A 115,343-nucleotide genomic window follows, 5' to 3' on the forward strand; every position below is an offset into this window, starting at 1 on the left:
GTGCAATATCAATCGAACATCAGCGCGGGCGTGCTTGAGCAAACGCAAGGTGAAACGCGGGAAGCCACATCATCCGATGACGGCGCCCTGCCCGCCAAGGAGTTGCCCGCCACGCACTTCGGCGGCAATCTGCACGACCTGTTCAAGCTGCTGGGCCAGCAATTGCAAAGCAATCTCTATCAGGGCACGTCCGATGGCGCCAGCGCCAGCGGCAAGGATGGCGACCTGGCAGGCAGCCTGAGCTTGCGTTTGCTCAAGCTGGTGCAGCCGGACCATGCCACCGAGACCGCCAAAGACGACAGGAAAGCCGTGGAAACGACGCCGGAAGACCAGGCGCGCGCCCGCGCGCTGGCACTCGCCTATGGCACGGACACAGCTGACGGCACGGCCAGCGACGTATAATGGAAGACGGCCTGCGCAGGCGACCATGCCGCGCGCCCACTTCTATCGATTGAAATCCATGTCCGACACTTCTTCCCCTACCGTTCATCCGCAGATCCACTGGAGCGAAAACGGCGCCGAGCATTCGGCCCGCTGGCGCTCGGAAAGCGGCATGCCGCCGCCCAAGCGCGTCGTCATCGCCGACGACCGCACGACGGCCGACCAGGCTTACCGCCTGGCCTGCGAAGGCACGGCCATGCTGTGGCGCGGCGACTTCCAGAACGCGCGCCAGTTGCTGCAGGCGCTGGCGCGGCGCGCCGACCACAAGAACGACAAGCCGAGCAAGAAGGCCAAGGCCGCCAAGCTGGCGAAACCCGAACCATCGGCCACGGAAGCGTTCCATCTGCACCGCCAGGCGCAGTCGCAGCGCGCCCGCACCCTGGCCATGCTGCTGCTGCCGTTCGATGCCGATTACACGATCCCGCTGCGCCGCGCGCCGGACGTGAAACTGGCTTGCAATGAAGCGTATGGCCGTGGCGAGGAAGCGTTCGTCGCTTCGCTGCGCGAACTGCTGGGCCTGATCGGCGCGCACGAATGGCGCCGCACGGGCGTGGAACTGCCGGCCCTGGGCCAGCGCATCCACCCGCACTACGGCGTGTTCGCCCCGATCCGTGGCGAATACGTGGGCCTGGTGGCGGAAGCGCCGCTGCCCGCGCGCGCCAGTCTGGCCTTCGACATCGGCACCGGCACGGGCGTGCTGGCCGCCGTGCTGGCGCAGCGCGGCGTCGCCCGCATCGTCGCCACCGACCAGGACCCGCGCGCCCTGTCCTGTGCGCGCGAAAACCTGGCCCGCCTCGACTTGACCGACAAGGTCGAGGTGGTGCAGGCCGACCTGTTCCCCGCCGGCCGCGCCCCGCTCGTCGTGTGTAATCCGCCATGGCTGCCGGCCCGCCCAAGCTCGCCGATCGAATACGCCGTCTACGATCCGGACAGCCGCATGCTGCGCGGCTTCCTTTCCGGCCTGGCCGACCACCTGGAAGCCAATGGCGAAGGCTGGCTGATCCTGTCGGACCTGGCCGAGCACCTGGGCCTGCGCCCGCGCGCGCAATTGCTCGAATGGATAGCGCAGGCTGGCTTGAAGGTCGTCGACCGCCTGGACGTGAAACCCACGCACCCGCGCGCGCAGGACGCCACGGACAGCCTGCACGCGGCCCGCTCGCAGGAAATCACCTCGCTGTGGCGCCTGGCGGCGGCGTAATCCAGTCAGCCATTGCGCATTGCAGCAAACCCCGCTATAATTCGCCTGCGGGGTGGAGCAGTCTGGCAGCTCGTCGGGCTCATAACCCGAAGGTCACAGGTTCAAATCCTGTCCCCGCAACCAGATACCGGAAAGCCGCTGATTCTTGCAAGAGAATCAGCGGCTTTTTCCATTGCGGCGCAGTATCTCAAGGGCCATCCTGCAAGCCAAATATCCTTCATTTCCATCCGCTCTTTCGCAATGCAGCAAACTCGGTTATAATTCGCCTGCGGGGTGGAGCAGTCTGGCAGCTCGTCGGGCTCATAACCCGAAGGTCACAGGTTCAAATCCTGTCCCCGCAACCAATACATAAAAAACCGCTGATGCCTGCAAGGGAGTCAGCGGTTTTTTTCATTCCGGGCCGGGCCCATGCTGTTACGCGGTGACGCTGGCCCTGATCTGCCTGGCTGCCGCATGCAGGCTGGCCGCCACCCGTTCCAGCTTGTCGGCGCCCGCCGTTTCGGCCAGGGCGGCAAAGGCGCTGATATGAAACGTGGCCACCATGGCGGGCGACACTTCCAGCTCCAGCGCCGTCTTGCTCAATTCCGTCGACGCCTCGAGATAGGGCTCGCTGCCCGCCTCGAACGCCTGCTTGGTTTCCAGCAATTCCTGGCCGCCTTCCGCCTTGGCCAGGCAGGCATCGACTTTTTGCTGGAAGGCCGGCAAGGTATCGCGCACGGGGCCCGCATCCGGCGCCGGTTCCGGCTCCGCTGGCGCGGGAGCGGGAGCGGCTGGCGCCGGCTTGTCCGCCGCCGGCATGTCGCGCAAGGTCAGCCAGCGTTCGACGGCGAGGAAGTCGGCAAACGGCTCCTCTACCTTCGGGTTCATCAGCCAGACCTCGCCCGTGCGCCAGTCGATCCTGGCGCCGCGCTCGTTTCTCGCCAACAAAATATCCTTGCCGCCATCGGCATTCGACACGCGGCCGATGTCGAGCCAGTTCATCAATTCCGCCTGGCGCGACATCGCGTTGACCCGATGAAAAAAGGCCAACCATAAAAATCTGGCGACCAAAAGAACCAGGGCACCGCCAACCATCCACATCATTTTTCGCTCCGCGCCACATCGACAGCCCGCATTTTCTCACATGAAAGCTTGCGTCAAGGAAACTTTTACATCTGCCGTGCGCGGGCGCAAATCCCTTGCCGCAGGCGGCCAGGGGCGCAGTCGCATTTCAGCAACGCCGCGTTTTCCCGATTGCCTGGCGTGCGCCGCTGCGCTATCATGAGAACAATTCTCATTTAGATTAAGATACCCTATCCCATCCTGTGCGCATGCCGTCCGCCCCTTCCCCGCCGTCCGATTTCCAGGCCCTGTACGCCGAGCACCATTCGTGGCTGCTGCACTGGCTGAAGCGCCGCCTACACGATGCGGGGCTGGCGGGCGACCTGGCGCAGGATACCTTCCTGAAGATCTTCGTCGCGCGCAGCAGTGCCGGGATTGCGCAGCCGCGGCCTTTCCTGGCCACCATCGCCAAGCGCCTGCTGGCCAACCACTGCCGGCGCGAAGAACTCGAACGGGCCTACCTCGACGCCCTGCTGCACCAGCCGCAAGCCTGTGCGCCATCGCCGGAAGCGATGTCCATGCTGCTCGAATCGCTGCAACTGGTCGACCGCGCGCTGGACCAGCTGTCCGCCAAGGCCAGGGCCGCCTTCCTGCTGGCCCACCTGGACGGCATGACCTACGCCGAGATCGCCGCCGAACTGGGCACCACCACGCATTCCGTCAAAAAATACCTGAGCAAGGCCAACCTGCTGTGCTTTTTTGCCGTGCCCGATTTTGCCGCGCCCTGACATGCGCGCCGCCACCGTCTACGCCCAGGGCCAGCCCATCGACCTGGCCGTCGCCATGCAGGCGGCCGAATGGCTGACCACCCTGATGAGCGGCGAAACGACGCCGGCGGAAAAAACGGCCTGGCAGCAGTGGCGCCAGGCGCACCCCGATCATGAACGGGCATGGAAACACATCGAAAGCGTCAGCGGCGGCTTGCGCGCACTCGATGGGCCAGCCAGCCGCCAGGCGCTGCTGCAAAGTCCCCTCTCGCGTTCCGTCTCGCGGCGCGGCAGCCTGCGGCTGCTGGCGTGGATCTCCGCCATCGGCATCACCGGCTGGTTCGGCGCGCGCTCGGAATATGCGCCCGACATGGCCCGCGCCGCGCTGGCCGACCTGTCCACCGGCGTGGGCGAACGCCGCGAGCTGACCCTGGCGGACGGCAGCCGCCTGCATCTGAACAGCGGCAGCGCCGTCAACATCCGCTACACGGACACGCAGCGGATGCTGCAACTGGTGCGGGGCGAAGCCTTCATCGCCACCGCCCGCGAAACGGGCCGGCCTTACCGCCCCTTCCTCGTCGAAACCGCGCACGGCCACGCGCAGGCGCTGGGCACGCGCTACTCGGTGCGCCAGGACGAGGGCAGCACCCAGGTCGCCGTCGAGGAAGGCGCCGTGCGGCTGATGCCGCGCCATGGCCATGCCAGCCTCGTGATCCAGGCGGGCCAGGGCGGCGGCATGACGGCGCGCAGCACCGTGCCCGCGCACGTCGTCTCGCCCGACATCTGGGCCTGGCGCCAGGGCTTGCTGCTGGCCGACGCCATGCCGCTGCGCGACTTCCTGCATGAATTGAGCCGCTACCGTCACGGCTGGCTGGGCTGCGAAGACGCGGTGGCCGGCCTGCGCATTTCCGGCGTCTTCCCGCTGGCCGACCTGGACGCCGTGCTGCTGTCGCTGCCCGATTCCCTGCCGGTGGACGTGCGCCTGCGCACGCGCTACTGGGTGCAGGTGGAGGCGCGCCAGCAGCGCTGAACATGTATTTTCACGCCAGCGCAAAAAAAGGTACCCGTTTTCGATTCTCGCGTGACCTGTGTAGGCAACGTTCTTTTTGACGACTACACCACAAGGTAACCATGTCCCAAGTTATGTCTTCCCGGTCCCGGCCACGCATCAAGCGCATGGCGCATGCCATCCAATGCATCTTCATCGGTTCGGCCCTGCTGCTGAATATCCCCGCGCCAGCCCTGGCGCAGGAAGTCGCGGCAGCGCCAGCGGCCAGCCTCGACTTCCAGGTGCCGGCTGGCGACTTGGCGGCGGCGCTGCGCCAGGTCGCCAGCCAGTCCAGGGTCATCCTCAGCTTCACGCCGGACCAGACGCGCGGCAAGACGTCCACGGGGCTCACGGGACGCCACGACGTGCTGGCCGCCCTGAACGGCGTGCTGCGCGGCACGGGCCTGAAGGCCGAGCGCAGCGCCAATGGTAGCTACGTGCTGCGCGCGGCCGACGCCGCAGCGGGTGGCGAAGCGCTGTCGATGATGCCGGAAGTATCGGTCAAGGCGCAGCAGGACGCCACCGAAGGCTCGGGCGCATATGTCTCCGCCCTGCCGATCGCCACGGCCACGCCGCTGGGCCTGTCGATCAGGGAAACGCCGCAGTCGGTCAGCGTCATCACGCAGCAGCGCATGCAGGACCAGGGCTTGAGCACCATCGCGCAAGTGATGGCGCAAACGCCGGGCGTCACCCTGTTTTCGCTGGGCAGCGAGCGCACGGGCTTTACTTCGCGCGGCTATTCGATCACCAATTACCAGCTCGACGGCGTCAGCACGCATTCGGAAAACCTCGGCCTCAATGCGATACCGTCGCAAAGCCTGGCCGACATGGCGCTGTACGACCGCATCGAAGTGCTGCGCGGCGCCTCGGGCCTGATGACGGGCGCGGGCGACGCTTCGGGCGCCATCAACATGGTGCGCAAGAAGCCGACGGCGCAGTTCCAGGCCGCCGTCGAGGGCGAGCTGGGCTCCTACGATGAACGGCGCGCCATGGCCGACATCTCGGGTCCGCTGAACGAGGCGCGCACGGTGCGCGGCCGCCTGGTGACCGTGTACGAGGAAGGCGACAGCATCATCGACGGCTACAGCCGCGACAAGAAAGTGGTCTACGGTGTGCTCGAGGCGGACTTGTCAAACGACACGAAACTGACGGCCGGCGTGACGCACCAGCGCAAGCGCTCGGACGGTTCCCTCTCCTACCTGGGCTTCCCCCTGTTCTACAGCAATGGCACCATGACGGACCTGCCCCGCTCTTTCAGCCCGGCCGCCAGGTCGAATCGCTTCGGCACCAATTCGACCGACCTTTTCGTCACCCTGGAACACGCGCTGACAAACGACTGGAAGCTGAAAATCTCGGCCAACCGCGTGCAGTCGTCGCAGGAGGAGCGCGCCGTCTACATGAACGTGAGCGGAAGCTTCCCCGACCAGGCCACGGGCGATGGCCTGGGCCTGAGCGCCGACTACCGCGATTACCAGCTCCAGGTCAACAGCGTGGACGTCAACGTGCGCGGGCCGTTCAGCGCCTTCGGCCGCCAGCACGAGCTGGTGCTGGGCATGGACTACAGCGAATTCCAGAGCAAGACGGACGGCCGCTTCGACTGGAGCATCCAGGGCAGCGACGTCAACCTGTACCGCTGGAATCGCCTGGCAACGCCCGCGTTTGGCGCTACCTACGTCACCTACGACAGCACGCGCCGCCAGGCCAGCGCGTATGCCGCCACGCGCCTCAACCTGTCCGAGCGCCTGAAACTGATCGCCGGCGCCAAGGTGCTGCGCTACAGCGAGAACTACATCTCGGACGCGCCTACCGTGCCGTTTTACAGCGCGTCGCCAGCCGCGGAAAGCCGTGTCTTCACACCGTATGGCGGCCTGGTGTTCGACATCGACGGCACGCACAGCGCCTACGCCAGTTATTCCACCATCTACCAGCCGCAAGCCCAGCAAGACCGCTACGGCAAGCTGCTGGCGCCGCGCGAGGGCAAGACCTTTGAAGCGGGCGTCAAGAGCGGCTGGCTCGATGGCCGCCTGAACACGGCCGCCGCGCTGTACCAGATCCGCCAGAGCAACCTGGCCGAATCGGACCCCGGCTACACCGTCCCTGGCACGAACAATCCCGCCAACCGCGCCATCAAGGGCGCCAGGACCCAGGGCGTGGATCTGGAAGCGACGGGCGCGCTGACGCCGGACTGGAACATCTCGGCTGCGTGGTCCTACAGCCAGACGGAAAACAATACCGGCAAGGCGATCCTGACGACCTTCCCGCGCCACCTGATGAAACTGTGGACCACTTACCGGTTGCCCGGCGAGCTGCATCGCCTGACGGTGGGCGGCGGCGTGAACTGGCAAAGCCGCGTGTATTCCGACATCGACGCGTGGCAGATCAACAGTACCCTGCACTGGGAACAGAAGGCGTACTCGGTGGCCAGCCTGATGGCGCGCTACGACGTCAACGACAAGCTCTCTGCCACCGTGAACGTGGCCAACCTGTTCGACAAGCAGTACACGGCTTCCGTGTCGGACTGGTGGTACTCGGGCATGCATGGTCCGGCGCGCAAGGTGGCCTTGAGCGTGCGCTACCAGTTCTAGCGCCAGGACCAGGACAAAGCCGAATATTTCACAGGGCCGCAGGGCCGGTGATACAATTTTCCCGCTTCACGGGCGTTGCCGGCCATTGCCGCCAACGCCCGTGCCCATAGAGACACCCAAGGAGAATGTGTGAAGGACCTCGCCCCCGCCCTGCCAGCCGATCCGGCCGACCAACCCGCCAATCCCTCGCGCCGGCGCATTTTCCAGGCCGCTTCCGCAGTCGGCCTGGCCGCCAGCCTGCCGGCGCTGGCCGACGCCGCGCCAGCCAGGAAGACCATCGCCAAGGGTTCGCTCGACGCGAAACTCAAGGCGCACGTCAAGAACGTGGTCGTGATCTACCTGGAAAACCGCAGCTTCAACAACCTGTTCGCCAACTTCCCCGGCACCAGCGCCCCCTGTCCGCCGTCACGGCGGAACAGGCGCAGCAGCTGGACCGCGACGGCAAGCCGCTGGCTACCCTGCCGAAGATCTGGGGCGGCCTGGTGCCGAACCAGCAAAATATCGGCGGCATCGATTACCTGATCAAGGAAGACCAGATTTCCGGCCTGCCCAACGCGCCCTACAAACTGAGCGACGCGGCCGGCAAGCCCCTGCCCGAGAGCATCATCACGCGCGACCTCGTGCACCGCTTCTATAACAACCAGATGCAGATCAACGGCGGCAAGAACGACGGCTTTGCCGCGTGGGCCGACAGCGGCGGCCTGGTGATGGGCCACTACGGCGAAACGTCGAAAAACCTGAACCTGTGGCAGATCGCCGAGCAGTACACCCTGTGCGACAACTTCTTCATGGCGGCCTTCGGCGGCTCCTACATGAACCACCAGTTCCTCGTCACAGGCCGCGCCAACGAATACTTCAACGCGGCCGAGACGGCGGCGAAGAAAAAGATCGCCGTGCTGTCGGACGGCCCGCAAGGCGTGCGCCTGGCCATCTCGCCCGACTGTCCCGCCTCCGCGCTGGACGGCAAGCCGAAATACGTGAACGACGGCGCCCTCACGCCGGACGGCTATGCCGTCAACACCATGGCGCCGCCGTATCAACCGAGCTACATCCGCCCCGCCTTCGACGGCGACCCGCTGCACGCCGACCCGGCCGACGCGAATACGCTGCCGCCGCAAACCTACGACACCATCGGCGACCTGCTGTCGCGCAAGGGCGTCAGCTGGGCATGGTATGGCGGCGGCTGGCAAGCGGCGCTCGACCACAAAGGCGGCGGCAGCAAGCCGAACTTCCAGTTCCACCACCAGCCGCTGAACTACTTCAAGCAGTTCGCGCCCGGCACGGCGGCGCGCGCCGAACACCTGCGCGACGGCGGCACGGGCGACAGCCCGATCTCGAACAAATTCCTCGCCGCCGCCGTGGCGGGCAAGCTGCCGGCCGTGACCTTCTACAAGCCGCAGGGCAATCTGAACCTGCACGCGGGCTATTCGGACATCGAGTCGGGCGACCAGCACGTGGCCAACGTCATCCAGCATCTGAAGGAATCGCCGCAGTGGAAGGACATGATCGTGGTGATCACGTTCGACGAGAACGGCGGCTGGTGGGACCACGTGGCGCCGCCGAAGGGCGACCGCTGGGGCCCGGGCACGCGCATTCCCGCCATCGTCGTCTCGCCGTACGCAAAGAAAGGCGCCGTCGACCACAGTTTCTACGACACGACGTCGATCCTGCGCCTGATCACGCGCCTGCACGACCTGCCGCTGCTCGAAGGCCTGAAAGTGCGCAACGACGCCTTCGCGTCACGCGGCGCGCTGCCGCCGGGCGACCTGACGGGCGCCCTGAGCTTCCGCTAAGCCTCCCACAATGCGGCACGCCTGTGATACACTGCGTGCCGCACTTAAATCCGCAGGTGTGCTTTTCCTGCCGATGATATTCACAATGAGCCCGACTCCTGTAGCCGGGCTTTTGTTTTGTGGATGAAGTGAAAGCGTATGGACATAGGCGGACGGCATGCTGCCCGCCCCTGGCCTTCGCAGGCCAGGGACAGAGGTTATCAAATGAGAGATAAAAAAGACAACGCCACCATCGACTTGCCCGGTTTCGGTCCGCCGCCAGCGCTCGAGGCGCCAGAGCCGGCGCCAGAACCGCAGCGCCGCGCGCGCGCGCAAGGTGGCCTTGAAGCAGGTGCAGCTCGAATTGCTGGAGCCGACCGATGCCACGGGCTTGCCCGTATGGACGCGCGACGCCGGCCTCGATCTCACCGGCTTGCCCATCTGGGCGCCCGACAATTAGTAGCAGACTGAGTAACAACGCCGGCGGCCGTTTGCCGCCGGTGGCCACACCACCATCCGCACAAGGGCGTAAACGCCTGTAGACTGTGCCCATCCACCCGCTTTTTACCGGCTCCGCCCCTATGAACACCACCACTGACACCACCAATTCTTTTGCCAGCCTGCCGCTGACGCCCGCCTTTTTGGCCAACCTGGATTCGCTCGGCTACCACGAGATGACCACCATCCAGGCGCAAAGCCTGCCGGCCGTGCTCGATGGCCGCGACCTGATCGCGCAAGCGAAAACGGGCAGCGGCAAGACGGCCGCCTTCGGCATCGGTATCCTGCACAAGCTCAATCCGGCCTGGTTTGCCGTGCAAGGCCTGGTGCTGTGCCCCACGCGCGAACTGGCCGACCAGGTGGCCAATGAGCTGCGCCGCCTGGCGCGCGCGGCCGGCAACATCAAGATCCTGACCCTGACGGGCGGCGCGCCGATGCGCCCGCAGATCGCCTCGCTGGAACACGGCGCCCACATCGTCGTCGGCACGCCGGGCCGTTTGCGCGACCACCTGGGCCGCGGCACCATCAACCTGAACCACGTGCAGACGCTGGTGCTCGATGAAGCGGACCGCATGACGGACATGGGCTTTTACGAGGAAATCGCCGGCATCGTCAGCGCCTGCCCGGCACGCCGCCAGACCCTGCTGTTCTCGGCCACGTATCCGGAAGACATCCGCCGCGCCACGGCGTCGTTCCTCGTCAATCCGCTGGAAGTGACGGTCGAGGCGCAGCACGACAACGACAAGATCGAGCAGCGCTTCTATGAGATCGGCTTCGACGAGCGCAACAGCGCCGTCGGCAAGCTGTTAAAACACTTCAAGCCGGAATCGACCTTGGCCTTCTGCAACACCAAGGTGCATTGCCGCGAACTGGCCGAGGAACTGCGCCAGCAAGGCTTTTCCGCGCTGGCCCTGTACGGCGAGCTGGAACAGCGCGAGCGCGATGAAATCCTCGTGCTGTTCGCCAACCGCAGCTGCTCCGTGCTGGTGGCCACCGACGTCGCCGCGCGCGGCCTCGATATTTCCGACCTGGGCGCCGTGATCAACGTCGACGTCTCGAAAGACACGGAAGTGCATATCCACCGCATCGGCCGCACGGGCCGCGGCAGCAAGAAGGGCCTGGCCCTGTCGCTGTGCGCGCCGAACGAGAAAAAATGGGTCAAGCTGATCGAGCAGTACCAGAACAGCGCCGCCGAATGGCACGACCTGAAGGAGCTGGCGGAAGACGATGGGATGGAGGCGCTGCCGGCGCCGATGGTCACCCTGTGCATCATGGGCGGCAAGAAGGACAAGCTGCGTCCGGGCGATTTGCTGGGCGCGCTGACGGGCGATGCGGGCCTGACGAAGGAACAGGTGGGCAAGATCAACGTGTTCGAGTTCATGACCTACGTGGCGCTCGACCGCAAGGTGGCCGAGGCGGCGTTCAAGCGCCTGAACGCGGGCAATACCCTGGGCCGCGACTTCGGCAACATCAAGGGCCGCAGCTTCAAGATGCGCTTTATCGAGGCCTAAGGCCTTGCAAGGTACGCAGGGCCGCCATGGTCCTGCGTCCAGGATAGTTTTCCCACACGGGATACTCCCGGCGGTAATAGCAGCTCCAGTAGCTGATGCTGCGCCGCTCCAGCGTGTCCACATACGCTGGGTTCTCCCGCAGGTAGCGCGCCAGCGCTTCCGTATTCCAGGCCGGCAGCGCCGCGCCAATTGCCTCGATAATCTCCAGCACGTATTCGCCGCACAGGTGCACGACGAAGGGCACCGTCCACGTCCGCTCCTGCAGCAGCAACTGCCTTGCACACGCTTCGCGCAGATGGCCGTCATGGTGGCGCGTGCCCAGGCACAGGGCGAGCACGCCCGCGTCGCCGGGCAGCCGCGTACAAGCCAGCAGCCGCTCGCGGTCGTAGTAGGTGCGCGTCGGGATCAGCAAGGCCTCGCCATCCTGGCGCACGGCAAATGGCGGGTGTGCCCGGCTGCTGCCCAGCACGGACAGCAGCTCCACCACAGTGCCGGCCAAGGCCGCCGGAAAGGCGTCCGCTTCAGCCATCGCGCCCCTCCCGGCACACCTTGCGCACGCCCAGCGCAGGTTTATCCACCTTTTCAAAGATCACGTTCGAATACCATGCGGCGGGGTCGCCGTCCGTGGGCTTGCCCAGCGAAATATAGTAGCCGCCATGGGTGAACAGGGCCGTCGTTTCCTTGCCCTGCGTGGCACCCTGCAGGAAGGCCGGCCAGGCCGCCTTGTCGACTTGATCAAAACGCGCGGCCAGCAGCGCCAGCAGGCGCGCATGCGTCGCCGGCGCATACGGGAACAGATACAGGTATTCGACCAGTTCCCCGCCATCGGCCAGGCGCGTGACGGCGGCCGTCGCGGCATCGACCGTCCCCTCGTCGCCGCCAAAGCGGCACAAGGTGCCGCCGCTGTAGGCGAAGTCGATGATGGTCGCCGGCGCGCACGCCTGCCGTTCGCGGTCGACACCGACGGGCGGCAGCGCGCGCACTTGCGCCAGCAGCGCTTCGCCGGACGTGGCCAGCACGGGAAAGCCCGGACACTCGCTGGCCGCCTGCACGGACGAAAAGGCAAGACAGCAACTCAACAACAGCACACCACGCTTCACGGCATCTCCTGCGTTTATCATGCGGCCATTATGCATGGCCGCCGCAGATACGGCCACACGCTCACAGGGTGTCACAAAGCGCGCGCCTGCTGGCCCTGCGGCGTATCGTCGATGTCGTAGCCGGCCGCGCGCGCCAGTTCGCGCAAGCGGTCCGCCTCGGCCCACTGGCGCTGCGCGCGCACATTGGCCCGTTCCGCCAGCCACGCCAGCACCGGCTGCGGCACTTCCACCTGCGCCGGCCGCCAGGCCAGCAGATCGAGCCCCAGCGCCGCATCGAAGCGGGCCATGGTAGCCTTTTTGACGGCCTCCGGCAGCGCGCTTTTCAGCAGCTCCCAGGTCACGGCCAGCGCGCGCGGATAATTCAGGTCATCGTTGATGCAGGCCCTAAAACGCGCCAGCCATGCGGGATCGGCCTCGCCGCCTGCATCCCCCAGGCCATGCACGGCCACGCGCAGGCGCGCCAGGCCGCTGCTGGCGGCGCGCAGGGCTTCATCCGTAAAATTGAGGCTGCTGCGGTAGTGGGCGCCCAGGCACAGGTAGCGGTAAGCCAGCGGATCGACGCCCTGCTCCGCCAGGCTTTGCAGGCGCAGGAAGTCGCCCGAGGATTTCGACATCTTCGCATCCTGGGTCTTGAGGAAGGCGCCGTGCAGCCAGAAGTTGGCCAGGCGCGTGCCGTGGCGCGCTTCCGTCTGCGCGATCTCGTTGCTGTGGTGGACGGCCACATGGTCTTCGCCGCCGCAATGGATGTCGAAATACGTCCCCAGGTGCTTTTCCGCCATGGCCGAGCATTCGATGTGCCAGCCGGGGAAGCCCAGGCCCCACGGACTGTCCCATTCCATCTGCCGCTGTCCCGGCACGCCGCTGAACTTCCACAGCGCGAAGTCGCAGATATCGCGCTTCTCGCCCAGGTCCACGCGTTTTCCCGCCTGCAGGCCGTCGCGCTTCAGGCGCGCCAGCTTGCCGTAGCCGTCCTGGCGCGTCGTGTCGAAATAGATGCCGTCGTCCGTGCGGTAGGTATAGCCTTTCGCTTCCAGGTCGAGGATGAAGGCGATCTGTTCCGCGATGTGGTCGGTGGCGCGGCACCAGACGGTGGGCGGCAGGATATTGAGCTGGCGCAGATCATCTTCAAACGCGCGCGTGAATGCGGCGGCGATGTCCCAGGCCGACTCGCCGCTGCGCCGGCTGCGCGCCTCGATCTTGTCATCGCCGCTGTCCGCGTCCGACGTCAAATGGCCCACGTCCGTGATGTTCATCACGTGGCGCACCTGCAAGCCGTTGAATGCGAGCGCGCGGCGCAAGCCGTCGACGAACAGGTAGGTACGCAGGTTGCCGATGTGCGCATAATCGTAGACGGTGGGGCCGCAGGCGTACAGGCCCGCGTGGCCGGCGGCAAGGGGTTCGAACGGGCGCAGGCTGCGCGCGTAGGTATCGTACAGATGAAGTGTCATGCGGGACTTTCATTAACGCTGCGGAAAAAGAAAATGGCCACAGGTTTTTCAACGCTGTGGCCATCGGAATGAGGAGTAAAAAGTTTAACGGCACCGGGCCGCATCCTCACGAAGCCAGGTACACGTACACAGCGCAGCGGCGGCGCCGGATGCAGAAACTGGAGGGAGGATGAAAGTGATCATGGGACGAATATCGCATGTACGCGGGCGGGCCGTCAAGCCCTCCCGCGTCACCCGCTTATTTTTTCGCCTGCTCGATATGCGGCAGCAGCACCGTCAGGATGCCCAGCAGCGGCAGGTAGGAGCAGATTTTATACACATAGGCGATGCCGGAGATATCAGCCAGGTGGCCCATGGCGGCGGCCGCGATGCCGGAGACGCCGAACATCAGGCCGAAGAAGATGCCCGCGATCATGCCCACCTTGCCCGGCACCAGCTCCTGCGCAAAGACGACGATGGCGGAAAAAGCGGAAGAAATCACGAAGCCGATGATCACCGTCAAGACGGCCGTCCAGAACAGGTCGACATATGGCAGCAGCAGGGTAAACGGCGCGGCGCCCAGGATGGAAATCCAGATCACGCGCTTGCGGCCGATGCGGTCGCCGATGGGGCCGCCCATAAAGGTGCCGGCCGCCACGGCGGCGAGGAACAGGAACAGGTAGAGCTGGGCATCGCCGAGCGACAGGTGGAATTTGTCGATCAGGTAAAACGTGTAGTAGCTCGACAGGCTGGCCATGTAGATGTATTTGGAAAACACCAGCAGCGCCAGCACGCCCAGCGCGCCCATCACCTTGTTGCGCGACAGGTTCGGGCCATGGCCGCCCGCCTTCGGCTTGAAGCTGGCCAGGTGGCCGCTGTACCACCGGCTGACCTTGTACAGCACGCCGATGGCCAGCACGGCCAGCAGGCTGAACCAGGCGACATTGCCATGGCCCCGGTTCACGATGACGGCGGCCGCCAGCAGCGGCCCCAGGGCGGAACCCACGTTGCCGCCCACCTGGAACAGAGACTGGGCAAAGCCGTAGCGCCCGCCCGAGGCCATGCGCGCCACGCGCGACGCTTCCGGGTGGAAGGTCGAGGAGCCGACGCCGATCAGACCGGCGGCGAGCAGCAAGGTCGGGAAGGTGGTGACGACGGACAGCATCAGCACGCCGGCCAGGGTAAAGCACATGCCGACCGGCAGCAGGAAGGGCAGCGGACGGCGGTCCGTGTACAAGCCGATCCAGGGCTGCAGCAACGATGCCGTGCACTGGAACGTCAGGGTTATGAGGCCGACCTGGGTAAAACTGAGTGAAAACTCGGCTTTCAGCATCGGATAAATCGACGGCAATAATGCCTGGATCAAGTCATTGAGCAAGTGCACGAAGGCGACGGCGCCCAGGATGTGCATGGCCAGACCGGATTGTTGTTGGGAACTATGAAGCGAGGGAGCCGCCGGCACGGACTTGGCCAATGCCGGGGCAGTTGTGGTTGTGTGCATGTATCATCCGCAATAATCGGGCACGGCGGGCGGCCCGGCAAAGAAGCCAGTATAGTATGGTCACTGAACTGATAACTTCCAATAATCGTCGCTCAAGTGACAACTAAGTGACAATCAGGCGACAAGCCAACGACCGACATGTACACCCACCCACCCGTCCAGACCCACCCCGATGGCGTGCCGTTCAGCCGCAGCACGAGCTCGCACGATTACCAGCACGTGCCGCGCCCCGTGACGGCCATGTCCAGGCAATATGCGGCGGGCGACTATACGGCGCCGCACAGCCACGTGCGGGCGCAGCTGCTGTATGCGACGCAAGGCGTGATGCGCGTTTCCACCGAACATGGCGTGTGGATATTGCCGCCCCGGCGCGCCCTGCTGATTCCCGTGGGCGTCGTGCACGAAGTCCATATCTTGAGCGAATTGAGCATGCGCACCGTGTACATCGATGCGCAGGTGGCGGCCCCGTATGGCGCCGATTGCAAGGTGCTGGAAGTGAGCCGGCTGCTGCGCGAGCTGATCCTGGCCTTGCTGGCCGAACCGATCGAATATGCGCTGGCGGGGCGCGGCGACTGGCTGGCCCATTTGATCCTGTCGGAACTGGCGGCGGCCGACACCGTGCCCCTCGCCATCCCCTGGCCCCGCGACCGCCGCCTGGTGGCCGTCTGCTCGGCCATCATGGACGCGCCCGGCAGCCGGCGCAGCATCGAGGAATGGGCCCAGGATGCGGGCGCCAGCGCGCGCACCCTGATCCGCTTATTCCCAAAGGAAACGGGCTTGCACTACCGCCAATGGCTGCAGCAAGTCCACCTGGCCGAAGCATTCTGCCGCCTGGACCGGGGCGAAGGCGTGGCGGCCATCGCCTATGCGCTGGGCTATGCCAGCCCCAGCGCCTTCAGCGCCATGTTCCGCCGCATCCTGGGCCGTACGCCGCAGCATTACCTGAGCGAGTGGCGCGCCGCGTAGGTCGGCTTAGCGTGGCGCAGCCGCGCGTAAGCCGACAAGCTACACTGTTGGCATTGTCGGCTTACGCCCTGCGGGCCAAGCCGACCTACGACGATGCCTGCGCACCGGGCAATGCGCCAATGACGGGCGCCGCGTAGGTCGGCTTAGCGTGGCAACGCCGCGCGTAAGCCGACAAACTGCGTTGCCGGCAGTGTCGGCTTAGGCCCTGCGGGCCAAGCCGACCTACTCTTTTTCGCCGGCAATCAGGCGGTAGGCCAGCGCGCCCAGCAAGGCGCCGATGATCGGTGCCAGCCAGAACAGCCACAGCTGGCTGGTGGCCCAGTCGCCCACGTACAGGGCCACGCCCGTGCTGCGGGCCGGGTTGACCGAGGTATTCGTCACGGGGATGCTGATCAGATGGATCAGGGTCAGTGCCAGACCGATCGGCAGCGGGGCGAAGCCGGCCGGTGCGCGCCTGTCGGTGGCGCCCAGGATGACGATCAGGAAGAACATCGTCAGCACGATTTCAATGACCAGCGCCGACAGCATCGAATAGCCGCCCGGCGAATGGGCACCGAAGCCGTTCGAGGCAAAGCCCTTGCTGACATCGAAACCGGCCTGGCCGCTGGCGATCACGTACAGCACGCCGCCGGCCACGATGGCGCCCAGTACCTGCGCGATGATGTACGGCAACAGTTGACTGGCAGGAAAGCGGCCGCCCGCCCACAGGCCGATCGAGACGGCCGGATTCAGGTGGCAGCCCGAGATGTGGCCGATGGCGTAAGCCATGGTCAGCACCGTCAGGCCAAACGCCAGGGCTACGCCGGCAAAGCCGATACCGAGGCCGGGAAAGGCGGCGGCCAGCACGGCGCTGCCGCAACCACCCAGTACCAGCCAGAACGTGCCGAGGAACTCGGCGCCATATTGTTTCATGATGTATTCCTTTAAAGTGACGAGAAAACGTGCCAGGGACGACCAATCGGACCGCTCACCACCTTTGCCCCCGCCCGGAGGCGACGGCAAAGCACAGCACCAGCAATGCACTGCACGCTGCAGAGCGCGCATAATGACACGACGTCATTATCAATGCAACATTATTGCGTACAATAATGTTAATAGTTCTCTTGACACCAAAAGGTTGTTTTGATAATTTTATGCCGCAGGGCGGCGCATGTATTTTTGTGGCGCCTCCAATGGCGCAAAGCCAAAGCCCGCATACAGGCCATGCGCATCATCGGTCCCCAGCATCCAGGTGACCGCGCGCAAGCGCTCATCGCCGAGCACGGCGGCCACCAGTTGCTTGCCATAGCCGCGTCCCTGGTATGGCGGCAATACAAACACGTCGCGCAGGTAGGCAAAATCCGTGTAGTCGGTGATGACCCTGGCGAACGCCACTTGCTGGCCATCCGCATAGCCGCCGAAACACAGCGCGTTGGCAATCCCCTTGCGCACCGTTTCGATCGCCACGCCACGCTTCCAGTACGACTGCTCGCTCAGGTAGCGGTGGATCATGGGCACGTCCAGTTCGCCGCGCTCGCTGGAAATGTGTAATGGCGCGTGCATCAGTTCTTGTACAGCAAGTCGGCTTCGGCGATGCTGGGCTCGCCGAAATACACGGTGCGCAAGCCGCCCTTGGCATCGCTGCCCATGTACACGCCCGTCATGCTGCGCGCGACCGGGTCGTACAAAATGGAGTAGCGGTGGCCGCAATTGTGCGGTTCGCAGACGCTGCTCAGCAGGCGTGCCTTGCCGTCGATCTCGACCGGCTTGAGCGGACTGGCCACGCCATCGGGCACCCAGCGCTGGCGCTTCAGGCCAGCCTTTTTCAGCCCCACGTTGAACGCCTTGCGAAAGGCGTAGTCCGCCTTGTAGACGTCGGGGAAATACGGGCAGGTATGGCCGCCATCGCAGCTTTGCGCCTGCTCGATCAGCGACAGTTTGGGCGTACGCGCTTGCGCCGGCACGGCGGCCAGCGCCACGGCGGCGCCCAGGAACAGGGGAAACAGCAAACGTGCGGACATGCAATCTCCTAACAGCATTCAGTAATGGAGGCAGCATAGCAGAATGGCATGCCGGTGCGCGCGCCTCAGGGAGAACAGCGGATGCCGACGACCCCGTTGACCTTGCCTTCCGGCCAGCCCGTCTCGCGCCAGCGGTACACGCCCGGCGCGACGATGATCAATTGCCATTCCACCAGCTTGCCAGCGTCGTTGACGCGCGTTTCATTGTCATAGCGCAAAGTCAGGCTGCGCTCCGTTTCCGCCACGACCGTCGCGGCAAAGCGGTTGGTTTCGCCCAGCTTGCTTTTCCACGTGCGGTCGTTGAAGATCGCCAGCCGCTGATGATCGTCAGACAACTGCATGCGCGTAAAGTGCCGCGCTTCTTCGCACACACTGCTCGTGTTCACGCTGTCGGACCAGCTGCCGGACAGTTGCGCGGCATCAAAAGGAGTCGGGTTGGCGGCCGCGGCCGCAGTCAGCAGCAAGATTGCAAGCATAGATTATCAAAAGAAAACGAAAGAAAAAATCATGGTCAACGCAGCGCCAGGGCGATGCTCGATGGCAGTGCGGGCGTGTGCCGGTGCAAAGTCGCCTGCTCGTAGGCATACGCCATCGCAATGAGCGGCATGTCGCCGTGGGCAGGGCCGATGAAGGACAAGCCGACCGGTAAGCCCCCAACCATGCCGGCAGGCACCGTGATATGCGGCAAGTCGGACTGCGGCGATACGCCATGGCAGGTGGGGCCCACGAGCGCATCGAGCGTATGCGAACGCAGCAGCGCTTCGATGCCGCCAGGCCCGGGCGCGGGCGGCGTCTCGACCAGTTCCGCGCCCAGTGCGCGCAACACCAGCAGCGCCTGCCCGATCACGGCATCGGTCCCCGCACACAGGCCGAACAGGTGGCGCGCCACGCCGATGCGACGCCCGTGCAAGCCGGCAAGGTCGAGCGTCAAGCCATCGGCCAGGCGCTCGCCCGTCAGGGCGGCGAGCAGCCAGGCAGCCTCGCGCACGCTGGGCGCCATCGGTCCAGCCGTGGCTGGCTCGCCGCCCTGCCCGCCAGCGGTCCTGCCGGTGGGCTTGATGGCGACCAGGCAACAGTTTGAAGCAGGCGCGACGATGGAGCCGTCCGCCGCGCTGTCGACGGCCAGGATGGTGAGCCCGGCCCAGCTGGCACTGGCATGCGGCACGCTGACGGCGGCCCACTGGCGCAAATTGCTTTTGCCGATGATGACGGCGCCGGCCGCGCGCAAGCGCGCCGCCACAAAGGAATCGCAGCTGGCATGCGTGGCCAGGGGTGCTTGCGTGCGCGTCTTCATGCGGTCGCCCGTGGCGATATTGTCGCGCAAGACGATGGGGATGCCGTGCAAGGGGCCGCGCACCTTGTGCACTTGCCGTTCGCGGTCCATTTCCAGGGCAATTTTCAAGGCATCGGGATTGATTTCAATGCCGGGATAGGCGCGCGCGCCCGTGCTGCACAGGGAACGGATGCGCCTCAGGTACTGCGACGTCAGCGCATGCGAACTGAGTTTGCCTGCCTGCATCATCTGCTGTTGCGGCAAGACGCCCGCATCGAGCAGATGGGCCATGGGGCTGGCGGGCGCCGTGGCACGGGCCAATACGGGGCGCGCCACGCCCCGGGACGCGCCACTGCGTAACATCTGACTGCGCTGCATGCTATCTCCAGGAAACTTCAATGTTTCTACCGCAATAATGTGCTAGCCATAGCATAGCAGTCCTAGCAACACAATTGTTGTTGAAAGGAATTATTTTTCAAGCAAAAAAACGCCGCCCGAAGGCAGCGTTTCTTGATGGTCAAGCACTGGGGCGTATCAGTTGCGTACGACACGCTTGTATTCGTTGGTACGGGTGTCGATTTCGATCACGTCGTCCTGTGCCACGAACAGCGGCACTTGTACGGTGTGGCGGTGTGCGTCGATGGCGTTTTCGATCTTGGCTTCTTTCAGGACGTTGCCCGACGTGTTGCCCTTGACCGCAGGCTCCGAGTACACCACTTGACGGGCGATGGTCGTAGGCAGTTCAACGGAGATAGCCTTGCCGTCGTAGAAAATGGCTTCGCATTCCATGCCATCTTTCAGGTAGTTCAGCGCTTCGCCCAGGTTTTCTTCTTCGATTTCGTACTGGTTGTACTCGGTGTCCATGAAGACGAACAGCGGGTCGGCGAAGTACGAATACGTCACTGGCTTTTTATCCAGAACAACAACGTCGAACTTGTCGTCGCCGCGGAACACGTTTTCCATCGGGGTGTTCGTCAGAAGATTTTTCATCTTCCATTTGTAGGTGAAGCCCGTGCGGCTCGAACCGTTGACATCAGAACGCAACACGATCATTGGCTTGCTGTCGACCATGATGATATTGCCAACACGAATTTCTTTTGCGGGTTTCATAGGAATGTACGTAAAAAGTGGGTTGCATGAAGACCATCTGCCGCCTGTGCGCCATCAGCGCCGCAAGCTTGCGTTTGATCGGTTAAAAATACGTTAGAAATAACCGGGCATTTTACCTTAATTTTTGGCAAGCGCCTATCTCGTCGCGCCGGCGAACGCCAGCAAGTTACTTGCCAGATCGCCATGCGCCTGCATCTGCCGCTGCCAGGCCTGCGCGCGCGCCCGGATGCGCGGCAGATCGGCCTGCAATGCGGGCCACAGCCGCGCCCACGGCAAGGCGTCCGCGCTGGCGCCATTCCAGGCCAGCGCCGCCTGCATCAGGCTGTCGATGGGGCCGTCCGCATCGACAGCATAGCACCGCAGGAAGGCGCGCAATTTCACGTGATGCAAGTTTTCATCCTGCAGATAGATATGCCAGAGAAACGGCTGGCCCGCCCATTGCGCACGCACGAAGGAATCCTCGCCGCGCACGAAATTGACGTCGCAAGCCCACAGCAGGCGGTCGTAATCGTCCTGCGGCACGAAAGGCAGCACGCGCACGGTGAGCGCGCCGCGCGTGCGCGCCGCACCGGCCACCGCCGCATCGTCGCCGATAAACGCCTGAACGGCATCGAACGCGACGCCTTCCGGCGCCAGGCATACCACAGCTTGCTCACCCGCCTGCCAAGCCGCGAACAGTTCGGCGACGGGCGCGGACGGATAGCAGAACAGCGATACTTTCACGGCGCGCATTTCCGCATCCGTCACGCCGAATTGCCCGAGGAATGCCGCCATGGCGCCCGCATCGGCCTGGAACGCCAGCCTTTTCTCATCCAGCGCCGCTTCGCGCAGCAGGCCGCCCGTTTTATCGGTAAAACCGGGAAAGAAGAAATGCTTGATCATGCCGTGGCGCGGCGACGTCAGCGCATGGCAACCCTCGACCCACTCTTCCGCCGTCAAGCCTTCCAGGTTCAGCCACACGGGCTGCGGCGTGCATTGCGCCATGGCGGCGATATAGCCGGGCGGAATATCGCAGGCAAAAAACTCGATGACGATATCGGCGACGTCGGCGGGCAAAAACACGCCATCCTGGCCGCGCCAGTGGCGGACCGTGACGCCGGATGCCTGCTGCGCCTCGGCCGCCACGTCAATGGCGGGGCAGATGCGCCGGAAACTGGATAAATCATCGACCCACAGGGTGACGGCGACGCCGTGCTCGCCGCTCAACTGCCGCGCCAAGCGCCAGCAAATGCCGATATCGCCGTAGTTGTCGACGACTTTGCAGAAGATGGCCAGGGATGGTGCGCGATCGGTAGGTAGTGGCATAGTCGACGGGAAGAGAAAAACGTGGGCATGGCGGCCAATAACAAAAAAGCCGCGCTGTTACCAGGCGGCTTTTTTGTTGGCTGATTCAGCCGGTCTGGCGTCCCCAAGGGGATTCGAACCCCTGTACTCACCGTGAAAGGGTGATGTCCTAGGCCTCTAGACGATGGGGACAGAAAATCTGTCCTGGATGCGCTGCTTTGCATCCCGACCTGTTACTTTACTTGCTGACTGCTTGCGAATCTGGCGTCCCCAAGGGGATTCGAACCCCTGTACTCACCGTGAAAGGGTGATGTCCTAGGCCTCTAGACGATGGGGACAGAAATCTGTCCTGAATGCATTATTTCGCATCCTGACCCGGTACTGCAGCAATATGGCAGGAACAAAAAAAGCCTGACTTGTCAGGCCCGTTCAGCACTGCACTCTTGCTTTACAACTAAATCCTGGCGTCCCCAAGGGGATTCGAACCCCTGTACTCACCGTGAAAGGGTGATGTCCTAGGCCTCTAGACGATGGGGACCTGTGCTGGCTTTACTCTCAGCGGACTCTTCGTTGAAGGCTTTGCTTAGCCCCTCAAAAAAGCGTGCGCGAAGTATAGCATGGGGCGATTCACGAAATCAACTGCCGGGAGTTTTATTTTCCATCTTATTTGCGGGGATCCTCCTATGTGGCGGAAGATCCTCGCAGGATATGGAAATACTGCGTCATTGCAATTTTAGCCGGCGCAAAAAAGCCGCATATGCGACCTGGCATGCACGTGGAGTTGATGCAGGCCGACGGCGCTGTCGGATTACGCTGCGCTAATCCGACCTACGCCACTTAGATATATTTCCCGAGCGAAGAAATTGCTAATGCAAATAAAAAAAGCCGCCCGAGGCGACTTTGATTTATTCACTGCCTGCTTCTGCGCTGTTGGTGGAGGTCAGCGGGAGTCAACCCTGACCGCCTGCATGCCATGCAAGCGCGCTAACAGCTTAGCCATATTCCCCCGAGGGGTATGGCGGGAAGTGTCGCGGAAATAAAAAAAGCCGCCCGAGGCGACTTTGATTTATTCACTGCCTGCTTCTGCGCTGTTGGTGGAGGTCAGCGGGAGTCAACCCTGACCGCCTGCATGCCATGCAAGCGCGCTAACAGCTTGGCCATATCCCCCGAGGGGTATGGCGGGAAGTGCCGCGGAAATAAAAAAAGCCGCCCGAGGCGACTTTGATTATCACGTGATTTCTGCGCTGTTGGTGGAGGTAAGCGGGATCGAACCGCTGACCTCTTGCATGCCATGCAAGCGCTCTCCCAGCTGAGCTATACCCCCGGGCGCAGAAACACTGCTACTTCTTTACGACTACAACACCAGACTGAACTGGCGTCCCCAAGGGGATTCGAACCCCTGTACTCACCGTGAAAGGGTGATGTCCTAGGCCTCTAGACGATGGGGACCTCGGTACTGCATTTTTGCTTCTACAATTTGCCGCTTTACTTCTGCGCTGTTGGTGGAGGTAAGCGGGATCGAACCGCTGACCTCTTGCATGCCATGCAAGCGCTCTCCCAGCTGAGCTATACCCCCGGGCGCAGAAATAATAAAAGCCGCACTTGGCGACTTTGTTCCACTACTTGCTTTCCATCCAGAACCCGTTTTTTACCGGCCTGAACTTACAACAATCAGTACAAACAACTGCCACTACTATACCACAACTACCTGGCGTCCCCAAGGGGATTCGAACCCCTGTACTCACCGTGAAAGGGTGATGTCCTAGGCCTCTAGACGATGGGGACCGCGGAACTTCCAAACAACATCTGCACCACTTCAACAAGCAACATCATTGCTGCTGGTGGAGGTAAGCGGGATCGAACCGCTGACCTCTTGCATGCCATGCAAGCGCTCTCCCAGCTGAGCTATACCCCCGTTGGTGCAGAAACAAGAGTATAGCAAAGAAGTTTCACTCTGCAAATACCCTTTTTCGTCTATGAGCAACTTTTCATAGGGGCGGTTTCCGCACTGCGTTTACGCGCTCAATTCAGCGCGGCGATTACAGCCACTTTGCCAGGCGCGCCAGCACGGTGTCACGGCCGAAGATCACCACCACCTGATCGATGGCCGGCGTCTGCAGCTGGCCCGTCAGGATCAGGCGCAAGGGCATGGCCAGCAGCGGCATCTTGATGGTGTTGGCGGCCAGCACTTCCTTGATCATGGCGGCCACGGCTTCCTTGCTCCACTCCACCGTGGCGATGCGCTCGGCAAACTGCGCCAGCACGGGCTTGATCGCGTCCGTGATGTGCTGCGCCGCCAGTTCCGCTTCCGGCTGCGGCTCGCGGAAGAACAGCATCGAAGCGGCAGCCAGCTCATTGACCGTGTTGGCGCGCTCTTTCATCATGCCCAGCACCAGCGCCAGGTCCGGCGCGCCTTCGAAGACGGCGCCAGCTTCCAGCATCTGCGGGCGCGCCAGGTCGGCCAGACGGGTATTGTCGGCCTGCTTGATGTACTGGTTATTGAGCCACTTGAGCTTTTCCAGATCGAACTGCGCGGCCGACTTGGTCAGGTGCTCGAGGTTGAACCACGCGCAGAACTGTTCCACCGAGAAGACTTCATCGTCGCCATGGCTCCAGCCCAGGCGCGCCAGGTAGTTCAGCATCGATTCAGGCAGGAAGCCCTGCGCCGGATAATCCATCACGCTGACGGCATCGCGGCGCTTCGACATCTTCTGGCCGTCCGAACCCAAAATCATCGGCAGGTGGCCGTACAGTGGCAGCGGTGCACCGATGGCGCGCAGGATGTTGATCTGGCGCGGGGTGTTGTTGACGTGGTCATCGCCACGCAGCACGTGGCTGATCTGCATGTCCCAGTCATCGACGGCCACGCAGAAGTTATAGGTTGGCGTGCCGTCCGGGCGGGCGATCACCAGGTCGTCCAGTTCGCGGTTAGAGATCGTGATCGTGCCCTTGACCACGTCGTCCCACGTCACGTCGCCATCGAGCGGATTCTTGAAGCGCACGACGGGCTTGCGGTCCGCCGGCACGGCCGGCAGGGTCTTGCCCGGTTCCGGGCGCCAGGTGCCGTCGTAGCGTGGCTTTTCGCCGGCGGCGCGCATGCGCTCGCGCATCGCTTCGACTTCTTCCGGCGACGAGTAGCAGTGGTACGCCGTACCTTCGGCCAGCATCTGCGCCACCACTTCGCGGTAGCGGTCCATGCGGGCCATCTGGTAGAACGGGCCTTCGTCGTGGTCCAGGCCCAGCCACTTCATGCCTTCGATGATGGCTTGCACGGCTTCCGGCGTGGAACGCTCCACGTCCGTGTCTTCGATGCGCAGCACGAAGGTGCCGCCGAAGTGGCGGGCATACGCCCAGCTGTATAAAGCGGTGCGGGCGCCGCCCAGGTGCAGATAGCCGGTCGGGCTGGGAGCGAAACGGGTACGGACGGGAGTAGCGTTTGTGGTCATCGAAGTAATCAGGCTTGAATAAGTAAAACGCCATTTTACTCTGTTGACCGCCGCCGCTCCACAAGCGCCGTCACAGCTGCAGCAAGCGCCTTTTCACCTCGTCCGCCTGCGCATGCAGCGCCTGCTCGAACAGGGCCACCAGCTGCGACAGGGGCCGGTGCAAAGGCTTCACGAGATTCACCGTGAACGGCAGGGACACGGCAAAGCGGCGGATCTGCAAGCCCTGCCCCGCATAATCGAGGGCCGTGAGCGGATTGACGATGGCCAGCCCCACGCCTTCGCGCACCATGGCGCACACGGAAGCGGCGCTGTGCGTGTCGAGCGCCATGCGCCGCTCCACGCCGGCCTGCGCGAAGATGGCGTCGATCTGCTGGCGGTAGGGGTCGACGGTGGCCAGGCTGATGAAAGGCTGGCCCGCGAAATCGGCCGGCTGCAGCACGGCCTTGCCGGCCAGCGCATGGCCATCGGGCAGTACGCACACTTCATCGACGGACATCAGGGTGTCAAGCGCGGTGCCCGGCGGCGCATTGCCCACTTCCGTCAAGCCGATATCGTGGCGCTGCGCCGACAGCCACTCTTCCAGCAGCGGCGATTCCTGCGGCGTGATGCTGATGCTCACCTTGGGAAAGTCGGCGACGAAGCGCTTGCAGGCCTGCGGCAGCAGGGATTGGGAAAACACGGGCAGGCAGGCGATCGACAGCTGCCCCTGGTCGAACTGGCGCAGGGCAGTCGCCGTGCTGACGATGCGCTCCAGGCCGAAATACGCGCGCTGTACTTCTTCGAACAGCTGCAGCGCCTGGGCCGTGGGGCGCAGCCGCCCCCGTTCGCGCTCGAACAGGGTCAGGCCCGTCAAATGCTCGAGGCGCGCCAGCTCGCGGCTGACGGTGGGCTGCGAGGTGTGCAGCATGGCGGCGGCGGCCGTCACGCTGCCCGTCGTCATGATGGCGCGGAAAACCTCGATATGGCGCAATGAGATGGTCATGCGCATATCATAAATGAATAAGGTCGCCTTAAATGGATATTTTATGTTTACACAGAAAAGCCGCATCATGGCCAGCATCGCAGGTCGGATTAGCGGGCAAAGCCCGCGTAATCCGACGCCACCTCCGACACCACCCATCACACGACAAAGACCACCACCATGAAACCAGTGCCAGACGCCACCCTCGCCCAACTCGCCCAGGAACACGGCACGCCCCTGTGGGTGTATGACGCGGCCACCATCCGCGCACGCATCGCGCAGCTGGCGCAGTTCGACACCGTGCGCTTCGCGCAAAAGGCCAACTCGAACATCCATTTGCTCACCCTGATGCGCGAAGCGGGCGTGCACGTGGACGCCGTCTCGCTGGGCGAGATCGAGCGTGCGCTGCAGGCAGGCTTTACGCCGGCGCAAACGAATGGCGCCGCCGGCGTGGTGTTCACCTGCGACCTGTTCGACCGCGCCACCCTGGCGCGCGTGGCGGCAGCGAAGATCGAAGTCAATTGCGGCTCCGTCGACATGCTGCGCCAGCTGGGCCCCGTGTCGCCCGGCCACCGCGTCTGGCTGCGCATCAATCCCGGCTATGGTCATGGCCACAGCAACAAGACGAATACGGGCGGCGAAAACAGCAAGCACGGAATCTGGCATGAAGAGCTGCCGGAAGCGCTGGCCGTCATCCGCGCGCATGGCCTGCACCTGGTGGGCCTGCACATGCACATCGGCTCCGGCGTCGACTACAGCCACCTGGAAACCGTCTGCGGCACCATGGTCGACCTGGTCAAGAACATGGGCCATGACCTGGAAGCCATTTCCACGGGCGGCGGCCTGTCCGTGCCCTACCGCGAAGGCGAGCAGCCCGTCGACACGGACCACTACTTCCAGCTGTGGGATGCGGCGCGCAAGCAGATCGAGGCGCACCTGGGCCATCCCGTGCACCTGGAAATCGAACCGGGCCGCTTCCTCGTGGCCGACGCGGGCCTGCTGGTGGCCGAAGTGCGCGCCACCAAGCAAATGGGCGGCAACCATTTCACCTTGCTCGATACGGGCTTCAATGAACTGATGCGTCCCGCCATGTACGGCAGCTACCATGAAATGTCGGTGATCGCGCACGACGGCCGCGCTCTCGATGAACAGCACGCCACCGTCGTCGGCGGCCCCCTGTGCGAATCGGGCGACGTCTTCACCCAGCGCGACGGCGGCGTGGTGGAAACCCGCCTGCTACCTGCAGCGCAGGTGGGCGACTACGTCGTCTTCGAAGGCGCGGGCGCGTATGGCGCCTCGATGTCGTCGAACTACAACAGCCGCCCGCATGCAGCCGAATACCTGGTCGATGGGGCGCAATCCCGCCTGATCCGCCGCCGCCAGACGGTGGCCGAGCTGATCGCGCTGGAACAACTGTAAATCCTCGCCCGCGTGCGGGCATGCGCATCTGCTAACATCGGGGCAACTCGATGAAAGCCCGCCATGCCCGCCCAAGCACTTCCCTTCCGCAGCGCCACCCGGCTGCTGCCGCCCCTGCTGCTGTCCGCCGTCCTCGCCGGCTGCACTACACTGCCCTCGCTGGACGGCCGCAGCCCCTCCACCGTCATCGCAGACACACAGCACACCCAATTGGCCACGGCCATCGCGCCCATGGTGGCGCAGCATCCCGGCGTGTCCGGCATCTATCCGCTGGTCGACGGCCGCGACGCCTTTGCCGCGCGCGCCCTGCTGGCCGCCGCCGCCCAGCGCAGCCTGGACGTGCAGTACTACATCTGGCACAAGGACATCACGGGCACCTTGCTGTTCGACGCCCTGCGCCAGGCGGCGGAACGTGGCGTGCGCGTGCGCCTGCTGCTCGACGATAACAATACGGCGGGCCTGGACCAGACCCTGGCCATGCTGGGCAAGCAGCGGAACCTGGAAATCCGCCTGTTCAACCCCTTCCTGCCCCGCTCTCCCCGCGCGCTGGCCTTTGCCATGGATTTTTCGCGCCTGAACCGGCGCATGCACAATAAATCGTTCACGGCCGACAACCAGGCCACCATCGTTGGCGGACGCAATGTGGGCGATGAATATTTTGGCGCGGCCGGCGAGGTGCTGTTCGCCGACCTGGACGTGCTGGCCGTCGGCCCCGTCGTCGGCGAGGTCTCGCAGGATTTCGACCGCTACTGGAACAGCGCCTCGGCTTACCCGGCCAGCCTGCTGCTGACCAGTCCTGTCGACGGCGACGCGGCCACCATCGCCGCCGAGGCGGACCGCATCGACGACACCAGGGCCGCCGAGGAATACGTGCAGGCGCTGCGCACCTCGCCCTTCGTCAAGCAGATGATGGAACGCACCCTGCCCTTCGAATGGGCAAGGACGCGCATGGTCAGCGACGACCCGGCAAAAGTGCTGGACAAGGCCCGGCCAGGCACGGGCGTGGCGGAAAACCTGCAAAACCTGCTGGGCGTGCCGGAAAAGGAAGTGGACCTGGTGTCGCCGTATTTCGTGCCCGGCAAGGCCGGCACCCAGGCCTTTGCCGACCTGGCGAAAAAAGGCGTGGGCGTGCGCATCCTGACGAATGCGCTGGAAGCGACCGACGTGGCGGCCGTGCATGCGGGCTATGCAAAGTGGAGGAAACCGCTGCTGGAAGCGGGCGTGCTGCTGTACGAGTCGCGCCGCTCGTGGGAAGCTGGCGACGCGCGCGAGCAGCCGGGCCGCTTCGGCAGTTCCGCATCGAGCCTGCATGCGAAGACCTTTGCCGTCGACGACCGGCGCATCTTTGTCGGCTCGTTCAATTTCGACCCGCGCTCGATCGAATTGAACACGGAAATGGGCCTCGTCATCGACAGCCCCGCGCTGGCCAGCCAGCTGGGGCAAGCCATGCGCACCAGCATCCCGCGGCGCGCCTACCAGGTGCTGCTTGGCGACGACGGCCAGCTGTACTGGCTCGCCCGCGACGCCAACGGGGCCGCCACGCGCTACGACACGGAACCGGGCACCAGCGTGTGGAAGCGCATGGGGGTGGCGATTCTGTCGGTGCTGCCGATCGATTGGTTGCTGTAATCGGTTTTGCCGACGATGTTGTCGGATGACGCGTGGCTGCGCCCCGCTAATCCGACCTACAAGGTCATCGTAGGTCGGGTTAGCGCAAAGCGCGTAAGCCGACAAGCGCGCAGCACCGCCCTTTACCGCACCGCTTCCGTCAAGATTCGCCCTTCCGACGCGGACGGCTGGCGTATGCGCAGCAGGTGGGCCAGCGTAGGCGCGATGTCGACCACTTCCGCGTACTGGCCATAGGCGCCCGGCTTGATCCAGCGGGGGCCGAACACCATCAGCGGCACGTTGGTGTCATACGTGTACGGCGTGCCGTGCGAGGTGCCGCCGCTGCCCTTGCCAAAGTACCAGGCCGGCTTTGTGACGACCATCAGGTCGCCCGACAGCTGGCGGTTCCAGGCGCGGCGCATCAGGGTATCCATGCGGGTGACCACGGCGCCTGCTTCCATCTGCGTGCGCGTGTAGACTTGCGCCAGGCCGTCCTGCTGCAGCAGGAAGCGGGCCGCCGCGTCTTCCAGGGCGGCGCGCTGGATGCCGCTCTTTTCCGCCAGCGCGTAGTCGAGGTAGATATTCGGCAGCGACGACGTCGTCACCAGTTTATCGATGCCCAGGCTCGTCGCCAGGTGCCGGCTCAAGGCATCGACCAGCTTGGCGCCATCGATGCGTTTGGCGGAAAAGCCGCGCGTTTCGGCAAATTCCGGCACGTTGGCAAAGCCATGGTCGGCCGTCAGCACCACCAGCACGTTATCCATGCCGACTTTTTTATCCAGGTCGCTAAAGAAGCCGGCCAGCATGCGGTCCAGGCGCTGCAGGTGGTCGTGCGACATCTTGCTTTCCGGGCCGTAGGCATGGTTCACATAATCGTGCGCGGACAGGCTCACGCCCAGGATGTCGGGCACGCCGGCCGGATTGCGGCCCAGATTCTCGCCATCGATGGCGGCGCGGGCGAATTCCAGGGTCAGCTCATCGAGGAAGGGACCGGACTTCAAACGGCTGTAGTACTCGCCATCGAGCTTGCCGCTGTCGCTGTAATAGGCGAACGGGAAGGTATTGCGCGTGCCCGGCTTGGCCGCCACCAGATCATCACGGGCGTCGCGCGCATAGGCAGCATCGGCCAGCAGCGGCGTCCAGCTCTTGCCATAATAACGGTCCTGCGGTTTGGCCGCCTGGTAGCGCTGCACCCATTGCGGATGCTGCTGCATGTAATAGGTGCTGCTGGCGAAATTGCCCGTCTTTTCCATGTACATATAGGCCGTGCCCGTTTTCCCGGCCAGCAGGATGGCGCCCCGGTCCTTGCCCGACACGGTGACGACCTTGGCCTGGTCGCCCGTGGCATAGCGCAGCTCGTCGCCCAGGGTGCTCACGCGCAGCTTCGTCGGCGCCGTGCCGTCGTCCGGCTGCGTTGCTTCGCCAATGTAATGGAAATTACCGTCCTCGGTGCAGTACACGGACTTTTTCGTAACGGGATCGATCCAGTTATTGCCGATCACGCCATGCTGGTACGGGTAGGCGCCCGACAGCACGGCCGAGTGGCCGATGGCGGTGACCGTGATGCCATGCGCCTGGTGCGCATCGCTGAACCACGCGCCCTGCTCCAGCAGGCGCCGGAAGCCGCCCTGGCCGAACTGGTCGCGGTAGCGCGTCACCTGTTCCTGCGGCAAACCGTCGACCACCAGCACGACTACCAGCTTCGGTTGCGCCGCAGTGGCCGGTGCAATCTTGGCCGCATGCGCCTGGCACGCCGCCACGCCAGCGACCACCAGCAGCGCCTGCGCCACTTGCCGGGAAAGGGAGAAATGTTTCGTCATATCCACTCATCAAAAGTTAGGCCACCGGGCAGCATACGCCGACTATATGACGCAATGATGACAAAAAGCAATAACTAGAAAAAGGCCGGGCTCCATCGCTGGAACCCGGCCTATGCCGCAACAGACAATATATCTGACTTACTTAACCGTCACCTTGATGCTTTTGCTCAACTCCGGTCCATACGACTGGTGCGCGCCATTGGCGAACTGCATGGTGAGGGTGTACTGGCCTGGCGGCAAGGTGACGTCCGTTTCCGTTTGACCTTTGCCAAAATGCAAATGCTTGTCATCCATGGGTATCATCTCGCCCGCCTTCATCGGCCCCGAATTGATGAGCAGATGATGGTGGCCCGTCTTGGCCGTCATGTCGCCGGCCGGCTTGACGTCCATGCCTTGGATCGCAAACTTGACCTTGAACGGGCTGCTGACGGTGGCGCCGTCAACCGGCTCGACGAACGAGACGGATTGGGCAAAGGCGCTGGCGGCCAGCAGGCTGCCGGCGATCACGGCGATACTACGACGCAGGAATACGGTGGTCAATTGCATGATGTCTCCTCTTGTTTAATAACAACACGGACTGCATGAAACCATATTCCTGGCGGTCATGGCGCCGGGGACGAGTTAAGCCAATGGTGCCACTGGTGGCCTTGAAAACCGTAGCGAGCAAGCTCAATGTCGGGTTGAGTAACGCAACCGTACTTTAGTACGGTGAGTAACGCCGACCCGAAAGTGAGCTGCGCAGCAGGTTTGCAAGGCCACCCAACCATCAGTCGTTCTTGATCACGATCGACGGGAATTTACTTGTCATATCCTTCGCCTTTTCCGCCACTTTAATGGCGATGGTGCGGGCGATCTGCTTGTAGATCACGGCGACGGGGCCTTCCGGCTCGGCCACGACGGTGGGCGTGCCCGAGTCCGTCTGCTGGCGAATCGCCATGGTCAGCGGCAAGGCGCCGAGGAATTCCACGCCGAAGTCCGCGCACATCTTCGCGCCGCCGCCGGCACCGAAGATTTCTTCCGCATGGCCGCAGTTCGAGCAGATGTGCGTGCTCATGTTTTCCACCACGCCGAGGATCGGAATGCCGACCTTCTCGAACATTTTGAGACCCTTGCGCGCGTCCAGCAGCGCGATGTCCTGCGGCGTGGTGACGATCACGGCGCCCGTGACGGGTACTTTCTGCGACAGGGTCAGCTGGATGTCGCCGGTGCCTGGCGGCATGTCGACGATCAGGTAATCGAGGTCGCGCCAGTTGGTCTGGTCCAGCAACTGCTGCAAGGCTTGCGTGACCATCGGGCCGCGCCACACCATCGGCTCGTCCGGATCGATCATGAAGCCGATCGACGACACTTGCAGGCCGTGGTTTTCCATCGGCTCCATGCTCTTGCCGTCCAGCGTCTTCGGCTGGCCGCTGATGCCCAGCATCATCGGCTGCGACGGGCCATAGATATCGGCGTCCAGCATGCCGACGGTGGCGCCTTCGGCGGCCAGGGCCAGGGCCAGGTTGACGGCCGTGGTCGATTTGCCAACGCCGCCCTTGCCGGAAGCGACGGCGATGATGTTTTTCACGTTGCTCATCGGCTTCAAGCCGCGCTGCACCGTGTGCGAAATGATCTTCGACGACACGCCCACGCTGACGTTGCCCACGCCCGGCAGCACGCGCAGGGCGGCCAGCACGGACTTGCGGATCAGGTCGATCTGGCTCTTGGCGGGATAGCCCAGTTCGATGTCGAGCGAAATGTCGCTGCCATCGACCTTCAGATTCTTGACGGTTTTACTGGAAACGAAATCTTTATGTGTATTTGGATCAATAACCTGGGCCAGCGCGGCCTTGACGTCTTCTACTGTGATGCTCATGTAAATCTCCGTGTGTACTACATATGTGCAATACGCGCAGTCTAGCGCAAATTTGCGTGGTGCGATGGCGGCAAAAGCATCACTTGCCGGCGCTGCATCTGCTCATATTGCCTTTCCGCTGTTAAAATGTCCTATTATCCATCCCAAAAGTGCATCAATCATGACTCGCAAGCTGTTCGTCACCACTGCCCTGCCTTACGCAAACGCCGCTTTTCACATTGGCCACATCATGGAATACATCCAGGCCGATATCTGGGTCCGGTTCCAGCGAATGCAACGCGATGGCGCAGCCGGCCGTGAAGTGCACTTTGTGGGCGCCGACGATACGCATGGCACGCCCATCATGATCGCCGCCGAAAAGGAAGGCATCACGCCGCAGCAATTCGTCGCCAACATCGCGGCCGGCCGCGCCCAGTACCTCGATGGCTTCCACATCGCCTTCGACAACTGGTATTCGACCGATTCGCCGGAGAACGTTGATCTGTCGCAATCGATCTACCGCAAGCTGCGCGATACGGGCCTGATCGTCACGAAAACCGTCGACCGCTTCTTCGACCCGGTCAAGGGCATGTTCCTGGCCGACCGCAACATCAAGGGCGAATGCCCGAAATGCGGCGCCAAGAACCAGTACGGCGACAATTGCGAAGTGTGCGGCGCGGCTTACCAGCCGACCGACCTGGTCAACCCGTTCTCGGTCTTCACCAACGCGACGCCCGTGATGAAGCCGTCGGAACAGTATTTCTTCAAGCTGTCCGACCCGCGCTGCTTCGAATTCCTCAAGGATTGGCTGAACACGCCAGGCCGCTTGCAGCCGGAAATGGTCAACAAGGTCAGCGAGTGGCTGGGCGAGGCGGGCGAAAAGCTGGCCGACTGGGACATCTCGCGCGACGCGCCCTACTTCGGCATCCCGATTCCCGATGCGCCGGGCAAGTTCTTCTATGTGTGGATGGACGCGCCCGTCGGCTACCTGGCCAGCCTGAAAAACTATTGCGACAAGAAAGGCATCGATTTCGACGCCTTCCTGAACGACCCGACGACGGAACAGATCCATTTCATCGGCAAGGACATCGTTTCCTTCCACCTGCTGTTCTGGCCTGCCATGCTGAAGTTCGCCGATCACCCGGTGATCGACAAACTGAAAGTCAATGTGCACGGTTTCCTGACGGTCAACAACGAAAAAATGTCGAAGTCGCGCGGCACCGGCATTTCGCCGCTGCGCTACCTGGACCTGGGCATGAACCCGGAATGGCTGCGCTACTACATCGCCTTCAAGCTGAACTCGAAAGTGGAAGACCTGGATTTCAACGGCGAAGATTTTGTTGCCCGCGTGAACAGCGACCTGATCGGCAAGTACGTGAACATCGCCAGCCGCTGCGCCGGCTTCATCGCCAAGCGTTTCGACGGCAAGCTGGCATCCACGCTGTCGGAAGGCGCACAAAGCTGGATCAACCGCGCGCTGACGGTGGACGTCAACGGCGTCATCGTCGAGCGCCAGGCCAGCATCGCCGCGCACTTCGAGAACCGCGAATTCGGCAAGGCCTTGCGCGAGATCATGGAAATCGCCGACATCACCAACCAGTATGTCGATGAAAACAAACCATGGATTCTGGCCAAGGATGCGGACAAGACGTTTGACCTGCACGACGTGTGCACGACGGCGCTGATCCTGTTCCGCCAGCTGACGATTCTGCTGTCGCCGGTGCTGCCGGGCGTGGCGAAGAACGTGGCATCGTTCCTCAATGACGCCGAGTTCACCTGGGCCGATACGCAAGTGTTCGGCGACGCCGTCTCGAACAGCATGCTGGGCCGTACCATCGGCGCCTACAGCCACTTGATGACGCGCATGGATGCGAAGATGATCGAAGCGCTGTTTGACGCGCCGCAAGCAGCCGCCGCCATCGCCGCACCGGCTGGCGACGCCGCGAACGACGCCACGGCCCCTGCTGCCGCCGCTGCCGCCATCGAGGAACTGGCGCCCGAAATCAAGATCGACGACTTCCTCAAGGTCGACCTGCGCATCGCGAAAATCGTCAATTGCGAACTGGTGGACGGTTCCGACAAGCTGCTGCGCCTGACCCTGGATGCGGGCGAAGGCCGCTTGCGCAATGTGTTCTCGGGCATCCGCTCGGCCTACCAGCCGGAAGAACTGGTCGGCAAGCTGACGGTGCTGGTGGCCAATCTGGCGCCGCGCAAGATGAAGTTCGGCATTTCGGAAGGCATGGTCATGGCCGCCTCCGCCGCCGACGAGAAGGCCAATCCGGGCATCTACATCCTGAACCCGTGGCCAGGCGCAGAACCTGGCATGCGCATCCGCTAAGCCCGCACAAGGACCGATGATGAATATCGTGGTGCGCGAAGCAACAAATGCCGATGCACAACTGATGGCCGAGCTGACCCGCGCCGCGTGGGCCGGCAAGGTGGCGGCCTCGTCCAGCGGGCACCACGAGACGGCGCAGCAGGTGGAAGCGCAATTGCGCCACGGCGGCGGTTTTCTGTTGCTGATCGACGACATTCCAGCCGGCTCGCTGCGCTGGATGCCGCTCGACAGCGATCCCGCCATCTGGAAGATTTCACGCATGGGCGTGCTGCCCGCCTACCGGGGCAGCCACGTCTCGCAGCATTTGCTCGAAGCCATCATTCATCACGGCCTGTCGTGCCAGGCCGAGGAATTGCGCCTGGCCGTACGGCGCGACCAGCGCAAGCTGATCGATTTTTATGCGGCCTTCGAATTCGAGCTGGCCGAAGAACTGGAATATTCGCACGCCAACCCCGCCGAACCGGCGCCGATGGTGATGCGGCGCCTGCTGCGTTATTGATTTTTAGCAATTTCGCCCCGGACTTGCCGATACAACAACCCGCCAAGCGGCACGGCGCGGTAAAATACGGCCGGCTGACCTTACCCATAAGACACTCAGAAGAGAATATGAAACTGCCTGCAAAACACAACAACTACGTATCCGACCACACCTTGTTCATCGCCGAACTGAAGGCCAAGAATCCTGGCATGGAAGCGGGCCAGCAAGCGGGCCGCGCCCTGCTGTGGGACAAGCCGGCCGTCAGCATCGATGAGCAGGAACGCCAGCTGGCGTCGGCCGTCAAGCAACAGGCTTACGTTTACCAGAACAAGAACTAAGACCTGGAACCGGCACGATGTTGCCTGAAGAGTCTGCAGTCACCCCGGAAGCCGACGCTTCCGGTGCCGGCGCAGTCATCGAGTCGCCCGAACCTGTCGCCGATGGCGACGGCAGCGGCGACCCTGCAGCATCTGCAGCCGAGGTAACGGACGCGGCGCCCGCCGCCGACCCGCTGGGCATCGCCCGCCTATATGGCGAGCCCATGCTGCGCATGCCGACGGATCTGTACATTCCGCCGGACGCGCTGGAAATCTTCCTCGAAGCCTTCGAAGGCCCGCTCGACTTGCTGCTCTACCTGATCCGCAAGCAAAACTTCAACATTCTCGACATTCCGATGGCGCAGGTGACCCTGCAATATCTGAAATACGTGGACCAGATCCGCGTGCGCAACCTGGAACTGGCCGCCGAGTACCTGCTGATGGCGGCGATGTTGATCGAGATCAAGTCGCGCATGCTCTTGCCATCGCGCAAGAGCGACGTCGAGGAAGATGGCGGCGACCCACGCGCTGAACTGGTGCGCCGCCTGCTCGAGTACGAGCAGATCAAGCTGGCCGCCTACGACCTGAACGCCATTCCCCAGTTCGAGCGCGATTTCGTGCGCACGCAGATTTTCATCGAGCAAAGCCTGACGCCCACCTGGCCCGACGTGGAACCGGTGGACTTGCAGCAGGCATGGCTCGACGTGCTGAAACGCGCCAAGCTGACCCAGCATCACCGCATCAGCCGCCAGGAACTGTCCGTGCGCGAGCACATGTCGAGCATTTTGCGCCACTTGCAGTCGTCGCGCTTCGTCGAGTTCAGCGAGCTGTTCGACATTGCCGGCGGCGTGCCCGTGGTGGTGGTCAACTTCGTGGCCTTGCTGGAACTGGCCAAGGAAACCCTGATCGAAATCACGCAGGCAGAACCGTTTGCCCCCATCTACGTCCGGCTGGCCTATTCGCCCGCCTGATCCCTTCCCTTTGTCACTGACCACCGTACAACGGGGTTTTAGCGAAAGCAATCCATGAAAATTATTTCCGACATTGAAGAATTGCGCGACCAGCTCAGCGGACAGCTGCGCACGGCGTTCGTCCCCACCATGGGCAACCTGCACGAAGGCCATCTGTCGCTGATGCGCCTGGCGCGCAAGCATGGCGACCCCGTCGTCGCCTCGATCTTCGTGAACCGCCTGCAATTCGGGCCGAACGAAGACTTCGAGAAATATCCGCGCACCATGGCGGCCGACATCGCCAAGCTGGAAAAGGAAGGCGTGTACGTGCTGTTCGCGCCGACGGAAAAGGAACTGTACCCGGAGCCGCAGGAATACCGCGTGCGCCCGCCCGATGACCTGGGCAATACCCTGGAAGGCGAATTCCGCCCCGGCTTCTTCGAAGGCGTGTGCACGGTCGTCACCAAGCTGTTCTCGTGCGTGGGTCCGCGCGTGGCCGTGTTCGGCAAGAAAGATTACCAGCAACTGATGATCATCCGCAACATGGCGCGCCAGTTCGCGCTGCCGACGGAAATCATCGCCGCAGAAACCTACCGGGCAGACGATGGCCTGGCTTTGTCCTCGCGCAATATGTACTTGTCGGAAAGCGAACGGGCGGAAGCGCCGGAACTGTTCAAGGGCCTCAATTTCGTCGCCGAGGAAGTGCGCAAGGGCAACCTGGCCGTGGGCGAACTGGAACAAGCCAGCATGCAACTGTTGAACAGCCGCGGCTGGAAATCGGACTACATCGCCGTGCGCAAGCGCGCCAACCTGCAAGCGCCGAATGCCGCCGAACTGGCCGCGGGCGAACCGCTGGTGGTGCTGGCCGCCGCCAAGCTGGGGCAGACACGTTTGATCGACAACCTGGAAATTTAAGCGCAGTCACAGCGGGGCCGTTCGGCCCCGTTTCTTTTATTACTTCTCCATCCCTACCAGCTTGAGCTCGGCAAACAGCGGTTTGTTACTGCCGCGTGCCGCTTGCAACATGTCATAGCTGGCCGCATCGAGCACGATTTCCTCTCCCGCCCACAGCTTGCGCTGATTCGCAGGCAGCCTCAGGCTGCGCAGGATGGCCCGGACCTGGGCCGGATCGGCTGCCAGCAGGCGGATGGCGTGCGCATGGCGCTGCGTTCCCGTGCGTATCGGCAAGCCGCCCTCGGGACCATGCTGGCTCAGGCTGACATAATCGCGGCCCCCCACGCGGTGCAGATAAGCATGCCGGCCATCGCCTTCGGCAGGCAACGGCGCGGCCGGCTCCTGCCTCTCGACAAGCGCGACAGGCACGACAGCGGTTTGTTCAAGGCTCACGCCGCAAGCTGCCAGCAAGGCCGCGCTCAGGGCGAAAAACAATACGGGTGCTCGGCGCATGTTGCGCTCCTTCTTGTCGGGGTCGGGGACAAAGGGGGAATACTGCAGCGATCATGGGCCAAATTATTTGACGTGTAAAGTTAACTTTAGGAAATATTTCATTCTCTTGCGCAATTTCTTGCAGCCGGCGCGACCATGCCGGTCCATACCAGCCAGGCCAGCAATGATTGTTAATGGAATTTGCACATTGAAATCCATATCACCATCTTTATCCATGAATCGATATAGATCACAATGGCTGCACTGGCCCATGCGGGCCGCCACCACGACAGGAGAGCACCATGAATACAGCAACCATCCCCGCCAGGGTCGCCATCGTCACGGGCGCCTCGCGCGGCATCGGCGCGGCCATCGCCCACCGCCTGGCGCGCGACGGCATGCAGGTCGTCGTCAATTACGCCAGCGGCAGGGAGGCGGCGGATGCGCTGGTGGCGGCCATCGCGGCCGAAGGCGGCGCCGCCATCGCCGTCAAGGCCAACGTGGCCGATGCGGGCGAGGTGCAAGCGCTGTTCGATGCGGCCGAGGCTGCCTATGGCGGCATCGACGTGCTGGTCAACAACGCCGGCATCATGCCGCCCGCGCTGCCCACCCTGGCCGATACGGACGACGCCACCTTCGACAGCCTGTTCGCCATCAACGTCAAGGGCAGCTTCAACACCATGCGCCAGGCGGCGACGCGCTTGCGCCACGGCGGCAGCGTGCTCAACTTCTCGACCAGCGTGACCGGCCTGGCCCTGCCCGGCTATGCCGTCTACGGCGCCACCAAGGCGGCCATCGAGACGATGACGAATATCTTCGCCAAGGAATTGCGCGGCAAGAACATTACCGTCAACGCCGTCGCCCCCGGCCCCACGGCCACGGCCCTGTTCTTGAACGGCAAGACGGAAGAAACGATAGAACGCATGAGCAAGATGGCGCCGCTGGAACGCCTGGGCACGCCGGACGACATCGCCGCCGCCGTAGCCTTCCTGTGCGGCCCCGATGGCCGCTGGATCAACGGCCAGACCCTGCGCGCGAACGGCGGCCTGGTATAGCACCAGCCATGCATGCTGTGCGTCGCGCGTTGCCGTCTGCGATGCTCACCGCACTAGATTTTGAATTCGGACGCCAGTTTTCCACGGATCACTCCGCATCGATGCCGATGATCGGCAGCGACGGCAGTGACGCCATCTCCGCCGGCCTGGTGGCAATCGAGCATGGGGTCGCCAGCGCCGTTGGGTGCCATTTTCTGGCGCCAGGGGAATCGCCGACGCCGTGGTGTCTCCGGCAGAAGCCCCGCTAGCCACCCGCGCAGTGTTGCGCATGAATGCGGCGGCGCGCATTATTCCTGTGGCGACAGGCATGGATAGCGGCGCCTCAGCAGCCAGGCCATGCCCAGCAGCATGGGCGCCAGCAGCGCCAGCGTGCCCGGCTCCGGCACCACCGCGATCTGCGCGGGCAACGGCGCATTGAAGGCGATGTCGGACAGGTTCGCATCGAGCAGGATGATGTCCGACAGGCTGAGCGCAGCGATGCCGCTGGTGTTACGCGAGCGGAACACGATGCCCGCCAGGGCGCCGCTGCCGTTCACGCCGGGCAAGCTGTCGGTCAGCGTGCCCAGCGTGAACGAGATTCGTCCCGCCACATTGTCGATTGTGCCGGGAAAGAAGATGGTGGGACCGCCGCCGGGCAGCAGGCCGCCTTCGGCGACGCTGGTGGCCGATAGCAGCCTGGGATCGAACGACAGGTCGAACTGAAAGGCGAACAGGTCGGTGGCGTCATGGATCACAATATTGACGCCAAAGCTTTGGTCCTGCGGCAAGAACAAGGACTCGGGCACGATGTTGATGATCGGGGCGGCACGGGCCTGGAGGCTACAGGCCAGCAAGGCGCCCAGGGCCCAGAGGCAAATCGATGTCAGTCGGGTGGCCATGTTGTGCTCCTCTTCAGGTTCGGGTTGGATTTGAATCAAAACGGGCAAGTGGTGCCTGCCGGCAGCTTGCGCGCGATCAAGGCCAGGTCCCGCACATCGACCACGCCATCGTTGTTGACGTCGCCATTCAAGCGGGGGCCCCGCTGTCCCAGTCTGAGGCGGACCTGCGCCACGTCGGCACAGTTGACCTCGCCGACCGTGATGCGCAGCGCATGGTTTTGCTCGACTAACTCTCCGCGCAAGATGAGTTTGCCTGGAAGCAAGGGCAGGCGCAGCACGCCCGGCACGGGTGAGATGCCACCGCCCGCGCGCAGGATTTCGGTGCTGTCGCCCGGCCGGAGCGTGACGCCGGGGGCCAGCGTCACATAGATCTCGCCCTCCAGCTCCGCGCCGGCCGCGACCTCGAGCCGCGTCGGGTTGCTGCTGGCAAAGGCGTCCGGCAGCTGGATCTGCCCGTTAAACGGCAAAAACAGGTCGCCCTTGATCTGGCGTATGCCCCGTAGCCGCAACACGCCGTTATTGACGAACTGGGCTTGGAGTGTGCCGCCGGTGTAGTCGAAGGTGCCGTTGTTGTAGATAAACAGCGCGCTCAGGGCGCCGCGCGCCAGCGTGTAGGCGCTATGCCCGCCGCCGATCGACAGCGTGCCCTCGAAGCCGCTGAGAATCGGACCCTTGGCTTCGATCTGGTGGGTGCCGCCATTCTGGATGAACACGCCAGTGCCATCGATGCCCACCCATTCTTCGTTGCTGGACAGGATGCCCTGGTTCAAGGTGTAGCTGCCGACACCGCCGGCGCCGTAGCCCAGGGTCAGGCGGCGCAGCACCTCGTTGCTGCCATTGTCCTGTGTAAAGCTGCCGCTGCCGTTAAAGCCGATATCCTCCACCTCGGACCTGAGCGTGGCGTCCACGCCGTCGAGCACGTAGACGCCTGAACTGCCCGCCGTTGCGCCGAGCACCAGGGTCGGCGTGATCATGGTTCCTTCGGTCTGTTCCAGCCGGCCTTTGCCGGCTATTCCGACGGCGGTCAGCATGGCTTCCAGGTCCGCCTGCGCGCGTAGCGTCATGTTGCCGCTGCCGCTGGCATCGATCCTGAGGTCGAGCAGCTGGGCCGGCGCCGCGGCGCTGTCGCGCGTCACGGTCCGGTCAATATCGTCATGCTGCAGCAGATACACTGTCCCGCCCGTCGGCTGGACGGTGCCGCCCGTCCCGTCCGGAGTGTCGGACCAGTTATTGCCTTCTTCCCAGAAACCGCTGCCATTGATCCAGTAATGCGTATTGCTGGCGAAAAATGCCTGCAGGGAGGCGAACCAGGCGGGCGCCAGCTTGTCGTAGCCCTGCTGGGTGGCCGGATGGGTGCCGTCCGTGAAGTCCGCCAGCGTCAGTTGCGCGCCGGTGTCCACAAAATGGGTATTGTTACGCTCCGTTGCCAGCGTGCGGACATTGTTGTTGTAGTCGCCAATGTATTTGTTCAGAATGAATTCGCCCAGCAAGCGGAGCGCAACCTCGTACTCGCTCTCCGCCAGGACGGCATCGCCGTCAGCATCTGCCGCGCGGAAGATACTGCCCAGATCAGGATTTAATTTCTTGCGGTTCAGGAAGGCGTTCACCGCGCTGGTGAACTTCGCCTGATCGACCGCGCCGCTTTGGCCGCCGACTATTTCAAACGAGAGTCCTTGTGATTTCAGGTAATCGAGCAGGGTATGCGTTACCTTTGGCCCGGTGCCGTCGAGGGGATAGCCCATCGGCGGGATGGACGAGACAAAGATCTCCACTTTCTCTCCGCGGTCCTGATAGTCCTTGTTGATTTTCTGGATCAGCGTGGCAAGCTCGCTGGCCAAGGCGACCAGGCCCAGGGGCCGAAACCGGAGCGGATGTCGATTTGCCTGAAATCGTTGGTGCCGGCCATCAGCAGGATGATGGCCGGCTGGAAGGTGTTCCATGCTGCCGCGCCGGTGATATCGGCGACCGTGGCGCCCACGGCGCCTTGATGGGCAAGGTAGTTGGGCGGGTCGACGGGGTCATGACCGCCGCCGACGTAGTCGATTTTCTTGCCGGCCGCCAGCAGGTCGGTGAGCAGCTTCAGCCGGTAGCTGCGCTCCGGCCTCAAGGGATAGCCGGCCGTCAGCGAATCACCCAGCGGCATCACTTTGATCTGCAGTGGCGGCTCGTCCGCGCAGGCGAGCGATGCCGCGCTCAGCCACCACAGCAAGATGAAGGCGCGCAGGATCTGCCGCGTCCATGAAAACAGGATGGCTTGGATGGGGAAATTGCGGGGCATAAATCCTCCGGACGGGCTGCAGGGCATCGAAGTAGCGCCAAGTCCAACGATCTGCTGGGCTGGTGCGCCAGGCCGAACTATGCAAAGCCTGTGCCATTCGCCGCAAGTGGTTGATTTTTCAATGTATTTATTTGGCTCAACGGACCAGTGCGGCGGGAATGTAAAAAAATCCGGCATCGGCAGCCAGGGGCGGCATCCGCGCAGGGATGTCTTGAGCGCAGTGCTGATTTGATCGATGATCGCATCACGCCGCCGGGTAGCGGCATCATCTCGGAGGACTGCCCAAGCTGCCTTCGTTCAACGGGCGGCTTGCAATCCGCATGCGGACCTCGCCCAACCCGGGCACGATATTTCCGTCGACACTGATGCCGCGGTGGCGGCGAAGCGCCAGGAAGGCCGTTTACGAAAAAGAGATAAAAAAACGCCGCCAGTTCGCACCGGCAGCGTTTTTCTTGAAGCAAATCAAACCGTGATCAGGCGCCGGCCTTTTCCAGCTTCTCGAAAATCTTGTTCAGCTTTTCATCGAGGGTCGCGGCCGTGAACGGCTTGACGACATAACCGCTGGCGCCGGCTTGCGCGGCGGCGATGATGTTTTCTTTTTCGCTTCGGCGGTCACCATCAGCACGGGCAGCTTGGCCAGTGCGGGATCGGCGCGGATATGCTGCAGCATCGTCAGGCCATCCATGTTCGGCATGTTCCAGTCCGAGACGACGAAATCGAACGATTCCGCGCGCAGCTTGGCCAGGCCCATCACGCCGTCTTCCGCCTCATCGACGTTGGCATAACCCAGTTCCTTCAACAGATTCCGGACAATGCGGCGCATCGTCGAAAAATCGTCAACGACTAAAAATTTCATCTTTGGATCAGCCATGAATAACTCCGTTGTTTCTGTAGCGGTTTGTTAATAATATCGACATGAATGCCGACATTATGGTCGACACTACGGCAGCAAGTTGTAGGATAGCATTTTCGTTGCTTTTAGGCGAACAAACTTGCCTCAGATCATATAAAACGTGGCTTACACGCGCAAAGCACGCATGCCGTGCGCCGCCAGGTGTCCCAGCACCATGCCAGGCAGCGCCGTCAGAGCGCCGACCTCATGCGTAGCGCCGACGGCGATCGCCTCGCGCGGCATGCCGAACACCACGCAACTGGCTTCATCCTGCGCAAAATTATACGCTCCTGCGGCCTTCATCTCCAACATGCCTTGTGCGCCGTCCTTGCCCATGCCGGTAAGGATCACGCCGACGGCATTTTTCCCGGCCGATTGCGCGGCCGAACGGAACAGCACATCGACGGACGGGCGGTGGCGGTTCACCGGTTCGCCCTGGTCGATCTTGGTCATGTAGTTGGCGCCGCTGCGCGTCAGTGTCAGGTGCGAATGGCCGGGTGCGATATAGGCGTGGCCGGGCAGCACGCGTTCGCCGCCCGCCGCTTCCTGCACCGAGATCTTGCACAGCGAATCGAGGCGGCGCGCAAACGAGCGCGTAAAGCCTTCCGGCATGTGCTGCGTGATCAGGATGCCGGGGCAATCGGACGGCATCTGCATGAGGAATTCGCGGATCGCTTCCGTGCCGCCCGTCGAGGCGCCCACGATGATCAGCTTCTCGCTCGACGTCAACGGGCTGCGCAGCGCAGGCAGCGGCGCGGCCGCCTTGTCGCCGGCCGACGGCAGGGTGCGCGCGCGGATGCGCGCCTTCGAGGCGGCGCGGATCTTGTCGGCGATCATGTCCGTGTACTCGCGCATGCCGCTCTGGATGGAAATCTTCGGCTTGGTGACGAAATCGACGGCACCCAGTTCCAGCGCGCGCATGGTGATTTCCGAACCGCGCTCGGTCAGCGACGACACCATCAGCACCGGCATCGGGCGCAAGCGCATCAGCTTTTCCAGGAAGTCCAGGCCATCCATCTTCGGCATCTCGACATCGAGGGTCAGCACGTCGGGGTTGGTCTGCTTGATCATCTCGCGCGCCACCAGCGGATCGGGCGCCGCCCCCACCACTTCCATGTCGGGCTGGCTGTTCACGATTTCCGTCATGACGCTGCGGATCAGCGCCGAGTCATCCACGATCAATACCTTGATCTTCATAAATATCCTTCCAGGCCTTGCGGCCCTTATTCTTTATTAAATTAGTAAACGGACAAAACCGGCGCAAGCCGCACAGCGCGACGCGCAGCAGGTTTGGTCCGCTGTCACTAGAACAGTTCGACCTCGCCGCCCACCGGCGCGACCTTGAGGCGGCTGGCGTAATCGAGTTCGCGGCGCACCAGCGTATCGTTGTGCGTCTGCATCAGCTTTTTCACCAGCACCTTGCCGCTGCGGGGAAGAAATACACCTTGCGCGGGTGGATGTCGTTGAGGTCTTCGGCCACCACGCGCATCTTTTCCGCCTTCAGGTAATTGATGACGAAGGCCGCATTGCGCTCGCCCACGTTGATCGCCGTGAAGCCGCGCAGCACGGCGCCGCCGCCGAACACTTTCGCTTCCATGTTCTCGCGCCGCGCGCCGGCCTTCAGCAAATCGTTGATCAGGATTTCCATGGCATAGGTGCCATAGCGCATCGACGCGGAAATCGGGCTGTTCGGATCGCTGCCGCCGTCGGGCAGCATGAAATGGTTCATGCCGCCCAGGCCCGTGACACGGTCGCGGATGCAGGCCGAGACGCAGGAGCCGAGCACGGTGACGATCAGCATGTCCTTGTTGGTAAAGTAATACTCACCAGGCAAGATCTTGGCGGCGTCACAATTGAACGTCCTGTCGTAATAGACGTTAGTGGCGAATTGCTCTTTGGATTCCAGGCTCATATCTCACTCTCATGTACGATGCGACGATGCCTTGGGCGCGGCGCCCCGAGGCTGATCGAGCTCATAGACTGTTTTACCGCGCAGCTTCAATGAATCCGACACGTACAGAAAATTCTCCGAATGGCCCGCGAACAGCAGGGCATCGGGCTTCATCAAGGGCACAAAGCGCGACAGGATCTTGCGCTGCGTCGCCTTGTCAAAATAAATCATCACGTTACGGCAAAAGATGACGTCGAACTGGCCCGTCAACGGCCAGCCGTCGGCCAGCAGGTTGAGCGGCTTGAAGGTGATCATCTGGCGCAGTTCCGGGCGCACCCGCACCTGCCCTTCGCGGTCGCCCTTGCCGCGCAAGAAGAAACGCCGCGCGCGGTCGGCCGGCATCTTGTCGAGCCGGTCCAGGTTGTAGACGCCATTGGCGGCCGTGGCCAGCACGTTCGTGTCGATGTCCGTGGCGATGATGGTGACCGGCGGCGTGAGCGTATTGAACGCCTCGCACACCGTCATGGCGATCGAATACGGCTCTTCGCCGGTGGAACTGGCCGAACACCAGATGGTGATCGGCCCGCTCAGTTTTTTCACATGCTCGGCCAGCAGCGGGAAGTGATGCGCCTCGCGGAAGAACGACGTCAGGTTGGTCGTCAGCGCATTCGTGAACGCTTCCCATTCGTCGCCCATGCGGCCCGCCTCCAGGTCGTCCAGGTAGCGGACGAACGAGGAGATGCCCGTCGCGCGCAGGCGCCTGGCCAGGCGGCTGTACACCATCTCCTGCTTGCTGTCGGCCAGCGCGATGCCGGCCCGCTTGTAAATCATGGCGCGGACCCGTTCGAAGTCCTTGCCAGTGAAATCAAATTCCTTGACCGAATCCGTTTTAGTTTGCGGCATTTTGTTTTTACCTCTCTATGACTACTCTGACCAATGCCTTTGCAAGTATAACTAGCGGGACCGGGTCGGCGTCAGAACTCTTCCCAATCGTCGCCGCCGGCCGCCGCCAGCTTTTTCGCCGGCGGTGGTGTGCCGGCTTGCGCCGTCTTTGCCAACCGCCGTGTAGTTGCCGCCACTGCAGGCGCCGGCCGTGCCGCCGCTTTGACTACTGGCGCGGGCGCGGGCATGGCCGCCTGCGCCGCGCTCTCGCCGTCCAGCTTGAAGATGCTGACGGCGTCGGCCAGTTTCTGCGCCTGGTCCTGCATGCTTTCGGCCGCCGCCGCCGCTTCCTCGACCAGCGCCGCATTTTGCTGCGTCATCTGGTCCATCTGCGCGATGGCCTGGTTCACTTCCTCGATGCCATGGCTCTGTTCCTGCGTCGCCGCCGTGATCTCGCCCATGATGTCGGCCACCTGCCGGATCGACGTGACGATCAGGCCCATGGTCTGTCCCGCTTCGTCCACCAGGCGGCTGCCGGCATCGACCTTGTCGACCGAGTCGCCGATCAGGCCCTTGATTTCCTTCGCCGCGCCGGCCGATCGTTGGGCCAGATTGCGCACCTCCGACGCCACCACCGCAAAACCGCGTCCCTGTTCGCCCGCGCGCGCCGCTTCGACGGCCGCATTCAGCGCCAGGATATTCGTCTGGAACGCAATGCCGTCGATGACGCCGATGATATCGACGATCTTGCGCGAACTGTCCTTGATGGAACCCATCGTGTCGACCACTTGCGCCACCACCTTGCCGCCCTGCTCCGCCACCGACGACGCCGACACGGCCAGCTGGTTGGCCTGGCGCGCGTTATCCGCATTCTGCTTCACGGTCGACGTCAGCTCTTCCATCGACGATGCCGTCTCTTCGAGCGAACTGGCCTGCGTTTCCGTGCGCGCCGACAGGTCCGCATTGCCGCTGGCGATCTCGCGCGACGCCACGGTGATGGTGTCGGTTCCCGTGCGCACGTCGCTGACCGTCTGCACCAGGCTCGCGTTCATGTCCTTCAATGCCTGCTGCAGGGCGCTCGTTTCATCCTTGCCCTCGACCACCACGCGCGAGGTCAGCTCGCCGGCAGCCACTTTCTGCGCCACGGCCAGGGCGCCCGACAGCGGCACCGTGATCGAGCGCGTGATGAAGATGGCGCACCAGGCGCCGATCGCCACCGCCGCCCCGCCCAGGATGAACAGTACCGTCATCAGGCGCGCATCGGCCGCCAGCGAATCGCCCATGAAGCTTTGCTGCGCCACATGCTGCAAGTCGAGCAGCTTGTTGATATCGGCCAGGGTCGCCTTGTTCAAGGGGTCGATGCGGGTGGCGATCACCTTCGCCGCGCCCTCGCTGTTAAACGCCAGCACCTGCCCCATCGCCTCCTTGAATGCGGCATCGACTTCGCCGTCGGCCTTGGCGATGTTGGCCAGCAGCGCCTTCTCGCCATCGGACAGGCCCAAGGTGGCCAGCTTGCCGCGCGCGCCGTCGTACAGCTTGCGCTGCTCGCGCACTTTGCCCTCTTCCACCTGCATCAGGCCCACATCGCCCTGCAGGCCGATATTGCGCATGGCGATGCCGGTTTCCAGCATCGCGCTTTTCATCAGCGACGCCTGCGTATTCTTTTCGCTTGCCAGCTCCAGGCCCGAGAGCAACTGGGCCTTGTTACGGTAATTCAGGGCATTCGCCGAAACGATCACCACCACCAGGATGGCGAGGATGCTGCCAAAACCTATCCCCAGCCGGGTGCCTATCTTGAAATCGCGCAAACTCATTACAGTCTCCAATATTTATGTGAACGGCGCCCGTTCAACCGGACGGCGCCGTGTTATGGCCGGGTCTCTGTCGGACCTTGCAGCCTGCCGGCGCGCCTCTAGCGACTGCTCGCGCTGGTACATGCATATCTGTAGTGATTCTTTGCGTGGCCATACGGCGGCGCACCGGGCGCCGCCTTGCTGCCTGCTTGCTGCCGCTTACGCCGCCAGCTTGTCGATCAGGCCCATCTCGCTGCTCGACATCAGCTTGTCGATGTCGACCAGGATCAGCATGCGCTCGTCGATGGTGCCCAGGCCGATCATGTAGTCGGTCGAGAAGGCGGTGCCCATTTCCGGCGCCGGCTTGACCTGCTCCGGCGTCAGGGTGGTGACGTCGGAAACGCTGTCGACCACCATGCCGACGATGCGGCCGCCGATGTTCAGGATGATCACCACCGTGAACTGGTCGTACACGGGCGTGCCCAGGTTGAACTTGATGCGCATGTCGACCACGGGGATGATGATGCCGCGCAGGTTGATCACGCCCTTGATGAATTCAGGCGCGTTGGCGATGCGGGTGACCGCTTCGTAACCACGGATCTCCTGGACCTTCAGGATATCGATGCCGTACTCTTCGGAGCCCAGGGTGAAGGCCAGGAATTCACGGCCGGCGATGTCCTTGCCGTCGCCCGCATTGCTTCCGGATGTTTGTTGAGTATCTGACATGGTGCGTTTTCCTATCTTTATCTATCGGTATTACGAAAAAATGGACTCGTCGGCCAGCTGGCGAGAGGAACGGATCAGGGCGGCGACATCGAGAATCAGCGACACGCCGCCATCGCCCAGGATGGTGGCGCCGGAAATGCCCACCACCTTGCGGTAATTCGATTCGAGGTTTTTCACCACGACCTGCTGCTGCCCCACCAGGTCGTCGACAAACAGGGCCGCCTTGCGCCCTTCCGTCTCGAGGATCACGCAGATGCCTTCCGAGGGACTGGTAAAGCGCGGCGCGATGTCGAACATCTGGTACAGCGGGATCAAGGGCAGATATTCGCCGCGCACTTTCACCACCTGCCCCTTGCCGCTGATGTCCTTGATGTCCTCAACGGCCGGCTGCAGGGATTCGATGACAAAACCCAGCGGTAAAATATACACTTCGTCGCCGACGCGGATCGACATGCCGTCCAGGATGGCCAGGGTCAGCGGCAGCGAAATGGAAATCGTCGTGCCGAAACCCTTGGCCGAACGGATGTCGACGACGCCGCCCATGGCGCTGATATTGCGCTTGACGACATCCATGCCCACGCCGCGGCCCGACACGTCGGTGACGGCTTCGGCGGTGGAAAAGCCGGGCGCGAAAATCAGCTGCCACACTTCGGCGTCGCTCATCGACTCTGACACGTCCAGGCCCTGCTGCGCGGCCTTGGCCAGGATGCGCTCGCGGTTCAGTCCCGCGCCGTCATCGGACACTTCGATGATGATGTTGCCGCCCTGGTGGCTGGCCGAGAGGAACAGACGTCCCGCCTCGGTCTTGCCGGCTGCCACGCGGGCGGCCGGCATTTCCACGCCATGGTCGATGCTGTTGCGCACCAGGTGCGTGAGCGGATCGACGATGCGCTCGATGAGACCCTTGTCCAGTTCCGTGGCGGCGCCATTCGTGATGAAATCGACCTTCTTGCCCAACTTGGTGGCCAGGTCGCGCACCATGCGCGGGAAGCGCGAAAAGACGAAATCCATCGGCATCATGCGGATCGACATCACCGCTTCCTGCAAGTCGCGCGTATTGCGCGTCAGGTGGCTGACGCTGTCGAGCAGTTTTTCATGCAGCATCGGGTCGAGCGCGCTGGCGCGCTGCTCGATCATCGCCTGCGTGATCACCAGCTCGCCCACCAGGTTGATCAGCTGGTCGACTTTCTCGATCGAGACGCGGATCGACGACGATTCGGCGCCGGCCTTGTCGCCCTCTTTCTTGGCCGGTTTCTTTTCCTGCTCCGCTTCGGCCACGGCGCTCGCCACGGCCGGCGCGACGGCGGCGCTGGCGTTGCCCGCCTTGGCGGCGTCGGCGCGGATCTGTTCGAGCGGCTGGAAGAAACCGTAGCCCTGTTCGGCGTCGCTCTGCACGCCGGCGGCGGCGCGGATATCCTCGATCGGCTGGAAGAAGCCGTAGCCGGGGTCCGTCGCGCCCTGTGCTGCAGGCGCGCCTGGCAGCGGGTCGAAGAAACCGTAGCCCTGGGCCTTTTCCTGCGCCGCGCGGGCCGCATCGGCTTCGCCCGGCGCCAGCGGCGGCGCCTGCGTGATCACCATGTCGTCGGGATTGAGCACGAACGAGCAGATGGCCAGGATATCGTCCAGGCTTTCATGCGTCGTCACTTCCAGCACCTTGCGCGCGTCGGGCAGGCTGGATACGGCGACGTCGCCCAGCAAGCCCAGTTCGGCCGCCAGCGCATCGACTTCGCGCGGCTCCATGGCCGGCAGCTCCAGGCGGATGCGATGGCCGCCGGCATGGCTGACGGCGGCCTTTTCCGCCGTATGGAAGGCCGGTGCGACGGGCGTGAGCGCGGCCACCGGCACGTCCTGCGAGAACGACTGCAGCATCATGCGCACGTTGGCCACGGCATCCTGGTCGACGGCGCTGCCCAGACGATGGCCGTCGAGCTGCATCTTGAGGATATCCTTGGCCGCCAAGAAGGCGTCGACGTGTTCCGCCGTCAGGGCCATCTGGCCCTGGCGGATGCGGTCGAGCAGCGACTCGAGGATGTGCGTCACCTCGCTCATGTCGGAGAGGCCGAACGTCGATGCGCCGCCCTTGATCGAGTGGGCGGTGCGGAAAATGGCATTCAGATCTTCGGCGTCGGGCGCCGCAATATCAACGGCCAGCAGCAGCCGTTCTTTTTCAGCCAGCAGTTCTTCGGCCTCATCGAAAAAGACCTGAAAAAACTGGCTAATATCGATGGTCATAGGGTGACTCCGTCAATTGCATCGTTGTGCTGCGCGGCTGGCATCAGCCGATCACCTTCTTGACCACTTCGATCAGGCGTTGCGGATCGAACGGCTTGACCAGCCAGCCATTGGCGCCGGCGGCACGTCCCTTCGATTTCATCTCGTCCGACGACTCCGTCGTCAGCATCAGGATGGGTACCTTCTGGTAGGTCGGCAGTTCGCGCAGCAGCTTGATCAGCTCCAGGCCATCCATGCGCGGCATGTTCTGGTCCGTCAATACCAGGTCCACGGTTTGCAGCTTGGCTTTTTCCAGTCCATCCTGACCGTCGACGGCCTCCACCACCTGGTAACCGGCGGCTTTCAGGCTGAACGCCACCATCTGGCGCAATGAGCTGGAATCGTCCACTGCAAGTATCGTTTTGGCCATCTTTGCTCCCACTTATTCCGGGCATCCTGCCCGAGTATTTGATTAATCAATCCATGCAACCACAAGCGCTCCGCACTGGCATGCTAGAACAGCTCGATGTCGCCGCTTTCCAAATGCTGTTGACTGACAGCCTTGCGCAGCACGCTGCGCAACTCCAGGCTTTGAATCGCCAGCGCCATGCTGACCCGCCCCAGCAAGGCGACAATTTCTTCATTGTCGCTCTCCGGCAACATCTCCGCGCCATGCTCGCCCAGGGTCCCGAGGAACTCGCGCAAGCCCGTCACGCGCTTCAAGGTGCGCTCGATCAGCTGGCTGGTCATGTCCTGGAACTGCAGGCTGGTGATGGCGGCATTCACATAGCCCCCCACCTCATCCTGCAAGGCCAGCAGTTTTTCCCGCTGCTGCTCGGCAGGAATACCGCCGTCGAGCAGCAAGGCGATCGTGTCTTGCTGCGCAGCGACGGCTGCGTGTATCGCCATGAAATTGAAGGACAGCTTCTCGATCGCCTCTTCCAGCAAGATGCCGGTCTGCACCAGGTCGGTTTCCACCTCCGTCAAGTGCTTGCGGCCATGGTCCGACACGCCAGACAGCAGGCGCTTTACATGCGAGCCAAGTATTTTCTTTCTTGTCATAAAGGTCTCATTGTTTCAATACACCACGCGTCGACAGCCTTGCGTGTTATTTTTTCGCCGCTGCCGGGGCGGGGACTGGCGCCGCCGCGGGCGGCGCGCCGGCCGCCAGCCCGGAAGCGACAGCGGCGGAAGCGGCATCGGTCACCGGCAATTCGATCGCCGCGCCATCGCGCAGGACATTTTCTTCCGTGCGCTTGTTCATGACGATGATGCTGATGCGCCGGTTGATCGGATTGAAGGGATCGAGCTTGTCCAGGTGCGCGGCCGAACCCAGGCCCACCACGCGCAAGACCTTTTCTTCCTTCATGCCGCCGATCACCAGTTCGCGCCGCGACGCATTCGCGCGGTCGGCCGACAATTCCCAGTTGCTGTAGCCGGCATCGCTCATGTAGGGCGTCGAATCCGTATGCCCGGACAGGCCGATGCGGTTCGGCACTTCATTGAGCACGGAGCCGATGGCGTGCAGGATTTCCTTGGTGTACGGTTGCAGGTTCGCATTGGCGAGCGCAAACATCGGACGGTTCTGCTCGTCGACGATCTGGATGCGCAAGCCTTCGCTGGTGATATCGAGCAGCAACTGGTTCTTGTATTTTTTCAGCAGGGGGTTGGCGTCGATGGTCGCTTCGATGCGCGCCTTGAGCGCCTGCAGGCGCTTGCCTTCCTCGCGCTCGAGCGCGGCCTTGGCGGAATTGAGGTCGAACGATTTGCGCTGCTGCTCTTCCTGCGCCTTGCGGACCTGCCCATCCTGACGCGACAGGTCCTGGCCGCCGCCCTGGATCACGGAATTGCTTTCGCCGCTGCCGGAGCCGCCCGCCATGGCCACTTTCAACGGTGTCTTGAAGAATTCGGAAATGCCGTTCAAGTCGCCCTTCGAGGTGGAGCCGAGCAGCCACATCAGCAGGAAGAAGGCCATCATGGCCGTGACAAAGTCGGCGTAGGCGATTTTCCACGCCCCGCCATGGTGCCCGCCAGCCGTCTTCTTGATACGCTTGACGATAATCGGGCGCATGCCTTCATCGGCCATGGCGTCCCCCTTCCGTGTGCTGCAAATGACTCATGGTGTCCAGGCGTATATTCACTGCTTACTTCGTTTTCGATTTCTTGATGTGGTCTTCCAGCTCATTGAACGTCGGGCGCTCGGTCGAGAACAGCACCTTGCGGCCGAACTCCACGGCCAGCGCCGGCGCATAGCCGTTCAGGCTGGCCAGCAGGGTCACTTTCACGCACTGGAACATCTTGCTCGACTCTTCCAGCTTCTGCTCCAGCAGGCTGGCCAGCGGGCCGACGAAACCATAGGCCAGCAAGATGCCGAGGAAGGTGCCGACCAGCGCGTGCGCGATCAGCATGCCCAGCTCGGCCGGCGGTATGCCCACCGATTCCATCGTGTGCACCACGCCCATCACGGCGGCGACGATACCGAACGCGGGCAAGCCGTCGCCCACCTTGGCGATCACGTGGGCCGGCACGGCGCCTTCATGATGGTGCGTCTCGATTTCGTTGTCCATCAGGTTTTCGATCTGGAACGCATCCATATTGCCCGACACCATCAGGCGCAGGTAATCGGTCATGAATTCGACGATGTGATGGTCGGCCAGCACGGCCGGGTATTTGGAAAACAGCGGGCTCTCTTCCGGCTTGTCGATATCGCCTTCGATCGACATCAAGCCTTCCTTGCGCACCTTGCTGAGCACTTCGAACAACAGCGACATCAGTTCCATGTACAGCTCTTTGGTATAGCGCGAGCCCTTGAACAGGCTGGGCAAGGCGGCGATCGTCGCCTTGATGGCCTTGTTATTGTTACCAACAAGGAAGGCGCCCAGGGCGGCGCCGCCGATCATCAGCAACTCCAGCGGCTGGAACAGCGCCGCCAGATGGCCGCCGGCCATTGCGAAGCCGCCAAAGACCGAGGCGCAGACGATGATGTATCCGATTATGACTAACAAGTGCCCTGACTCCCAATAATGGCCGAGGCTGTGCGCCCGGCATGTTCAAACCTGTTTCCGTCTTCTGGCGGCTGCGCCGCCGGCAAGGACAGCGGCAAAAAAGTAACCGGAAGTTAATTGAAATGTGCTGCTTTTCAATGCAATTCCGAGAAAATGCCGTGTGGAACTACAATAACGTGAGATTGCCCTCCGGGCAAGCAAATAACGCAGACAATTGCTTAAAAGCACCATATGTAAAGCAAAGGGCCACCCTCTGTGGCGGCGATGGTCTTATCGGGCTCGCGCGCGGCGATCCGGAATTCGTAACTAATAAGCATGCTACCGGGCAACATCTCCCTTTCCGCCTTGATCCACAGGGCCGCCATCGCCGCCGGCGACAGGTAGGCAAACACGGCATCGTAGCGGCCGAAGTCGAGTCCTTCGTAGTCGCCGCGCAGGAAGCGCGCGCGGCTACCCGCCAGCCGCGCGCGCAAGCGGCTGGCCAGCCACGGCAGCGGCGCCAGTTCGATGCCGGAAAACTGCCCGTCGGGCCGGCGCCGCGCCAGGTCCAGCACCAGGCCGCCCAGGCCGCTGCCGATATCGACCAGCCGCACGCCGGGCCGGTCCGCGATCAGCTCGGCCACCGCCTGCCACACCTTCGGCCCCGACGGATAAAACGGCACTTGCGTACGGAATGTGGACCAGTACAGGCTCAACAGGAAAACGAACGCCGCCAGGAATACGCCCGGAGGCAAATCGAGCAGGCTGGCGCCCAGCAAGGCGGGCGCAAACAGCAGGCCGATGGCGCACCACCAGCGCGCCAGACCCGCGCGCCAGGTAAGAAGCGCCGCCAGCACGCCCTGCACCAGCGCCACGGCCGGCAGCGGCATGGTCGCGCCGGCGCGCGCCAGGCCATATACCGATAGCAACATCAAGGGAAAGGCCAGCGCCTGGATCAGGATCGCCTTGAGCGCGGGTGCGCGCAGGATTTGTTGCAGCATGGGACAGCCATCGGAGGAAAACGCCAGTGTAAGCGAAAGCACCATGAAAAAACCGGAGTCCGGTCTGGCGACCGCTCCGGTTTTCACTGAGGCTATTCTTGAAGCAGGATCAGGCGACGACGCCGGGCGGCGCGACAGCGGCCGCCTCATCGCGCGCCTTCTTGGTCTTGCCGGCGCGCGAAGGCATGTGGCACAGGCCGCACACATAATCGGCGTTCAGGTCGAGGCAGTTGACGACAAACTTGCCGCCGCACTTGCCGCAGGGCGCCATGTCCAGCATCTTGCTGCTGAAAAAGCGCACCAGGGTCCAGGCCCGCGTCAGCGACAGCAGCGGTTCTTCGCCCGCTTCGGGCGGCATCTGCTCCAGATACAGCTTATACGCCTTCATCACGGCTTCGATGCCGGTGGCGCCCGCGTGGTCGATGAGGAATTTGTGGATGTTGATGAACAGCGAGGAATGGATATTCGGTTGCCAGGTGAGGAACCAGTCGGTGGAAAACGGCAGCATGCCCTTGGGCGGCGAGACGCCCTTCAATTCCTTGTACAGATTCAGCAGGCGTTCGCGCGACAGCGAGACTTCCGTCTCCAGCAGTTGCAGGCGTGCGCCCAGCTGTATCAATTCGATGGCCAACTGGATTTCCTGCGCTTCCGATACGACACTTTTCTTGGCCATGCTGTGTGCTCCGCGACTGACTGATACTGACTAACTGATACTGACTAAAAGATTGCCGGCAAAAAGTTCAGGGCAAGGCGCGTTGCCGAAGACAGTACGAATGTACGGCGAGGCAATGCAACGCAGCCATGGACGTTTTGATGGGAACCTTAAGCGATTTCTTCGACGCCCTGGCCGGCCATCAGGATGGCAGCGTGCGACTGGGCCAGCGAGCGGTCTTTATTGTAGTTCGTCAGCATGCCCAGGATGGCGCTGTCGTCGAAGCGGAAGCGGGCCAGCATCATGTTGCCGCCAGCGAGCTTCAGGATCTGCGCATTGCTCATGCCTTCGATCAATTCGGCGATGTCGGCGGCAATGCCCAAACGGAAGATGGCCGTTACCTTGTCCGCACGAATCATTTGCTGCGCCAGCATCAGGTAGCTCAGGTTAGCGTCGCGAATCTCAGCCATCATGTCGTTAGCAGTCATTTCCATCTCCTCAATCCGTTGAATTCAGCCAGCATTGTTTGTTGCCAGTGAGATACATTCTGCAGGAGCAACATTAAACGCAACAGAGGCGCAGCGCTGTATTTTTGGTCGGGGAATGGCGGATGGGACCGTAGGTGTTTGTCTGACAAACACTGCTCGATCATGGTCGCACGCCAGTAACGGCGCGGATGTGGGTGCTTGGCTCTGCGACGGATTTACCCGACTTTTGGCCTGTAAAAAATATCACTTTTTTACAACAACTTGATCAGAATCAAGCCTGTCTACCTAGATAACGGCTGCCTTGGCAGGAACTTTAGGGCTTTTTTGAAAAATATTTCAAAAACCCGCATTCTTTTTCGGCCGGTTTGACACCGTTCATGTAATCGTTGACGGCGGCGCCTGGCAAAACTTTAGGGCGATTTGAAAATATTTTTAAAAATCGTGATTTTTTTCGTTGACGCCCCGCAGCCAGGCACTTTTCGCGCTGCAGCCAGGCTGGAAATTCCGCTTTCCGGCGTGGATTTGCTACACTGCCTGCTTCCGCACAATACTTTAAGCTTCAAGCAATATCGTGCCATTGAGACAAGTATCAACATGAAAGCCACCATGATTTCTCGACATGACTGCAGCGCGCGCGACCTCGACGATCCCCTGACGCCCCTGCGCCAGCAATTCGATTTGCCGCAAGGCGTGATTTACCTCGACGGCAATTCCCTGGGCGCGCGGCCGAAAGCGGCGCTGGCCCGCGCCCAGCACGTCATCACGGCCGAATGGGGCACGGACCTGATCCGCAGCTGGAATACGGCCGGCTGGTTCGACCTGCCCAAGCGCCTGGGCGACCGCCTGGCGCCGCTGCTGGGCGCCGGCACGGGCGAAGTGGTGATCACCGACACCACCTCCGTCAACCTGTTCAAGGCGCTGGCCGCCGCCCTGCAGATGCAGGCCGGCGATCCCGCGCAGGCCGCGCGGCGCGTCATCGTCAGCGAACGCAGCAACTTCCCCACCGACCTGTACATGGCACAAGGCCTGGCCGCCTGGCTCGACCGGGGCTACCAGCTGCGCCTGGTCGACAGCCCGGACGAACTGGCGCAAGCCATCGATGCCGATTGCGCCGTCGCCATGCTCACGCACGTGAACTACCGCACCGGCTACCAGCACGACATGGCCGCCATCAGCAGCCATTGCCACGCGCAGGGCGCGCTGGCGCTGTGGGACCTGGCCCATTCGGCCGGCGCCGTGCCGCTGGACCTGAACGGCGCCGGCGCCGACCTGGCCGTCGGCTGCACCTATAAATACCTGAACGGCGGCCCCGGCTCGCCCGCCTTCATCTGGGTGCCGGCAAAACACCAGGCGCGCTTCCGCCAGCCGCTGTCCGGCTGGTGGGGACACGCCACGCCGTTCGCCATGGACCCGGGCTTCGCGCCTGCCGACGGCATCGCCCGCGCTCTGTGCGGCACGCAGCCGATCGTCTCGCTGGCCCTGGTCGAATGCGGCCTCGATATCTTTGCGCAAACCAGCATGGAAGCCATCCGCCGCAAGTCGCTGGCCCTGACGGATCTGTTCATCGCGCTGGTGGAACAGCGCTGCGCCAGCCATCCGCTGGGCCTCGTCACGCCGCGCGAGCATGCGCGGCGCGGCAGCCAGGTCAGCTTCACGCACCCGCACGGTTATGCCGTGATGCAGGCGCTGATCGCGCGCGGCGTGATCGGCGACTACCGCGAGCCGGCCATCATGCGCTTCGGCTTCACGCCCCTGTACACGAGTTTTGCCGAGGTGTGGGATGCCGTGGAAATCCTGCGCGACATCCTCGACACACTAGCCTACGACATCGCCGCCAAGCGCGATGCCGTCACCTGACCCATCCCATGAGCGACGACAAGAATATGAACAAGGAAAACACCAGCGGCTGCCCCATGCATGCCGGCGGCCAGGATGCGCAGTGGCATGGCGCGCAGATGGACTTCAGCGAATCGATGAGCTACGGCAACTACCTGGCGCTGGACCGCATCCTGACGGCCCAGCATCCGCTCTCCCCCAACCACAACGAGATGCTGTTCATCGTGCAGCACCAGACGAGCGAATTGTGGATGAAGCTGATGCTGCACGAAATGCACGCCGTGCGCGCCAACCTGCAAAGCGGCGACCTGGCGCCCGCGTTTAAAATGCTGGCCCGCGTGGCGCGCATCATGGACCAGCTGGTCCATGCGTGGGACGTGCTGGCCACCATGACGCCGCCCGAATACACGGCCATCCGCCCCTACCTGGGCGCCTCGTCCGGCTTCCAGTCCTTCCAGTACCGCGAGATCGAATTCATTTTGGGGAACAAGAACGCGGCCCTGCTCAACGTGCATACGACGGCTCCCGACACCTACAAGGTGCTCGACGCCGCCCTGCGCGCGCCGTCCGTCTACGACGAAGCCATCAAGCTGCTGGCGCGCAGCGGCCTGCCCATCGCCCCCGAACGCCTGGACGCCGACTGGACCCTGCCGACCGCCTCCGACGCCTCCGTCAAGGCGGCGTGGCTGGAAGTCTACCGCGACCCGTCGAAACACTGGGCCCTGTACGAGCTGGCAGAAAAGCTGGTCGACCTGGAAACGGCCTTCCGCTTCTGGCGCTTCCGCCACGTGACGACGGTCGAGCGCATCATCGGCTTCAAGACGGGCACGGGCGGCACGGCGGGCGTCAGCTATTTGCGCAAGATGCTCGACGTGGTATTGTTCCCGGAGTTGTTCGCCCTGCGCACGGAGTTATAACTTAAGGAGCATCGATGTCGCCTCTCGTCCTGACCCTGGCCGGCCTGTGGAATTCCGGGCCGCAGCACTGGCAAACCCATTGGGAGGCGCGCCACCCGCAATGGTCGCGCGTGCAGCACGGGGAATGGCAGACGCCGGACAAGGACGAATGGGTGGCGGAGCTCGACCGTGCCATCGCCGCCTGCGAGCGAGCGCCCGTGCTGGCGGCGCACAGCCTGGCCTGCACGCTGGTGGCCCACTGGGCGGCCAGCGGCTCGCCGCACAGGATCGCCGGCGCCTTCCTCGTCGCCCCCAGCGACGTGGAAGCGCCCTCCTACCCCGCCGGCACGACGGGCTTTGCACCGATGCCGCTGCAAGCCTTGCCGTTTCCCAGCCTGGTGGTGGCCAGCGGCGATGATCCCTACGTCAGCTTCGCGCGGGCGCGCGTTTGCCGCCGCCTGGGGCAGCGATTTCACCATGATCGGCGACGCCGGCCATATCAACGGCGATGCGGGCTACGGGCCCTGGCCGGACGGCGAACAGCTGCTGCTGGACTTCTGCGCCGCGCACCAGCCCTGAACCACAGGCGCGCACACGATACGCGTGCGCGCATTTGCCCACAAGTAAGAACGCAGGCAGAATCGTTGCCTTTCCATTGCGGCGCCCCGGCGCCAGCCTTACGATGAAACGTCCGCTCTTGCCAGTTCTCCTGCCATTGCTGCTTTGCTCCGCCCTCGCCCACGGCGCGCCCTTCTACGAAGGCAAGAGTCTCGCCCATCCCGCCATCAGCGCCTCGCAAGACAGCGGCCTGGACATCGCCTTCATCAAGGAAAAAGACGGCGTCAACGGCTATTACTGCGAGTGCACGAACAGCGCTTCGAAGACCTTCCTGCTCGACCAGTTCGGCAATGCCGTCATCCGCTCCGTCTTCTATGCGTCGCTGGACAAGGAATCGGACACCAGCGTGCAAACCATGCTGGTGCTGTTCCGCCAGGGCGACAGGAACGGCTTGCGCGCCTACCGCTACCACCGCAGCTCCGGCAAGTACCGGCGCCTCGACGGCTTGCAGCCGGCCCTGAACCGCATCGTGGCGCAAAGCGCCGCCCCCAACGCGGGCCAGGTCAAGGCCGCGCTGGCGAAACTGGCGCCGATGGACTACAGCGTCGCGCGCGGCAAGAGCGGCAATGCGGACTTCGACGCCATCGACCATACGCAAGGCAGCATCGTCGGCTACTACAGCGACGAAGGCAAGCCTGTGGCGCCCGGCGGCAAGGACGCCATCACCTACAAGAAAACCTTCCTGAAAAAAGGCGAGCGTTTTCTCACCGCCAGCTACACGCTGTACAGCGATGCAGGCGCCGGCATCCTGCCCAATTACCGCCTGTGGCAAGTGACGTGGGAAACGGCGCCGAAACAGTTCACGGGCAGCGAAGACGGCCCGTCCGTCATCTACAGCCTGGCCTGGGACGACGGTTCGGTGGTCGAGCGGGGCCAGTACGCGAAAGGCAAGCGCCAGGGCCTGTGGGTGCGCGAGGGCATGCACGAAGGCAGCGAAAAGGGGCACTTCGTCGACGGACTGCAAGAAGGCATGTGGTACTTCAATTATCCCAAACAGAGCGAGAGCGGCATGTACCGGGCCGGCAAGCGGGAAGGCCGCTGGACGGTCGTCAACTATGCCGATGAAGAGGAAGTGACGGGCTTCGACACCTACGCGGATGGCCAGCTGAACGGCCCGCACGAACGCCGCATGGGCGGCAAGCTGCGTACGCGCGGCAACTACGTCAACGGCGCGCGCCATGGCGCGTGGATCACGGAAGACGGCGACGGCAGCTTTATCGACGGTTTGCGCGACGGCCCGTGGACGCTCAAGCTCAAGGACAAGGCCACGCAAAGCGTCGCTTTTGTGAAAGGCAAAAAACAGGGTGAGGCCCTGGACACGGATGCGCAAGGCGCGCTGCGCCAGCGCGACCATTACCAGGCGGGCGTGCTCGATGGCAGCCGCACGCGCTATCTGGGCCCGGCCGGCAAGGAATACGTGGTCTACACGGCCACCTACCGCAACGGCCAGCTCGATGGGCGGGAACAGGCGTTCGACGACAGCGGCAATATCCTGCGCCTCGACACCTTGTGGGACAACGGCAAGAAGCAGGGCCTCGATGCGCGCTACTACCCGAACGGCAAGCCGGAACGCCTGGCCGTCATCGACCAGGGACGCCTGCTCACGCACCTGCGCGAATACTATGAGGACGGCCAGCTGCTCAACGACATCCACCGCTGTACCTTCAAGGAGTACGGCAGCACGCGCGACGACGTGTGCGAGTACCACCACATGTACTACCCGGACGGCAAGCCGCAGTACTATTACGCCTTCCAGTACGGCCAGCGCCAGGAAGGCTATTCGAACTACCCGAACGGCAAGCGCAAGGATGAACTGCTGGTCGACCGCGCCGCCGACACTTCCGTCGTCAACGCGTATTACGAAAGCGGCCAGCTCAAATGTACGGAGCCGCGCAGCGGCCACAGCACGCGCACGGTGAACGGCGAAACCATGATCAGCTACGCTTCGGCCGACCGCGATGGCGACAATATCTGCTACCACCCGAATGGCAAGGTGGCCAGCATCTACACCTTCCGCAAGCGCATGCTCGTCGAATGCGGCAAGCGCTACGACGACACGGGCAAGCAGACGTTCCCGGGGCCGGAAGGCTGCCCCCCAGGAAGGTCGACTACCCGATAGGACTGTGACGATGACGCAAACAAGACAGCCGCAGCGCATCCAGAATCCCGAGCGCATCGATGCCGGGGCGATCCGCGCCGCCATCGCGGGCGGCCAAGAGGTGCTGGTGCAGTTCAATACCCTGGCCGAGCCGGCGCCGCTGCTGGCCGACCTCGACGCCCTGGCCGCCACTTGCGGCACGGCGCTGACCATCCGCATCTACGGCTACGACCCGAGGGTGTTCGATGCCCGCATCCTGCGCGCGCTGCCGCATGTGGCCAGCCTGTCCATCGATTGCCACCGGCAAGCCATCCACCTGGAAGCGCTGGGCGAACTGCGGCACCTGAAGCGCCTGAGCCTGGGCGTGTACGAGCTGGCGCAAGGCGACATCCTGCAACTGGACAATTTGCGCGCCCTCGAACACCTGCATCTGGGCGAGTCGGCCAGGAACAATATCGACCTGGCGCCCCTGCGCCAGTATGCGCACCTGACCTGCCTGACCATCGAAGGCCACCACCAGCACATCGAGACCCTGGCCAGCCTGCCGGCGCTGCACGAGCTGTCGCTGTACCGCATCAAGAACAAGGTGGCGCTCGATTTCATCTCGGAGATGAGCCGCCTGGACAAGCTGCTGTTGCAGCTGGGCGGCCGCGCATCGCTTGCACACATCGAGGCGCCGCTATTGAGGAAACTGGAAGTGATACGCGTGCGTGGTCTGGAAACGCTGGGCGATATCGGCCGTTTCCCGCTGTTGCAGGCGCTATGGGTGGAAGACCAGATCAAGCTGCGGCAGATCGCGCTGGGGCCCAATTCCGTGCTCGAGCGCCTGAATCTGCACACCTGCAAGACGCTCGACAGCCTGCCCGGCCTCGCCGCCTTGCCCGCCCTGCGCCAGCTGTCGGCGTCGGAAACCCTGCTCGACGTGGACGCACTGCTGCAGGATCTGCCCGCGTCGCTGACGCACGTGCGCCTGCGCACCGGCAGGAAAACACGCGACGACGCCATCGCCGCGCAGCTGGCGGAGCATGGCTACGACACGCCCCGCCCGTAAGCAGCATTCCATTCCCCCTCCGGAACCCGCCCATGTACCAGCCACCCGTGCAGGAACGCATCCATCAACCGGCCCACATCGATGCCGCCGCCATCCGCGCGTGCATAGACCAGGGCGAACAGGTGGTCATTCAATTCACGCAGGACCGCCTGCCGGCGCCGCTGCTGGCCAGCCTCGATGCGCTGGCCTCCACTTGCGGAACGGCGCTGGAGATCCGCTTCTTTGGCGCCAGCACCCGGCCTTTCGACGCCCGCGTGCTGCGCGCGCTGCCGCATGCCGTCAACCTGTCGCTCGACTGCCACATGCGCGCCATCCACCTGGAGCAGCTGGGCGGCCTGAGCCACTTGAAGCGCCTGTGCCTGGGCGTGCATCACCTGGCCGAAGGCGACATCCTGGCGCTGGACAACCTGCGCGGCCTGGAATCCCTGAGCCTGGAGCCAACGGCCAGGGCGCATATCGACCTGGCGCCGCTGCGGCACTGGAAGCGGCTGACGCAGCTGCATACTGCCGGCCACGCGAAAAACATCGAGGCGATCACCGCCGTGCCAACGCTGGCAAAGTTAACGCTGGCGCAGATCAAAAGCAAGGATGACGTGGACTTCATCGGCGCCATGCCGGCGCTGGAGCGGCTGTGCTTTATCCTGGGAGGGCGGACATCGATCGCCCACGTCACGGCGCCGCGGCTGCGGGAGCTTGAAGTGGCGCGCGTGCGCGGACTGGAAGACCTGGGCGACATCGGCCGCTTTCCGCAACTGGAGCGGCTGTCGGTGGAAGACCAGAGTCAGGTGAAGGAAGTACGGCTGGGCGCCAACCCGGCGCTGGCATGGCTGGTTCTGCGCAATTGCAAGGCCATCGAGCACCTGAGCGGCCTCGCGGGCTTGCCTGCGCTACAGGCGCTGGCCGTGCACATGACGCGGCTCGATATCGATGCGCTGCTGGCCGCGACCATGCCGGCCGCATTAAAGCAGCTGAGTTTTTCGACGGGAGCAAAAAAGCGCGACGACGCAATCCGCGCGCAATTGACGCAACTCGGTTACGCCATGGCGCTCTACTACTGACAACAGCTCTGACAGCAACGCTAAAATCAGCGGCTGGCCGCCAGCCTGCGCTGCCACAGCGCCACATCGATCATCACGCCATCCGCGCCCGTGTTGCGGATGTAGACGCGGTAGCTGCCCTGTCCCATGTCGCCATCGAGGTAGGCCGTGCGCTCGTTGCGCTGCAGCCTGGCGCCCTTGGCCAGCTGGCGGTAGCGCTCGACCACCGTGTCGAAACTGGCATAGCTGCGCAGCGCCACTTCCAGGTCGCGCGGCGGGCGGCCTTCGGCATGGTCCAGCACATTGGTCTGTTTCTTGCCCTTGAGCGTGAGCGGATAGGCAAACACGCCGGCGCCGGCCGACGTCAGCACCGTCGATTTATCGAGCAGCAACGGCAGCAGCGCCGGCGGATAGGCGGGTGGCAGCTGGGCGCGGTTCCAGCCCGGCAGGGCCGGCTGCGCCAGCACGTATTCGACGCTGGCGATCTTCTGCCCATCGGCGCCCGCTTCCTTGTCGCCCGCGATCAGCGCCAGCATGGGCGGCAATTGCCGGGCCCAGGCCAGCAAGGGCGCCGCATCCCCGACCAGCATGCCCTTGCGGTGGAATACCGTCAGCACGGCATTCGGATCGGGATTGCAGACTTTCGCCAGCGGCTGGCCCTCCAGGCGGCAATGTCCGTTGACCAGGCCAAAGGCGATGATGACGCCGCGCTTGTCGAGCAGCATGGCGCCCCGTTCGCGCCCCTGCTTGCGGTCATTCATCGACGCCAGCAACTGGCGGCCATCGGCCAGCACGGTGCGCGTGGCGTCGCGCTTTTCGCTGATCGCCTCGAGCGCCTGCGCCAGCAGCAGTTCATCGTCCTCCGTGTAGCTGCCGCGCGCGTAGCCGAAGAAATCGAACAGGGCCGCGCGCACTTGCGGATCTTCGCTCAGGCGCGGCAAGGGGCCGCGGGCCAGCAGGGCGGACAGGCTTTTCCCGGCCGGCGCCGAGGGCGCCGCCGTGGCGCGGGCGGGCTGGGAAAGGACGCAGGCCGCTGCCAGCAAGGCGCCGCCCAGGGTACGGTAATTCGAAAAGATGATATGCATGATTCTGTCTGTCGGGGGATTTGGCCGCCACCAGCGGCCGCTGGCCACGCATGGCGCGCCGGCGATTCTAGCATGGCGCCAGCGCCCATGCCGTGCGGCAGGCGGACGGCGCGCGCATCGGCGGGCTGGTATGATGGCCGCGATGACGATCCCCTCCCCTGCCCCGACACTGCTTGTCCTCCTGCCCGGCATGGATGGCACGGCACGGCTGTTCCACCGCTTTGACGCCGCCGTGCGTGCGCGAACCGCCATCGACACCCAGGCCATCGCCTACCCGGCCGCGCCGTTGGACTATGCGGCGCTGGAAGCGTTCGTGCGCGCGCGCTTGCCGCAGGGCCGGCCGTTCGTCGTGCTGGCCGAATCGTTTTCGGGTCCGCTGGGGACTGCTTTGCGCGCCGATCCGCCGCCCGGCATGCGCGCCCTGGTCCTGTGCTGTTCGTTCGTGCGCAATCCGCGCCCGATGCTGGCGCCGCTGCGCCACCTGCTCGGCCTGGTGCCCTTTGGCGCCCTGCCCGGCTTCGCCCTGCGCCAGGCGCTGCTCGCGCCATGCGCCACGCCGGAGTTGCAGGCCGAACTGGCCGCGGCGCTGGCGCAAGTGCCGCCCAGCGTGCTGCGCCAGCGCCTGCGCGCCGTGATCGATGCCGACGCCACGCAGGCGTTTGTGCGCGGCAGCCTGCCCGTGCTGTATCTGCGTGGCCGCCACGACCGCCTGGTGCCGCCGGCGAACGCCGTGCAGATACTGCGGCAGGCAGCGGGCGCGCAACTGGTCGACATCGCCGCGCCGCACATGCTGCTGCAGGCGGCGCCGGAAGCGGCCGCCGATGCGGTGGCCGCTTTTATTACAAGCCTGTCAGCCCCGCAAATACCCGCTTAAGCGCGCGCTGGCCAGCACGGCCAGCCAGCTCAAGCCGCCCGACAGCACGCTGAAGTAGATGGCCCGCAGTGGATGCTGGGGCAGCAGATACGCCAGCACGGCCGCGCCCAGCACGGCGCACAGCAGCGGTTTCACCCTGCCGGGCGGCAGCAGCGCCAGCAGCAGATTCGTGCCCGCATACACATAAAACACCAGCAGCAGGGCCAGGCCGCCGGCCACGCCGCGCGAGCCGAGGCTGCCGAACAGCTGCGTGTACAGGTAAAAACCCAGCCAGCTCAATACAATAAACAGCAGGCAGCCCAGCGCGTGCGCGCCCAGGCCCGCCATCAGGCGGATTTTCACGGTTGCTTGAGTACAGGAATGAAGCGGTGGCCGCAGGCATGGCACATGAAGGTACGCGCATATTTATCCTGCAAGGCGGCGGCCTCCTTGTCCCAATTGGCGACGAAGGACGTTTGCGACAAGGCGACGGAGACGACACCCCCTGCCACGAAGATCCAGAACAGGCCATTTGCGCCAGCCTGGTAAAAGATGACGGCGGCGATGACAAAAATGATCACGCCCAACACGATCAGCCCTACCTTCTGGTGGGTCTGCATCGTCGGCCCGGCGGTCTGGCGCGACAACAAGGTCTGGCTGCGCGTATGCGCATGACCGTGGATGAAATCACCATCGATCCTGCCCGAGATATGGGTAGAGGTGCCGGAAATGCCGGAGGCATGCACCATGGAGAGGCGTTGAATGTTGGAACTGTCACATGCCGGGCAATGCGCCATTGCTATTTCCATAAAATAAAATAATCGCGCACTGTAGCATAAAAAAAGCCGGCCCTTTCGTGCAGAAAGGGCCGGCTTGATGACGTTTGCAGCTAAGCGATTACTTCGCCGTATTGAGCAGCAACTCGTTCAGGCGTTTGACGAAACTGGCCGGGTCGGCCAGCGAACCGCCTTCGGCCAGCATGGCCTGGTCGAACAGGATGTTGGCCCAGTCGCCGAACTTGCCGCCTTCCGCGTCCTCGTATTTCAGACGCGTCACCAGCGGGTGGTTCGGGTTGATTTCCAAGATCGGCTTCGATTCCGGCGCGCTCTGGCCCGCCGCCTTCAGCATGCGCAGCAGGTTGCCCGACAATTCGTTTTCATCGGCCACCAGGCAGGCTGGCGAATCGGTCAGGCGGAACGTCACGCGCACGTCCTTGGCCTTGTCGGCCAGCACGGTCTTCATTTTGCCCACCAGGTCGGCGTACGAGGTTTCCGTTTCTTCGTGCTCTTTCTTTTCCGCCTCGTCTTCCAGCGCGCCCAGGTCCAGGCCGCCCTTGGCGACGGAGACCAGTTCCTTGCCTTCGAAATCCTGCAGGAAGGACAGCATCCATTCATCGACGCGGTCCGTCAGCAGCAGCACTTCGACGCCCTTCTTGCGGAAGATTTCCAGGTGCGGGCTGTTTTTCGCTGCGGCGTAGTTGTCGGCCGTGACGTAATAGATCTTGTCCTGGCCTTCCTTCATGCGCGCCACGTAGTCGGCGAACGAAGTGATTTGCCCGTCGCTGTCGTTGGCCGTCGAGGCAAAGCGCAGCAGCTTGGCCAGGCGCTCCTTGTTGGCCGCGTCTTCGCCGATGCCTTCCTTCAGCACCTGGCCGAATTCCTTCCAGAAGACGGCGTACTTGTCCTTCTTGTCCTGCTCGTCCGCGTTCGCCAGTTCTTCCAGCATGCCCAGCACGCGTTTGGTCGAGCCTTCGCGGATGACCTTGACGTCGCGCGATTCCTGCAGGATTTCACGCGATACGTTCAGCGGCAGATCGGCCGAATCGATCACCCCGCGCACGAAGCGCAGATAGGTCGGCATCAGCTGCTCGGCATCGTCCATGATGAAGACGCGCTTGACGTACAGCTTGATGCCGCCGCGCTTGTTGCGGTCCCACATGTCGAACGGCGCCTTGGCCGGGATGTACAGCAGCTGCGTGTATTCGCTGCGGCCTTCCACGCGGTTGTGCGTGTGCGTCAGCGGCGACTGGAAGTCGTGCGACACGTGCTTGTAGAATTCGTCGTACTGTTCCGGCGTGATGTCGGCCTTGTTGCGGGCCCACAGGGCGCTGGCCTGGTTGACGGTTTCGAAGTCGTCTTTCAGGACGGTTTCTTTTTCTCGTCGTCCCATTCTTCCTTCCGCATCACGATCGGCAGCGAGATATGGTCCGAGTATTTGCGGATGATGGACTTGATCTTCCAGCTCGACAGCAATTCGTCCTCGCCTTCGCGCAGGTGCAGGATGATGTCCGTGCCGCGCGACGGCTTGTCGATCGATTCGATGCTGTAATCGCCTTCGCCGGCCGACTCCCAGCGCACGCCTTCGGAAGCGTCCACGCCGGCGCGGCGCGTTTCGACGGTGATCTTGTCGGCGACGATGAAGCCCGAATAGAAGCCCACGCCGAACTGGCCGATCAGGGCCGCGTCCTGCTGCTGGTCGCCCGACAGCTTGCCGAAGAATTCCTTGGTGCCCGACTTGGCGATGGTGCCCAGGTGCGAGATCGCCTCGTCGCGGGTCATGCCGATGCCGTTGTCGGAAATGGTGATGGTGCGCGCATCCTTGTCGAAGCTGACCTTGATCTTCAATTCGTGATCGTTGCCGTACAGGGCGTCGTTATCGATCGCTTCGAAGCGCAATTTGTCGGCCGCGTCGGACGCGTTCGAGATCAATTCGCGCAGGAAGATTTCCTTGTTTGAGTACAGCGAATGGATCATCAGGTGCAGCATTTGCTTCACTTCGGTCTGAAAACCCAGGGTTTGCTTTTCGGAGACAGCCATTTTTACCTCATAGTCTTGTGGATGGGACGGATTTGATGAAGTTGGGGATTATATAAGCGATTTCAAGGGCTCCCGTTTCACGCCGTGTCTTATCCCAGCGCGCGGCCGAAAAAGTCCCAGACGCGCTGGTCCTGCACGGTGGCCAGGTTCAGGCGCATGCGGGTCGACGGCAGCTGGCGCGGCGAGAACAGGCTGCCCGGCCCCAGCACCAGGCCTTCGGCCAGCGCCTTCTCGGCCAGCACATTCGTGTCGCAGCCCGCATCGGCCCAGATGAACATGCCGGCCGGCGCGGGATCGAAGCGCAGGCCGGCCCGCTCGGCGCGGCGGTACGTGCCCTCGCGCACCTTGTCGAGCCGCGCGCGCAGGCGCTCCGCATGCTTGCGGTACAGCCCTTGCGAGAGGATTTTGTACACCACGCGCTCGCCGATGTCGCTGGTGGTGAGCGTGGCCAGCATCTTGCGGTCGGCCAGCCGCTGCGCCCATTCCGGCGAGGTGGCGATGAAGCCCACGCGCAGGTTGGCCGACAGGCTCTTGGAAAAGCCGCCCAGGTAAATCACGCGGCGCAGCTGGTCCAGCGCGGCCAGGCGGGTGGCCGCCTGCACCGCGCCGCCCGGGTGCATGTCGCAATAAATGTCATCCTCGACGATGAGGAAATCGTGCTGTTCGGCCAGGCGCAGCACCTGGAACGCCTTGGCGGCCGACAGCGACGTCGAGCTGGGGTTGTGCAGCACCGAATTGATCACGTACAGCTTGGGGCGGTGCAGCGCCGCCAGCTCGGCCAGCACGGCGATATCGGGGCCGTCCTGCAAGCGCGGGATGCCGATGACGTGCATGCCCATGGCGGCAAAGGCGCCGAACATCAGCCAATACGCGGGATCGTCGACGAAAATGGTGTCGCCGGGGCGGGCAAACTCGCGCGCCACCAGGTCCAGCGCCTGCATCACGCCCACCGTGGTGACGATCTGCTCGGGCGGACAGGCGATTTCCAGGCCGGCCAGCTTCAGCTGCAACTGCTGGCGCAGCGGCAGAAAGCCCTGCGGCGATCCGTACCCGAGCAGCAGGCTGCCCGGCTGGCGGCTGACGTCGCGCAAGGCACGCGCCACCAGCTCGCCATCGAGCCATTCGGCGGGCAGCATGCCGGTGCCGGGCGCGGGGATGACCGGCGTCTGGCGGAACATGTTACGGATCAGCCAGACGACGTCCATCGGCTGCGCCGCCGCGTCCTGCGCGCCGACGGGCGGCGCCGGCGTGTTCAGCGGCGAGCGCTCGCGCACGAAAAAGCCGGCGCCGCGCCGCGATTCCAGGTAGCCGCGCGCCACCAGCTTGTCGTAGCTGGCCACCACCGTGGCGCACGACACGTCCAGGCTGGCGGCGCACTGGCGGATCGAGGGCATGCGCGCGCCGCCGCGCAGCAGCTTGTCGTCGATGCGCGCCGCCAGCGAACGCGCGATCTGGTCGATCAGGGTTTCGCCCGAGGCGCGCGACAGCAAGGGCAGGGACGGCAAGGCGGGTGTATTGCTCATATGACCATGACAGTATGTGAAATTATGCGTGAAAGTGTATTTGTACTGTATTGCTATTCACCTCTAGGATAGCAGCACGGGGCGGATTGATCCACCCCGCTTTATTTACCCATGCCACCCGTACCAGGACAGCCATGCCATCGCACGCCACCACCTCCCCCACTTCTCCCCTGCGCCTCGGCGCCGACCGCAAGGGCCTGCTGCTGGGCCTCATCGCCGTCGCCCTCTTCAGCCTGACCCTGCCGTTTACGCGCCTGGCGGTGGCCGAACTCGATCCCACCTTTGTCGCCCTGGGCCGCGCCCTCGTGGCCGCCGGCCTGGCCGGTCTGTGGCTATGGCAGCAGCGCGCGCCGCTGCCGCGCCGCGAACAATGGCTGCCGCTGGCGCTCGTGTCGCTGGGCTGCGTGCTGGGCTTTCCCTGGCTGACGTCGATCGCCATGCGCAGCCTGCCCGCCTCGCACGGCGCCGTGCTGGTCGGCATCCTGCCGCTGGCGACCGCCGTGTTTGCCGTAATGCGCGGCAAGGAACGTCCGTCCCCGGGCTTCTGGCTGATGGCCCTGCTCGGCACTGCGCTGGTGGTGGCGTTCGCGCTGCGCCAGGGCGGCGGCAGCTTCCACCTGGCCGACTGGCTGATGTTCGCCGCCGTGCTGCTCGGCGCCCTCGGCTACGCGGAAGGCGGGCGCCTGGCGCAAGCGATGCCGGGCCAGCACGTGATTTCCTGGGCCCTGCTGCTGGCCGTGCCTTTTGTCTTGCCCGTGGTGCTGTGGAACGCCTGGCCGCAGCGCGCGCTGATGGCGCAGGCCAGCGGCGCCGCCTGGCTGGGCTTTGCGTATATCTCCGTGTTTTCCATGTTTATCGGCTTTTTCTTCTGGTACCGGGGCATGGCGCTGGGCGGCGTGGCCCGCGTGGGCCAGACGCAGCTGCTGCAGCCCTTCCTCACCCTGGTGGGCGCGGCCGTGCTGCTGCACGAGCCATTGACGGGCGAAAGCCTGCTGTTTGCCGGCGCCGTGATCGCCGTCGTGGCCATAGGACGCAAGCTGAAGTAAGGTTCCTTGACGCCCATTTGCAACGCCGTTGCGCGTGCGGATGGGCACGGCGGCGTGCAAGCCGTACAATACCGCAGCACCATGGCGGCGCCTATCCGGCGCCGCTTGCGCACGCACCGCCACAAGCGGGCCAACAAATCCAGCCGGCGCAGCTCGGCATCTTCTGTGAGACTCGTATGAAAATTGAAAATCCGAATCCGATCCAATGGCGCTTTGCCGAACGCGCGGAACAGCTGCAAAGCTCGTTCATCCGCGAAATCCTGAAGATCACGCAGCGTCCCGAGATCATCTCGTTTGCCGGCGGCCTGCCCTCGCCCGCCACCTTCCCCGTGGAAGAAATGAAAACCGCCTTCGACAAGGTCCTGTCGAACAATGGCAAGGTGGCCCTGCAATACGGCCCCACCGACGGCTACCTGCCGCTGCGCCAGTGGATCGCCGACTCGCTCTCCAGCAATGGCAGCACCATCCTGCCGGAACAGGTACTGATGACGTCCGGCTCGCAGCAGGCGCTGGACTTGCTGGGCAAGGTCCTGATCGACGAAGGCAGCAAGGTATTGGTGGAAACCCCCAGCTACCTGGGCGCCCTGCAGGCGTTTTCCGTCTACCGTCCCGAATTCGTTTCCGTCGATACCGATGACGAAGGCCTGGTGCCGTCATCCATCAACCCCGTCGCCGATGGCGCGCGGCTCTTGTACGCGCTGCCGAACTTCCAGAACCCGACGGGCCGCAGCCTGTCCGTGGCGCGCCGCGTGGAACTGGTGGAGACCTGCGCCCGCCACGGCCTGCCGCTGATCGAGGATGATCCGTACGGCGCCCTGAGCTACAGCGGCGAGCCGTATCCGAAGATGATCAACATGAATCCGGACGGCGTCATCTACATGGGCTCGTTCTCGAAAGTGCTCACGCCCGGCATCCGCCTCGGCTACGTGGTGGCGCCGATGCCGCTGGTGCGCCGCCTGGAACTGGCCAAGCAGGCGGCCGACCTGCACACCTCGCAGCTGACGCAGATGGTCGTGCATGAAGTGATCAAGGATGGCTTCCTGGAGCGGCATATCCCCAGCATCCGCAGCCTGTACGGCAACCAGTGCCAGGCCATGCTGTCGGCGCTGGAAGAGCACTTCCCGGCCGGCGTCACCTGGACCAAGCCGGAAGGCGGCATGTTCATCTGGGTCACCCTGCCGAAACATATCGATGCGATGAAGCTGCTCGACGAAGCCATCGCCAACAAGGTCGCCTTCGTGCCGGGCGCGCCGTTCTACGCGAACACGCCGGACACGCACACCCTGCGCCTGTCGTTCGTGACGGTGCCGCCGGAACGCATCCGCGAAGGCATCGCCATCCTGGGCAAACTGATCGCCGCAAAAATGTAACTCGCCTCTTCACGCCCCGCGGCCGCGGGCGTGTCCCAGCTGCCCCAGCGCCACCGGGCACGCGTCTTTTCCGCCTAAAAAACGCTTTCACGATAGCAACTGCGTGTATTTATTTTTAAAAATATCATAAAAATAATATTTTCACGCCTCGCGCAACATCGATTTTTTCACCCAAAAAATTAGCAAGGCGGTATGATTTGACCGCTGTATCAGATTTGAATCCGCTCAGCATCACCGACAATGCAGCAAATGCTGGCAGCGCAGAGTACATCCGAGAAGGCCGGTAGCAATGAGTCCAGGCAGTGTGGGGCATTCCCAGCGGCAAGAAGCCGCGATTTTGATTGTCGACGATGCGCCGGCCAACCTTGAGCTGCTGCGCAAGCTGATGAGCGAGCAGGGTTATCAGACCTATGTCGCCACGTCCGGCGCACGGGCGCTGGAGATCGCCCAGCGCGCCCAGCCCGACCTGATCCTGCTCGACGTGATGATGCCGGACATGGATGGCATCGAGACGTGCCGCCGCCTCAAGCAGCACCCGCTGACGCAGCGCATCCCCGTCATCTTCATGAGCGCGAAGACGGAAACGGAAGACGTGGTGGCCGGCTTCGACTGCGGCGCCGTCGACTACATCAGCAAGCCGCTGCGCATGGCCGAAGTGCGCGCGCGCGTGCGCGCCCAGCTGCAAATCCGCAGCAACAATGAAACCCAGCAGGAACAGGCCGAGCGCCTGCGCACCATCGTCAACAACATGGCCGAGGGCTTGCTGATCATCGAGGCCGACGGGCGCATCCAGTACACCAACCCGGCCTGCGACCAGTATCTGGGCTACCGCGAAAACGAACTGGCTGGGCGTTCCATCGGCGAGCTGCTCAGCCCCCTCGTGACGCAGGAATACCTCGATTACTTCGCCATGCACGCGGCCAATCCGGAAAAGGCGCACAACCACGGCACGCGCGAAGTGGCGATCCGCCACCGCAACGGCGCGGCGCTGAGCATGGATCTGACCCTCACGCCCATGTATCTGCGCCAGCCCCTGTATATCGGCCTGCTGCACGACATCACGCACCACAAGCAGTCGGAAGACGCGCTGCAGCGCGCCGCCTATCTCGACCCGCTGACGCAGATCGCCAATCGCCGGCATTTCGACAGCTTCCTGGACAAAGAGTGGCAGCGCGCCGTGCGCGGCGGCGGCGCCCTGTCGCTGGTGGTGCTCGACGTCGACCACTTCAAGCTGTACAACGACAGCCTGGGCCACCCGGCCGGCGACAGCTGCCTGCAGCAGGTGGCGCAAGCCATCGATGCGCATGCCAGCCGCTCCGGCGACCTGGCGGCCCGCTACGGCGGCGAGGAATTCGTCCTGCTGTTTGCCGACACGGACGCGGCCAGCGCCCTGCACCTGGCCGAGGCCATCCGCGCCAGCATCGAAGCGCTGCAATTACCGCACCCGCGCTCCAGCACCTCGCCGTGGATCACCGTCAGCATCGGCGTGGCGACCATCCGCCCGCACCAGCTGGACGACCGCGAAGCGTTGTTCGTCGCCGCCGACCGCGCCCTGTACGTGGCCAAGGAAGCGGGCCGCAACCAGGTCCGCGCCACGCACTCGGGCAGCACGGCCTGGGAAACGGTCAAGGCGATCGTACTGCGTTAACAGGGAAGTTCAACGAAACATGTCGCGAACCGGGAGTAGGCCCACGCCCCACGCAATGGCACTCCGGGCCAAGCGGGCCTGAAAAATGTCGAGGGCAAGGCGCAGCGACGCAGACAGTACGCATGTACGGCAAGGAAGCTGCAACGCTGCCATCGGCATTTTCTCAGGCCCGCGTCTCCGGCCCGCTATTCCTAAAATTAATCAAAACTTCCTCGACACGCTCAACTTCGCATTGCGTCCCACACCGGTGACCGCCTCGCTCAGGTAAGGCATGTAATTGCGGTTGAAGACATTATCGACCGTCAGCCGCACTTCCGTGCCGCGCCACACGCCCTGCCTGCCATTCCACGACGCGAACAAGGTATGCAGCGCATAGCCTTTCGACGGCGGCAGACGGTAGACATTCCCCACCGGCAGCACGCGCTCCTGCTTCGCCACGAAGCGGCCCTGCCAGCCCATGCTGGCGCCAAGGTCGGGCATGCGCCAGCCCAGGCCCGCCATCAATTTATCGGGCGCGATGGTCGATACGGGTTCGTCCCGGCCCCACGGGTCGCGCTGGGAACCCGTGCGCGTGCCGCGCTGCTTCGACAGCGAGGCGCTGGCGAACAGGCGCGGCGAATTGTAGTAGGACTCCACCTCCACGCCCTGCGTATGGAAACCGGCCAGGTTGCGGTAGGACGACAGGGCGGGCGGCACCTTGCCCGATCCCGGCACATAGCCTTCGATCAGGATGCCCAGGCGCGGGCCGATATTGTCGCTGACCTTGTTTCGGTACGCCGTCAGGCGCAGCTGCACGTCGTCGCGCTCCATGAAGACGTTCTGGCGGTGCAGCATGACGCCCGTGCGCACGGCCGTCACGCGCTCGACGGCCAGGTCGCGGCTAGTGCCCGGCGTCGATGAACCGAGCCGGGACGACACATAGTATTCGTTCGAATACATCTCGTCGATCGTCGGCGCGCGCCAGGTGCGGCTCAAGTCGCCGAACAAGGCCAGCGTGCCGGACGCCTTCCAGAACAGGCCCAGGCGGGGCGACCAGTCTTCGTGCGCCTTTTCGCTGAAGTCGTGGCCGGCCGCCGCCAGCTGGCTGTTGTAGCGCGACGCCTTGTTCGGCACGCCCTCGGAGACGACCCGGTCGTGGCGCAAGGCCGCCGTCAGCGTCAGGTCGCCATACGTCATCGCATCCTGCAGATACAGGCCCGTGGTTTCCTGGCGCCCGGCCGGCATGTAATAGGGCTGGAAGTAGCCGTAGTTGTAGCTGGGGTCTTTCAGCGCCGTCGACGACGGATAGTACATCAGGGTGTCGCGCACATTCTTGTGCCATTGCAGGCCCGTTTGCAGCACGTGCGACACGGCGCCCGTCGCAAACACGCTTTCGTTGCGCACCTCCGCGATGCGGTCCACGTACGAGGCCCAGCTCTCGTTGCCGAGGGAGCCCAGGTAGGAACCGAGCGAAGCGGACGGCAGGCGCTTGTCATGCTGGTCCGTGTGCGAATAGCCGGCGCTGGCCGTCAGCTTGATCCATGGATTATCTTGCGGCGCGTACTGCCACTTCACGGAATAGGTGTCGTCGTCCTGGTCGCGGTAGACGGCCTTGCGCTGCCACGCCTCTTCCAGTCCATACTTTTTGATTTCCGCCTCGGTCGGCGTGGGCACGTCCTCGCCCATGGCGGCGAACGGACCCCAGCCCGAACTGCCGCCCTTCATCGCCGTCAGGGTCAGCAGCTGCTCCGGCGTCAGCCGGATATTCAGCTTGGCCAGGCTCGATGGCGCGTCGATGGCGGAAAAGCGGAATGGCTTGCCGTCGGGTTTGCGCAAATCGTCGGACTTGCGCTGCGTGGTGAAGGCCATCGCATCGAAGCGGCCGTCTTGCGTGCGGCCGTAGACGGCCACGGTGGCGTCGTTTTCGCCATTGTTCGAGTGGCGCGAGTACTTGAGCATGGCGCCCACGCTCTCGCCGCCTTCCAGCAAGTCCTGCGCATCCTTGGTCTCGACCGTGATGACGCCGCCGAAGCCGCCATTGCCGTACAAGCTAGTATGCGCGCCCTTGTTCACTTCGATCTGCTTGATCAGTTCCGGCTCGATGAAGATGGAGCCCTGGCGGTATTTCTCGAAGCCCTTGGGCACGCCGTCGAGGATGACTTTCACGTCCTGCACTTTATTGAAGCCCCAGATATTCAGGCTTTGGCCGCTGGGGCGGGCCGTGCCGGCCAGGTCCACGCCGGGCAAGGTATCGAGCAGCGAGGCGACATTATCGGCCTGCTGGCGCTCGATGTCGGCGCTGTTGATGTACGAGCGTCCGGCCGTGCCGGCGCTGATGGCGTCGCCAAACACGCTGATGGCGGGCATCTGCACGGCGCCAGCCTTCTCGGCCTTGTCGGCCATGGCCGCCGTCCACGCATGGCCGTGCGCGCCGCCCAATGCCAGCGCCAGCGCGGCGGCCAGCGGGGTCAATCCTTGTTTGCTGCTCTTCATCGCTATCCTTGCCTGGGTTTGCTGCTTCATGCTTGTGGAATGAAAAAACGCAGGGCAGAGGAAGGCGGTGCACGATCAAGCGGCGGCGTTGACGGAAGCGTTGCGGCGGAACCCTGCCCGCGCGGACACGCCGCCGGCGCAAGGCCGGCGGCGCACTGCAGTCACCGGGGACAAGTTGCCTTAGTGAAATGCGGAACACATCATATAATGAATGAGAATGATTCGCAATAGCATTTAATGAGTAGCTATTCCGGATAACCGGTGATGTCCGCGATCTCGCGGTACAGCGGTTGCAGCCGCGCATACATCTTGCGATACACGCGCCGGTACAGCTGTTCGTATATCTTGCGGTGCTCGGGATGGGGCTGGAAGACCTTGCCCTTGCGCGTCATCGCGTGCACGGCGGCGGGAAAGTCCGCATGCCAGCCCAGGCCCACGGCGGCGGCGATGGCCGCGCCCAGGCCCGAGCTTTCATACACGTGGGCGCGCGCGGCCGGCAAGCCGAAGATGTCGGCCGTCAGCTGCATGGCCGCGTCGCTTTGCGAACCGCCGCCGGCGATGCGCAGCTCCGTGATGGCAATGCCGCTGCGCCGCTCGATGCGCTCCTTGCCTTCGCGCAGCGCATACGCGAGGCCCTCGAGGATGGCGCGGTAGATGTGCGCGCGCGTGTGCACGTCGCCAAAGCCGATCATGGCGCCCTTCGCTTCCGGCCCAGGCACCTTGATGCCTGGACTCCAGTACGGCTGCAGCATCAGGCCCATGGAGCCGGGCGGCACGGCGTCGACCAGGCGGTCGAACAACGCTTCGGCGGACAAGCCCATGCCGTCTTCGGCCGCCGCCGCCCGTTCGCGGTCGCCGAACTGCTCCTTGAACCAGTTGACCATCCAGTAGCCGCGGAAAATCTGCACTTCCGTGCTGTAGGCGCCCGGCATGGCGGCCGGGTACGGCGGAATAAAGCGCGTCACTTCCACGTACTTGCGGCTGGTCGTGTTGATGGTGGCCGTGGTGCCGTAGCTCAGGCACGCCACGTGCGGCTCGACGCAACCGGCGCCCAGCACCTCGCAGGCCTTGTCGGCCGCCGCCGCCAGCAGGGGCGTGCCCTCCGGGATGCCCGTCGCCGCGGCGGCCGATGCCGTGATGGCGCCCATGCGCGTGCCCGGCGTCACCAGTTCCGGCAGCATCGAGCGGCGAATGGCCAGCGCCTGCCACTTCCAGTCGAAGCGCCCTGCCCAGGCATGGCGCTTGTAGTCGAACGGGATGTAGGCCACTTGCGAGCCCGTTGAATCGATGTATTTTCCGCAGAGGCGGTGGTTCAAAAACCCGACAGCAGCAGGAATTTGTGCGTGCGGCGCCAGATGTCGGGCTGGTGCGCGCTGATCCAGTTGATCTCGGCCTCGCGGCGGAAATACCGGATCGTGCCATCGAGGCGCGTGGCGCGGAACAGGGCGCGCCACCACGGCGCCAGGCGGGGAATATCGCGCGTGCTGCGCTGGTCCAGCCAGGTGATGGCGGGCCGCAACGGCGCGCCGTATGCATCCACGTTGACCACCGTGCCCCGCTGCGTGGTCACGGCCACGCCGGCCACCGAGGATTTGGCAATGTCCGTGCCGCGCCACAGCTGCTGGCACGCTTCGCACACGGCTTGCCAGTAACCGTCGGCGTCGTGCTCGGCCCAGCCGGGGTGGTCGGAGTAATACGCTTCGAGGAAAACCTGCGCCTTGGCCGCCAGCGTCCCTTCCCGGTCGAACAGCAGCGCGCGCACGCTTTGCGTGCCATTATCGATGGCAAGGATGTACGGTCCGGCGCCGCACTCGGTCGCCATGGCCTCAGCCCGCCAATGCGGCCAGCGCGGCCAGCGCGGCGCGCAGCGCCTGCAGCAGCGCTTGCGGATCTTTTTCCGGCTGCGCGCTGAAGACGGGCGCTTCCCATTCCTGCCCCCGCACGGCCACCACGCGCAAGCGTCCCTGCTCGCTCCAGGCCGGATACCAGCCCACGTCGACGATGTCGCCATTCGCGCACGTGATTTGCAGCAGGTCTTCGCCCAGCTCGTCGACGAGGGTATCGACGGGCTGGCGAAGGTCCAGCGGCGACAGGCTGTCGTAGGTGATGCGGGCGTCGCCCAGCGCCAGGGGCTGGCCAAACAGGGTGGTGTCGATGATGCTCTCCTCTTGTTTATTTTTATGGTTTTTCATTCGCCTTGCGGCACGCTGTAATGGCGGCGCCACAAGGCCAGGTAGCGCTGCTGCTCTTGCTCCCAGCGCGCATCGTCCCAGCCCAGTTCATGCTGGCAGATGGCGCGCAGGCGCGGCATGATAGCAAGCGCGCCGCCGGCCAGCTGCAAACCGAGACGCGTGCGCCGCAGCAGCAAGTCGTCCAGGTGCTGCACGTCCTCGCTGCGCGCGCCCCAGCGCAGCTGCGCCCACAGGGTCTGCGTGCCGGGCACCGGCTCGAATTCGCCGTCCAGCGCCGCATCGCACAGCGCCTGCGCGGCAGCGCCATGACGGCCCAGCAGACGTACACGCTGCTCGCCGTCGAGCGCCAGGGCCTTGCCTGACAAGGGCGGCGTCGCATCGAAAATCGGCAAGGGACGCAAATCCGCCTGCCAGCCCGGCAGCAGCGGCGCGGCGCGGCGCAAGGCATCGAGGGCAATCACGCGGAACGTCGTCAGCTTGCCGCCCGCCACCGTCAGCAAGCCGTTTTCCAGCCATAGCGCATGTTCGCGCGCTTCCTTCGACGGGTCAAGCTGGCCGCTGCCGATGACGGGGCGCACGCCGGCAAACGTGGCCAGCACATCGTCTTCGCCCAGCGCCAGCTGCGGGAATTGCCAGCGCAGCGCCGCCAGCAGGTAATCGAGTTCGCCGCGTGTGATGGCCGGCTCGCTTTCCAGCCCGCCGGCGTGGTCGACATCGGTGGTGCCGACCAGGGTCACGCCCTCCCACGGATACGCAAACACGGGGCGGCCATCGTGCGGGTGCATCAGGCTGACGGCTTGCGCCAGCGGCAAACGCCAGGCCGGCAGCAACAGATGGCTGCCGCGCAGGGGCCGCAATTTCGGCGGCGCTCCCACCTGGCCCCGCAAGCCGTCGGCCCAGGCGCCCGTGGCGCTGATCACCAGTCGCGCGCGCGCGGTGAATGCCGTGCCATCGAGCGCATCGATCAAGGTGGCGCCGGCGACCTTGCCATCGTCGCGCAGCAGCGATGCCACGCCCAGGTAGTTGACGGCCACGCCGCCATGGCGCCGCGCCTCCTGCAGCACGCGCAGCACCAGGCGCGCATCGTCCGTCTTGGCGTCCTGGTACAGCATGCCGCCCCGCAGCCCGTCGCGCCGGACGTGCGGCGCCAGCATGGCAAAATCAGGCGCATCGACATAGCGGCGCGCGCGCTTGCCCGCCATCGCATCGTAGATGGCCAGGCCCAGCATGAACTGGCGCCGCCCCGGCTTCCTGCCCGCGTAGTCGCCGAAGGCGAAGCCCTGCGGCTCGACCAGCCCGGCCGCATCCGCCAGCAAGGCTTGCCGCTCATGCACCGATTCGCGCGTCATGGCGAACTGTCCCTGCTTCAGGTAGCGCAAGCCGCCGTGCACCAGCTTTGATGACCGGCTCGACGTGCCCCAGGCGAAATCGCGCTGTTCCACCAGCAGCGCCGCCAGGCCGCGCCGCGCCGCTTCCAGCAGGATGCCGGCGCCCGTGATGCCGCCGCCGACGATCAGCACATCCCACTCGCGCGCCAGGACGCCCGGCAGCGCCTCCCTGTTCATGACGCACCGCCGGCGTCGGGCAGCAGTTTGCCGGGGTTCATCATGCCCTGCGGGTCGAACTGGCGCAGCAGCGCGCGCATGGCGGCGATGCCCAGCTCTCCCTTTTCCGCCGCCAGCCACGGCGCGTGGTCCGTGCCCACGCCATGCTGGTGGCTGATGGTGCCGCCGTTGGCGACGATGGCGGCGCCGGCCGCGTCCTTCAAGGTGCGCCAGCGCGCCATGTTGGCTTCAAAGGTGGGCGCCAGCCGGTACACATACGTGGTGTAGACGCTCGCGCCCTGCGCATACACGTGCGACAAATGCGTGTAGGCGTGCACCTGCTCGCCGTGCGCGGCCAGCGCGCTGACGCCCGCCTGCTCCAGCGCCGCCATCATCGCCGCCACGCGGGGCCAGTCGACGGCCGTTTCCACCGTGTCGATGACGTAGCCGTGTTCCCACGCGCCGTTGCGCAGGTAGACGTTGCGAAAGCGCCCCTGCTTCCACTTGTCGCCCATGTGGCGCCCCACGTGCACGCCCCCGTGCCGCCGCGCCAGCGCCAGCGCCCCGCGCAGGGCCGCGCGCGCCGGTTTCTCGTCGCCGCTGACGCCCAGCATCAGCATGCACTTGCCTTCGCCGCAGCCGCGCAGCGACAGGTAGCGTTCCAGCAGTCCCACGAGTTTTTTATGCCCGGCCAGGGTCAGCATGGTTTGCGTTTCGACCGCGTTCGACAGGCGCAGCATGCACAGGGGCAGGCGCGACTGGGCCAGCGCCCGCACGGCCGCCTGCGCCTGGCCCCAGTCCGCAAAAACACGGCGTGGAACGCCTCATACGGCGGCAGCGGCGAGACGCGCACGGTGGCCTGCGTCAGGATGCCCAGCCGCCCTTCGGAGCCGAGCACCATTTCGCGCAGGTCGATGCCGGCCGCCGAGGCGGGAAACGTGGGAATCGTCAGGGTGCCGGACGGCGTTTCCATCTCGCCGCCCGCGAACAGCTGCTCGATGCGGCCGTAGCGCAACGATTGCTGGCCCGACGAGCGCGTGGCGATCCAGCCGCCCAAGGTCGAATATTCGAACGACTGCGGATAGTGGCCCAGGGTGTAGCCCTGCGCGCGCAGCTGCGCTTCCAGGTCGGGGCCATACACGCCCGCGCCGAACGTGGCCAGCTGCGCTTCGCGGTCCAGGTGGCCCAGCGCGCACAGGCGGGTCAGGCTGAGCGACAGCACGGGACGGGGTCCCGCCGCCACCGTCAAATGCCCGGCCACGCTGGTGCCGCCGCCGTGGGGTATCACGGCCACGCACGCCTGGCGCGCATACGCGAGCAGCTGGCGCACCTGCAGCGCGCTGTCGGGAAAGGCCACGCCGTCGGGCACCGCGCCGATGCGGCCGTGGCGTAATTTAAACCAGTCGGGCAGGCTTTGACCGAGCGCATGACGCACGCGCGTGGCAGGCTGGGTGTCGATCAGCGGATGCGGCGCCAGGCGCGACGCGGGCACCTGCGCGCAGGCGTCGTCGAAGCTGGCGTCCGCGATGGGACTGCCCGGCCCCAGGCGCCCGCGCAAAAAAGCCAGCGCATCCTCGCCCAGCGCATACGTGATGCTGTCGTCTCCCCAGCCATTCCAGCGTTGCATGAACATCCCCTGTGTTGCGGCCAGTTGCGCGCCACGACGGCTTGCTATACTGTGTTTGCCTGATTTTCTTGCTAGATCAATAGCATATGCCGCCACAGACGAAGGGTATTGGTTTTTCATGACAATCGCATTGTTCCATCATGACAAGCACTGACGGCCGGGTCGCCGGCGCCTATCTGCTGCCGCTGCTGGAAGCGGCAAGCGCGCACGGTATCGATAGCGCCACCCTGGCGCAGGCGGCCGGCGTGGCGCCGCACGGACTGGAAGCGGCCGCGCCTGGCCTGGGCCTGGCCGCGCGCGACTACGTGCGCCTGCTCGATGCGGGCGCGCAGCTGGCGGGCGATGCGCATTTCGGCCTGCACGTGGGCCAGCGCGTGCGCATGGGCACGTACAGCGCCTATGGCTTGATCTTGCTCAGTTGCGGCAACGTGGGCCAGGCGCTGGAACAGACGGCCCGCTACGAACGGCTGGCGCACGACCTGGGCCGCTCGACCCTGGAGCGCGACGGCGCCATCGCGCATTACCGCTGGGCCAGCAACTACCCGGGCGCCAGCCGGCACCTGGTCGACAGCGTCTTTGCCGGTGTCAAAGTGTGCGGCGACTGGCTGGCCGGCATGCCGCTGCCGCCGGCCCGCCTGGCATTCACCCACGATGGCGGCGGCGACTTGCTGCGCCACGCGGCCCACCGCGACGAATACGTGCGCGTGCTGGGCAGCCTGCCCGCCTTCAACGCCCCCGCCAACACGGCCACCTTCGACACGCAATTGCTGGACTGGCCCGTGCCGAACGCCGACGTCAGCCTGTATCCCGTGCTGTGCCGGCATGCGGAACAATTGCTGGCGCAGCGCGAGGCTGAAACAGGCACTGGCGGCACCATCGACGCGCAGGTGCACGCGGCCATCGTGGGAGGCTTGCGCCACGGTTCGGCGCGGCTGGCCACCGTTGCCGCCGCCCTGGCCGTCACGCCGCGCACCCTGCAGCGCAAGCTGGCCGACGCGGGCACCAGCTTCCAGGCCCTGCTGGACCAGGCCCGCTACGGCCTGGCGCGCGACTATCTGCGCGAGCCGGACCTGTCGCTGGTCGACATCGCCTTCCTGCTCGGCTACCAGGAACAAAGCGCGTTCAACCACGCGTTCCGCACCTGGTCGGGCACCAATCCCGGCGCCTGGCGCCTGCAGGAGATGCTGGACAGACAGCTTGATCGGCTTGACCGGCAGCAAGCCGTTTAGGTGTGCGCGGGGCATGCGTGGCCCGTTTTCTGGCTATACTGGCATAGTCAGGTTTTCCACGATCACTCCAACCCGCAATGCAAAGGATTAATATGCAACTCAAAGACAAAGTCGCACTGATTACCGGCGCCGCCAGCGGCATCGGCAAGGAAATGGCCGTCGAATACGCGAAACAGGGCGCCAAGGTCGTCATCGCCGACCTGGCCCTGGAAGCGGCCAGCAAGACGGCCGAGGAAATCAAGCAGTCGGGTGGTCAGGCGTTTGCCGTCGCCATGGATGTCTCCAGCGAAGCGCAGGTCGACCAGGGCGTGGCGGACGCCGTGGCCCACTTCGGCGGCATCGATATCCTGATCAGCAACGCGGGCATCCAGATCATCAGCCCCGTCGTCGACTACCCGTTCGAGCAGTGGAAAAAGATGCTGGCCATTCACATGGACGGCGCCTTCCTCACCACGCGCGCCTGCATGCGCGAAATGATCAAGGCGGCCGCGGCGGCGCCATCATCTACATGGGTTCCGTGCACTCGCACGAAGGCTCGCCGTTCAAGAGCGCCTACGTGGCGGCCAAGCACGGCTTGCTGGGCCTGGCCAAGGTGGTGGCCAAGGAAGGCGCGAAGGACGGCATCCGCGCCAACGTCATCTGCCCCGGCTTCGTGCGCACGCCGCTGGTCGACAAGCAGATCCCCGAGCAGGCGGCCCAGCTGAACATCAGCGAAGAAGACGTGATCAAGAAAGTCATGCTGAAAGACACCATCGACGGCGAATTCACCACCACGCAAGACGTGGCGCAAACGGCCGTGTTCCTGGCGGCCTTCCCGTCGACGGCACTGAGCGGCCAGTCCATCGTGGTCAGTCACGGCTGGCACATGCAATAATAGTAACGCCCGCCCACATCGGCTGCGCGGCGCCCTGTGCGGCCTGCGATGCTCGCTGTGCTCCAGCACAGCTGCGCGTCTCGGCCACACATCGCTGCCGCTCGCGATGATGTGGACGGGCGTTGCAGCGTCAGCGTATGAATCTTCCTGCGCCTTTCCAGAAAGTTCCTAATTGCAAGACAACACTTACCGCCACCCGCGCGCGGGCCGGTTCGGGCGGCGGCTTGCCGCGCTCGCCAATTCCACGCGTTTCGCCAACATGCGCCAGGCCGTCATGTCGCGCCTGCCCTTCCTGAAACTGCACAGCGACGTGCGCGACGTCGTCTACGTGAGCTGGCTGGTCGACGCCGCTGCGGCGCAGACATTATTGCCGCCGGGCGTGGCCCTGTGGCAGCGCGACGGCAAGACGCCATTCACCGTGCTGACCTACCGCCACGGGCATTTCGGCCCCGCCCTGTTCGGTCCGTTACGCAAGCTGCTGCCATCGCCACTGCAAAGCAACTGGCGTTTATATCTGGACCACACGCCGCCGGGCGCACCCGCCGTGCCCTGCGTGTACTTTCTGAAAAACATCATGGCCAGCCTGCCGCATACGCTGGGCACGCGGCTGTTCAGCGATATCCTGCCGACCCACCTGGCCGCCGGCATGACGCTGGACGTCACGGCCACGCAGGCGCACTGCAGCATTGCCGGCGGCACCGGCAGCGCCCCGGCGCTGGACGTGCAGGCGGCCATCACGGCGGCGCATGGCCTCGATGCCGACTGGCAGCAACTGTTCGGCAACTGGCGCGACGCCGTCGCCTTCCTCGCCTGCCAGGATGCGGCCATCGCGCACGTGCCGCGCAACGGCAAGCTGGTCTTCGGCGAAATCGACTTGCCCGTTGATGTGGATCAAGTGCAAGCGCTGACGGCCTGGCGCGCCGACTGCGGCTTGCTGGGGCAGTTGCCGCCCCTATCGAAGCCGTTCGCCTTTCTCGTACCGCAAGTGGCCTTCAAGGCGCTGTCAGAGCGCCTGCTGTAGCACGGCGGCGCTCGGGTGCGCGCAGGGGCGTAGCCTGGCCGCCGCGCCGCCGTTCCAGCTTGAACAGAGCCATCGCCTGTTCCAGCTGCAAGGTCTGGTCTTGCAGCGATGCCGAGGCGGCCGCCGACTCCTCCACCAGCGCCGCGTTCTGCTGCGTCACTTCATCCATTTGCGTGACGGCCATGTTGACCTGGCCGATGCCGTGGCTTTGCTCGCGCGAGGCCGAGGCGATCTCTTCCATGATGCCGTGCACGCCCTGCACGGCGCCCAGCATTTCGGCGCTGCTTGCGCCCGCCTGCCGCGCCAGCTTCGCGCCCGCCTGCACCTGCTCCAGCGATGCCGTGATCAATTGCTTGATTTCCGTGGCGGCCGCCGCGCTGCGGTGGGCCAGGCTGCGCACTTCGCCCGCCACGACGGCAAAACCGCGCCCCTGGTCGCCCGCGCGCGCCGCTTCCACGGCCGCGTTCAGGGCCAGGATATTCGTCTGGAAGGCGATGCCTTCGATAATGCCGGTAATGTCGCCGATCTTCTTCGACGAGGCGTCAATGTCCGCCATCATCGTCACCATCTGGCCGACGATCTCGCCGCCGCGCCCTGCCAGGCCGTGCACCTTGCCCGCCATGTCGCTGGCCTGCACGGCATTGCCGCTATTCTGCTGCACCGTGGCCGCCAGCTGCTCCATGCTCGACGCCGTCTGCTGCAGGGCCGACGCCTGTGCTTCCGTGCGGCCCGACAAGTCCATATTGCCGGCGGCGATTTCCTGGCTGGCCATGCTGATGCGCAGGAAGTTGCCGCGCACGTCGCCGACGATGGAATGCAGGTTCACGCGCAACTGGCGCAAGGAGCGCAACAGCTGCCCCATCTCGTCGCGCCGCGTGGTGTCGAGCTCGCCCGTCAGGTCGCCGCCCGCCATCACGTCACACGCCTGGCGCGCCCGCTGCAGCGGCTGCAGCACTACCTTGTGCAAGGCATGCCAGAAATACAGGGTCAAGCAGAGGGCCAGCACGGACAGGCCCGTCAGCCAGCCGTGGGCCGCCTCCGGCAGCACGCCCGCATCCCACGCCAGTTGCAGCAGCAACAACAGGGACAACGAACCCAGGTTCCAGCCGATGCGCTTGCCCAGCGGCAGGTCGCGCAGGCGCGCCAGCCTGGCCAGCCAGCCCGTGTGCACGGCGGCGCCCTGGCTGAGGGCGATGCCGCCGGCCTGTCCCGCCTTGATGCGCGCGTACAAGGCCGACGCCTGTGCCACCTGCTGGCGCGTGGGCTTGGTGCGCACGGACATGTAGCCGACGGCCACGCCGTCCTCGACCACGGGCGTCACGTTCGCCAGCACCCAGTAATAATCGCCGTTCTTGCAGCGGTTTTTCACCATGCCGCTCCACGAGCGCCCCGAGCGGATGGTGGCCCAAAAATCGGCGAACGCTTCGACCGGCATGTCCGGATGCCGGAGGATGTTTTGCGGCGCGCCGATCAATTCTTCCGCGCTGTACCCGCTGACGGCGATGAAATACGGATTGGCATACGTGATATTGCCTTGCAAGTCGGTAGTCGAGACGATGGTCTCGGTATCGCTCAGGTTGACTTCGGTATCGCTGACGGGAAGATTGAGTCGCATGGTCACATCCTCAGTGGTAGCCCGTACGGTGACGGGGAAGCGGACAAGGAACGGTCGCCAGCCAGCAAAGCGGGCCTGGCACTGGCACCATTATTTTAATATTTTATTATTAACAAACTGCACTTTATTACGGCCGTGCCAGCCGTCATGCCAGGGCAGGTTCGCCGGCCCAGTAACGGTCGATGTCCTGCAAGCGCCACTGGGCTGCGCTTTCCGTGGAAACGATGCGCTCCTGGCAACCCGGCGCGGCCAGGTCCATGACGGTCGGCGCGATGCAGGTGCCGGCGCGGATGGAGAAAAACACGCGCACGGTGGGCTGGGTCAGCGGCTTGCCCGGCGCCAGTCCCACCACCACGGCCAGGCGCTCCGACTGCAGCCGCACGAGCGTGCCCAGCGGATAGATGCCCAGGCATTTGACGAAGGCGGCAAACAGTTGCGCGTCCAGGTGCCCGCCGCGCCAGCCTGCCATGCGGCGCAGCGAATCGGCCGGGCACCAGCCCTGCTTGTACGGACGGTTCGAGGTGATCGCGTCGTACACGTCGCAGATGGCGCCCATGCGGGCAAACAGGCTGATTTCCTCGCCGCGCAGCCCCTTGGGGTAGCCGCTGCCATCGAGTTTTTCATGGTGGTGCAGGCACACGTCGAGCGCCACCGGATCGATCTCGCCCACTTCCTGCAACATGCGGTGGCCGGCGGCCGGATGGGCGCGCACGGAGGAAAATTCCGCTTCGCTCAGGCTGCCCGGCTTGTTGAGGATGGCGGACGGCACGGCCATCTTGCCGATATCGTGCAGCAAGCCCGCCAGGCCGGCCGAGCGCACCTGTTCGGGCGCCAGGCCCAGTTCCCTGGCCAGCGCCGTCATCAGCGCGCACACGGCCACCGAATGCATATATGTGTAATTGTCGGCGGTTTTCAGGCGCGCCAGGCCCAGCAGTACATCGCCGCCGCGCTGCACCGAGGCGGCGATATCGTCGACCAGTTCGTAAGCTTGCTCCGCAGACAAGGCCTTGCCCATGCGCACCTCGTCGAACATCGTCTGCACGGCCTGGCGCGAGCGTTCGATCAGGCGCCGGGCACGCGCCAGCTCCTCCTCGCGCGAGCGGGGCGGGTCCGCCTCGGCGACGGCGCCGGATTTGTTTGCGCGCACGGCGGCCGGCGCGGCTGCGGGAGCGCCTGCCGCGGCAGGCGGCGCGACGGGCGGCGCCCCTTGCGGCGCCTGCCCGCGCGCCGTATCGATCCACACTTCGCACAAGCGTGCCGAGCGGATACGCTCCAGGTCAGCCGGCGACTCCAGCAAGAACGAACGCGTCCAGAAAGGGGTATCGAGCCAGGAACGGCCCAGACGTTCGACATACATTCCCAGCATGAGTTCGCTACTCGTTATTTTTTTCAGCACGGCGGTTCTCCAGACATTCAGATCGCAGCATTTACTTGCGCATTATCAATATCATACGCCAAAAAATAACGATTAAACCAAATAAATTGTTTTATATGGAAAAATCACAACAATCATAAAGATAATCACTAATTCTATCATTTTCGTTGTTGAAAAATATTAAATCAACAAATATATCAATTAATACATATTGGATTTACTTGACTGAATGTCTTGTACGGATGAGGGATGCGATATGCCTGCCGGCGGCCGCATGGGCCGCCGCACGGGCTTGACGTGCAGGAGGGAAAGACACCAGCGCCGTGCGCCCCGAACTGGGGCTGGCGCTATGGGAGGAGGAGTGCAGCTTAGCGCGGCACGTAGCGCCAGCCGGCGTTTTCCAGCATGAAGGTCAGTTCCGTCTTGATGCCTTCCGGACGGCTCGGCACGCTCAATTCCGTGTCGCACACGAGGTAACCCGTCTTGCGCTTGACGTCGCACTCGTTGACGGCCTTGACCTGCATGGTGCTTTGCGCTTCCTGCATCTGCACGTCCTTGGCCGCCTCCGGATTGCGCGCCACTTCTTCCTTGGCCCAGGCGCGTATCATCGCTTGCGCCTCGGCCGGCGACGGTCCCGCGAACTTGGCGTCCTTGCGCTCGACGCCGACCCAGGTGCCGTTATCGTTACGTAGCGGCAAGACCATAAAACCGTCGCGCATGCCGGCGCTCATGCCGACCAGACACACCACCTCGCCCGGCACTTCCTGCGAATCCTGGCAACCCTGCAGGCTGGTGGCCTTGACGGGAATGGGAACCGGTATCGACGATTGCATCCTGGCTTGCGTTTTGGCCACGCCCGCCTGCACGGCGGCCTGGATGTGTTCGAGCGTGGGCATGGTAGCGGCCTGGGCCGGCAAAGCGGCGAACAGGGCGGCGGCGGTCAGGGCGAGAGTAGTCAGGCGCATGGATGTCAAAAGTAGTGGTCAAAGGCCGGCAGTCTAGCACTTTGCATAAAAAACAGCTGTTTCTATAGAGAACTATCCACGGCATCGGGCGCGAGAAAGGCGCCGCCCCCGTCCGCCTGTCCGCGCAGGCGCAAGCCGATGGCGCGCAGCATCTCGACCAGCTCGCGCAGGCGCTGGCCCTCGTCCGTCAGTTGGTATTCCACCTTGACGGGCACTTCCGCATAGATCGTGCGCGTCAGCAAGCCCGCCGCTTCCAGCGCGCGCAAGTCCAGGGTCAGCATGCGCTGCGAGATATTCGGCACGGCGCGGCGGATTTCGCTGAAGCGCTTCGGCCCCGCCATCAGATAGCTGAGCAGCACCGCTCTCCAGCGCCCGCCCAGCAAGCGCATGGCTTCTTCCACGGCGCAGCCGGAAACATTGTCCTTCATGGCGATCCCTACCTGGTATAAAAAATGTACCTATACCACATTATTCTGCCTTCTTCCAAATAGTAACTTATGCCGCTAGACTGCCCTTCCCTCACCTGAATGGAACTCCAGCATGGAAACCACCCTGATCTACAGCGTGCCGTTCGGCTGCTCGTTTGCCGCCATCGCCGCCCTCGAATGGAGCGGCCTGCCGTATCGCCTGGCCCGCGTCGAAGCGCGCGACCCGGCCAGCAAGCAGCATCCGGCCTTTCTCGCCATCAATCCCCTGGGCCAGACGCCGGCCCTGCTCACGCACGCGGGCGCGCCGCTGCTGGAAAGCATGGCGATCCTGCTGCATATCTCCGCCCGCGCGCCGGCCAGCGGCCTGGGCTTTGCGCAAGGCACGCCCGCCTACGACCGCCTGAACAGCGTGCTGTCGTTTTTGCACACGACCTTTCACGCGGCCTTCATGCCCGCCTTCCAGGCCAGCCGCGCGGCAGAAAACGATGCGCGCGCGGCCGTCTGGCGAGAAATGGCCGTCGAGAAGGTGAATAAAAGCCTGGCGCACCTGGAACGCCTGCTCGCCGGCCGCGCCTGGCTCGCTTCCGATGCGGCGCCGAACATCGCCGACGCCTACCTGGCCGCCACAGCGCGCTGGGCCGAACCGCTGCAGCTGGCGCGCTTAAGCGACTATCCGCAGGTGGCGCGCGTGCTGGCGGCGCTGGAACAGGATCCCGGCATCCGCTTCGCCCACGCCATCGAGGCGGGCTTGCCGGCCGCCAGCCGGGGCGGTTTCCTGGGCCACGTGGCGCTCGACCAACTGGCAGCGCCGGCCGGCTAACCGGCGGTCAACTCCCGCAGCGGGCGCGTCTTTATTGCTATGATGTCGGGCTGCCGGCGGTACAGCCGGCCACGTCAATACCATATCGATAACGTCGTCATCAGAATCGGGAGTTTGAATGAGTTTACGTCTGCTGCTCTTGGGAGCATTCAGTGCCGCCATGGCCACCACCGCCGCCGCTGCAGAACCGGCGCGGGCCGCGCCGCGCGGCTTCACCGTGGAAGACATGGTGGCCATGGAACGTGTGGGCAGCCCCGTGCTGTCGCCGGACGCCACGCGCGTCGTCTACACGGTGCGCACCACCAACCTGGACAAGAACCGCGGCAACACGCAGCTGTGGATGATCGACCTGCGCGCGCCGAACGCGGCGCCGCGCCAGCTCACGCGCGGCGATGCCAGCGCCAGCGACCCGCAATGGTCGCCGAACGGCGACGCCATCTACTTCCTCTCGGGCCGCTCCGGTTCCTCGCAGGTGTGGCAGCTGCCCCTGAACGGCGGCGAAGCGGCCAAGGTCACCGACCTGGCGCTGGACGTCGACACCTACCGCTTGTCGCCGCAGGGCGACCGCCTGGCCTTCAGCATGGGCGTCTTCCTCGATTGCGCGGACATCGCCTGCACCAGGAAGCGCCTCGATGAAAAAGCGAAAAACAAGGCCAGCGGCATGGTCTACGAGCAGATGTTCGTGCGCCACTGGGATACCTGGGCCGACGGCCGCCGCAATGCGCTGTATTCGGCGCCGATCGATGCGACCGGCAAGGTCAGCGCCGCGCCCGTGAGCCTGAGCGGCACCCTCGATGGCGACGCGCCATCGAAGCCATTCGGCGACAACGGCGAATACCACTTCAGCCCGGACGGCAAGACGGTGGCCTTCTCGGTGCGCGTGGCCGGCCGCACGGAATCGTGGTCGACCAACTTCGACGTCTACACGATACCGGCCGCCGGCGGCCAGGCGCCGCGCAACCTCACGGCCGACAATCCGGCCTGGGATGCGAAAGCCACCTACTCGCCGGACGGCCGCACCCTCGCCTACGTCGCCATGACCAAGCCGGGCTTCGAAGCGGACCGTTTTCATTTGGTGCTGATGGACGTCGCCACGGGCAAGAAGCGCACCCTGGCCGACGACTGGGACCGCTCCGTGGCCGATTTCCGCTGGACGCCGGACGGCAAGGCCTTCCTCGTCGCCGCCGATGACGTGGGCCAGCACCGTCTGTTCCACATCGACGCGGCCAGCGGCAAGGTCAACGCGCTGACGGGCAAGGGCGCCGTGGGCGACTTCGACGTGCGCGGCAATACCATCGTGCTGGCGCAAGCCAACCTGGCCTCGGGCGCGCAACTGTACACGCGCAAGCTCGACGCCAAGTTCGAATCGGCACCGATGGTTCAGCTGACGAAACAGAATGCGGCCGCGCTGGCCGACGTGCGCTTTGGCGAATATGAGCAGTTCTCGTTCGCGGGCGCGGATGGCGAAACCGTCTACGGCCACGTCATGAAGCCATGGAACGCCAAGCCGGGCGAAAAATATCCGGTCGCCTTTTTGGTGCACGGCGGCCCGCAGGGCAGCTTCGGCAACAGCTGGAGCTACCGCTGGAATCCGCAAGTGTATGCGGGCGCAGGCTACGCCACCGTCTTCATCGACTTCCACGGCTCGACCGGCTATGGCCAGAAGTTCACGGACTCCATCAGCGGCGACTGGGGCGGCAAGCCGCTGCTCGACCTGCAGAAGGGTCTGGAAGCGGCCACCAAGAAATTCCCGTGGCTGGACCGCGAGCGCAGCTGCGCGCTGGGCGCGTCCTACGGCGGCTACATGATGAACTGGATCGCCGGTAACTGGCCGGACGGCTTCAAATGTCTGGTCAACCACGACGGCGTGTTCGACAACCGCGGCATGGCCTACGCGACGGAAGAACTGTGGTTCACCGAGTGGGAAAACGGCGGCACCTATTACGACGCGCCGGCCAAGTACGAGCAATTCAACCCGGTCAACTTCGTGAAGAACTGGAAGACGCCGATGCTGGTGGTCCAGGGCGACCTCGACTTCCGCATCCCCACCGCGCAAGGCCTGGGTACCTTCACGGCGCTGCAACGCCGCGGCATCCCGAGCAAGCTGCTGGTCTTCCCGGACGAAAACCACTGGGTACTGAAGCCTGCGAATTCGCTGCTGTGGCATCACACGGTGCTCGATTGGTTGAATACCTACACGAAAAAATAAGCGGATACATGTCGGATTACAGCCTTCGGCTTAATCCGACCTACGCAAAAAGCCGCGCGGTGCATCTCTGCACCGCGCGGCTTTTTGTTTTGTAGGTCGGATTAGCGGCGCGCGCGCCGCGTAATCCGACACTGCGCATCACATCAATACGTATTGAGCGCCTTGGCAAACTTCACGATCCACAAGCGGCTTGGACGCTCGCGGTCGTCGCCGCGCGCCACGCGGATGGTGTTGGCCGCGTTGCAGCCGGCCGCGCTGCTCGTGACGATGGCGCCGTTGGCGTCGACCGTGCACTTGGTCACGTCGGCGTCCGCCACTTCCACGCCATTCGCGTCATACACCTTGGTTTTCAGGCCGAAGTCATTGTCGTTGGCCAGCGCGATGGTGGAGTCGTCGATCAGGGTCAGGCCTTCGGCCTTTTCCGCCGCCCAGCCAATGGCGTTCAAGTCCAGCAGCACAGTTTTCTTCAACGGCGTGACAGCGGCCCAGTCGGCGCCATTGACGGGGGCGCCGCCCATGCTGCTTTTCTCCAGGTCGGAGGTCGTCGCGTTGTAGGCGGCGGACGCGATATCGGTGGCGCCCTTCAGTTCGACCAGCATCAGTTTATTGAATACCTTGCCCGACGGCGCGGCTCCCTGCTCAATGACGAGGAACTTGCCGCCGCCCAGCGCCACCATGTCGCCCAGCTTGGCGTTGCCCGTGCGGCCATCCTGGTAGTCGGCCGCGTTGAGCGGATACGCATACATCTTGCCGCTGGTGCCCGTCACCGGGTCGAATTCGATCCAGCGCGTGAAGCGGGCAAAGCGCTCGACCTGTTCATTCTTCTTCGTCACAGAATATGGTGCCGTGCCGTCGGACAGAGGGCTTTGCAGGAAGGCGTACAACTTGTCGTTGCTCGTGTCGAGTGTCATGCCTTCCATGCCGCGGTTCGCGCGGCGCTTGGCGAACAGCGCCGGCAAGCCCTTGCCCGGCTCGTACTTGGCCTGGATGATACCGGTGGCCGCATCGATCCTGACGATGAAGGGACCGTATTCGTCGGACACCCACAACGCATTGCGCTTGGCATCGACGACGATGGCTTCCGAATCGAGGCCGCCCGCATTGAAGACGGCCTTGCCAGCCGCGTCGAACTTCATCGCATCCATGACGGGAATCTCGGCCGAATTGCCGACCGCGCCCACGGGCACGGGCAAACCCGAGCTGTTGACGGTGGCCGCCACCTTGATCGGCATGCTCGATGCCAGCACGGCGCCGTTCTTGCCCACGGTGATCACACCGAACGAAGGCGTAAAACTGGGCGACGGGAAGATCTTGCTGCCGATGGTGCCCTTGCCCGAAGGATCGGGCACCAGCGGGCCGTCGCCGTTCGGGCCGCGGTCCGTCAAGCCATAGAATTCCAGGTCGCCGGCCGCGTTCTTGCCCTTGTAGGCCAGGCCGGAACCGTACGATGGCAGGAAGCCGTTCGGGAATTCGCCCTTGATCTTGGCATTGGCGCCTTCGTACGGCACGTAGAATTTGTCCGCCGCCTGGATCTGGTAGCGCGTCACCGTCACTTTCACTTCGCCCACAGGATTGGCCTGTGTCAGCGCCTCGTTGACGGGCGCGCCCGCTTTCGAGGCGAGGGTGTCCTCGAAATGCTCGCGCACGAGGGCGCGGCGCTCGGCATCGACCGTGCGGCCGGCGAATTTCCCGCCCACGCTGGCCAGGTGCGCGGCCAGGGCCGCGTTGAAAACGGCCGGCGCGGCGGCAAAGTCCAGCGTCTTGCCGGCCAGCGCGGCCTTCACTTCGGCCGTCAGCTTGATGCCGTTCGAGGGATCGCTGTCGTCGTCGAGCAGTTGCAGCGCCAGCAGGCGGTTGACGACCTTGTCGTCCGCCACATTCGTGCTGGCGGCCAGCGCCAGCGGCGTGACGACGGCGCCGCATGGCGCCGAACCGAGGGCCAGGCCGCCCACGCTGAAGGCCACCGTCTCGCCCGGGTTGCACATGAATTCGCCCTTGGCGTTGGTGCTGGCCTTGGCCGCGCTGCCGGCCACATAATCGAGTCCTTCCACCGCGCCGTCGAGGAACACGCCCGTCTGCGCCACGGGCTTGGAAGGCTCCGCCGGCGGATTATCGCTGCCGCCGCAGGCGGCCAGGGCCAGGCCGGCGGCGATGGCCAGCAGGGTCAGTTTCGGGGTCGACGTTACAGCAGTGTTCATGCATTCCTCGGCTAAGATGGGATTGAAGCCGTGGAGAGTAACTGCTCAAAGTGACAAGCCCATGACAGCCGTCACGCCAGTGGCGTATCCGCAACAGGGCCGCCGATGCCGCCGAAGCGGCCATCGGCCTGGCGCCGGAATTCCTTCGGCGTGACGCCCTTTACCTGCAGGAAGCGGCGGTTGAAGTTGGCCACGTTCTGGAAACCCACGTCGTAGCAGACGTTCGACACGTATTGGTCGGTGTCCATCAGCAGCTGGCACGCCTTGTTGATGCGCAGCCGGCTGACGAAATCGGTGAAGCTGTTGCCCGTCGCCTTGCGGAAGAAGCGCGAGAATTTACTCAGCGACATGCCCACCTGCTCGGCCAGCATTTCCGCCGAAATCGGCTCGCGGTAATTCTCTGTAATGTAGTTGAGGACGGAATTGACCTTGGCCAGGGTGGCGTCATCGTCGTAGGAACGCAGCGAAGCGCTCGACAGCAGGCGGTAGTTGGCCGTGCGCGCCAGCTTGCTCATCAATTGCACGAATTCTGCGAAGCGCTCGGCCCCATGCGTGGCGCGGATGCGCGCCAGGTGCTGTTCGGCCTCATGGCCCATGTCGAAAAACTCCACGCCATAGCTGGAGCGCTCGAGCAGGGGCAGCAGCTCGCGCAATTCGGGAATCACGCGCGCGGCGCCCGCCAGCGGCGCATGGGCGAACTGCACGATCATGTCGCGCAGGGCCACGCCGCCGTCCGGGATCACGTTCGATATCCAGTTGTGCGGCAGGCGCGGGCCCGTCAGCACCAGGTGGCCGGGCGAGAATTCGCCGATATAGTCGCCCACGAACAAGCGCCCGCTGGTGGCGACGATCAGGTGCAGCTCATACTCTTCATGGCAGTGCCAGCGCACGCGCGAGCTGGGATAGCCATGTTCCAGGTAATTGATGATGCCGTCGTAGCTTTCGCGTTCCAGCTCGGGCGCCTTGCGCTCGCTGTCCTTGTGCCATAGGTGTTCCATGCTCGTCTCTCCCAGGCTGTCCCCGCCCGTGCCATCGAATGTACCTCAAAAAGCTTCACTCGCCAAAACGGCCCAGCGCCTGCTGGCGAAACTCCTTCGGCGTCATGCCCTTCAATTCCAGGAAGCGCCGGTTGAAATTGGCCACATTGTTAAAACCCGCCTCGTAGCAGATGTTGCTGACATAGCGCTCCGTCTCCATCAGCAACTGGCACGCCTTGTTGATGCGCAGGCGGTTGACGAAATCCGTGAAGCTGTTGCCCGTGGCGCTGCGAAAGAAGCGGGAAAACGTCCGCTCGGGCATGTCCACCTGCTCGGCCAGCTGCTTCAGCGAGAACTGGCTGCTGTAATTGTGCACGATGAAGTTGATGGCGGAGCTGATGCGCGCCAAGGCCACGTCATCGTCGCTCGACTGCATGGCCACCGTCGACAGCAGCTGGTAATCGCTGGTCTGCGCCAGCTCGCCCAGCAAGGTGAGAAATTCGATGAAGCGCGGCAGACCGCTGCTGTCGCGGATGCGCCGGAAGCGCCGCAGCGACTGCTCGCTGACGCCAAAGAACTCCACGCCATGCAGGGCGCGCTGCAGCAGCGGGAAGATTCCCTTCAATTCGGGAATGGCGGCCGCCATCGACGCCAGCGGCGCATGGCCGAACTGGATCACCATGTCGCGCAGGGCCACGCCCTCGGCCGGCGTGTCGAGCGAGACCCAGTTGTGCGGCACGCGCGGCCCCGTCAGCACCAGGTGGCCGGGCGCGAACTGGCCGATATAGTCGCCGACAAAGACCTTGCCGCTGCTCTCGACGATCAGGTGCAGCTCGTACTCGTCGTGGTAATGCCAGCGCACCAGCGCATTCGGAAAGCCGTGCTCGAGGTAGCGGATGAAGCCGAAACTGCCTTTCGGCTCGAAGCCGGGCGTGGCGTCGCGCTGCTGTTCCAGTTCCTGCTCCACCTGCGGATATCCGGCCTTGCGTGGCATGGCGCGCCCTCCCCGTCAGGCGACGATCTGTTCCAGCGCCGCGCGCGCGCCCAGCCCATACAGGCTGGCCAGCGACTGCCCCACCGCCTGCGTGAACGCTTGTGTGTCGCAGAGGTCACCGAACAGTTCGCGCAGTGACAGCAGCGCCGAGGCGTCCGCCCCGCCCTGCAGCGCCAGCGCGCGCAGGCGCGCCGCGTACGGGTCGTTCAGGGGCATCTCACGCCCCTGCTCGTCGTGGCCTTCCAGGTAACGGAACCAGCACGCCACGGTAAACGCCAGCAGCTTGATGGCGCCGCCTTGCACAAGCGCTTCGCGCACGGACGGCAGCACGAATTTCGGGATGCGCGCCGAGCCTTCCGTACCGATGCGCGCCAGCTGGTCGCGCACGGCCGGATTCGAAAAGCGCTCGATCAGGGTAGCCTTGTAGCGCTCCAGATCAATGCCTTCCACGCTATCGAGCAGGGGCGTGACCTCGTCGTCCATCATGCGCCGCACGAGCGCGCGGATGCCGGCATCCTCCATCGCTTCGTGCGCAAACGTGTAACCGAGCTGCATGCCGATGTAGCACAGGGCCTGGTGGCTGGCATTCAATAGGCGCAGCTTCATCTTTTCATACGGCAGCACGTCGTGCGTCATCTGCGCGCCCACCTTTTCCCAGGCCGGGCGGCCCTGCGGGAACTCGTCCTCGATGACCCACTGGCGGAACGGCTCGCACACGACGGGCCAGGCGTCGACGATGCCGAAGCTGTCGCGCACCAGCGCCCGGTGTTCGTCCGTGGTGGCCGGCGTGATGCGGTCGACCATGCTGTTGGGGAAGCTGCCATGCGTGGCCAGCCAGCGCGCCAGCTCTGCGTCGCGCAGCGCGACAAAGGCCAGCAGCATCTTGCGCGTCACGTCGCCATTGTTTTGCAGGTTATCGCAGGACATGATGGTAAACGGCGCCAGTCCCTTCTGGCGGCGCACGGCCAGCGCGGCGGCCAGGTAGCCGAACGAGCAGCGCGGCGCCTCGGGATGCGCCAGTTCGTACGCAATATCGGCATGATCCGCATCAAACTCGCCCGTGCCCTGGTTCACATAGTAGCCGCCCTCCGTGATGGTCAGCGCGACGATGCGCGTGCCGGAATCGGCCAGCTTTTCCAGCACGGCCTGCGGCTCGTCGGGCGCATACAGGTACTCGCCGATGCAGCCGATGATGCGCGCCGAGTCGCCGGCCGCGCTGCGCTCGACCACCGTATATAAACCGTCCTGCGCCCGCATGGCGTCGCGCATGGCCGCGTCATGCGCGAGCAAGCCCACGCCGCAATATCCCCATTCCGCGTTGCCGGGCAAGGCCAGCAAATCGTCGAGGTACACGGCCTGGTGGGCGCGGAAGAAGCCGCCCACGCCGATATGCACGATGCCGGGCACGAGCGCGCCGCGCGCATACGCGGGCAAGGCCACGTCCGCCGGCAGCTTGGCCAGGTTCGATTGCTTCAATGCGATGGCATCCATTACAGCGCTCCTTTCGCCGCCGCATAGGTCTTGCCGGCGCGGTCGAAATAATGGACGAAGCCTGGCTCGAACGTCAGGTGCGTCTGCTGGCCCGGCTGCAGGCTGCTGCGCTCCGCGCCGCGCGACACCACCTGCACATTGTTCGGCAGGCGCACATAGGTCAGGGTTTCCACGCCCAGCGATTCCACCAGGTCGACGGTGACGGGCACGCTGCCCGGCTGCGCCGCGCCCAGGTGCACGTGCTCGGGGCGGATGCCGACAAAGCCGTCGGCCTGCGCCGCGCTGCCCGCCTGCGCCAGCAGCTGCGGCGCAGCGTCGGCCGGCACCACGTTCATGCTGGGCGTGCCGATAAATTGCGCAACGAAGCGGTTCGCCGGGCGGTCATACAATTCCAATGGCGAGCCATGCTGCTCGATCTGGCCGTCGCGCAGCACCACCACGCGGTCGGCCAGGGTCATCGCCTCGACCTGGTCGTGCGTCACATAGATGGTGGTGGCGCCCAGCTCGCGGTGCAGCTTGGCGATCTCGATGCGCGTCTGCACGCGCAGGGCCGCATCGAGGTTCGACAGCGGTTCATCGAACAAAAACACCTTCGGGTCGCGCACGATGGCGCGGCCGATGGCCACGCGCTGGCGCTGGCCGCCCGACAATTCCTTGGGCGTGCGCTCCAGGTAACGCCCAAGGTCGAGGATGGCGGCAGCCTTGTCGACCTTTTCGCGGATGACGGCCGGATCGACGCCGGCCAGCTTCAAGGCGAACGACATGTTCTGGAACACCGTCATGTGCGGGTACAGCGCATACGACTGGAACACCATCGCCAGGTCGCGCTTGGACGACGGCAGGTTCGTGATGTCGCGCCCGTCGAGCGACAGCTTGCCGCCGTCGATCGGTTCCAGGCCCGCGATCAGGCGCAGCAAGGTGGATTTGCCGCAACCCGACGGCCCCACGAAGACGACGAATTCGCCCTGTTGAATGTCCAGGTCGATGCCCTTGATGGCGCGATGTTCGCCAAAGAATTTCTCGATATTGCTCAGTTGAAGGTAAGCCATGATGTCATCCAATAGTGTTTACTTAACAGCGCCGAAAGTCATGCCTTGTACTAACTGCTTCTGGCAGAACCAGCCCAGCGCCATGATGGGCGCGATGGCCATCAGGGAAGCGGCCGACAATTTGGCCCAGAACAGGCCTTCCGGGCTCGAATACGAAGCGATGAGCCAGGCCAGGGTGCCCGCGTTCGAGGCGCCCAGGTTCAGCGACCAGAACGATTCATTCCACGACCACACCATGCAGACCAGCGCCGTGGAAGCGATGCCGCCCACGGAGAGGGGCAGCACGACGTGGCGGAACTCGTCCCACACGGTGGCGCCATCCATGCGCGAGGCCTCGAGGATTTCGCGCGGCAGCTCCTTCATGCTCGTGTACAGCAGCCAGATCATGATGGGCAGGTTCATCAGCATGAACATGATGGTCAGGCCGATGCGCGTGTCGAGCAGGCCGAAGTACTGGTAGCAGATATAGATGGGCATCAAAGCGCCCACGCCGGGCATGTAGCGCGAGCTGAGCATGAACTTCAGCAAGCCGATGGTGCCGCCCGTGGGAAAGAAGGCCATCGAATACGCTGCCGGGATGGCGATCAAGAGGCCGATGGCCGTCGATACCACGCTGGTAAACAGCGAGTTCCACGCGTAGCCGAAGTAATTGTCGCGCGCCAGCACTTCGCGGAAGCTGTCCAGGGTCGGCGTGAAGAACAGCAGCGGCGGCGTGGAAATGGCTTGTCCTTCCGTCTTGAAGGCCATCAGGCCCAGCCAGAAGATGGGAAAGAACAGCAGCAGCGCGCACAGCCAGGCGGCGGCCGTGCGGCCATACAGATTGAGTTTGCTATGCATCAAGGTCTCCTTATTTCGACAGATTCTTGCCGATGACGCGCATCAGGAAGAAGGCGGCGATGTTGGCGATGAGCACGGCGAACAGGGCGCCGGCCGAGGCCGCTCCCACGTCATAGGACAGCAGTGCCTGCTGATAGATCATGAAGGTGATGGTGGTCGTGTCGAAGCCGGGTCCGCCGCCCGTGGTGGTAAAGATTTCCGCAAAAATCGACAGCAGGAAGATCATCTCGATCATCAGCACCACCGAGACGGCGCGGCCCAGGTGGGGAATGTAGAGGTAGCGCAGCTGCTGCAGATAGGTGGCGCCATCCATGCGCGCCGCTTCCAGCTGTTCGCGGTCCATCGATTGCAGCGCCGTCATGAAGATCAGACAGGCAAACGGCAGCCATTGCCAGGAGACCATCATGATGATGGAAAACAGGGGATGGGCCGACAGCCAGTCGACGGGCGTGGCGCCAAAGAAGAGGCTGATCTGCGCAAACAGTCCGTAGATCGGATTGAGCAGCATGTTCTTCCACATCAGGGCATTCACGGCCGGCATGACGAGGAACGGCGAGATCAGCAGCACGCGCACGACGGCGCGCCCCGGGAACGCTTCATTGATCAGCAAGCCCAGCGCCGTGCCCAGCACCACCGTGATCAGCATGACGGAAAACAGCAAGGTGAACGTGTTCTGCAAGGCCGGCAGGAACGAGGCATCGGTAAAGAAAAAGTGGAAATTGGCCAGACCATGGAAAGGATGGCCGCTCGGATCGAGCATGGAATAACGCACGAACGCGTAATACAGCGTGATCAATAACGGAATCACGGAAATGACGGAGACGGCGACCACGGCCGGCGTCAGCAAAGTCCGGGGGATAATGCGTTTCATAGGATACTCTTGGGACGTGAGGGAATGATCATCAACAGAAATCCGGGGTCAGACCCGTCGGGTCTGACCCCAGTTTTAAGCCGCCAATCTCTTCGCCTGTTGATAAACCAGACGGCAAGAAAAGTCTTACTTGTAGTACCCACCCTTGCGCATCTCACGTTCCGCCGTCTGCTGCGACAACTCCAGCGCCTGCTCCACCGTCACCTTGCCCAGCAGCGCTGCCGCCATCTGCTGGCCTGCCGCCACGCCGATCACCTGGAATTCGGGAATCGATGCGAATTGCACGCCTACATATGGCGATGGCGGCAAGGTGCTTTGCACGGCGCGCGTGGTGGCCAGGGCCTTGCCTTCGGCGGCGGCAAATTTCGCCACTTTCTGGAACTCGGGGCTCGCATACGTCGACTTGCGCGTGCCCGTCGGCACGTTGGCCCAGCTGGTTTCCTTGGCAACCAGTTTCACGTAATCGGGCGAGGTGGCCCAGTTGATGAAGCGCTGCGCCTCGTTCGGGCGCTTCGAGCTCGATGGAATCGCCAGCGACCAGATCCACAACCAGTTGGCGCCCCGCTCCGTCACGCCGACGGGCGACTGGGCGAACGCCACCTTGTCGGCCACCTTGCTTTGCTTGGGGTCCGTGATGAAGGAGGCGGCGATCGTCGCGTCGATCCAGATGCCGCACTTGCCCTGGTTGAACAGCGCCAGGTTTTCATTGAAGCTGTTGGCGGCCGCGCCCGGCGGGCCGTATTTCTTCATCAGGTCGACATACATGGTGACTGCATCCTTCCACGGCTTGCTGGTAAATTGCGGCTTCCATTGCATGTCGAACAGCTGGCCGCCGTAGGAATTGGCCATGGTGGTGATCAGGGCCATGTTATCGCCCCAGCCCGGCTTGCCGCGCAGGCAGATGCCGTACACGCCGTTGGCCGGATCGTGCAGCTTGGCCGCCACGTCGCGCAGCTGGTTCCAGCTGGGACGGTCCTCGATCGTCACGCCCGCCTTTTTGACCAGGTCGCTGCGGTACATGATCATCGAGCTTTCGCCGTAGAACGGCGAGGCGTACAGCTTGCCGTCGCCGGACAGTCCCTCGCGGATGGCGGGCAGCAGATCGTCGATATCGTATCTGGCGTCTGGCTTGATGGGGATCAGCCAGTTTTTCTTGCCCCAGATGGGCGTTTCATACAGGCCGATGGTCATCACGTCGAACTGGCCGCCCTTGGTGGCGATATCGGTGGTCATGCGCTGGCGCAAGACGCCCTCTTCCAGGGTCACCCACTTGAGCTTGATGTCGGGATTGGCTTGCTCGAAGAATTTGCCGAGCTTTTGCATTTCGATCATGTGGCCGTTGTTGACGGTGGCGATGACCAGGTCGGTTGCGGCAAAAGCGGACGAGCTGAGGCAGAGCGCGCCGGCGCACAGCGCGGCAATGGCGGAACGTTTCATTGTGTGTCTCCAGTGTTTTTTGTCGTTGGCAATGCTCAGGTACTTAGCACCACGACCACAATGTAGCACCGGACTTTGATACTTTCTGATACTCCAAAACCGCAATTCGATACTCTTTTGCAACCCCTCTATGCGCCAGAGTATCGATATCGAGTAAAAACAACACTTTGAAAGAAAGTATCGGTACTTGTTCGATTTGTATCAGGCTGGTTAAAAAAGCGCTGCTAGACTTGGTTTTCGGCATTAGACCGTGTGCGGTGACCGGCCTTCCGGGGCGCCACCGCTACCACCAACATTCTTCTGGAGACCGCATGAATCGCACTGCATTGAAAACTTTACCTGCCCTGCTCCTGGCCATCGCCAGCGCTGCCGCCATGGCCGACCCCATGTACCCATCCGACTCCGAAGGCTTCCATGGCTACCTGCGCGCCGGCGCCGGCAGCAATACCTCGGGCGACGGCGGTTCGCAAGGCTGCTTCGGCCTGGGCGGCAATACCATGAAATATCGTCTGGGCAATGAGTGCGACGCCTACACGGAATTCGGATACACCAAGTCTGTCGCCCAGTCCGGCGGCGTGAACTACCTGGCCACCATCTGGGTCAACGCCTACGCGCCCAACTCCGATTTCGGCGACAACAAGCTGGGCATCGTCAAGGCCTATGTCGAAGCGCAGGGACTCGATTTCCTGAACGGCGGCACGGCCTGGATCGGCAAACGCTTCTACTACCGTCCCGACATCCACATGCTGGACTTACAGTACATCAATATGAACGGCACGGGCGCCGGCCTGGACCGCATTCCTGCCGGCCCCGGCAAATTCTCGTACGCCTTCTTCAAGGACAACGACATCAACACCGTGTCGCCGACCGGCGTCGTCAGCACCAAGTCCGCCGTGCGCCAGAACTTCATCTACGGCGAGATTCCCGTCAATGAAAACGGCACGCTGGACCTGGCCGCGACCTACATCATCGGCGAAGGCAAGGACAATGACGCTTTCGGCCAGAAGCACAATGGCTGGCAGCTGTCCGCCTTCCACCGCCAGGCGAAAGTGTTTGGCGGCGGCAATACCTTCGGCGTGCAGTACGGCGTCGGCCCTGGCACGGGCAAGGGCGCGCAGTTCGGCGCCTCGGGCGACACCAATTTCGGTTCGGACGTGAAACGCACGCGCATCTTCAATGACATGGCGATCCAGCCGATGGCCAATTTCGGCATGGAATTCGTCGCCCTGTGGCAAAAAGACGAATCGAACGCCAACGGTTCCTCGACCTGGACCTCGGTCGGCGTGCGTCCCGTGTACGCGTTCACCAACAACTTCAAGCTGGTGGGCGAACTGGGCACGGACCGCGTGACGCAAGCGGGCGGCCTGCCGGCCAAGCGCCTGACCAAGCTGACCATCGCGCCGACGATCTCGGCCGGCCCTGGCCTGTGGTCGCGTCCGGAGCTGCGCGCTTTTGTTACCTACGGCAAATGGAACGATGCGGCCACCGCCTCGGTCAATGCGTCGAACAACGGCGGCCCGATCTATAACAACAATACCAGCGGCACGTCGTACGGCTTCCAGGTAGAAACCTGGTTCTAAACACCGAGCAAAACCTACTGCGCGGCGCGCTGTGCGGCCTGCGATGCTCACCGTGCTCTAGCACGGTTGCGCTTCTTAGCCACACATCACTGCCGCTCGCTACGGTTTTGTCCGGCGTTTTATTTCAAAAGAAAGCCAAGAAAAAAGGGCGGAACCTCGGTTCCGCCCTTTTCTGTTTACCCTGCCGGATTCAACTTACGGCAAGGCCACCGGCAGTTCCGGATACTCCTGCGTCAAGGCGTACTTGGTGCCGCCCACGGTGACCGTGTAGTTGGCCGGTCCCGAGATCGGCAGGCGGTAGTTCAGGGTCAGCGCCACGGAGCCGCCCGGCGCCAGCGATTGCCAGGCGGGAATCGCGAAGCGGGCCCGGTTGTAGTTCTTCGTGAAGCCGCCGATATTGTTCGGCCCCGTGTAGCCGGCATTGATCACCGTCAAGCCGAAGCCGGACTGGTCGCTCATGTCCGATGGCGCCGAGACGGGATAGTCGAACTCCACCACGGTGCCGCCCGGCAGGGTCGACGTGGTGTTGTTCTTCACCGTCATCACCGGGTTGATGGGGAAGTTGTTGTCGCCCAGCTTCCAGCCGCCCAGGGTGATGCTGACGTTGGCCGCCGTGCCCGGCATGGCGATTTCGGCGCGCTTGTTGCCGTACACGCCAGCCGTGCGGAAGGCCTGGTACAGCACGTCCGTCAGGGTGGTGCCCATGAAATACTCGCCCTTGCCGCCGTTGCGCGTGGCATCCCAGGCATAGTCGCCCGCCATTTCCCAGATCATCACGCCGCCGATATTGTTATTGACGATGTACTGGGCCTTGGCCGCGATCGACTGCGTGGTTTCCGTGGAAATGAATACTTTTTTAGTCGCATTCCACAGCCACGGCGCCACCATGGTGCTGCTGTAGTACGGCACATAGCTGCCTACCAGCGCCTTGTCCGTGACTTTATACGCGTCCAGGTAGCTCGGCACGATACCGTTCTGCAAGTTCAGCGCGTGCCAGATGGGGTTGCCGCCGCCCGGCGTCGGCTTGCCTTGTGTATCGAGGTCGAACCACACGTTGTCGATGCCGGTGGCGCCCGTGCCGCACGTCTTGGTGCCGGCGCAGGTGACGGTGGAACTGATCAGCGGCGTCGTGCCCCACAAGCCGTTGGTGCCGCCCGTCACATCCTTCCAGCCCCGCGTGTAGAACGGCACGCCGATATTGATGCGGCCCGCCTGCATGGCGCCCCGGTAGTAGCGGTAAGCCCAGTCCGTGTTCAGGTAGCCGATGCTCTGGAACTGATAGGCATTGCCGGCGCGCAATTCGCCATCGTTGCCGTCGTCAAACAGCGCCGCGTTCGGTCCCACATACTGGTTCCATGCGCCGTGCAAGTCGTAGCTCATCAGGCTGGCGTAATCGAGATATTTCAATCCCGACATGTTTTCCTCGCCCCGCAAGACCCAGCCCGAAGCGGAGCCGGCGATGGTCAGCAGATAGTATTTATTGTCCTGCACGGCCGCTTCGTCGAGCTTCTGGCGCAGCACCTTCAGCAGCACGTTGTAGCTCGTCATCAGGCCCGCCAGGCGCGGTTTCGACACGGCGAAGTCGTTCGGATTGCCCGCTTCATTGTTGGTGGTCGGATGTTCGTAATCGACATCGACGCCATCGAAGAAGTTGTACTGGCGCACGAAGGCCACCATCGAGTCGGCCAGGGTGTTGATGCCGGCCGTGTTGATGCTGCCGTCCGCGTTCGTCGTGGCGGTGTAGAAGCCGCCGCTGCCGGCCCAGCCGCCCACGGAAATCATCAGTTTCACGCCCGGATACTTCTTCTTGTATTGCGCCAGCAAGTTGAAATGGCCCTTGTACGGCAGGGACGGGTCCATGGCTGCCGCCGGTACGTTTGGCCACGTCAGGCCCGTGTCCGGATTGGCGGCGCCGCTGCCGATGGCAATTTTCGACGTCACCGGATCGACGGTGGCGAACGCATAGTTCAAGTGGGTGATCTTGTCCCACGGCAGGTTATTCACCAGATACGTCGGGCTGCCATCGACGCCCGTGCGCCAACTGGCGAAATAGCCGACGATGCGCCGGTTCAAGCCATTGCTCAGCACTTCGCGGCCATTCGCGTCGTACACCTTGCAATACGGCACATTCGGCACGGCCGAAATCAGGCCGTCCGGACGGCAAGCCGTGGGTGTCGGTGTCGGTGTCGGCGTTGGTGTCGGTGTCGGTGTCGGTGTCGGCGTTGGTGTCGGTGTCGGTGTCGGCGTTGGCGTTGGCGTTGGCGTTGGCGTTGGTGTTGGCGTCGGCGTCGGCGTTGGTGTCGGCGTATCCGTCACGGCCCATGGGCCCCACTGGTCGGCGGCGCTGGGAACATTGCCTTGCGTCCACCATTTGGCCTTGTAGGTGACGCCCTGGTACGTCACGCACTGGCCGCCCGTGTAGACGGTGGCGGCATCCCAGACGGCGCACGCCTCCACGGCGGCAAGCAAGGTGTTCGGGGTGGCGGTCGTGCCGTCCTGGCCCCCGCCGCAAGCGACGAGCACGCCGCTGAGCAGGGCCATCAATAATGCATTCGATTTCATGTGGTATTGGTCTCCGTTATGGTTGTACATCGAGAGCTGTTGCAGGCCCCTGAAGGGGCTCTTGTCAACTGTTATCCCTGGCCGGCTGTCTTGCATTGACTGCTACTGCAACTTCACATTCCAGTTGGCTTCCACGCATTTCACGTAGTTCCCGGCCAGCAAGGCGCTGTACGGGGTTTGGTAACTGACCAGCTGGCATTGGTTCTCGCCACCGGCGCTCCAGTTCTTTTCCCAGTAGATGTTGTAGGCAGCGGAACTGGCCGGGGTGAAGCGTTGCATGTTGGCGCAAGACAATTGTTCGCCGGAATAATCCCAGCCCATGTCGGCGGCAAATTGCTTGTAGTAATCGATACGGTTTTGCGCGGCCTGCTTTTCCGTGCCCTGCCCGCATTCGGCGTTGATGATCATGATGGTGGTGGCGAAATTATTGCCCGCGCCGGCCGTCGTATCGGCCGCGTTCGGCACCCAAGTGCCGTCGAGCACATGCAGCATCGACGGTTTCGGCGGTTGCGGATAGACAAAGAAGAACGTGGCCGACGCCAGGTTCAGCCAGGTCGAGGCGACGAGGTCTGGATTTTTCAGCAGCACGGATTGGTCACCATCATGCATGGCTTGCGAAAATGGACCATAGTTGTAGTTGTAGGACAGCTGCTTGGCGCCGCGGCCAAAGTATTTCTTGAAGCTGCCGTCGGCATTCTTACCGCACGTCCATACCTTGTTGAAGACGGGATCGGCGCACTCGATGTTGTAGCCGCAGCCGGCACCCGTTTCATCGCAGCCCAGTTCGCGCAAATATTTCAAGCCCTGGCGCCATTGCGGCAGCGGGCTGCTGGCGTTATGGTCGCCCGTTTCTTGCCCGAAATGGGCGAACATGGTGGCCAGACTATGGCGGCAGATGGCGTCCGCGTTGCGCCCGTCGCCGTAGTCGTCGCACACGGCGGGGAACTTGGCCACGGCTTGCAGGAAGCGCTGGTAGGTGTAGCTGGCGTCGCGCGCGGCAAAATAGTAATCCCACTTCGCCGCCGGCAGCAGGCGTTCGACCCGCTTGACGTTGAGCGGATTGCCGGCCAGTCCAGGCTGGACGGCCTCGACGGCGGCATTTCCCAGGGTGCGGATCGATGCCTTGACCTTGCGGAAGAAATCGTTGTTCGTCAGCGCCGCCTCGTTCGCCTCGGCCTGGGCCTTGGTGGGCACGCCTGGCGTGGGAGTCGGAGTTGGCGTTGGCGTCGGAGTGGGCGTCGGCGTCGGAGTGCTGCTATCGAGGCTCCACGGTCCCCACTGGTCGTTGTTCGGCGCCGTGCCTTGCACCCACCACTTGGCCCGGTACACCTTGCCGTCGTAGACGGCGCATTGGCCCGCCGTGTAGACGGCGGCGGCGCTCCAGGCAGCGCACTGATCGCTGGCGGCCGTGGCGGCCAGCAGGGTCGAGGGGGTTCGGTGGTGGAATTGCCGCCGCAAGCGAGCAGCGCGCTGCCCAGCAGGCCAGCCATCAAAGGCGAGGCCAGCCGGCTAATTTGCCGTGTCTTCACAATGTCTCCTGAACGTTATACGAAAACTATCGAAGTAGCTTTTTATGTTGTACGTAAAGAAAGCACAGCGAAGCGTCGGCTTTCTGCATCAAGAATGCGTCGCCGAAAATTGGTAGTCAAGTGGTTTTATACAACGGTGTTTTTTACAATACCAGTTGCATCAGCGCCGGTGCCCAAGGCACCGTTGGCAAAGAATGAAAGGGAAAGATATGCGGCCGGCTCCGGCAATACCGCGCCAGCATCGGCGCGGCAAGTGGTATCAGCACTGCCGCAGGTGTTTTCAGGCCGATGGCGTTGCCGCGCGTTGGTGTTGCGGATAATACAGGTCATAAAACCAGCCATACGCATCTTCGATTTGCGCCTGGATGCGCGGCGGTATCGCATGCGGCCTGGGCGCGCTGATCGTCGCCTGCTGGCGGTGCGTGTACTTCATGCGGTAATGGCTGTCGCTTTCCTGGATGCCCACGGCCAGATCGTGCGGGTCGATCTGGAACGGTGCCAGGCCCAGCCAGCTGTACAGGTGCGACATGCATTCCACCGGCCGCGCCATCAAGTCTTCGAAACGCACGAAATACAGCTTCTGCTGCACTTCGGCAGGCAAGTCCAGCACGGCATGCAGGGAACTCAGGGGAGCACCGATGGTGCGGTCCTTGGCAAACAGCATGTCGGCACGGCCAAGGCGGTCGAAATCGGCCAGATGGTCGACGAAATCGAGCAGGATGGTGCGCTGGTGCTGCGCTTCGATGGAGCCGTAGACCTGGCCCAGTTCGCGCACGCAGACGATGATTTTCGCTTCCGGCGCCAGCTGCAGCAGCATTTCCACGCAATGCAGCCAGGCGCGGTTCTTGTCCACCACGCCCTGCTTGCCGCAATCCCGGTACCAGCCGCGCAGGAAGCCCTGCATGGCCGTTTTCAGATGGTCATAGCTGGCATCGAAGGAGCTGTCGAGCTGCGACAGGAAAAAAGCGTCGTCGCTGACCATGCGCCGCATGCCCAGCAAAGCGTTGCACAGGGGCGAACTATTGCCTTCGCAATGCAAGTCGGGATGCTGCGCCAGCAGTTGGCACAGCAAGGTAGAACCGGCGCGTGGCAAGCCGGCCACGCCGATGAAGTTGGATGTCATGCGATTGTACTTTCTGTTCAGCGCTGCTCTTCTGACGGAAATCAAGGATGGTGCAGCCATTATACGAGCGCGTCAACGACGCGCCGGTAAAAATGCCGCTTCGAAATACGAAGCGGCATCTCCGGCGCCACCATGCGGTGACGCCGCTGGCTTTACTGGCTATCCTGGCGCGTGTTGCCGCCAGCTTCGGCCGGCAGGCGCAAGCCGCTATCGACCACGCTCAGGCGCAGTCCTGGCAGGACATTGCCGACGACATTGCCGGCCAACTGCACCGCCGGCGCGCTGCCTGCGCTGCCCTGCTCGCCCTCGCGCGGCGCCTCCTGCGCGGCGGCGGGCTTGCCTGGCGCCGTTTCGCCACTGACGATCATGTCCGCCTGCACCATATTGCCCTGCGATGGCGCCACGGCAACGGCAGCAATCACGCTTGCGACCGCGCTTTGCAGCGCCTCCGTCGGATTGACTTTCAGCACGCCATCCACATAGCTCAAGGCGTAGTTGTTCGACGTCTGACCCGATGCCGATACCAGATAATTGCCTGCCGCGGAAGCCGTCGTCACCGGCGTGCTGAAGGCCAGGTTGCCGCTTAATTCCGTGGCCAGCGTATCGCCAGCGAGCAAGCCGTTGTAGCTGGCGCGGAAGTCGGGATTGGCGCGTCCCTGGTCTTTTTCGGCATTCTCGACTTTCACCGTCAGCGCCGCCTGCGAGATCGTGGCCGTCGTGCTGGCGGTGCTGTTGACCACATAATTGCCCGCATCCGCGCCGCTCAGGCGTATGCCGGCCACCGTCACCGTCTTGCCCACGCCCGCATTCTTGTCGCTGAAGCTGGCGCCGTTGCTGGCAATACTCAGCTGATCATTGCCGATACGGTTGTCGCGCAAGGAGACGACGGCATTCGTGGTGGCGTCATACACCTTGTTGACGCCGCTGGCGCTGACCGTCAGCGCCGCTGGCGTGATATCGGCCGTGGTGCTGGCCTGGCTGCTGGCCAGCACATAGTTGCCCGCATCGGCACCGGCCAGGCCCAGGCCGCTGATGGTCACGGTCTTGCCCGTTGCCGCGTTCTTGTCGCTGAACGCGCCAAGCACGGGGCCGCCAGCCAGGCTCAAGGCGTCGCCAGCCACCAGGCCCTTGAAGGTGGCGCCAGCCAGGTTCAGGCTGGCGGCCGTGCCACCGTCGTACACCTTGTTCGCGGCCACGATACCGGCAATGGCGCTGATGGACGCCGGCGTGATGCTGGCCGTCAAGCCGGTCGGATTGGCCACCGTGTAGTTGCTGGCCGAACCCGAGCCGTCGAGCAAGGTGGTGCCGCTGACCGTCACGGCTTTCGCATTGCCCGCGTTCTTGTCGCTGAAGGCCGCCGTCTGGCCAGCAATAACCAGGGTTTCATCTCCCACCAGGCCGGCCAGGCTGCCGCCGGTCAACTGCGCCACCGCATTGCCGTCATAGACCTTGTTGCCCGCCACCTGACCCGTCACCGTCAGGGCTTTCGGCGTGATGCTGGCCGTCAAGCCGGTCGGATTGGCCACCGTGTAATTGCTGGCCGCACCCGAGCCGTCGAGCAAGGTGGTACCGCTGACCGTCACGGCTTTCGCATTGCCCGCATTCTTGTCGCTGAAGACCGCCGTCTGGCCAGCAATAACCAGGGTTTCATCTCCCACCAGGCCGGCCAGGCTGCCGCCGATCAGTTGCGCCACCGCATTGCCGTCATAGACCTTGTTGCCCGCCACCTGACCCGTCATCGTCAGGGCTTTCGGCGTGATGCTGGCCGTCAAGCCGGTCGGATTGGCCACCGTGTAATTGCTGGCCGAACCGGAACCGTCGAGCAAGGTGGTGCCGCTGACCGTCACGGCTTTCGCATTGCCCACGTTCTTGTCGCTGAAGACCGCCGTCTGGCCAGCAATAACCAGGGTTTCGTCACCCACCAGGCCGGCCAGGCTGCCGCCGATCAGTTGCGCCACCGCATTGCCGTCATAGACCTTGTTGCCCGCCACCTGACCCGTCACCGTCAGGGCTTTCGGCGTGATGCTGGCTGTCAAGCCGGTCGGATTGGCCACCGTGTAGTTGCTGGCCGAACCCGAGCCGTCGAGCAAGGTCGTGCCGCTGACCGTCACGGCTTTCGCATTGCCCGCGTTCTTGTCGCTGAAGGCCGCCGTCTGGCCGCCGATGGCCAGGGTTTCATCACCCACCAGGCCGGCCAGGCTGCCGCCGGTCAGTTGCGCCACCGCATTGCCGTCATAGACCTTGTTGCCCGCCACCTGACCCGTCACGGTCAGGGCTTTCGGCGTGATGCTGGCCGTCAAGCCGGTCGGATTGGCCACCGTGTAGTTGCTGGCCGCACCGGAACCGTCGAGCAAGGTCGTGCCGCTGACCGTCACGGCTTTCGCATTGCCCGCGTTCTTGTCGCCGAAGACCGCCGTCTGGCCAGCAATAACCAGGGTTTCATCTCCCACCAGGCCGGCCAGGCTGCCGCCGATCAGTTGCGCCACCGCATTGCCGTCATAGACCTTGTTGCCCGCCACCTGACCCGTCACGGTCAGGGCTTTCGGCGTGATGCTGGCCGTCAAGCCGGTCGGATTGGCCACCGTGTAGTTGCTGGCCGAACCCGAACCGTCGAGCAAGGTGGTGCCGCTGACCGTCACGGCTTTCGCATTGCCCGCATTCTTGTCGCTGAAGACCGCCGTCTGGCCGCCGATGGCCAGGGTCTCGTCGCCCACCAGGCCGGCCAGGCTGCCGCCGGTCAGTTGCGCCACCGCATTGCCGTCGTAGACCTTGTTGCCCGCCACCTGGCCCGTCACCGTCAGGGCTTTCGGCGTGATGCTGGCCGTCAAGCCGGTCGGATTGGCCACCGTATAGTTGCTGGCCGCACCCGAGCCGTCGAGCAAGGTCGTGCCGCTGACCGTCACGGCTTTCGCATTGCCCACGTTCTTGTCGCCGAAGGCCGCCGTCTGGCCGCCGATGGCCAGGGTCTCGTCGCCCACCAGGCCGGCCAGGCTGCCGCCGATCAGTTGCGCCACCGCATTGCCGTCATAGACCTTGTTGCCCGCCACCTGACCCGTCACCGTCAGGGCTTTCGGCGTGATGCTGGCCGTCAAGCCGGTCGGATTGGCCACCGTGTAGTTGCTGGCCGAACCAGTGCCGTCGAGCAAGGTCGTGCCGCTGACCGTCACGGCTTTCACATTGCCCGCGTTCTTGTCGCCGAAGACCGCCGTCTGGCCAGCAATAACCAGGGTTTCATCTCCCACCAGGCCGGCCAGGCTGCCGCCGATCAGTTGCGCCACCGCATTGCCGTCATAGACCTTGTTGCCCGCCACCTGGCCCGTCACCGTCAGGGCTTTCGGCGTGATGCTGGCCGTCAAGCCGGTCGGATTGGCCACCGTGTAGTTGCTGGCCGAACCAGTGCCGTCGAGCAAGGTCGTGCCGCTGACCGTCACGGCTTTCGCATTGCCCACGTTCTTGTCGCCGAAGGCCGCCGTCTGGCCGCCGATGGCCAGGGTCTCGTCGCCCACCAGGCCGGCCAGGCTGCCGCCGATCAGTTGCGCCACCGCATTGCCATCGTAGACCTTGTTGCCCGCCACCTGGCCCGTCACCGTCAGGGCTTTCGGCGTGATATCGGCCGTGCCGCTGGATACATTGCTAGCCAGAATGTAGTTACCGGCATCCGCACCAGCCAGCGTGAGGCCGCTGACCGAGACCACCTTGCCCGTGCCCGCATTCTTGTCGCTGAACAAGCCAGAGCCTGCAACACTCAAGCTGTCGTTGCCAACAATACCATCGAAGGTCGCCGTGCCATTCAAGGTGGCGGTTCTCAAGCCATCATAAATCTTGTTGTTGACGCCCACGTTCGACACGCTGCCGATGCTGGCCTTGGCGATGTCGGCCACGCCGCTGGAGGTCGTGCCGAGCAGATTGTAGTTGCCCGCATCCACGCCAGCCAGGGTGATGCCGCTGACAGCCACTGTCTTGCCCGTGCCCGCATTCTTGTCGCTGAACAAGCCATTACCGGCGACACTCAGGCTGTCGGCGCCGATGATGCCGGTGAAGGTCGCCGTGCCATTCAGCGTGGCTGTGGCGGAACCATCATAGGTCTTGTTGTTGATGCCCACGTTGGTCACGCCGGTGATGCTTGCCTTGCTGATGTCGGCAGTCACGTTGCCCGGACTGGTGAAAGTGTAGTTGCTGGCCAGGCCTGTGCCATCCTGCAAGGCCGTGCCGCTGATCGTGACCACCTTGCCCGTGCCGGCGTTCTTGTCGCTGAAGCTGCCGACACCGCCGATGAAGTTCAGCGTTTCACCCGCGACCATGCCGCTCAAGGTGCCACCCGACAAGACTGCCGCCGCCGTGCCATCGTATACTTTATTGCCCGCAGTCACACCGGAGAGCGTGACGGCCTTGGGCGTGATACTGGCCGTGGCGCTGGCCGTATTGTTGAGGAAGTCATAATTGACCAGATCGCTGCCGGACAAGGTGATATTGCTGATATTGACGGCCTTGTTGGTCCCCACGTTCTTATCCGTGAAGGCGCCATTCGCACTAAACAATTGCACGTCGTCGCCGGCAATCTTGCCATTGATCACGGCCAAGCTGGCACTGAGGCTGGCGCTGACGTTGCCGTTATAGACCTTGTCATCGGCGCTCAAGCCAGTGATGCCCGTAATCGTTGCCTTCGCGATATCACCCGTCAGGCCGCCAGGCGCGCTCAGCGTATAGTTGCCGGCCAGGCCGCTGCCATCGCTCAAGGTCACGCCGCCGATTGTGATGGTCTTGCCGGTTCCCGCGTTCTTGTCGTTGTAGCTGGCGCCCTGCACGGTAAAGCCCAGGGTTTCCGCATTGACCAGGCCATTCAAGGTGCCGCCGGTCAGGTTCGCACCGGCTGTGCCGTCGTAGACTTTATTGTTGCCGCCCAAGCCCGTCAGCGTCAGCGCCTTGGCGCTGATATCGGCTGTGCTGCCGGACGTGCTGCTGCTCAGGTTATAGTTGCCCGCATCCGTGCCGCCCAGCACGATGTCGCTGATGCTGACCGTCTTGCCTGTACCCGCATTCTTGTCGGCAAAGCTGCCGCTGGCGGCCGAAACGTTCAGGGTGTCACCGCCCACCATGCCCGTAAACGATGCCCCCGCCGTATTCAGGCTGGCGGCGGTGGTGCCGTCATATACCTTGTTGCCGGCCACGATGCCGGCCACGCCGCTGATGGTAGCCTTGCTGATATTGCCCGTGCCGGTGCCGGTGCTGCTGCTCAGGTTGTAGTTGCCCGCATCCGTGCCGCTCAAAACAATGCCGCTGATGTTAACGGTCTTGCCATTGCCCGCATTCTTGTCGGCAAAGCTGCCGCTGGCGCCCGACACGCTCAGGCTGTCGCCGCCGACCATCCCCGTAAACGTGGCCCCCGCCGTGTTCAGGCTGGCACTGGTGCTGCCGTCGTACACCCTGTTGCCGGCCACGATGCCCGCCACGCCGGTGATGGTGGCCTTGCTGATATCGGCAGTGCTGCTGGCCGTGCTGCTGGTCAGGTTGTAGTTGCCCGCGTCCGTGCCGCCCAGCACGATACCGCTGATGCTGACCGACTTGCCGGTCGCGGCATTCTTGTCGGCAAAGCTGCCGCTGGCGGCCGACACGCTCAGGCTGTCGCCGCCCACCATGCCCGCAAACGTGGCGCCCGCCGTGTTCAGGCTGGCGCTGGTGCTGCCGTCATACACCTTGTTACTGGCCACGATGCCGGTGACGCCGCTGATGGTGGCCTTGCTGATATTGCCCGTCAAGCCGTTCACCGGCACGAGCGCATAGTTGCCCCCGGCGCTGCCGCCCAGGGTGGCGTTGACCGTCACGGCGATGCCATTGCCGGCATTCTTGCTGGCATACGCGCCGCTCACGGCCGAGCTCACATTGGCCACGTCGCCGGCCAGCACGCCGCTCAGGGTGCCCGTGATGGAGGCCACGGTGGTGCCGTCGTAGACCTTGCCGGCCACCGCCGCACCGCTGAGGGTGACGGCCTTGGGCGTGATCACCAGGCCGCCATCGATATAGCTGATCGCATAGCCGGCCTGGCCGCCCGACGAATACAGGCCGCTGGCCGACACGCCATACGTGCCCGCATTGACGGCGCCTGTGGCATTGCCCGCATACGCGACCGTACCGAGCAGGCTGGCGCCATCCACCGTGTTCGAGTAGGTGACGCTATTGCTGCCGCCAGCGTAGGCCACGCCGTCATACACCTTGCTGTCGTAGGAAACGCGCACGGCGACCTGCTTCATGAACGAGCGCAGGAAAGGCGCGCTCTGGCCGTCGTAGACCACCCACATCTGCGCCAGTTCCCAGCCGGCGCCCGTGTAATTCGACAGGTTCTTCAGCAGCGCCGTCGTCATGCCCGTGCCGCCCGCGCTGGCCGCCTGGCCGCTGCTCACCGTGTCCCAGTAGCTGCCCGTGACGCTGCCCGCACCGGCGCCCACCAGGCCGCCCACATTGCTGGAACCGCTCACGCTGCCGTTCGCGTAGCTGTTGGCGACGCTGCCGCCATTGCTGCCCACCAGGCCGCCGACGGCGCTCGTACCGTTCACGGCGCCGCTGGCATAGCTGTCCACCACCGTGCCCGTATTGCTGCCCACCAGGCCGCCTCCGGTGGACGTGCTCGTCACGCCGCTGG

At 63.8% G+C, this 115,343-nt stretch carries 88 protein-coding genes, 10 tRNA genes and 7 pseudogenes (2 of these 105 only partly in view); 35 read left to right on the forward strand and 70 right to left on the reverse strand.

What is annotated here, in order from left to right:
- The 4 genes from ACRHIG_RS23780 to ACRHIG_RS23795 form a co-directional block, all read left to right on the forward strand.
- On the forward strand, positions 1–402 hold the end of the coding sequence (locus ACRHIG_RS23780; protein WP_489628119.1) for a hypothetical protein. 456 nt of this gene lie to the left of the window's left edge; 402 of the gene's 858 nt are visible here — the last part of the coding sequence; the start codon falls outside the window, past its left edge; it ends in the stop codon at positions 400–402.
- A gap of 58 nt (positions 403–460) precedes the next feature.
- Positions 461–1,639 (forward strand): methyltransferase, encoded by a 1,179-nt coding sequence (locus tag ACRHIG_RS23785; protein ID WP_489628120.1) that lies wholly within the window; start codon positions 461–463, stop codon positions 1,637–1,639.
- A 46-nt stretch (positions 1,640–1,685) separates the two neighbouring features.
- Positions 1,686–1,762, forward strand: a tRNA-Met gene (locus ACRHIG_RS23790).
- 144 nt (positions 1,763–1,906) lie between these two features.
- Positions 1,907–1,983 (forward strand) — tRNA-Met (locus tag ACRHIG_RS23795).
- A 70-nt stretch (positions 1,984–2,053) separates the two neighbouring features.
- On the opposite strand, the gene ACRHIG_RS23800 is transcribed toward ACRHIG_RS23795, so the two are convergent.
- Positions 2,054–2,641: a hypothetical protein gene (locus tag ACRHIG_RS23800; RefSeq protein ID WP_489628121.1), complete on the reverse strand. Its 588-nt coding sequence runs from the start codon at positions 2,639–2,641 to the stop codon at positions 2,054–2,056.
- Between the two features lie 308 nt (positions 2,642–2,949).
- Here ACRHIG_RS23800 and ACRHIG_RS23805 point away from each other — a divergent pair, with 308 nt between their 5' ends.
- From ACRHIG_RS23805 to dbpA, 6 genes and pseudogenes are all read left to right on the forward strand, one after another.
- The gene (locus ACRHIG_RS23805; RefSeq protein ID WP_475413536.1) at positions 2,950–3,468 is read left to right on the forward strand and encodes a sigma-70 family RNA polymerase sigma factor; all 519 of its coding nucleotides are present in this window, start codon (positions 2,950–2,952) and stop codon (positions 3,466–3,468) included.
- A 1-nt stretch (position 3,469) separates the two neighbouring features.
- The gene (locus ACRHIG_RS23810; RefSeq protein WP_489628122.1) at positions 3,470–4,477 is read left to right on the forward strand and encodes a FecR family protein; all 1,008 of its coding nucleotides are present in this window, start codon (positions 3,470–3,472) and stop codon (positions 4,475–4,477) included.
- Between the two features lie 146 nt (positions 4,478–4,623).
- Positions 4,624–7,080 carry a TonB-dependent siderophore receptor gene (locus ACRHIG_RS23815; RefSeq protein ID WP_489628123.1) on the forward strand — a complete coding sequence of 819 codons (2,457 nt, stop codon included), beginning with the start codon at positions 4,624–4,626 and terminating at the stop codon, positions 7,078–7,080.
- Between the two features lie 129 nt (positions 7,081–7,209).
- Positions 7,210–8,873, forward strand: a pseudogene (locus ACRHIG_RS23820) (acid phosphatase).
- Between the two features lie 316 nt (positions 8,874–9,189).
- The gene (locus ACRHIG_RS23825; RefSeq protein ID WP_489628124.1) at positions 9,190–9,312 is read left to right on the forward strand and encodes a hypothetical protein; all 123 of its coding nucleotides are present in this window, start codon (positions 9,190–9,192) and stop codon (positions 9,310–9,312) included.
- A gap of 121 nt (positions 9,313–9,433) precedes the next feature.
- Positions 9,434–10,861 (forward strand): ATP-dependent RNA helicase DbpA, encoded by a 1,428-nt coding sequence (dbpA, locus tag ACRHIG_RS23830; protein WP_475413540.1) that lies wholly within the window; start codon positions 9,434–9,436, stop codon positions 10,859–10,861.
- On the opposite strand, the gene ACRHIG_RS23835 is transcribed toward dbpA, so the two are convergent.
- The 4 genes from ACRHIG_RS23835 to ACRHIG_RS23850 all read right to left on the reverse strand — a co-directional run bounded on the left by ACRHIG_RS23835 (position 10,848) and on the right by ACRHIG_RS23850 (position 14,799).
- A complete protein-coding gene (locus ACRHIG_RS23835; RefSeq protein WP_489628125.1) occupies positions 10,848–11,390 on the reverse strand; it encodes a hypothetical protein in 543 nt (180 codons plus the stop codon). The two genes, dbpA and ACRHIG_RS23835, sit on opposite strands and share 14 nt — an antisense overlap.
- A complete protein-coding gene (locus ACRHIG_RS23840) occupies positions 11,383–11,961 on the reverse strand; it encodes a hypothetical protein (protein ID WP_489628126.1) in 579 nt (192 codons plus the stop codon). Before ACRHIG_RS23840 ends, ACRHIG_RS23835 begins: the two co-directional genes overlap by 8 nt.
- Positions 11,962–12,032: 71 nt before the next feature.
- Complete coding sequence (gene cysS / locus ACRHIG_RS23845; protein WP_489628127.1) at positions 12,033–13,409, reverse strand: cysteine--tRNA ligase; 1,377 nt, start codon at positions 13,407–13,409, stop codon at positions 12,033–12,035.
- 238 nt (positions 13,410–13,647) lie between these two features.
- The gene (locus ACRHIG_RS23850; RefSeq protein WP_489628128.1) at positions 13,648–14,799 is read right to left on the reverse strand and encodes an MFS transporter; all 1,152 of its coding nucleotides are present in this window, start codon (positions 14,797–14,799) and stop codon (positions 13,648–13,650) included.
- Between the two features lie 228 nt (positions 14,800–15,027).
- On the opposite strand from ACRHIG_RS23850, the gene ACRHIG_RS23855 reads away from it, so the two are divergent.
- On the forward strand, positions 15,028–15,855 hold the full coding sequence (locus ACRHIG_RS23855; protein ID WP_475413544.1) for an AraC family transcriptional regulator: 828 nt from the start codon (positions 15,028–15,030) through the stop codon (positions 15,853–15,855).
- Between the two features lie 222 nt (positions 15,856–16,077).
- Here ACRHIG_RS23855 and aqpZ read toward each other — a convergent pair whose 3' ends face one another.
- The 17 genes from aqpZ to ACRHIG_RS23940 form a co-directional block, all read right to left on the reverse strand.
- Complete coding sequence (aqpZ, locus tag ACRHIG_RS23860) at positions 16,078–16,767, reverse strand: aquaporin Z (protein WP_475413545.1); 690 nt, start codon at positions 16,765–16,767, stop codon at positions 16,078–16,080.
- Between the two features lie 219 nt (positions 16,768–16,986).
- Entirely contained in the window at positions 16,987–17,397 is a 411-nt protein-coding gene (locus ACRHIG_RS23865) for a GNAT family N-acetyltransferase (RefSeq protein WP_489628129.1), read from the reverse strand.
- Positions 17,397–17,855 (reverse strand): hypothetical protein, encoded by a 459-nt coding sequence (locus tag ACRHIG_RS23870; protein ID WP_489628130.1) that lies wholly within the window; start codon positions 17,853–17,855, stop codon positions 17,397–17,399. The genes ACRHIG_RS23865 and ACRHIG_RS23870 overlap by 1 nt, the downstream gene beginning before the upstream one ends.
- A 65-nt stretch (positions 17,856–17,920) precedes the next feature.
- Positions 17,921–18,331 (reverse strand): hypothetical protein, encoded by a 411-nt coding sequence (locus ACRHIG_RS23875; RefSeq protein ID WP_475413548.1) that lies wholly within the window; start codon positions 18,329–18,331, stop codon positions 17,921–17,923.
- Positions 18,332–18,366: 35 nt separating this feature from the next.
- Positions 18,367–19,506 (reverse strand): amidase family protein, encoded by a 1,140-nt coding sequence (locus ACRHIG_RS23880; RefSeq protein WP_489628131.1) that lies wholly within the window; start codon positions 19,504–19,506, stop codon positions 18,367–18,369.
- A gap of 156 nt (positions 19,507–19,662) precedes the next feature.
- Positions 19,663–20,238: an elongation factor P gene (locus ACRHIG_RS23885; protein WP_034758247.1), complete on the reverse strand. Its 576-nt coding sequence runs from the start codon at positions 20,236–20,238 to the stop codon at positions 19,663–19,665.
- A gap of 135 nt (positions 20,239–20,373) precedes the next feature.
- On the reverse strand, positions 20,374–21,543 hold the full coding sequence (earP, locus tag ACRHIG_RS23890) for an elongation factor P maturation arginine rhamnosyltransferase EarP (RefSeq protein WP_489628132.1): 1,170 nt from the start codon (positions 21,541–21,543) through the stop codon (positions 20,374–20,376).
- 95 nt (positions 21,544–21,638) lie between these two features.
- Positions 21,639–21,714: transfer RNA gene (locus ACRHIG_RS23895), tRNA-Glu, on the reverse strand.
- A gap of 70 nt (positions 21,715–21,784) precedes the next feature.
- Positions 21,785–21,860 (reverse strand) — tRNA-Glu (locus tag ACRHIG_RS23900).
- A gap of 124 nt (positions 21,861–21,984) precedes the next feature.
- Positions 21,985–22,060 (reverse strand) — tRNA-Glu (locus tag ACRHIG_RS23905).
- 710 nt (positions 22,061–22,770) lie between these two features.
- A tRNA-Ala gene (locus ACRHIG_RS23910) sits at positions 22,771–22,846 on the reverse strand.
- 49 nt (positions 22,847–22,895) lie between these two features.
- Positions 22,896–22,971, reverse strand: a tRNA-Glu gene (locus ACRHIG_RS23915).
- Positions 22,972–23,022: 51 nt separating this feature from the next.
- A tRNA-Ala gene (locus ACRHIG_RS23920) sits at positions 23,023–23,098 on the reverse strand.
- Between the two features lie 133 nt (positions 23,099–23,231).
- Positions 23,232–23,307, reverse strand: a tRNA-Glu gene (locus tag ACRHIG_RS23925).
- 54 nt (positions 23,308–23,361) lie between these two features.
- Positions 23,362–23,437: transfer RNA gene (locus ACRHIG_RS23930), tRNA-Ala, on the reverse strand.
- 124 nt (positions 23,438–23,561) lie between these two features.
- A complete protein-coding gene (gene gltX, locus ACRHIG_RS23935; protein ID WP_489628133.1) occupies positions 23,562–24,968 on the reverse strand; it encodes a glutamate--tRNA ligase in 1,407 nt (468 codons plus the stop codon).
- Positions 24,969–25,038: 70 nt separating this feature from the next.
- Positions 25,039–25,950 carry a LysR family transcriptional regulator gene (locus ACRHIG_RS23940; protein WP_489628134.1) on the reverse strand — a complete coding sequence of 304 codons (912 nt, stop codon included), beginning with the start codon at positions 25,948–25,950 and terminating at the stop codon, positions 25,039–25,041.
- Positions 25,951–26,109: 159 nt separating this feature from the next.
- Here ACRHIG_RS23940 and lysA point away from each other — a divergent pair, with 159 nt between their 5' ends.
- Entirely contained in the window at positions 26,110–27,348 is a 1,239-nt protein-coding gene (gene lysA, locus ACRHIG_RS23945; protein ID WP_475413553.1) for a diaminopimelate decarboxylase, read from the forward strand.
- Positions 27,349–27,411: 63 nt separating this feature from the next.
- Positions 27,412–28,977, forward strand: coding sequence for a phospholipase D family protein (locus ACRHIG_RS23950; RefSeq protein WP_489628135.1), 1,566 nt, complete (start codon positions 27,412–27,414; stop codon positions 28,975–28,977).
- A gap of 122 nt (positions 28,978–29,099) precedes the next feature.
- Here ACRHIG_RS23950 and ACRHIG_RS23955 read toward each other — a convergent pair whose 3' ends face one another.
- The 3 genes from ACRHIG_RS23955 to apbC form a co-directional block, all read right to left on the reverse strand.
- On the reverse strand, positions 29,100–30,776 hold the full coding sequence (locus tag ACRHIG_RS23955) for an alkaline phosphatase family protein (protein WP_489628136.1): 1,677 nt from the start codon (positions 30,774–30,776) through the stop codon (positions 29,100–29,102).
- Positions 30,777–30,914: 138 nt separating this feature from the next.
- A complete protein-coding gene (locus tag ACRHIG_RS23960; protein WP_489628137.1) occupies positions 30,915–31,322 on the reverse strand; it encodes a DUF4399 domain-containing protein in 408 nt (135 codons plus the stop codon).
- A 220-nt stretch (positions 31,323–31,542) separates the two neighbouring features.
- Positions 31,543–32,631, reverse strand: a complete 1,089-nt coding sequence (gene apbC, locus ACRHIG_RS23965; protein WP_070219730.1) for an iron-sulfur cluster carrier protein ApbC — start codon at positions 32,629–32,631, stop codon at positions 31,543–31,545.
- Between the two features lie 160 nt (positions 32,632–32,791).
- Here apbC and metG point away from each other — a divergent pair, with 160 nt between their 5' ends.
- The 5 genes from metG (at position 32,792) to panC (ending at position 37,608) form a co-directional block, all read left to right on the forward strand.
- On the forward strand, positions 32,792–34,948 hold the full coding sequence (gene metG, locus ACRHIG_RS23970; RefSeq protein ID WP_489628138.1) for a methionine--tRNA ligase: 2,157 nt from the start codon (positions 32,792–32,794) through the stop codon (positions 34,946–34,948).
- 19 nt (positions 34,949–34,967) lie between these two features.
- Positions 34,968–35,447, forward strand: a complete 480-nt coding sequence (locus tag ACRHIG_RS23975; protein ID WP_070219744.1) for a GNAT family N-acetyltransferase — start codon at positions 34,968–34,970, stop codon at positions 35,445–35,447.
- Between the two features lie 107 nt (positions 35,448–35,554).
- Positions 35,555–35,764 (forward strand): DUF3460 family protein, encoded by a 210-nt coding sequence (locus ACRHIG_RS23980; RefSeq protein ID WP_034778041.1) that lies wholly within the window; start codon positions 35,555–35,557, stop codon positions 35,762–35,764.
- A gap of 17 nt (positions 35,765–35,781) precedes the next feature.
- Entirely contained in the window at positions 35,782–36,714 is a 933-nt protein-coding gene (locus ACRHIG_RS23985) for a segregation and condensation protein A (protein WP_489628139.1), read from the forward strand.
- A gap of 54 nt (positions 36,715–36,768) precedes the next feature.
- Positions 36,769–37,608, forward strand: a complete 840-nt coding sequence (gene panC, locus ACRHIG_RS23990) for a pantoate--beta-alanine ligase (RefSeq protein ID WP_489628140.1) — start codon at positions 36,769–36,771, stop codon at positions 37,606–37,608.
- Between the two features lie 39 nt (positions 37,609–37,647).
- Here the strand turns inward: panC and ACRHIG_RS23995 are convergent, their stop codons facing one another.
- On the reverse strand, positions 37,648–38,100 hold the full coding sequence (locus ACRHIG_RS23995; RefSeq protein WP_489628141.1) for a hypothetical protein: 453 nt from the start codon (positions 38,098–38,100) through the stop codon (positions 37,648–37,650).
- Between the two features lie 281 nt (positions 38,101–38,381).
- Between ACRHIG_RS23995 and ACRHIG_RS24000 the strand changes: the two genes are divergently transcribed.
- Positions 38,382–39,134, forward strand: a complete 753-nt coding sequence (locus tag ACRHIG_RS24000) for an SDR family oxidoreductase (RefSeq protein ID WP_489628142.1) — start codon at positions 38,382–38,384, stop codon at positions 39,132–39,134.
- Positions 39,135–39,421: 287 nt separating this feature from the next.
- On the opposite strand, the gene ACRHIG_RS24005 is transcribed toward ACRHIG_RS24000, so the two are convergent.
- The 17 genes and pseudogenes from ACRHIG_RS24005 to flhD form a co-directional block, all read right to left on the reverse strand.
- On the reverse strand, positions 39,422–40,012 hold the full coding sequence (locus ACRHIG_RS24005) for a cohesin domain-containing protein (RefSeq protein WP_489628143.1): 591 nt from the start codon (positions 40,010–40,012) through the stop codon (positions 39,422–39,424).
- Between the two features lie 35 nt (positions 40,013–40,047).
- Positions 40,048–41,850 (reverse strand): hypothetical protein, encoded by a 1,803-nt coding sequence (locus tag ACRHIG_RS24010; protein ID WP_489628144.1) that lies wholly within the window; start codon positions 41,848–41,850, stop codon positions 40,048–40,050.
- On the reverse strand, positions 41,826–42,290 hold the full coding sequence (locus ACRHIG_RS24015) for an SGNH/GDSL hydrolase family protein (protein ID WP_489628145.1): 465 nt from the start codon (positions 42,288–42,290) through the stop codon (positions 41,826–41,828). Before ACRHIG_RS24015 ends, ACRHIG_RS24010 begins: the two co-directional genes overlap by 25 nt.
- Before the next feature lie 473 nt (positions 42,291–42,763).
- A pseudogene (cheY, locus tag ACRHIG_RS24020) lies at positions 42,764–43,161 on the reverse strand (chemotaxis response regulator CheY).
- 147 nt (positions 43,162–43,308) lie between these two features.
- Complete coding sequence (locus ACRHIG_RS24025; RefSeq protein WP_475413560.1) at positions 43,309–44,379, reverse strand: protein-glutamate methylesterase/protein-glutamine glutaminase; 1,071 nt, start codon at positions 44,377–44,379, stop codon at positions 43,309–43,311.
- A 107-nt stretch (positions 44,380–44,486) separates the two neighbouring features.
- Positions 44,487–45,094: pseudogene (cheD, locus tag ACRHIG_RS24030) on the reverse strand (chemoreceptor glutamine deamidase CheD).
- 9 nt (positions 45,095–45,103) lie between these two features.
- A complete protein-coding gene (locus tag ACRHIG_RS24035; RefSeq protein WP_035826600.1) occupies positions 45,104–45,976 on the reverse strand; it encodes a CheR family methyltransferase in 873 nt (290 codons plus the stop codon).
- Positions 45,977–46,047: 71 nt separating this feature from the next.
- Positions 46,048–47,769, reverse strand: coding sequence for a methyl-accepting chemotaxis protein (locus ACRHIG_RS24040; protein ID WP_489628146.1), 1,722 nt, complete (start codon positions 47,767–47,769; stop codon positions 46,048–46,050).
- A gap of 198 nt (positions 47,770–47,967) precedes the next feature.
- Positions 47,968–48,474, reverse strand: coding sequence for a chemotaxis protein CheW (locus ACRHIG_RS24045; protein WP_034758356.1), 507 nt, complete (start codon positions 48,472–48,474; stop codon positions 47,968–47,970).
- A 30-nt stretch (positions 48,475–48,504) separates the two neighbouring features.
- On the reverse strand, positions 48,505–50,706 hold the full coding sequence (cheA, locus tag ACRHIG_RS24050) for a chemotaxis protein CheA (RefSeq protein WP_489628147.1): 2,202 nt from the start codon (positions 50,704–50,706) through the stop codon (positions 48,505–48,507).
- A 43-nt stretch (positions 50,707–50,749) separates the two neighbouring features.
- Positions 50,750–51,115, reverse strand: coding sequence for a response regulator (locus ACRHIG_RS24055; protein ID WP_034758362.1), 366 nt, complete (start codon positions 51,113–51,115; stop codon positions 50,750–50,752).
- Positions 51,116–51,198: 83 nt separating this feature from the next.
- Entirely contained in the window at positions 51,199–51,747 is a 549-nt protein-coding gene (locus tag ACRHIG_RS24060) for a hypothetical protein (RefSeq protein WP_034758366.1), read from the reverse strand.
- 46 nt (positions 51,748–51,793) lie between these two features.
- The gene (gene motB / locus ACRHIG_RS24065; RefSeq protein ID WP_475413563.1) at positions 51,794–52,771 is read right to left on the reverse strand and encodes a flagellar motor protein MotB; all 978 of its coding nucleotides are present in this window, start codon (positions 52,769–52,771) and stop codon (positions 51,794–51,796) included.
- Between the two features lie 58 nt (positions 52,772–52,829).
- Entirely contained in the window at positions 52,830–53,690 is an 861-nt protein-coding gene (motA, locus tag ACRHIG_RS24070) for a flagellar motor stator protein MotA (protein WP_034758373.1), read from the reverse strand.
- 218 nt (positions 53,691–53,908) lie between these two features.
- Complete coding sequence (locus ACRHIG_RS24075) at positions 53,909–54,670, reverse strand: SAM-dependent methyltransferase (protein WP_489628148.1); 762 nt, start codon at positions 54,668–54,670, stop codon at positions 53,909–53,911.
- 109 nt (positions 54,671–54,779) lie between these two features.
- Positions 54,780–55,343, reverse strand: coding sequence for a flagellar transcriptional regulator FlhC (gene flhC, locus ACRHIG_RS24080; protein WP_152282605.1), 564 nt, complete (start codon positions 55,341–55,343; stop codon positions 54,780–54,782).
- A 149-nt stretch (positions 55,344–55,492) separates the two neighbouring features.
- The gene (gene flhD / locus ACRHIG_RS24085) at positions 55,493–55,810 is read right to left on the reverse strand and encodes a flagellar transcriptional regulator FlhD (protein WP_010396649.1); all 318 of its coding nucleotides are present in this window, start codon (positions 55,808–55,810) and stop codon (positions 55,493–55,495) included.
- Positions 55,811–56,416: 606 nt separating this feature from the next.
- Here flhD and kynU point away from each other — a divergent pair.
- From kynU to ACRHIG_RS24115, 6 genes and pseudogenes are all read left to right on the forward strand, one after another.
- Positions 56,417–57,667, forward strand: a complete 1,251-nt coding sequence (kynU, locus tag ACRHIG_RS24090) for a kynureninase (protein ID WP_489630865.1) — start codon at positions 56,417–56,419, stop codon at positions 57,665–57,667.
- 8 nt (positions 57,668–57,675) lie between these two features.
- A complete protein-coding gene (gene kynA, locus ACRHIG_RS24095; RefSeq protein ID WP_475413566.1) occupies positions 57,676–58,563 on the forward strand; it encodes a tryptophan 2,3-dioxygenase in 888 nt (295 codons plus the stop codon).
- Positions 58,564–58,577: 14 nt separating this feature from the next.
- Positions 58,578–59,121: pseudogene (locus tag ACRHIG_RS24100) on the forward strand (RBBP9/YdeN family alpha/beta hydrolase).
- Positions 59,122–59,224: 103 nt separating this feature from the next.
- Positions 59,225–61,279, forward strand: coding sequence for a hypothetical protein (locus tag ACRHIG_RS24105; RefSeq protein ID WP_489628149.1), 2,055 nt, complete (start codon positions 59,225–59,227; stop codon positions 61,277–61,279).
- A gap of 10 nt (positions 61,280–61,289) precedes the next feature.
- Positions 61,290–62,309: a leucine-rich repeat domain-containing protein gene (locus tag ACRHIG_RS24110; protein WP_489628150.1), complete on the forward strand. Its 1,020-nt coding sequence runs from the start codon at positions 61,290–61,292 to the stop codon at positions 62,307–62,309.
- Between the two features lie 32 nt (positions 62,310–62,341).
- Positions 62,342–63,367 (forward strand): leucine-rich repeat domain-containing protein, encoded by a 1,026-nt coding sequence (locus ACRHIG_RS24115; protein ID WP_489628151.1) that lies wholly within the window; start codon positions 62,342–62,344, stop codon positions 63,365–63,367.
- Positions 63,368–63,393: 26 nt separating this feature from the next.
- Here ACRHIG_RS24115 and ACRHIG_RS24120 read toward each other — a convergent pair whose 3' ends face one another.
- Entirely contained in the window at positions 63,394–64,431 is a 1,038-nt protein-coding gene (locus ACRHIG_RS24120; RefSeq protein WP_489628152.1) for a hypothetical protein, read from the reverse strand.
- A 142-nt stretch (positions 64,432–64,573) separates the two neighbouring features.
- Here ACRHIG_RS24120 and ACRHIG_RS24125 point away from each other — a divergent pair, with 142 nt between their 5' ends.
- Complete coding sequence (locus tag ACRHIG_RS24125) at positions 64,574–65,305, forward strand: alpha/beta fold hydrolase (RefSeq protein WP_489628153.1); 732 nt, start codon at positions 64,574–64,576, stop codon at positions 65,303–65,305.
- On the opposite strand, the gene ACRHIG_RS24130 is transcribed toward ACRHIG_RS24125, so the two are convergent.
- From ACRHIG_RS24130 to ACRHIG_RS24145, 4 genes and pseudogenes are all read right to left on the reverse strand, one after another.
- A complete protein-coding gene (locus tag ACRHIG_RS24130; RefSeq protein WP_489628154.1) occupies positions 65,282–65,647 on the reverse strand; it encodes a hypothetical protein in 366 nt (121 codons plus the stop codon). The two genes, ACRHIG_RS24125 and ACRHIG_RS24130, sit on opposite strands and share 24 nt — an antisense overlap.
- Entirely contained in the window at positions 65,644–66,081 is a 438-nt protein-coding gene (locus ACRHIG_RS24135; RefSeq protein WP_489628155.1) for a hypothetical protein, read from the reverse strand. Before ACRHIG_RS24135 ends, ACRHIG_RS24130 begins: the two co-directional genes overlap by 4 nt.
- A 100-nt stretch (positions 66,082–66,181) precedes the next feature.
- Positions 66,182–68,100, reverse strand: a pseudogene (htpG, locus tag ACRHIG_RS24140) (molecular chaperone HtpG).
- A gap of 89 nt (positions 68,101–68,189) precedes the next feature.
- On the reverse strand, positions 68,190–69,623 hold the full coding sequence (locus ACRHIG_RS24145) for an aminotransferase-like domain-containing protein (protein WP_489628156.1): 1,434 nt from the start codon (positions 69,621–69,623) through the stop codon (positions 68,190–68,192).
- Positions 69,624–69,757: 134 nt separating this feature from the next.
- Here ACRHIG_RS24145 and ACRHIG_RS24150 point away from each other — a divergent pair, with 134 nt between their 5' ends.
- The 3 genes from ACRHIG_RS24150 to ACRHIG_RS24160 all read left to right on the forward strand — a co-directional run bounded on the left by ACRHIG_RS24150 (position 69,758) and on the right by ACRHIG_RS24160 (position 73,687).
- Positions 69,758–70,669 carry a DMT family transporter gene (locus tag ACRHIG_RS24150; RefSeq protein ID WP_489628157.1) on the forward strand — a complete coding sequence of 304 codons (912 nt, stop codon included), beginning with the start codon at positions 69,758–69,760 and terminating at the stop codon, positions 70,667–70,669.
- A 176-nt stretch (positions 70,670–70,845) separates the two neighbouring features.
- The gene (locus tag ACRHIG_RS24155) at positions 70,846–72,039 is read left to right on the forward strand and encodes an aminotransferase-like domain-containing protein (RefSeq protein WP_489628158.1); all 1,194 of its coding nucleotides are present in this window, start codon (positions 70,846–70,848) and stop codon (positions 72,037–72,039) included.
- A gap of 289 nt (positions 72,040–72,328) precedes the next feature.
- The gene (locus ACRHIG_RS24160) at positions 72,329–73,687 is read left to right on the forward strand and encodes a diguanylate cyclase (RefSeq protein ID WP_489628159.1); all 1,359 of its coding nucleotides are present in this window, start codon (positions 72,329–72,331) and stop codon (positions 73,685–73,687) included.
- 201 nt (positions 73,688–73,888) lie between these two features.
- Here the strand turns inward: ACRHIG_RS24160 and ACRHIG_RS24165 are convergent, their stop codons facing one another.
- The 6 genes and pseudogenes from ACRHIG_RS24165 to ACRHIG_RS24190 form a co-directional block, all read right to left on the reverse strand.
- Positions 73,889–76,189, reverse strand: a complete 2,301-nt coding sequence (locus ACRHIG_RS24165; protein ID WP_489628160.1) for a TonB-dependent hemoglobin/transferrin/lactoferrin family receptor — start codon at positions 76,187–76,189, stop codon at positions 73,889–73,891.
- A 215-nt stretch (positions 76,190–76,404) separates the two neighbouring features.
- Positions 76,405–77,427: an FGGY-family carbohydrate kinase gene (locus tag ACRHIG_RS24170; protein WP_489628161.1), complete on the reverse strand. Its 1,023-nt coding sequence runs from the start codon at positions 77,425–77,427 to the stop codon at positions 76,405–76,407.
- A 44-nt stretch (positions 77,428–77,471) separates the two neighbouring features.
- A complete protein-coding gene (locus tag ACRHIG_RS24175; protein ID WP_489628162.1) occupies positions 77,472–77,981 on the reverse strand; it encodes an FGGY family carbohydrate kinase in 510 nt (169 codons plus the stop codon).
- Positions 77,982–77,985: 4 nt separating this feature from the next.
- Positions 77,986–78,351, reverse strand: coding sequence for a hypothetical protein (locus ACRHIG_RS24180; RefSeq protein WP_489628163.1), 366 nt, complete (start codon positions 78,349–78,351; stop codon positions 77,986–77,988).
- On the reverse strand, positions 78,348–79,916 hold the full coding sequence (locus ACRHIG_RS24185) for a glycerol-3-phosphate dehydrogenase/oxidase (RefSeq protein WP_489628164.1): 1,569 nt from the start codon (positions 79,914–79,916) through the stop codon (positions 78,348–78,350). Before ACRHIG_RS24185 ends, ACRHIG_RS24180 begins: the two co-directional genes overlap by 4 nt.
- Positions 79,913–81,522 (reverse strand): annotated as a pseudogene (locus tag ACRHIG_RS24190) (FAD-binding oxidoreductase). Before ACRHIG_RS24190 ends, ACRHIG_RS24185 begins: the two are co-directional and overlap by 4 nt.
- Positions 81,523–81,662: 140 nt before the next feature.
- Here ACRHIG_RS24190 and ACRHIG_RS24195 point away from each other — a divergent pair.
- The 3 genes and pseudogenes from ACRHIG_RS24195 to ACRHIG_RS24205 all read left to right on the forward strand — a co-directional run bounded on the left by ACRHIG_RS24195 (position 81,663) and on the right by ACRHIG_RS24205 (position 84,646).
- Positions 81,663–82,751: an AraC family transcriptional regulator gene (locus ACRHIG_RS24195; protein WP_489628165.1), complete on the forward strand. Its 1,089-nt coding sequence runs from the start codon at positions 81,663–81,665 to the stop codon at positions 82,749–82,751.
- Positions 82,752–82,843: 92 nt separating this feature from the next.
- Positions 82,844–83,625: pseudogene (locus ACRHIG_RS24200) on the forward strand (3-hydroxybutyrate dehydrogenase).
- A 172-nt stretch (positions 83,626–83,797) separates the two neighbouring features.
- Complete coding sequence (locus tag ACRHIG_RS24205) at positions 83,798–84,646, forward strand: DUF2071 domain-containing protein (protein ID WP_489628166.1); 849 nt, start codon at positions 83,798–83,800, stop codon at positions 84,644–84,646.
- Here the strand turns inward: ACRHIG_RS24205 and ACRHIG_RS24210 are convergent.
- The 4 genes from ACRHIG_RS24210 to ACRHIG_RS24225 all read right to left on the reverse strand — a co-directional run bounded on the left by ACRHIG_RS24210 (position 84,618) and on the right by ACRHIG_RS24225 (position 89,029).
- Entirely contained in the window at positions 84,618–86,261 is a 1,644-nt protein-coding gene (locus ACRHIG_RS24210) for a methyl-accepting chemotaxis protein (RefSeq protein WP_475413587.1), read from the reverse strand. The two genes, ACRHIG_RS24205 and ACRHIG_RS24210, sit on opposite strands and share 29 nt — an antisense overlap.
- A 145-nt stretch (positions 86,262–86,406) precedes the next feature.
- Positions 86,407–87,657 carry a cyclic di-GMP phosphodiesterase gene (locus ACRHIG_RS24215; RefSeq protein ID WP_489628167.1) on the reverse strand — a complete coding sequence of 417 codons (1,251 nt, stop codon included), beginning with the start codon at positions 87,655–87,657 and terminating at the stop codon, positions 86,407–86,409.
- A 347-nt stretch (positions 87,658–88,004) separates the two neighbouring features.
- Entirely contained in the window at positions 88,005–88,601 is a 597-nt protein-coding gene (locus tag ACRHIG_RS24220; protein ID WP_489628168.1) for a hypothetical protein, read from the reverse strand.
- A gap of 62 nt (positions 88,602–88,663) precedes the next feature.
- The gene (locus ACRHIG_RS24225; RefSeq protein WP_475413590.1) at positions 88,664–89,029 is read right to left on the reverse strand and encodes a winged helix-turn-helix transcriptional regulator; all 366 of its coding nucleotides are present in this window, start codon (positions 89,027–89,029) and stop codon (positions 88,664–88,666) included.
- Between the two features lie 112 nt (positions 89,030–89,141).
- Between ACRHIG_RS24225 and ACRHIG_RS24230 the strand changes: the two genes are divergently transcribed.
- Positions 89,142–89,849, forward strand: coding sequence for a glutathione S-transferase family protein (locus tag ACRHIG_RS24230; RefSeq protein WP_489628169.1), 708 nt, complete (start codon positions 89,142–89,144; stop codon positions 89,847–89,849).
- Positions 89,850–89,967: 118 nt separating this feature from the next.
- Positions 89,968–92,058 carry a S9 family peptidase gene (locus ACRHIG_RS24235; RefSeq protein WP_489628170.1) on the forward strand — a complete coding sequence of 697 codons (2,091 nt, stop codon included), beginning with the start codon at positions 89,968–89,970 and terminating at the stop codon, positions 92,056–92,058.
- 143 nt (positions 92,059–92,201) lie between these two features.
- On the opposite strand, the gene ACRHIG_RS24240 is transcribed toward ACRHIG_RS24235, so the two are convergent.
- From ACRHIG_RS24240 to ACRHIG_RS24275, 8 genes are all read right to left on the reverse strand, one after another.
- On the reverse strand, positions 92,202–94,256 hold the full coding sequence (locus ACRHIG_RS24240; RefSeq protein ID WP_489628171.1) for an esterase-like activity of phytase family protein: 2,055 nt from the start codon (positions 94,254–94,256) through the stop codon (positions 92,202–92,204).
- A gap of 71 nt (positions 94,257–94,327) precedes the next feature.
- Positions 94,328–95,254 (reverse strand): helix-turn-helix domain-containing protein, encoded by a 927-nt coding sequence (locus tag ACRHIG_RS24245; protein ID WP_489628172.1) that lies wholly within the window; start codon positions 95,252–95,254, stop codon positions 94,328–94,330.
- Positions 95,255–95,309: 55 nt separating this feature from the next.
- A complete protein-coding gene (locus ACRHIG_RS24250) occupies positions 95,310–96,227 on the reverse strand; it encodes a helix-turn-helix domain-containing protein (protein ID WP_489628173.1) in 918 nt (305 codons plus the stop codon).
- A 15-nt stretch (positions 96,228–96,242) separates the two neighbouring features.
- Positions 96,243–97,718 (reverse strand): mannitol dehydrogenase family protein, encoded by a 1,476-nt coding sequence (locus ACRHIG_RS24255; RefSeq protein WP_489628174.1) that lies wholly within the window; start codon positions 97,716–97,718, stop codon positions 96,243–96,245.
- Complete coding sequence (locus ACRHIG_RS24260; protein WP_489628175.1) at positions 97,718–98,767, reverse strand: ABC transporter ATP-binding protein; 1,050 nt, start codon at positions 98,765–98,767, stop codon at positions 97,718–97,720. The genes ACRHIG_RS24255 and ACRHIG_RS24260 overlap by 1 nt, the downstream gene beginning before the upstream one ends.
- Before the next feature lie 18 nt (positions 98,768–98,785).
- The gene (locus ACRHIG_RS24265; protein ID WP_070219870.1) at positions 98,786–99,604 is read right to left on the reverse strand and encodes a carbohydrate ABC transporter permease; all 819 of its coding nucleotides are present in this window, start codon (positions 99,602–99,604) and stop codon (positions 98,786–98,788) included.
- Positions 99,605–99,614: 10 nt separating this feature from the next.
- The gene (locus ACRHIG_RS24270; RefSeq protein WP_099664783.1) at positions 99,615–100,475 is read right to left on the reverse strand and encodes a carbohydrate ABC transporter permease; all 861 of its coding nucleotides are present in this window, start codon (positions 100,473–100,475) and stop codon (positions 99,615–99,617) included.
- Between the two features lie 126 nt (positions 100,476–100,601).
- The gene (locus ACRHIG_RS24275) at positions 100,602–101,912 is read right to left on the reverse strand and encodes an ABC transporter substrate-binding protein (protein ID WP_489628176.1); all 1,311 of its coding nucleotides are present in this window, start codon (positions 101,910–101,912) and stop codon (positions 100,602–100,604) included.
- A gap of 311 nt (positions 101,913–102,223) precedes the next feature.
- On the opposite strand from ACRHIG_RS24275, the gene ACRHIG_RS24280 reads away from it, so the two are divergent.
- A complete protein-coding gene (locus tag ACRHIG_RS24280) occupies positions 102,224–103,492 on the forward strand; it encodes a maltoporin (RefSeq protein ID WP_475413599.1) in 1,269 nt (422 codons plus the stop codon).
- A 195-nt stretch (positions 103,493–103,687) separates the two neighbouring features.
- Here ACRHIG_RS24280 and ACRHIG_RS24285 read toward each other — a convergent pair whose 3' ends face one another.
- The 4 genes from ACRHIG_RS24285 to ACRHIG_RS24300 form a co-directional block, all read right to left on the reverse strand.
- The gene (locus ACRHIG_RS24285) at positions 103,688–106,054 is read right to left on the reverse strand and encodes a chitinase C-terminal domain-containing protein (RefSeq protein WP_489628177.1); all 2,367 of its coding nucleotides are present in this window, start codon (positions 106,052–106,054) and stop codon (positions 103,688–103,690) included.
- 102 nt (positions 106,055–106,156) lie between these two features.
- The gene (locus ACRHIG_RS24290) at positions 106,157–107,512 is read right to left on the reverse strand and encodes a glycoside hydrolase family 19 protein (RefSeq protein WP_489628178.1); all 1,356 of its coding nucleotides are present in this window, start codon (positions 107,510–107,512) and stop codon (positions 106,157–106,159) included.
- Between the two features lie 351 nt (positions 107,513–107,863).
- The gene (locus ACRHIG_RS24295) at positions 107,864–108,706 is read right to left on the reverse strand and encodes a sulfotransferase family protein (RefSeq protein ID WP_475413602.1); all 843 of its coding nucleotides are present in this window, start codon (positions 108,704–108,706) and stop codon (positions 107,864–107,866) included.
- Between the two features lie 152 nt (positions 108,707–108,858).
- Positions 108,859–115,343, reverse strand: the 3' portion of a protein-coding gene (locus ACRHIG_RS24300; RefSeq protein WP_489628179.1) for a YDG domain-containing protein. 3,097 nt of this gene lie beyond the right edge of the window; the window shows 6,485 of its 9,582 coding nt (coding positions 3,098–9,582); its start codon lies beyond the right edge, outside the window; the stop codon is at positions 108,859–108,861.

The organism is Janthinobacterium sp. C22 (genome assembly GCF_057919405.1).

Excerpts from the sequence above, each read along its gene's own strand:
- ACRHIG_RS24265 (WP_070219870.1), bottom strand. The coding sequence starts at position 99,604 with ATGCATAGCAAACTCAATCTGTATGGCCGCACGGCCGCCGCCTGGCTG.
- kynU (WP_489630865.1), top strand. The coding sequence starts at position 56,417 with ATGATTTCTCGACATGACTGCAGCGCGCGCGACCTCGACGATCCCCTG.
- ACRHIG_RS24025 (WP_475413560.1), bottom strand. The coding sequence starts at position 44,379 with ATGAAGATCAAGGTATTGATCGTGGATGACTCGGCGCTGATCCGCAGC.
- ACRHIG_RS24280 (WP_475413599.1), top strand. The coding sequence starts at position 102,224 with ATGAATCGCACTGCATTGAAAACTTTACCTGCCCTGCTCCTGGCCATC.
- ACRHIG_RS23885 (WP_034758247.1), bottom strand. The coding sequence starts at position 20,238 with ATGAAACCCGCAAAAGAAATTCGTGTTGGCAATATCATCATGGTCGAC.
- ACRHIG_RS24105 (WP_489628149.1), top strand. The coding sequence starts at position 59,225 with ATGAAACGTCCGCTCTTGCCAGTTCTCCTGCCATTGCTGCTTTGCTCC.
- kynA (WP_475413566.1), top strand. The coding sequence starts at position 57,676 with ATGAGCGACGACAAGAATATGAACAAGGAAAACACCAGCGGCTGCCCC.
- ACRHIG_RS24015 (WP_489628145.1), bottom strand. The coding sequence starts at position 42,290 with ATGCCCCGCAATTTCCCCATCCAAGCCATCCTGTTTTCATGGACGCGG.
- earP (WP_489628132.1), bottom strand. The coding sequence starts at position 21,543 with ATGCCACTACCTACCGATCGCGCACCATCCCTGGCCATCTTCTGCAAA.
- ACRHIG_RS24195 (WP_489628165.1), top strand. The coding sequence starts at position 81,663 with ATGACAAGCACTGACGGCCGGGTCGCCGGCGCCTATCTGCTGCCGCTG.
- ACRHIG_RS24245 (WP_489628172.1), bottom strand. The coding sequence starts at position 95,254 with ATGGAACACCTATGGCACAAGGACAGCGAGCGCAAGGCGCCCGAGCTG.
- ACRHIG_RS24060 (WP_034758366.1), bottom strand. The coding sequence starts at position 51,747 with ATGACAAGAAAGAAAATACTTGGCTCGCATGTAAAGCGCCTGCTGTCT.
- ACRHIG_RS24110 (WP_489628150.1), top strand. The coding sequence starts at position 61,290 with ATGACGCAAACAAGACAGCCGCAGCGCATCCAGAATCCCGAGCGCATC.
- ACRHIG_RS24235 (WP_489628170.1), top strand. The coding sequence starts at position 89,968 with ATGAGTTTACGTCTGCTGCTCTTGGGAGCATTCAGTGCCGCCATGGCC.
- ACRHIG_RS24000 (WP_489628142.1), top strand. The coding sequence starts at position 38,382 with ATGAATACAGCAACCATCCCCGCCAGGGTCGCCATCGTCACGGGCGCC.
- ACRHIG_RS24240 (WP_489628171.1), bottom strand. The coding sequence starts at position 94,256 with ATGAACACTGCTGTAACGTCGACCCCGAAACTGACCCTGCTGGCCATC.
- ACRHIG_RS24185 (WP_489628164.1), bottom strand. The coding sequence starts at position 79,916 with ATGAACAGGGAGGCGCTGCCGGGCGTCCTGGCGCGCGAGTGGGATGTG.
- ACRHIG_RS24035 (WP_035826600.1), bottom strand. The coding sequence starts at position 45,976 with ATGCCGCAAACTAAAACGGATTCGGTCAAGGAATTTGATTTCACTGGC.
- ACRHIG_RS23950 (WP_489628135.1), top strand. The coding sequence starts at position 27,412 with ATGCCCGCCCAAGCACTTCCCTTCCGCAGCGCCACCCGGCTGCTGCCG.
- metG (WP_489628138.1), top strand. The coding sequence starts at position 32,792 with ATGACTCGCAAGCTGTTCGTCACCACTGCCCTGCCTTACGCAAACGCC.
- apbC (WP_070219730.1), bottom strand. The coding sequence starts at position 32,631 with ATGAGCATCACAGTAGAAGACGTCAAGGCCGCGCTGGCCCAGGTTATT.
- ACRHIG_RS24145 (WP_489628156.1), bottom strand. The coding sequence starts at position 69,623 with ATGAGCAATACACCCGCCTTGCCGTCCCTGCCCTTGCTGTCGCGCGCC.
- ACRHIG_RS24005 (WP_489628143.1), bottom strand. The coding sequence starts at position 40,012 with ATGGCCACCCGACTGACATCGATTTGCCTCTGGGCCCTGGGCGCCTTG.
- gltX (WP_489628133.1), bottom strand. The coding sequence starts at position 24,968 with ATGACCACAAACGCTACTCCCGTCCGTACCCGTTTCGCTCCCAGCCCG.
- aqpZ (WP_475413545.1), bottom strand. The coding sequence starts at position 16,767 with ATGAAACAATATGGCGCCGAGTTCCTCGGCACGTTCTGGCTGGTACTG.
- panC (WP_489628140.1), top strand. The coding sequence starts at position 36,769 with ATGAAAATTATTTCCGACATTGAAGAATTGCGCGACCAGCTCAGCGGA.
- ACRHIG_RS24175 (WP_489628162.1), bottom strand. The coding sequence starts at position 77,981 with ATGGCGACCGAGTGCGGCGCCGGACCGTACATCCTTGCCATCGATAAT.
- ACRHIG_RS23870 (WP_489628130.1), bottom strand. The coding sequence starts at position 17,855 with ATGTCCGCACGTTTGCTGTTTCCCCTGTTCCTGGGCGCCGCCGTGGCG.
- ACRHIG_RS24165 (WP_489628160.1), bottom strand. The coding sequence starts at position 76,189 with ATGAAGCAGCAAACCCAGGCAAGGATAGCGATGAAGAGCAGCAAACAA.
- flhD (WP_010396649.1), bottom strand. The coding sequence starts at position 55,810 with ATGACTGCTAACGACATGATGGCTGAGATTCGCGACGCTAACCTGAGC.
- ACRHIG_RS24210 (WP_475413587.1), bottom strand. The coding sequence starts at position 86,261 with ATGCGACTCAATCTTCCCGTCAGCGATACCGAAGTCAACCTGAGCGAT.
- ACRHIG_RS23875 (WP_475413548.1), bottom strand. The coding sequence starts at position 18,331 with ATGCTTGCAATCTTGCTGCTGACTGCGGCCGCGGCCGCCAACCCGACT.
- ACRHIG_RS24230 (WP_489628169.1), top strand. The coding sequence starts at position 89,142 with ATGGAAACCACCCTGATCTACAGCGTGCCGTTCGGCTGCTCGTTTGCC.
- ACRHIG_RS24040 (WP_489628146.1), bottom strand. The coding sequence starts at position 47,769 with ATGAGTTTGCGCGATTTCAAGATAGGCACCCGGCTGGGGATAGGTTTT.
- ACRHIG_RS24225 (WP_475413590.1), bottom strand. The coding sequence starts at position 89,029 with ATGAAGGACAATGTTTCCGGCTGCGCCGTGGAAGAAGCCATGCGCTTG.
- ACRHIG_RS24270 (WP_099664783.1), bottom strand. The coding sequence starts at position 100,475 with ATGAAACGCATTATCCCCCGGACTTTGCTGACGCCGGCCGTGGTCGCC.
- ACRHIG_RS24160 (WP_489628159.1), top strand. The coding sequence starts at position 72,329 with ATGAGTCCAGGCAGTGTGGGGCATTCCCAGCGGCAAGAAGCCGCGATT.
- ACRHIG_RS24275 (WP_489628176.1), bottom strand. The coding sequence starts at position 101,912 with ATGAAACGTTCCGCCATTGCCGCGCTGTGCGCCGGCGCGCTCTGCCTC.
- ACRHIG_RS24155 (WP_489628158.1), top strand. The coding sequence starts at position 70,846 with ATGAAAATTGAAAATCCGAATCCGATCCAATGGCGCTTTGCCGAACGC.
- ACRHIG_RS23785 (WP_489628120.1), top strand. The coding sequence starts at position 461 with ATGTCCGACACTTCTTCCCCTACCGTTCATCCGCAGATCCACTGGAGC.
- ACRHIG_RS23865 (WP_489628129.1), bottom strand. The coding sequence starts at position 17,397 with ATGCACGCGCCATTACACATTTCCAGCGAGCGCGGCGAACTGGACGTG.
- ACRHIG_RS23940 (WP_489628134.1), bottom strand. The coding sequence starts at position 25,950 with ATGACCATCTCATTGCGCCATATCGAGGTTTTCCGCGCCATCATGACG.
- ACRHIG_RS24055 (WP_034758362.1), bottom strand. The coding sequence starts at position 51,115 with ATGGCCAAAACGATACTTGCAGTGGACGATTCCAGCTCATTGCGCCAG.
- ACRHIG_RS23815 (WP_489628123.1), top strand. The coding sequence starts at position 4,624 with ATGGCGCATGCCATCCAATGCATCTTCATCGGTTCGGCCCTGCTGCTG.
- ACRHIG_RS23835 (WP_489628125.1), bottom strand. The coding sequence starts at position 11,390 with ATGGCTGAAGCGGACGCCTTTCCGGCGGCCTTGGCCGGCACTGTGGTG.
- ACRHIG_RS24180 (WP_489628163.1), bottom strand. The coding sequence starts at position 78,351 with ATGAAAAACCATAAAAATAAACAAGAGGAGAGCATCATCGACACCACC.
- ACRHIG_RS23805 (WP_475413536.1), top strand. The coding sequence starts at position 2,950 with ATGCCGTCCGCCCCTTCCCCGCCGTCCGATTTCCAGGCCCTGTACGCC.
- cheA (WP_489628147.1), bottom strand. The coding sequence starts at position 50,706 with ATGACCATCGATATTAGCCAGTTTTTTCAGGTCTTTTTCGATGAGGCC.
- cysS (WP_489628127.1), bottom strand. The coding sequence starts at position 13,409 with ATGACACTTCATCTGTACGATACCTACGCGCGCAGCCTGCGCCCGTTC.
- ACRHIG_RS23880 (WP_489628131.1), bottom strand. The coding sequence starts at position 19,506 with ATGCAGCGCAGTCAGATGTTACGCAGTGGCGCGTCCCGGGGCGTGGCG.
- ACRHIG_RS24115 (WP_489628151.1), top strand. The coding sequence starts at position 62,342 with ATGTACCAGCCACCCGTGCAGGAACGCATCCATCAACCGGCCCACATC.
- ACRHIG_RS24285 (WP_489628177.1), bottom strand. The coding sequence starts at position 106,054 with ATGAAATCGAATGCATTATTGATGGCCCTGCTCAGCGGCGTGCTCGTC.
- ACRHIG_RS23800 (WP_489628121.1), bottom strand. The coding sequence starts at position 2,641 with ATGTCGCGCCAGGCGGAATTGATGAACTGGCTCGACATCGGCCGCGTG.
- lysA (WP_475413553.1), top strand. The coding sequence starts at position 26,110 with ATGAAACCAGTGCCAGACGCCACCCTCGCCCAACTCGCCCAGGAACAC.
- ACRHIG_RS24220 (WP_489628168.1), bottom strand. The coding sequence starts at position 88,601 with ATGCGCCTGACTACTCTCGCCCTGACCGCCGCCGCCCTGTTCGCCGCT.
- ACRHIG_RS24135 (WP_489628155.1), bottom strand. The coding sequence starts at position 66,081 with ATGGCGCATTGCCCGGCATGTGACAGTTCCAACATTCAACGCCTCTCC.
- ACRHIG_RS24150 (WP_489628157.1), top strand. The coding sequence starts at position 69,758 with ATGCCATCGCACGCCACCACCTCCCCCACTTCTCCCCTGCGCCTCGGC.
- ACRHIG_RS23995 (WP_489628141.1), bottom strand. The coding sequence starts at position 38,100 with ATGCGCCGAGCACCCGTATTGTTTTTCGCCCTGAGCGCGGCCTTGCTG.
- ACRHIG_RS24260 (WP_489628175.1), bottom strand. The coding sequence starts at position 98,767 with ATGGCTTACCTTCAACTGAGCAATATCGAGAAATTCTTTGGCGAACAT.
- ACRHIG_RS24255 (WP_489628174.1), bottom strand. The coding sequence starts at position 97,718 with ATGGATGCCATCGCATTGAAGCAATCGAACCTGGCCAAGCTGCCGGCG.
- ACRHIG_RS23850 (WP_489628128.1), bottom strand. The coding sequence starts at position 14,799 with ATGCACATCCTGGGCGCCGTCGCCTTCGTGCACTTGCTCAATGACTTG.
- ACRHIG_RS23955 (WP_489628136.1), bottom strand. The coding sequence starts at position 30,776 with ATGACGAAACATTTCTCCCTTTCCCGGCAAGTGGCGCAGGCGCTGCTG.
- dbpA (WP_475413540.1), top strand. The coding sequence starts at position 9,434 with ATGAACACCACCACTGACACCACCAATTCTTTTGCCAGCCTGCCGCTG.
- flhC (WP_152282605.1), bottom strand. The coding sequence starts at position 55,343 with ATGGCCAAGAAAAGTGTCGTATCGGAAGCGCAGGAAATCCAGTTGGCC.
- ACRHIG_RS23985 (WP_489628139.1), top strand. The coding sequence starts at position 35,782 with ATGTTGCCTGAAGAGTCTGCAGTCACCCCGGAAGCCGACGCTTCCGGT.
- ACRHIG_RS23960 (WP_489628137.1), bottom strand. The coding sequence starts at position 31,322 with ATGCAATTGACCACCGTATTCCTGCGTCGTAGTATCGCCGTGATCGCC.
- ACRHIG_RS24120 (WP_489628152.1), bottom strand. The coding sequence starts at position 64,431 with ATGCATATCATCTTTTCGAATTACCGTACCCTGGGCGGCGCCTTGCTG.
- ACRHIG_RS23855 (WP_475413544.1), top strand. The coding sequence starts at position 15,028 with ATGTACACCCACCCACCCGTCCAGACCCACCCCGATGGCGTGCCGTTC.
- ACRHIG_RS23810 (WP_489628122.1), top strand. The coding sequence starts at position 3,470 with ATGCGCGCCGCCACCGTCTACGCCCAGGGCCAGCCCATCGACCTGGCC.
- ACRHIG_RS23980 (WP_034778041.1), top strand. The coding sequence starts at position 35,555 with ATGAAACTGCCTGCAAAACACAACAACTACGTATCCGACCACACCTTG.
- ACRHIG_RS24045 (WP_034758356.1), bottom strand. The coding sequence starts at position 48,474 with ATGTCAGATACTCAACAAACATCCGGAAGCAATGCGGGCGACGGCAAG.
- motB (WP_475413563.1), bottom strand. The coding sequence starts at position 52,771 with ATGGCCGATGAAGGCATGCGCCCGATTATCGTCAAGCGTATCAAGAAG.
- ACRHIG_RS23975 (WP_070219744.1), top strand. The coding sequence starts at position 34,968 with ATGAATATCGTGGTGCGCGAAGCAACAAATGCCGATGCACAACTGATG.
- ACRHIG_RS24250 (WP_489628173.1), bottom strand. The coding sequence starts at position 96,227 with ATGCCACGCAAGGCCGGATATCCGCAGGTGGAGCAGGAACTGGAACAG.
- ACRHIG_RS24125 (WP_489628153.1), top strand. The coding sequence starts at position 64,574 with ATGACGATCCCCTCCCCTGCCCCGACACTGCTTGTCCTCCTGCCCGGC.
- ACRHIG_RS24075 (WP_489628148.1), bottom strand. The coding sequence starts at position 54,670 with ATGCTGCAACAAATCCTGCGCGCACCCGCGCTCAAGGCGATCCTGATC.
- ACRHIG_RS24295 (WP_475413602.1), bottom strand. The coding sequence starts at position 108,706 with ATGACATCCAACTTCATCGGCGTGGCCGGCTTGCCACGCGCCGGTTCT.